The sequence below is a fragment of the Nostoc sp. genome, assembly GCF_036916735.1.
Classification (GTDB): Bacteria; Cyanobacteriota; Cyanobacteriia; order Cyanobacteriales; family Nostocaceae; genus Nostoc.
The window spans coordinates 57,672-173,014 of sequence record NZ_JBALFV010000001.1 but is presented as its reverse complement, the minus strand read 5'-3'; the positions used below and the strand labels follow the sequence as shown (position 1 = coordinate 173,014).

Genomic DNA, 115,343 nt, shown 5'->3' with positions numbered 1-115,343 from the left:
AACTCGACAACACGCCACTGTATATTTATACTGGGTAAAGTTAAGCGATCGCCTTTAACTCAGGAATATGTTCAGTTTCGTAGTTTTCAATTAAAACACCAATAACTTCCATTAGAGACGCGAGTGGATGTGTCTCGTCTTCACCAACTTGATCGATGAGACAATCAAGGATCTCAACTAAGCGTTCATATTCCTCTTCTGTATGAGGAACAAAGACGTTTTCGGCAATGGATGACCAAGCAGTGATGGTTTGATCGAGGTTGAAACTTTGCATTATTCTTTCCACTTTCCTTCATCATATTCTGAATGCGTTAACACAGCCCGAATGTAGATTTTCTGGCGGTTGTAGTGAATTGCAGCAATGAGTCGAACTTTGTTACCACCAATATTAAATACTGTCAATTTACCGACTTGATCTGGTGATGGAAACATTTCACGAAGTTCCACAAATGAGGCAAACTCATTTCCCTTGACCAATCGATACCACTGAGCCAAGGCGTTATTTGTATCTGGATAAAGTTTAGCAAATTCATTCAGCCGTTTACGAGTAATAACGTGCATCTGAAGACCCTTGATGTCTTAATAATTCTGTCATCCATATAACTCACGTGCGATCGCTAATCTTATATTCTAATCATCGCCCCAACTCAAAAATAAATTCATCCACTTGCAAGAACAAAGTATTACACAAATTAACTACTGAATTTCTGAACAATTATCTGTACAATTGCCAAAATAGCTCCTACATTATCCAAGTAATATCTTTGCTTATCAAGCAAAGCCACTTTTTGCGAAAGTTGCAGAAACTGCCATACTTCTCCTGTTGTCACGCATCCATACACGGGTATTTCTGTTTGTCCAGATGAACGATTGAATAAATCCGCTGCTACCATTTGCGCGATGCACTGTCCTAACCCGGCTTCAACATCATTTTTCTTCGCTTCCACAACGGTGAGTATTGGGCTTCGCAACGGAGGTAAAGGTGGAGCTATTGCTAAAATAAAATCACATTCCCCAATCAAACCCTGTGCGGGATCAACATCAAGTCTTTGTCCAGAGAAAATAGCCAAGCTATCTTGGCTGAGATCGCGACAGGTTAGTAAAATCGGTACAATAATAAACTCGCTCCGAGCTTTTTCACTAATCAGAGCTAATTGGGTTCGCTTTCCTAAAGTTTCATTTAACCAAGAAGGAATAGAAAGAGGTACAAGCTTAGGAAATAAATCTGCTTCTTGGGTGGTGATTCCCAAAACAGCCGCAGCTTTTTCTAGAGTAAAGTCGCTATACGCCATAGTTTTGTACTGCTTTGAGTATATGACTTTATAAAAGGGAATTACTTCTATTTTACCTTTGTTGTAAAGTTATCTAAGGATTCTGTGTGAAATGCTCTCAAAGTAGTAATTAAGAATTTTTGAAGGCTAATTTGCCAAGTTATTGCGGATTCATCCGAATCAAATCTGTTAAGATACTATCCAAGCTGCCGTTAACTTGAATCCGATCAATCTTCTCTGCAATCCTCTCTAATACTTCGAGTTCCTTTAAACGCAGTGCAACGGGGTTATCCTCCATCACTTTAGCAGTGTTTAGCATACTGCGAGTAGCAGCAGTTTCTTCTCTACGTCTGACTACGTTTGCTTGAGCGGTTTTTTCTGCCTCGACTACTTTGCTCAAGATAGTCTTAATCTCACCAGGTAAAATAATGTCTTTGACACCTACAGAATCTACTTCAATTCCATAGTCTGCGGCTTTCTGGCGAATATATTCGGATATACTTCTATCCATTGCACCTTTATCTTCTAATAAAGCATCTAAGTTGCGTTCGCCGATCGCACCACGCAAAGCAAACTGTAATTCTTTGTATAAGAAGCCGGAAATATCTGACAACCCGTTTTTTGCTCTCAATGGATCGAGTATGCGGAAGCCAGCAGTCAAATTTAACCGCAGAGGTACTTTATCTTTAGAGAGGATGTCTTGACCGGATACTTCCATATTTTGCAGTCGCAGGTCGATGGTTTCGGTTTGAAAAGAACGGCCAAATAACCACCAAGCGTGTACTCCTGGCGATCGCTGTCCTTGAAACTCTTGATTAATGTATACTAGTCCAACGTGCTGGGCGGGAACTTGGCAAATATGCAAACAGTTGCGACTGAGCAATTTTATTTCTGTTGAACCTTCAACCAACTCAGCTACTAAGTTAGGCTGTAACTGAGCATTAGCGCTGATGTCGAGAATTTCTACTGCAACACCCTGCCAAAATAACTTGCGGCTGGTGGGTGGCAAAATCGAAATCACTTTACCTCGATATCGCACAATTGCAACTTGCCAAGCCAGTAATTGCACGGTTTCACAGTAGGCAGCTACAAAGTCAGGATGTTTTTCAATCAGTACATCTTCCAGGGGAAAGTCTGGGTTAGGGATAATCCGGCTAAGAGTCCTGACAGTAACATCTCTATCTACCGACCAAAAAGCATACTCTCCTGATTCTAGAGGTCGCACAAAATTATTTTGCACATATAGCAAACCAATCTCATACTCTGAAATTTGGAACTTTTTGAGTCCATTCAACGCAACTGAGCGCAATTGCTGTACAAAGTAACTAGGTAATTCTAAGCTTTCTTCCAAGTTGAATATATGAGACTCTACCTCAATAAAACCACGCCAAAAAGCAATCAATTTATTTGGTGCAACGCTTACCCAATTCTGACCGTAGCGGACTAATGCAACTTGATTGAATGCGGTTCTGATAATCAATAAATGTTCTTGTAGTTCGGCTTGATGATTTCGCAACAACAGTTCTAAGTATTCAATCTCAGCTAGTGGCTGATTGAGGTCATAAATTTTTGCTTGCCAATGCCAACCTAAATATGTATGCGTACCGGGTTGCAAAATTTTCTTAAAGTCACTGCGGTGATACAAGATGCCGATTTCGTTAGGTTTAATATAAAACGTTTGCCACATAGTAATTTGCATAAATAATTTGTGTGATAGCTTAAGTAAGTTAGGCGATGCCTGGGTTGGGCGTAGCGATGTCTACGACGGGCTACGCCAACGCAACTAGCTAGAGAAGATTTGCTCAACACATTTATAGCCTTGCTTGAACTCAAATACCACCTGTGTCTCACAGCTTAACTACTGGAGTAAACAGAATTTATCTTGAGGTTCTTTGAGCTTTACAACTCTGTAAACAAAAGCTAAAGGATTAATTTTAGCCTTATATACTACTAATATACTACAAAAAATATTTACTCTGCCAGTGCAGGTTTTTACAGTTTCAGTGCGGGCAAAAGCTTCTCCAAAACTGGATTAAGATTGCTGTTACTTTTTCTAAACTGCTCAATGGCAATCTAAAAAAAGAAAACGGCGCTCAAATATGCCGTTCGCTTTGCCACTCCAGAATCCTCAAAGGAAAACCGGATGTAGGAAAAGGAAGGAACATACTCAAGTTAGGGAGAGATACAGTTGCGCTAGCTCCTCTACTGTTATAGATACCTGCATGACAGAGTAGAAAAAACAAAAAGTTTTTTTGATTGGGTTTTTTGAATACCCAACAATTCTGCGGCCTTGTCCCTACCAAGGTGCCCGTACCCAGGGCGAGGGTTTTTGGTGGAAAGTATAGGAATCGAACCTACAACACATCGATTATGAGTCGATTGCTCTACCAGTGAGCTAACTTCCTGGGGTTTGATACAGGACTCGAACCTGTGACGCATCGATTATGAGTCGATCGCTCTGCCAACTGAGCTAATCAAACAATGGTATAGTTTCTAAGTACTCAGCGATATACGCTCATACCAAAGGTTGGCGCACCAGTTAGGCTTATGGAACCTAAACTACAGCTTTGTAACTTTGTCACTATCCTGCTCCAAATTTAGCATAAAGAAATTGGGCTTTGGGAGTACTGGCGTAATTACAAACTCAGTACCTTTATTTAAAGTTGAATTGACAGCGATCGCATTAAGTCACATAACTGTGCAGTTGATGCCTGTTTGCACTCATTCTTGGGCTTCAGTCTGGGAAAGCTAAACCAGTCATGGGATCACGAATATATAACCCTAATGTCAGACTACGCATTGCTTCATCCCAAACGGGTATTAATTGTTCTGCTTGATCTACCCAATAATCGAATGTAATTAAGCATTGAACATTCGATCCCAAACCAATGCAAGTCCGTGAAAAAGCTTCCCGTGGTTCTTCTTGGGTGTCAATGAACTTCATTTCAGTCCAGACAATTCTGGCGGTTTGACGCTTAACGGTAAAAATTTCTCCCCTCTCAATGACGTTGCGGCTGTCGTCTTCCAAGACTTTCTTCAAGGTGGATTTTAGTGGAAACTGGCTCCAGTCATTGGGTGGCAGGCGATTAAAAGATACTTCTAGACAGCAATCATCATTGGGCGGTTTTTTATCCATGAACTTGAAGGATTTTTCTTGTGGCTCAAAAACCCAATTCTGGGGAACATTCAAGCGAACAGCGCCTCGATCTGCTACAAAAATTTTGTAACCTGATGGAGATTCCCAACGATGATCGGGTTTGAGTTCAAGCGTTTCTTTTATCCACTGAAGATTGCTTTTTTTACGCTTTGCCATAGTGTTTCTGCGTTTTCTGCTGAAGAGGGCGTCACCGATAGCGTAACGTAAAGCCTTTAGCATAGCTTCTCCGTAGGAGTATGCTTAGAGCCACACAGGAAGGTAACAGCCCATCGTAGACATTGCCCTTTTTGTTAATGTTATCAAATTGCTAGTATTTTGAATAACTCTTATATTAAATAAATAAATAAAATTAAATAAAGTTTTTAGGATTCTATATCAAGGAATCCAAGGTAACTGTAACGTTGTGATTAAAGTTTCAGCTTTTAACATTAAAATCTTAGCCGCAGTGTTCATGGTTATGGATCATGTGTGCTATTTGCTAATGCCAGAGTTAAGAATCTTGCACTTAGTTGGGCGATTCAGTTTTCCCCTCTTTGCATGGCTTCTGGTTGAAGGCGAAAAACATACCCATAATGTATACCGCTATGGGAGGAGACTATTAATTACAGCAATAATATCTCAACCAACTTACACTATTGTTTTTCAAAGCTTATCACTTAATATTCTGTTCACGCTTTTTCTTGGACTTGTGATGTTGCGCTTAATAAAGCGTTACTCACAATTATGGCAGCAATTAGTAATTATCGGCTTGTGTGCAGTAGTTGCCGAGGGCTTGGGCATTGAATATAGAGTATATGGGATTGCAGTAATTTTCTTGATGTCCTTAATAGAAAAACTAAAGCCCAGAGTATGGTTGCTTTATTGGTGCTTTTTTCATTTTATTTTAGTAACTCTATTTATAAGTGATATAGTGCAATATTGGGCAATTATTGCAGGATTCATTGTTTTTAAATTCAATGGAAAACAAGGTTTACGAGCTAGATGGTTTTATATGTTTTACCCTGCTCATTTAATAATTTTAGGTATAATCAATCATTTAATCCAGTCCAGGTAGGATTTACATTTATTAGGATGGTAATGGTGATGTTCAGCTTGCGTTGAATATTTACTTAAGATCATAGTACGTTGCGACAACGCACCTTACTTGAGAGGTGCAATCGTACTTAAAGCTAAAATAATAGACCTCTTGTAAAAATCCTTGAATCACCCCTCCCCAACCCTCCCCTTATGAAGGGGAGGGAGTAAGATTTCAAGTTTCCCCCCAATATATCGGGGGGATAAAGGGGGGTCTATTTGACTTATGCAAGAGGTCTAATGAACTCATGTTAAGCAAAAGGATTGAACCAAAACCATCACTTAAGCAAATGGCGATCGCAAAAAATTTGCAAGTCGCATTTTACTAATAAACGAACCAAAGGCTTGCATTAAACAGACCTCACTTTATTTAGCCCAACCTACTGTTAAAGATAAATCTGCTGCAACATATACAGTAATTAAAAAAACTAATTTAAGCAATTACCAAATTCTATTTATTGCCGAAAAAGCTCAAATTTTATATATATTTATTTCCATAGATAGATGCTATGTAAATAAATATATTTTTAAATAAATATATATTTTCAAAAAATTACTTTGTATTAGACCATAAGTTGAAAATAAATAGTAGATATACATTTAATTTAATGATATTCATAAGATAAATCTTAGTCTTTTGTTAATGTTTACTTGCTATGATGTCAAAGTATTGAAAAAATTTCGGATTTGAATATCCAGGGATAATTGTGTCATCTAGGAAAAATGTCCTAGATTTACACCCCAGCTGCAAAATCTAACCGAAAGCAACTACTGAATAGGTCAATCTTTGAGGTAATAACCATGAGTTATACTATCGAATCCGCACGGAATATTTTTTCTAGCACTCAAGTGGCAGATGCTGTTCCAGCCACTACAGCAAAGTTTGCTGAACTCAACATTGACGATCAGTTGGCATTTCTTTGGTATGCCTACGCTGAACTAGGTCGTACAATTACTCCAGCTGCTCCCGGAAAAGCAAATCTCCAATTAATGGAAGGTATATTCAATGACATTAAGCAGATGTCTCATGAAAAACAAACGCAATTAATGAGAGATTTAGCGAGTAATGCTGACACTCCCATCAGCCGTTCTTATGCATACTTTGGTGTCAATGCCAAGCTGGGATTTTGGTGGCAGTTAGGAGAGTGGATGAAACAGGGTATCGTCGCTCCCATGCCAGCAGGCTATCAAATGTCAACCCAAGTTAAAGCAGTGTTAGAAGCTGTTCAGAGAATCGATCCGAGTCAGCAAATTACTGTACTACGCAATACTGTAGTGGATATGGGATTTGATCCGTCTCTGGCTGATAACAAACAGGCAGAAGTCATAAACTTTAAGTTCCCGCGTGCATCCCTAAGTCCCGAATTTACTATTGAGGGAGTTACAGAACCAACAGTGCTGAAATACATTGAAGCCATGAATGCAGATAATTTTGAAGCTGCTGTTGCTTTATTTGCTAACAATGGTGCGCTGCAACCACCCTTTCAAAAACCAATTGTTGGTCGAGAAGCTATCACTTCCTATCTACGAGATGAAGGACAAGGGTTAGTGATGAAGCCAACCAAAGGCGTTTCGGAAACTATAGAAGATGGTTATACACAGCATAAAATTACTGGTACAGTCGAAACTCCTTGGTTTGGAGGTAATGTTGGGATGAACATTGCTTGGCGATTTTTACTCGATCCTCAAGGTCAAATTTACTTCGTGGCTATTGACTTACTTGCTTCTCCCAAAGAACTGCTTAACCTAACTCGCAAGTAAAATTTCTTTGCTATTTTAAATTGCGCTTCTTTAAGATGATGTTTTAAAAGGGTTTTTTACTCTCATACTCAGCAAAGCATTGCATCTTAGTACATAGCTAAAACTTAATTTGGCGTTGTACTTAACCTAGTAGAAAACTACAAAATTATAACTTTTGGGACTTTTAAAACATCCTCTGAGCGCCATAACGATCAGGGAACATCCCAATTTTGCAATTTTACCAAGATCGTAGATGGTCATTGCGAATGAAGCGTTCACGGTAGCGTCTCCTAGAGAAGTAGAATAAAGCAATCGCAACAACCGTACTTTGCGATTGCTTCTCTATGAGACGTTCCGCTCCCAATGACAAATTATATTTTTATACATTTGGGATGCTCCCAATAAGCTTTGACTTTCTCAAAATGCCTTATGACTTATTCATTTTGGTGTTTTCTGCAAGTAAAATCAGCTTTGACTTTCTCAAAATGCCTTATGACTTATTCATTTTGGTGTTTTCTGCAAGTAAAATCAACTTTGACTTTCTCAAAATGCCTTATGACTTATTCATTTTGGTGTTTTCCGCAAGTAAAATTAACTTTGACTTTCTCAAAATGCCTTATGACTTACTCATTTTGGTGTTTTCCGTAAGTAAAATAAGCTTTGACTTTCTCAAAATGCCTTATGACTTACTCATTTTGGTGTTTTCCGCAAGTAAAATCAACTTTGACTTTCTCAAACCCCAGTTTGCTTTCTCATTTCAGTAATTAGCGCATTCATGACAACGATCGCTATGTAGCAAAAACTATTGCAGATTTGCCGGAATTTTCTCAAGCCGATCTATACGGAAGTTTTTTAAGGTAAAGAATATTAACCGTATTAGATTACAAGGTGTAGATCATGGCTCGGAGAAAAAGAACTTCTGTAGTATTAGAAAAAGCAGTGCGCCGTGCGGCTAGCATAAACTCAATTGATCCGAGGTTAGATTTAGGCAATGGACTTACCTTACCTGCTTTCTCAACCCTGATCGAGACGATGCGATCTAAAGAAAATGCTTACAATAGTGCCCTTTCCAGCTTGGATAAGTTGTATCGAGAAATGCTAGAAACAGAAAGCGAGTTGGGAGATATGACAGAACAAATGCTGATGGCAGTTGGAACTCGATATGGCAAAAGCAGTATAGAGTACGGCATGGCAGGGGGAGTTCCTAAAAATCAGCGTCGCAAGGGACAGCGAAACGAAAGGGCAACCTCCAATGATGAGCAACCGTCATTTGTTGCCAGTCTGGAAAGCAATAATGGAAAGAAAACGGTAGCGACAAATTAAGATTGCCCTAATACTCAAAATTTTGTCAAACCCAAATAATTGCGTAGACGCAAAGCGGCTTGTTGTAGACATTACTGTTTGATCAAAATATTTATCCGTTAATAGTCGTGCAGCACAACGCACCAATTAATCATTAGACCTCTTGGATAAATCAAAAATAAAGAACCCCACCCCGCATTTGCTAACGCAAACGCTCCCCTCCCTTGGTAAGGGGTAGGGTATTAAGGACTTTTGCAAGAGGTCTATTATGATGGTGCGTTGTCGCAAAGTGCAACGCAGCCTACAACTTGACAAAAAATTTAAATAAAGGTGAGTATGTGAGCATCTTGGGAACTATAGAAGCAAATCAAATTAGCATCAACTTCTAGTTTCTAATGAAAAATCACTATTTTAGCAAAGGTAAAGCGTTCCCATTACAGATTGTTCTTGTTGTTCCCTTTCTTATCCAAATTTTTGGAGCGGTCAGTTTAGTGGGTTATTTGTCCTTTAAAAATGGACAAAGAGCAGTTAACGACTTGGCAGAGCAGGTGATAGATCGTACCAGGAACGTAGTGGACGAACACCTTAAGTCTTATCTTTCTGTTCCGCAAACCCTGAATCAGCTCAATGCAGATGCTATCCACAGGGGAATATTAAATGTGCGCGATCGCCAAACCCTTGGCAAGTATTTCTGGGATCAAATGCACGCCTATGACCTGACTTATATTGGTATTGGATTAACGACGGGTGAGGGGCTGGGTGCAGCTCGTTATGATGGCAAGACAATCACCATTGATGATTGGACTGCCAAGCCTCCTAATAATGTTTACACTTACGCTACCAACGATCAAGGCGATCGAACTCAAATCAATGCTCGGTGGGATTGGGAAAATTCTCAGGAATCTTGGTATACCCAACCGATCGCTGCTGGTAAACCCATTTGGGGAAAGATTATAACTGCAAATTTTCCAACTGGCCCTTACATCGCCGCCTCTGCTAGTCGTCGGATTTATGATTCACAAAATCGCTTGTTGGGAATGATTGCCTGCGATATTCATCTCCTAAAACTGGGCGATTTTTTACGCAATTTGGATATTAGTCAGTCTGGGCAGGTGTTCCTTTTAGAACGTGATGGCACATTAATCGCTACTTCCGGCACTGAAAAGCCCTTTACCTTGGTTAATCAAAAGGTTAAAAGATTGCAAGGGAGCGACAGCTCTGACCCAATAATACAGAAGGTTGTCAGACACCTGCAAACTTTTAAATGGTTTGACTCCATCACCCAAGACACAGATTTTCAGCTTGAAATACAAGGAAAACGGCATTTTGTCGATGTTGTACCTTGGCGTGACAAATATGGCTTGAATTGGTTGCTGGTAGTGACTGTGCCAGAAAACACATTCATGGCACAAATTAACGCTAACACTCAGACCACGCTCATCCTTTGTTTTGGTGCATTAGTCGTTGCCTCGGTGATGGGCGTGTTTACCTCTCATTGGATTATACGCCCGATTCTGCGCCTAAATTGGGCAAGTGAGGCAATGGCATCCGGCAATCTAAATCAGACAGTAAAAATTAGCAGTATTCGAGAACTTAATACCCTGTCCAATTCTTTCAACCACATGGCAGGGCAACTGCACGAATCGTTTACTGCCCTAGAGAAAAGTAAGGAAGAACTAGAAGATCGGGTAGAAGAACGCACCACTGAACTTAAAAATGCATTAGAGGAATTGCGGCGCACTCAATCTCAAGTGATTCAAAGTGAAAAAATGTCTAGTCTCGGACAACTAGTTGCTGGAGTTGCACACGAAATTAATAACCCAGTTAACTTTATTCATGGCAACCTTACTCATGTGCAGGAATACACTCAGGATTTATCAACACTTGTGCAGTTATATCAGCAGTATAATCCTAACCCTGCTTCGGAAATTCAAATTGCTGTCGAAAACATGGATTTGGAGTTTTTGCAGGAAGACTTGCCAAAAATGTTGTCTTCCATGAAAGTTGGCACCGATCGCATTCGCCAAATTGTACTATCGCTGCGGAATTTCTCCCGCACCGATGAAGCAGAATTTAAAAGCGTCGATATTCATGAGGGCATCGACAGTACCCTGATGATTTTGCAACACCGCCTCAAAGCTAAACCAGAACAACCTGAAATTGAGGTGCTTAAAGACTATGGCAATGTACCTCTAGTAGAATGCTATGCCGGACAACTCAACCAGGTGTTTATGAATATTTTAGTGAATGCAATTGATGCCTTAGAAGAAAGCAATGGCAAACTTACTTATCAGGAGATTAAAGACAATCCCAGTCGAATTAGGATTCGCACATCGGTAGTTAATTCAACCTGGTTAGAAGTGGCGATCGCTGATAACGGAGTCGGAATTTCTAAAGAATTTCAGCAACGAATATTCGATCCCTTTTTCACCACCAAACCCATTGGCAAAGGAACCGGAATGGGTATGTCCATCAGCTACCAAATCGTCACACAAAAACATGGCGGTAAACTGGAGTGCTTGTCAACTGCTGGAGAAGGAACCGAGTTTATCATTCAAGTTCCTCTTCAGCTAGAAGTTGATGAAGTGGTTTAACTTAATACTAATTTAGAATTCCTATGTATCTAAGTGCTATTGCGGAACCAGATTTTCAAGTTCTATTATATTATACATTTGAATAGCTAATGAAAACTAGTAGTTATATTTGTTAAAGAACCTATGGAGATAAATCAGGTTATTGAAACCTACGATCAAGGCGCAGTGCATTATGACGCAATTATGAAGCGTTACTGGCACATTGAGCGCGAACCTTTAATTGCTTCTTTGCAACTTAAGCCAGGACAAACCGTACTAGATGCTGCGGTAGGAACAGGTCTTAATCTTTCAGCCTACCCTGAAGGTGTGCATGTCGTCGGTGTTGATCTTTCTAAGAAAATGATGGATGAAGCACGTAAAAAGCGCGTATCCGCAGACATCACCTTCAAAGTATCAGATATGTGCAATCTTGATTTTCCTGATAATAGCTTTGATGCAGCAGCTTCAGGATTTACTTTCTGTGTCGTTAACGATCCAGTTCTTGCTCTTAAAGAAATTCTACGAGTTACCAAGCCTGGTGCATTTATTGCCATTCTCGATTACTGCAAATCGCAAGATCCAGAGTTTCACAAATGGCAAGAATTAATATTTGATGCTAGTTCACAGCTAGGCTTTCCGACTGGCAAAATCAAGTGGAACGCATTGATGGATTATGACGAACTAATTTATAACAGCAAGCTTCCCATTGAAGTGCTTGTAGACAATCGCATTGAAAATCCAAACCCGTTTTTATGTGGTTGTCAATTACTGCTGAAAAACTCAAAAGCTTAGAACCAACAGTATCGCAGTCTTGTAATTTTGTTTTGTAGTGAAGACTAAAGTCCTCACTACGAGACGCTATAGGAACAAAATCAAGACTTCAGTCCTGACTACAAACATTTCTTAAAGGAAGGTTAATTAGCTTCTAACCATATCACAAGTTTTGAAACAGTTCTAGAACATGTTTCCAAGCATCAGGAGCCGCTTCTGGGTTATAACTTGGGTGCTGGGCTAAGAAAGGGTACTTATCTTTGAAAAATCCGGCAAAGAATCCATGTCCTGCATCATATCGGAATATCCGATGATTTATTTGATGTTTCTTTAATTCTGCCTCAATTTGCTTGTTTTCTTCCTGAGAAACTAATGAATCTCTTGTACCAAAAAAAGCATAAATAGTACCTTGAATTTCTGAAGTACGATTAATAGTTGGAGTCTCTTCACCATAACTAGAAGTAGTAATCCCACCACCGTAGAACGAAGCTGTTGCTTTGATATCGGGTAAAGTTGCAGCCATATAAGCAATATGACCACCAAAACAGAAACCAATGACGCCAATTGCATTATTTTTGACATTGGGTAAAGTTTTGAGGTAGGTAATGGTAGCTTGAATATCGCTGAATATCTCTTGATATTTTACTTGTTGATAATATTGCAAACCAAGCCGATAGCTTTCTGGGCTATACCCAACATCTTCAGGACTAAAGTCAGCCTCAAACCCAGGAGCAATACGTTGATACATGGCTGGAGCGATCGCTATATATCCTTGTTTAGCAATTAGTTCAGTAATTTCTCGAATGTTAGTGTTGATTCCAAAAATTTCTGGAAAAACTATAACTGCACCAAAGGTTCCGTTTTGTGCAGGTTGAGCTAAGTAAGCATCGATTTCTAAGTCATCGTTGGGTACTTTGACATAGGAGGTGTTAATTCCGATGTTAGTTGTTTCTAGCATCTTTGTTTCGACTGATTTTATACCAACTCATCTATTCTGACTGTTTTTCAACACCAATGGACGATGTCTACTACGGGCACAAACACCAGCGCTCGCAATCGCTACATAACTAACTTGTGCATGTTAATATTAAATATCTCAGCTTATCAGCTAAATTTCTAACTTTTGAATAGGTAGTATTTCAAACTTCTGGATGATGCTAAGGGTTTTTGATTTGTGAGACCTTACATAAGGTAAGCATAAAGACTCAATATTAAAAAGCACAAGAAAAAACAATGCCTGATGAATCATTTAGAACAAATGTTCCAGAAATTGACCCAACGGAGATTGAAGATAATAGAGCTGCGATCGCCGATGAACATCGTTCATTCCTAGAAAAAGTCCAGGTGAAAGCCGGATTTGCAGATCCCTATGATGCAAGAGATTTTACCGAAGTTGTGTTTCGTGTGATGCGCGACGTGATGACCACAGAAGCTAGCGATCGCGTCGAGGCAGAACTGCATACAGAGGCTGTACCTACTGACGAGAAAGCACTCCAGTTTGAAGTGTCCGATCTCTGGAAAGACACCAATCCAATTGTGGGATTTTTAAGCCGGGTTCGTCCACCCTTCAAAGGCCCAGGTATCTTCAATATCGATTCTGATCGCTTCCTGTTCCGAGTTGCTAATGAAAGCGGAATGCCGCGATCAGTAGAGCGAGAGCAAGCGGTTAAAGCAGTGTTTTCTGCCACCAAAGACGAGCTTTCCGAAGAACGGATTCAGGAAATTGCTAGCTGGCTACCTGACTATGTACGTCAGCTTTGGGAAGAAGCCTAATTAGAAAACTAGAAGAAATCAAGCCTGTTTGTGAGTAGCGATCGCAAACAGGTTTTCTATATAATACGTTTACTGATTCACAACCAATCACTCCACAAGCTTTACTATTTGGTTGACCACTGGGCGTGGTTTGCGGCAATAATCTGACTTGCGTGTTCCACCAGCCATCCCGTACTCATCACTTATGCCTTATAGTCAGTTTACAACTATCAGTAAAGTTAAAGAGGCTTTTGGGTTAAAAACACAGGAAGGTGGGCGATTTATTCCTGCCACCGAACCCATTGAAGCATCTGCTACACTGACGGCATATCTTGAAGAAAGTCTGCCACTAGCTTCTTCATCAAGTGAAAAAGCTCGTTCCGAAGGAATAATTTACCCTGTATTATTAGAAGTTAGACGGATATTAAATCGCCAAATTAGCTTATTCTCTGGAGAAGATTTTACAGTCGATGAGGCAGTTGGACTGAATGGAATGTGTGAGTTTCTTTTGAGTCGTTCGCCGGAAGTACTAGAAATTGAAGCGCCTGCAATTGTCATTGTGGAAGCAAAAAAAGCAGATTTAAGAACTGGATTTGGACAATGTATTGCAGAAATGGTTGCAGCACAAAAATTCAACGCTGCCAAAAATCGTCCAGTTGCCGTAATCTATGGTTCTATTAGCAGTGGTACGCAATGGCGATTCCTGAAACTGGAGGATAATCTTGTCACTATCGACTTGATCGATTATCCTCTTCCACCTGTAGAACAAATTCTCGGATTTTTTGTTTGGATGGTTCAAAACAGTTAATAGATGCGTTGCCGTTGGCGTAGCCCGCCGCAGGCATGGCATTCATTGCAGTATGATATTACCTCACAAGTAAATCTGTGACAAAATAATATTGTTGTCTTATAGCCAATGCGAACGCCTAAGACCTATGATTTATAGCATCTCGCGCCGCTACAGCTTGGATGAATATCGTGCGATCGAAGAAAAAGCTGAAGGACGCAGCGAATATCGAGATGGAGAAATTGTACCCATGCCTGGAGGAACCCTTAAACACAGCCGCATCGGTGGAAACATTTTTGCCTTTTTCAAGTTTCTGCTACGCGATACTCAATTCGAGCCAATTAATAGCGATTTACGGCTGTGGATTCCTGAACATCGACGCGGAGTATATCTAGATGTAATGGTTTTTGATGATGAACCGCAACTAAATGGCGATCGTTTAGATGAAGTCTTAAATCCGATTTTAATTGTTGAAGTTCTATCTCCTTCCACCGCAGATTACGACCGACTCAGTAAATTTCGGATGTATCGCTCAATTGCGAGTTTTAGGGAATATTTATTAGTCGAGCAGGATGAACCTTTTGTGGAACACTATAGCAAGCAAGCTCAAGGTTGGTTGCTCAGTGATTTTAGTGGCTTAGAGCTATCTATTGCTTTGGATTCAGTTAGTATTGAATTGCCAATGGCAGAAATTTATCGCGGCGTTGTTTTTGGGTAAAACAGTTTTGTCAATTACCAGAGCAATGGCTTTTTCGAGTATTCATCATTTTATCCAGCAAAAGATTTACCCGTTAGATTAGGGTGATGATGGTCAGGTTCACTTTTCCTTTCGTCAGATATTCGGGATGTTTGAGATGATAGCGCGTTGCACTTTGCGATAATGAACACTACAAGAAGGATGCGCTCGCGTCGTGCTATTTTTACCAAAAAATCATACGCTCTACAAGTTGCTTTGATTCGTCAAAATCCTCACATACTTGAGAATTAATGCTTCTTGCAGATTTGTCAAAATCTAATATCACTAAAAATTCACGTTTAAGATACTCATTCATGAGAGGATATTGAAACTCGCCACGTATATGATAAACATATACTTCTTCGTCTTCTATATCTTCTGTGCCGAAGTTGGAATCTTCTGTAAACTCTTCAGTCCTTACACAAAAAAAGTGGATTTCCAATCTACTTCTAGGAGGCAAAGAACCAAGTTTTATTTTGTAGTCCAAAGCTGGACGACTTCCCATCCCAGATACTGAAGATCCTTCTCCAGATGCATAAACCATAAGATTCATAGTATCTGGCTGACAAACCACGTTTTCCCCAGGAGGCTGTTCAAATATTTGTAGCCTTACAACTGGTTCTGGTAACTGTATGCGTGCCTGAAAATAGTTCAGAACTCGTCCACTTCGATTTTCAATACAAAGGATATTTTCCCGATAATACTCTACATGTTCCGCAGTAATTGTAAAAGAACCTGTTGAAGGCATCGAGAGACCAGTCAGAGTAGACATTTCAATATAAGGTAAAAGAGGTATACCTCCATCTTGAATCACAAAAATTTCATGCTGCTGTTTCCATTGAACGAGAGTAGCTTTTGTGTATCTTTGTTCATCTTTATCTACGATATCACTACAATTGTGACAAAGCCAAATACCATTATCTATACTTTTACGCTCTTCTTGAGTTTGGTTTGGATCATAACGAGGTCCGTCAGGTGCAGCAGCACAAATGTGAGCCGCTATACCTGTTTTTAACGATTTATTAGAGTCTGAATGTGGAGTAACTGTAAGCGATCTACAATTTGGATTACTACACAAGTACGCTGCACGTTCAGCAAGAGTTTTTTTTGTACCCTCTGAAAAATTGTCTCGGTTGTTGTGAGTAATGGACATAATGGAGAAACAAATCTTGAACTTATCTAGTTAAATTTAGCATTGCATTTTTAGAAAGTGCAAGGTACCATATCAATTTGCTCAACAAATTTAACTCCAGTTATAAACCAACTCTATTTGTAACTTCTCAATCTTCAATCTCAACTTATCATTCTCCATCCTCAACTTAGTATTCTCCTCCTTAATCAACTCAACTTCATTCCTCTTACTCAACGCCTGATTAATCGCCAACTTCCGCATATCTAGCGAAAACCAACGTTGATAAGTTTGGGTGTGAACTTGCACACTATGCCCCAAATTATCCGCCGCCGCTTTAATTGGTATCCCCAAAATATGCGCTCGAATTGCCCAAGCATGACGTAAATCATAAGGTTTAAAATCCAATCCTATTTTGCGAAACCACCAACTAACTCGCTGTGTTAATGCTGTTATCTCCGCATGATTAGTTTTATCTTTTTTAGCGATCGCACTCTTCAACATCTCCAAATATTTTGGATTTCTCAAATCAAAGTCCTCAATCCATTGCCGATATAATGGCAATGTTTCTCTTTCACCAGTCTTACAATCCTGATGAACTCTCCATGTTAAATCTGTATTTTCTTGACTTAACCACCAATTAATATTAGGATTAATAAAGAGTTCCCTTGGACGTAAACCAAAAACGGCTAACATTCCATACGTCCAGCGCCAAAGTTGCCAGCTATCTTGAATGTTTTGATTAACTTGATTACCTCTCTTATTAAGATAATCTTCAAATTGGGTAAATCCCTCAAAGATTTCTGCATCAGTCGGTATATTTCGGGAATTATTCTCTGGGATTTTGGAATATTTAGATAAATCGATTTCAATTTTGAATGTCAAGCAAAATGCAGCGATCGCTCTAGCTGCATTATACTTAGCCCATTCTTTATCGATTTGTTCTATTGAACTTATCAAATTTTCAGCATTAGCTAAATCTTGGGAATTTGTAAATCTCTTGGTTCGAGAAAAGTAATAAAAAAAAGTATGTTCACTTTTAGTTGTACGTTTATGAGTTTTAAAATACTCAATTTCAAATTCTTTGAGTAATTCTCCTATTGTTTTAAATTCTTTTCTAATTGCTTCATTTCCTAAATATTTATCATTCCATTCAAACGTTTTGCGAGCGATTAACTTTCCTAATTCATAAGCTTCTTCCTCAGCCGTCTTGAGTCCATCCAAATTAGCCGGAATATTCAAACTGAGATTGTATTGCTTTCTCCCAATTCCATTGCTATCTTTGTCTCCCGGTTTAATTGGTAACGTCGCCCGTAATTGCAGACTTCCATTTGATTCTCTAATTGTCACCTTTGCCTTTGCAGACTTCAAACGCAGATTAACCTTCTCTAATTCCAGTAGTACTTTCGTTTTCATCGTGCGTTCTTTGTTGCGGTGATTGCAGAGATGAACATAAACATCGGCTCAGAACAACATTTAGATGATGCGTGAGTCCTAAACCTGATTATGTTTCGCTGTGTTTTTAGCCTATATTTAGCTTAAAAATAAATGTGTTATGGGCGAACAATGTTTATCTCTGACACTGTTTACTGCAAACATTAGGCTATTGAAAAGAATTAAACCATAAAAAGGATTACTCCGGCCCTTATCACGGTTATGACGGCTTCGCCATCTTCGCTCGTGATATGGACTTGGCACTCAACAGCCCAACTTGGTCATTAATTGGCGCTCCTTGGAATGAAAAAGCTCAGGCTAAGAAGGCTGAAGCTAAGGCTAAGGCTGCCGTCTAGGGAAATGGAAAAGAGCGATAACTAAGGATAACCTGGGGCTAAAACCCCAGGGGGGAGTTGGGAATCCAAAGTTCAAAACTGAAAAATTAAAATTTCTTTTGATTTTTGCATTTTGAATTTTGAATCATATTCCCATCTCCCATCCCCACCTTAAATCCTTATTCCTCAATCAGTAAAGAATTCAGTAAGCTTGGAGATCCAGAAATGCCTCAGAATCCCGAAAAAATTCAAGACCACGTAGAGTTATTCCACCAACCGGAGTACAAACAGCTATTTGAAAATAAAAAGCAGTTTGAAAATGGTCACGACCCCGAAGAAGTACAACGGGTTGCAGAATGGACAAAGGGTTGGGAGTATCGTGAAAAGAACTTCGCTCGTGAAGCTTTAACCGTTAACCCTGCAAAAGGTTGTCAACCATTAGGAGCAATCTTTGCTGCTGTTGGTTTTGAAGGCACTCTACCTTTTGTTCAAGGTTCTCAAGGTTGCGTTGCTTACTTCCGTACCCACTTAACCCGTCACTACAAAGAACCATTCTCTGGTGTATCTTCTTCAATGACTGAAGATGCAGCCGTGTTTGGTGGTCTGCAAAACATGATTGACGGCTTGGCCAACTCTTACCAACTCTACAAGCCTAAGATGATCGCTGTCTGCACTACCTGTATGGCAGAAGTAATTGGTGATGACTTACAAGCCTTCATCAACAACGCTAAACAAGCTGGTTCAGTACCTCAAGATTTCCCAGTACCTTACGCTCATACTCCTAGCTTTGTTGGCTCCCACATCACTGGTTACGACAACATGATGAAGGGAATTCTTTCCAACTTGACCGCAGGTCATAAGAAAGAAACCAGCAATGGTAAAATCAACTTCATCCCAGGTTTTGACACCTACGTAGGCAACAACCGCGAAATCAAGCGAATTGCTTCCTTGTTCGGCTTTGACTACACAATTCTAGCTGACAACAGCGACTACCTGGATTCACCAAACACTGGTGAGTTCAATATGTATCCAGGTGGAACAAAGCTAGAAGATGCAGAAGATTCAATTAATGCCAAAGCTACAGTTGCTCTGCAAGCACACTCCACCTCTAAAACCCGCGAGTATATTGAAAAAGAGTGGAAGCAACCAACCTCAGTTTCCCGTCCTTGGGGTATCAAGGGTACTGATGAGTTCTTAATGAAACTCAGCGAACTGAGTGGTATACCCATTCCTGAACAATTGGAAATTGAACGCGGTCAAGCAGTTGATGCCATGACTGACTCCCACTCATGGATTCATGGCAAGCGCTTCGCTATCTACGGCGAACCAGATTTAGTATACTGCGTAGTTGGCTTTATGCTAGAAATGGGTGCTGAACCTGTGCATATCTTGGTTCACAACACCAATGAAGTATTTGAAGCAGAAATGAAAGAACTGCTTGCTTCTAGCCCCTTTGGTAAGAATGCAACTGTTTGGGGTGGTAAAGACTTGTGGCACATGCGTTCACTGTTGTTCACTGAACCAGTAGACTTTCTGGTTGGTAACACCTACGGTAAGTACCTGTGGCGTGACACCAAGATTCCCCTCGTGAGAATCGGCTACCCCATCATGGATCGTCACCACTTACACCGCTACGCCACCATTGGTTATCAAGGTGTGATCAACCTCCTCAACTGGACTGTAAATACTCTGTTTGAAGAAATCGATCGCAACACCAACATTCCTTCTAAGACAGATATTTCCTACGACTTGATTCGTTAGAAATTGCGTAGAAACACAACGTGTTAATTAAGGGCGGGAAATAATTCGTAATTCGTAATTCGTAATTCGTAATTCGTAATTATGAATTATTTCCCCCTTTTTCTTTCTAGCATTTACCTAAGGTATATATAGATGGAAACCATCAATCACACTCAGGAACATACTCACACTCATCCTCATCCTAATTATCATCCACCTAACCAAAAAAAACGAGGATGGTTCAATAATCTTCTTAATCCATTGCGCCATGTGGTGGATGGAATTCAGGTTAAAAATAATCGCATCGCTCATCTAATTTGCCAAACAATTCCTTGTTGTTGTCCCTTTGAGCAACAAATTAAATTATTTGGACGGTCTATTAATATCCCAGCACTATGTAAACTCAATCCTTTATATGACGAATTTGTAGGATTGCGTTTCCGTGCTCTATCTTACCTCACCGATGTCTGTGGAGAGGACGTCACAAAATACATTTGTTAGTCATTAGTCATTGGTCATTGGTCATTAGTTGTTAGTTATTCAAAGGACAATTAACAAATGACAAAGGACAATTAACAAATGACAAAGGACAATTAACAATTAAGTACAAGAAGAGAGATGAAAATCACCCAAAGCAAAATCAACGAACTGCTCACTGAGACAGGATGCGAACATAATCAGCACAAACAAACAGAAAAGAAAAACAAGTCTTGCGCTCAACAGGCACAACCTGGCGCGGCTCAAGGGGGCTGCGCTTTTGATGGTGCAATGATTGCCTTAGTGCCGATCGCAGATGCTGCTCATTTAGTCCACGGGCCGATCGCCTGTGCTGGTAATTCCTGGGGTAGTCGTGGTAGTCTGTCGTCTGGCCCGCAACTCTACAAAATGGGCTTTACCACTGACTTGGGTGAAAATGATGTCATCTTCGGTGGCGAAAAGAAACTCTACAAAGCGATTCTGGAACTCAAAGAGCGCTACCAACCAGCAGCAGTATTCGTCTACGCAACTTGCGTTACAGCCTTAATTGGCGATGATATGGATGCTGTCTGCAAAGTTGCGGCTGAAAAAATTGGTATTCCTGTTATTCCCGTCATTGCCCCAGGATTCATTGGCAGTAAAAATCTCGGCAACCGTTTTGGTGGTGAATCTTTGTTGGAATATGTTGTCGGCACAGCAGAACCGGAACATACAACGCCCTATGATATTAACTTAATCGGTGAATACAATATCGCCGGTGAAATGTGGGGAGTAACACCACTCTTAGAAAAGTTAGGCATCCGAATTTTGTCTAAAATTACGGGCGATGCTCGCTACAATGAAATTCGCTACGCCCACCGCGCCAAGCTCAACGTCATGATCTGCTCACGAGCGTTGCTCAATATGGCCAGAAAGATGGAGGAGCGTTACAACATCCCTTACATTGAAGAGTCTTTCTACGGCATCGATGACATGAATCGCTGTCTGCGAAATATCGCTGCTAAATTAGGCGATCCTGATTTACAGGAGCGGACAGAAAAGCTGATTGCAGAAGAAACGGCTGCTTTAGATTTGGCACTGGCTCCTTATCGGGCTCGACTCAAAGGTAAACGGGTTGTTTTGTATACTGGTGGTGTCAAGAGTTGGTCGATTATCTCCGCGGCTAGGGACTTGGGCATTGAAGTTGTTGCTACCAGTACTAGAAAAAGTACTGAGGAAGATAAAGGCAAAATCAAAAAGTTGCTCGGCAACGATGGCATCATGTTGGAGAAGGGTAACGCTAAGGAATTGCTACAAGTGGTCAAAGACACCAAAGCAGATATGCTGATTGCTGGTGGACGTAACCAATACACTGCCTTGAAAGCTCGAATTCCTTTCCTTGACATCAACCAAGAACGCCACCATCCTTATGCAGGTTATGTGGGGATGATTGAGATGGCGCGGGAACTGTACGAAGCTCTCTATAGCCCGATTTGGGAACAAATACGCAAACCTGCTCCTTGGGACGAGGAGGTAGTTTAATGGCGATCGTTACCACTTCTAACAAAGCACTGACAGTTAATCCCCTCAAGCAAAGTCAAGCTTTGGGTGCAACCTTAGCCTTTTTGGGATTGAAAGGGATAATGCCCTTATTCCACGGTTCTCAAGGTTGTACTGCTTTCGCCAAAGTTGTGCTGGTGCGGCATTTCCGGGAAGCGATTCCCCTAGCTACCACAGCGATGACGGAAGTCACTACAATCTTAGGTGGTGAAGAGAATGTGGAGCAAGCAATTCTGACTCTGGTAGAAAAGGCTAACCCAGAAATTATTGGTTTATGTAGTACTGGGTTGACTGAAACTAGAGGTGATGACATCGAAGGTTTTTTGAAAGAAATCCGCGATCGCCATCCCGAATTGAATGATTTGGCGATCGTTTTTGCACCTACCCCAGATTTTAAAGGTGCGTTGCAAGATGGCTTTACTGCTGCTGTGGAAAGCATCGTTGAGGAAATTCCTTGTGCGGGTGAAATCAGAACTGAACAAGTGACGATTTTGGCGAGTTCTGCCTTCACACCTGGGGATGTACAGGAAATCAAAGAGATAATTACGTCCTTTGGATTAGTACCGATCTTTGTACCTGACCTTGGCGCTTCCTTAGATGGTCATTTAGAGGATGATTATAGTGCGGTTACAGTCAGTGGCACTACCTTAAAACAGCTACGAGAAGTAGGTAGCTCTGCTTTCACCCTGGCATTAGGTGAAAGTATGCGGGGGGCTGCCAGGATTCTCAAAGAACGCTTTGACACGCCTTATGAGGTGTTTAGCGAACTGACAGGATTAGAACCAGTAGATGAATTTATCCAAGCATTGGCGATTCTGAGCGGTAATAGCGTACCCGAAAAATACCGCCGCCAACGTCGTCAGTTGCAAGATGCGATGCTGGACACTCACTTTTACTTCGGTGCAAAACGAGTTTCCCTGGCGCTGGAACCAGATTTGCTGTGGTCAACAGTGCATTTTTTGCAATCGATGGGAGCGCAGATTCATGCGGCGGTAACAACCACGCGATCGCCACTACTAGAACAACTCCCAGTGAAAAGCGTCACTATCGGCGATTTGGAAGACTTTGAGAGTCTAGCAGGCGGTTCTGATTTGCTGATTGGTAACTCGAATGTCAGTGCGATCGCAAAACGGCTTTCAGTTCCTCTTTATCGTCTAGGATTGCCCATTTATGACCGCTTAGGTAATGGTCAATTTACCAAAGTTGGCTATCGAGGCACGATGGAACTTGTATTTGGCATCGGCAATCTGTTTTTAGAACAAGAAGAGTCATTAGTACAGACGCGGTTAATCGCGTCTGTACAATAGTCATTCGTCATTAGTCACTCGTCATTAGTTATTTTTACAAAGTTTTGATGCCTGCGGCAATCCCTTTGGGGAACGGAGGAAACTTCTGCTCAACGCCAGTTCCTCTAAGTAGGGGAACCTCACCAACGGACTGGCTCGACTTTGCGCTTGGTCATTAGTCATTGGTAATTTCCAAATGACTAATGACAAATGACAAACAACAAAGGACAAAGGACAAACTAGGATGAAAATTGGCTTCACCACGAGTGACCGAGTTCATATTAATGCTCATTTTGGAGCAGCAGATGAAATTGATGTTTATGAAATCTCGGATGAAGGATATAAATTCCTAGAAACTCGTAACTTTAATGACGACATCCAAGAAGAGAATAATGAGAGTAGACTTGCACCAAAACTTGCGGCTCTAGAGGACTGCACAATTATTTATGTTATGGCAATTGGTGGTAGTGCTGCGGCTCGGTTAATCAAGAAAGGTGTCACCCCAGTAAAGGCGCGATCAGAAGAAGAAGAAATTAGTCAAGTGCTAACTAAGCTAGTAAAAACCCTCAAAGGTAATCCCCCACCTTGGTTGCGTAAAGCTTTACAGCAGAAAACCTCAAACTTTGCCGATGAAGTTGAAAATGAAGCAACAGTATGACCGCAAACAATAGTATTAACGGAACCGCTACAGCTGAAGTCTTGAACTCACCTTTTCTGAAGGTATTAATCAAACAAATCCGTGGTCAAGATAGTTATGGGGTTTATCGTACTTGGTCGGATGAGTTGATTCTCAAACCCTTTATTGTCACCAAACAAAAAAAACGAGAAATTTCCATTGAGGGCGAAGTCGATCCAGTAACTCAAGCTCGGATTATGGCATTTTTTCGAGCTATAGCTGCTGGGATTGAACAAGAAACAGGTTTGATATCTCAGGTTGTAGTTGATTTGAGCCATGAAGGATTTGGCTGGGCGCTAGTTTTTTCTGGTCGTCTTTTGTTAACTGTGAAAACCCTGCGAGATGCTCATCGCTTTGGCTTTGACTCACTGGATAAATTAGCCCAAGAGGGAGAAAACTACGTCAAAAAAGGGCTTGATTTGGCAAAGCGCTTTCCTGAAGTTGGCAAAATTTAAGGAGTAAGGAGTAAGGAGTTAGGAGTTAGGAGTGAGAAGTTAAGTTAACTCTTAACTGATAATTCATAATTTACAGTTATTAATTTATAACTCATAACTCATAACTCATAACTTATAACTCCCAACTTTGAGATAAGGAGTGGTTAATTTTGCAAGCAGAAGAAATAAGTATTGAGGAACTACAAGGACAAATCAGACGGCTAAACAGCAAAGCAGGTCAAATGAAAATGGATCTACATGATTTAGCTGAAGGTCTGCCAGCAGATTACAAACAACTTATGGATGTTGCGGCTGCAACTTATGAAATCTATCGCCAGTTAGATGAACTTAAGCAACATCTGAAACAATTGGAAAATGCTAAATGACCTAAGAGGAAAAGGATACAAATCCCTAAATTTAAGGGAATTGTTAATTTTGGATTTTGAATTCGGAGCGAAGCGACGTGACTGGAACTATTGATGAATTCAAGAAACTCGTAGATGCAGAAGAATTTTTTCAATTCTTTAATATGTCCTACGATTTAGAAGTTGTGAATGTAAATCGTCTACATATTCTGAAGAAGTTTTCTCAATACATCCAGGAAATTGATGATAATTCTCCTGGCTTGAGTCAAGAAGAGAAATTAAATCAATATTCTTTAGCTTTACAAAAAGCTTATCAGGTATTTATCGAATCAACGCCCCACGAACAAAAGCTGTTCAAAGTGTTTAACGACAAGCCGAAAAATGTAGTCACACTGACAGAAATCACTTCTGATTAGGAGGTATAAATTGGTTAACCTGACGCCTACCGAATTAGAACGCTATCGTCGCCAAATGATGCTTCCGAATTTTGGCGAAATAGCACAGAAGCGCCTGAAGTCAGCGACAGTTCTGGTTACAGGTGTGGGAGGATTAGGCGGTACGGCGGCGCTTTACTTAGCAGTAGCCGGCGTTGGGCGGCTAATCTTAGTCCGGGGTGGTGACTTGCGGCTAGATGATATGAATCGTCAGGTTCTCATGACTGATGATTGGGTAGGTAAGCCAAGGGTATTCAAAGCTAAAGAAACTCTGGATGCGATTAATCCTGATGTCCAAGTGGAAGCTGTTCATGAGTACATCACCCCAGAAAATGTAGATACCTTAGTGCAATCTGCTGATATGGCTCTTGATTGCGCCCACAACTTTACAGAGCGTAATTTGTTAAATGAAACCTGTGTGCGCTGGCGCAAGCCAATGGTGGAAGCCGCAATGGACGGGATGGAAGCTTATCTGACAACGATTATTCCTGGTGTAACTCCTTGTTTGTCTTGTCTATTTCCAGAAAAGCCTGATTGGGATCGGCGTGGCTTTTCAGTTGTAGGCGCTGTTTCTGGGACACTAGCTTGTCTAACAGCGCTGGAGGCAATCAAGCTGATCACCGGGTTTAGTCAGCCTCTATTGTCACAATTGCTGACAATTGACCTGAATCGGATGGAATTTGCTAAACGCCGTTCTCACCGCGATCGCTCTTGTCCAGTATGCGGTAATAATGCGCCTTGGAGACATGCTCAATCCAATTCGATGGAGCCTACGGGTATTGCACAAAATAGTCATTAGTCATTGGTCATTAGAAAATAACAACTGACAAAGGACAACTGACAAAGGACAACCCACATCTGAAATCAGAAAAACTAATCGCTACAATTCAGGAGACCTGATGACCGTTACTTTATCAGAAAAAGCAGAATTTCATCTGGAGGCATTGCTCCGAGGTTCCGCACCCAACGCTAATGGCGCAACTAAAGGTGTCCGCATTTCAGTAAAAAATGGTGGTTGCAGTGGTCATGAATATGCAATGGATATTACCAGCAAGCCCCAACCAGATGATTTGGTAAGCCAGCAAGGCAAAGTGCTGGTTTACATTGATGCCAAAAGTGCGTCGTTATTAGAAGGAATTGTGGTTGACTTCGTTGAGGGAGTGATGGAAAGCGGCTTTAAGTTCAGCAACCCCAATGCAACTGATAAATGCGGTGGTTGTGGAAAGTCCCTCAAAGCAGGCGACGGTAAGCCTACTGGTGTACCTTGCAGCTAACATCATTCCGTTACCGCCAAGTCAATTGTAGAGGCTTTCGATAGACGCACTCCGCGCAGTTTTTTATAGATGCTTGAGGTGGCTTCTAGTTCGTGTTGATCCCTTACTCCTATAGAGAAGCCAACTAAGCGTAGCATCTTCGTAAGTAGAAGGGAAGCAAAAAGTAGGATAGGTTGTTCAAAAACTTCGGAAATTACACCAACTGTATAACGTTTGAGGAGAATCGGTAAATGGCTTCCTACCAAGTTAGATTAATCAACAAAAAAGAAGACATCGACACCACAATTGAAGTTGATGAAGAAACCACCATCTTAGAAGCAGCAGAAGAAAATGGGATTGAATTGCCCTTTTCATGTCATGCTGGCTCTTGCTCTAGCTGTGTTGGTAAAGTTGTTGAAGGTGAAGTTAATCAGGACGATCAAAACTTTTTAGATGACGATCAAGTTTCTAAAGGATACGCTCTACTTTGTGTAACTTATCCTCGTTCTAATTGCACAATTAAGACACATCAAGAAGCATATCTGGTCTAAATTATTACTTTGGTTGCTGCCTTTTGTCACCAAATAAAAGATGAAGGATGAAGGATGAAAATATACTTCCTCCTTCCTTTTAAAATTCCTAATTTATAATTAAAATGTTTAGCTGCTTTAGTGTGAGTGGCTGTTCATTATAATTATTGATAGCAGGAGAGTGAGAAATCGTCACTTTCTGTCAAAATCAGGATGAAGTAATCTTGAACCAACTTATATCAATGGGGTTAACATCAGGAACTACTATCACTTCAGAACAACACTTACCTTAATTATTTATTAAAATAATAAACACATCTATAGCGCTTAATATAAAAACTATTCGGGCTATTTATGTCCACATTATTGATAGTTTAATTAATTAACATCTATGTAATATACTATTGACCTCACTCCTTTCCTAATTAATTCCAGGGGTGAGGTCACTTAATTTAGAGATATCAATGCAGTTTGATATTAGAGATAGAGCCACTTATAAGAAAAGACAACTTGCTTATTTTTTAATCAACAGCAATTATCACATCTGATGATTTAATCACGGCATAAGCTTGCTTCCCTTCTGCCAGTCCCAGTTTTTCTGCTGATGATTTTGTGATTATTGACACTAACTCTATTCCTGGTGCCACTTCTAAAGTTATCTCAGTATTAACTGTACCAGGCACAACTTTCTTTACAGTCCCTTTGAGAGAATTACGAGCACTAATTTCCATTGTTCGTCTGTATTTACTTATTTTTACTTAAACAAATTAGCAAATTTTGCTTGAAAAAGGAAAATATTTGAGATTTCTTAATAAGTGCCAGGGATATAAAGGCAAATTCAGCATAATATTTCTGTTTTCTTAAACACAAGATTTAATGGAAATGTGACATCAAATTTGAGCAAAACAATGGGTTTGAGCAAATTGTTAAAGTTAGACAAAGTTTCGTAACAATCCAATAGTGAATATTTACGTACAAATTAGATTTTATTATATTAGTCTAAATTGCAAAATAAGATTGTAGAAAATACTGCATTTTAATTGTATTTAAATATTTTTATTATATATATCTGGCTGGTAATCTTTATAAATGATTCATAATTCAAAATTATTCTAATGATAATATATAACTAAGCTAATTTCTTGCTAGTAAACTTAGTACTTAACCAACCCATAATTGCTATGTAAGGGCAGAAAATCGTAAGTAGGGAGAGATTTTTTACCAAACTTTTGAATATTTAACAAAGTTGCTTTGGTAAACTACTAGACTTTAGTTACTCCTATAGCATTTTAAAATAATGGTGGGTAATGCCCACCATTAAGTTTTTCTAGCAAATTTATGCTTGAAAATTATTTATTTTTGTGATAGTGAAAGAACAATTATGAGTCAATTAAATAGCCAGGATTTGAGTAATGCAACAACCCAATGGTTAATAGCAAAAGGCTATAGTCCAGGCAATTTAAATCAGCCAGGTGAAAATGGCGATACAGCTTTGATAAAAGCTACCCGAGACGGAGTCTATCCAGTCGTCAAAGAACTGATTGATGCAGGTGCGGATATCAATACTAGAAATAGCGATCGCAACAATGCTTTGTGGTTTGCTTGTTTTGGTAATCACTACGATTTAATTAATTTACTGCTTGCTAATAACATTAACATTGATAACCAAAATGATAATGGTGCAACTGTTTTAATGTATGCAGCATCAGCTGGAAAGACAGAAGTAGTTAAGTTACTTTTACAACATAAACCTAATTTATATTTAAAAAACTTAGATGATTATAAAGCGATAGATTTTGCTAGCAACGTAGAAGTTTTAAGGATACTTAAAAATGTCACAAAGTCAGATATCGGGGAAAGTTTATCATGATGCTACCAAGCATTCTTACTTATCGGTACAACTCGATCCAAATTATGTAAATGCTTCAACACAGCCATCTTCATTTAAAGTTTATCCCAAGTTTTATCGGAGAGTGAAATTAAATCTCAATAATCCTGTTCATGCTTTTATCTCATTAACCAGTGCGATAACACTAGAAAAAGTATATAAAGATGGTCCATTAAAACTGCGAGTGAATCCATCAGCAGGCGCTCTGTATCCTACAGAAGTTTATGTACAAGTTCGTGGTATTGAGGGAATAGTAAATGGTATATACCATCTAGAAGTTGAGAATAATTGTCTAACTCTCATCTATGAATTAATTGATGATGGGTTAGAGAGTTATATTATACCGGGTAAAAGTATCAACGGATTCATCTTTTTAATTAGTTGTGTTTATTATAGGTCTAGCTGGAAATATCAAAACAGGAGCATAAGATATTGCTTCTTAGATAGCGGACATCATTTAGGTGCAATAGCAGCTTCAGCTTTTCTCCACAACCGAGATATACAACTAATTTTTGATTTTGATAAACTTGTGCTCAATTCAGATTTGGGATTTGAGAATAAAGAGTTTATCACTGCTTGTGCGGTGTCAGGAGAAATACAAGACACGAAAATCAGACGCTTAAGGCTGAAAGTTCCTTTTGTCTCTGGTACTGATTATTTTGAGCCAAATCAATTTATTGAAGATGCCTATCAAACAACTGCTCTACAAAAAAGTCATCAGCAGAAATTAGAGTATCCTCAATTTGACATTGATAAAGATAAATTTTACCAAACTGTTTGGGATAGACGTTCTATTAGACGTTTCCGGAAAGAGTCTATTTCTCAGGAAGATTATTTATATGTAGTGCAACAACTTCAACAGTCAATACCGACAGAAAACTATGAGAAAATAGAAATTTACTCAGTGGTGCATCAAGTAGAAGGAATGACACCTGGGTTATATAAAGGTACATATCTGGTTAAGACGGGTAATTTTAGTGAAAAGACAGCTTACTTATGCATTAATCAGGCTATTGCTAGAGATGGCGCTGTAACTTTATTTCTTGTGTCAGATTACTTAAACTATCAAACTGCTATGCAAATAGTTGGTTTTCTTGGACAGAGACTTTATTTAACTAGTAATTATTTGGGGATTCAGTGTAGTGGTATTGGTGCTTTTTATGATGATGAAACCCAACAATTCTTAGAAACAAATAAAGATGTACTTTATGGAATGGTGATTGGAATATAAGCAGGAAGCTAAAGAGAGATGGCTAGAAAGATGTATTACTTAAATGGTGATGACTCACATCCTATACAACCGACATCTGCGGATATTATACTGCGGCAGCAACTAGAAGATTCTATTAGTAGATATTTTTATGACGCTTGTGATCGCACGATTCAAAACCTGCTATCTAATTGTCGGTGGTATGTTACAACCCATGCCAATGCTTTAACATTGGTAATTGAATGTCCCGATCAAGTTACTAATTGGCGTGTTTTACAACAAATTGTGCCTATGGGGACGTTGCTATATGGAATTATTAACAGTGCTAAAATCCGTGTTTGTCCGCCAGAAAGTCAAGGCATACCTTTTGAAATGAGGGTAGATGAACTTTCTGTTTATCGGGATTGGGCATAATTCAATTTTGGATTTTAGACTTTGGCTACGCTCAGTCGAACGATTTTGGATTTTGGATTAGTTAATATTCTGGCTGATCAGTGCAGCTACCTCTTCAAAGACCACATCAGCAGAATGTTTGATAGCAGTACTCAACTCCAGTCCAAAACCAAGATTTGCCGCCTCAATTAAATAAACTGTCACCTCTTGGGGAAAGTCATTTTGAAAGATTTTCCGTCCGGCGGCTAAAGCATTATCCCAACGAAAATCGTGCAAGTTATAACTAGGTTCTGGCAAAGCTTCCAATTCTTTTCCTGGAACTTTAAACACAGCACCAGGTTCAGAACCTGTTGAACTTGCATCAATAATTATTAATTCTTTACTACCTCTAGCTTGAAACATTACTTCCATCCCTGCGGTGCCACAATCATATACTTGCACTTTAGGATGAGGGTTTTCAGCTAGATATTTTTGTAAGCGTTGGGCAATGATTACGCCTACTGCATCATCACTGCGATTTAGATTGCCGCAACCGATAATAGTGAGCATGGGATAATATTTGATTGTTTAAGCAGTTGCATTGATCTAGTAATAATCTCATGTTCAAATAGATACTAGGCGAATGTCTTCAGCCGCCACTAGCGCGATCGCGCATCCTATACAGGCACGAATATCTTCAATTTGTAGGTCTGGATAGTAGTCTCGGATAATTTCTTCAAATGGAAGTCCGTCATTGAGCAGTTCAAGAATGCTTTGTACAGTAATGCGTGTGCCTGCGATGCAAGGTTTACCGAAATGAATGTGAGAGTTAACTACAATTCTGTCCATATAACTATAAAGTTTAATATGTTTCCTCAATTTTAAGATAAAGAGTCGCGTTGCTTAACCTTTAGGAGTGGTTAAATAAATAGGTAAACATTTGTTGCCAGTTCTAAATGCATAGAATAGTTGAAGAAATTTCATTGAAAGCATGGCCTGCTTTTGAAACTATCAACCATCGTGGTTGGCTGATGCGTTTTGCTGATGGCTACACCAAGCGAGCAAATTCAGTGACAGTTCTGGATGAAATTGGTTTAGACATTGAAGAAAAGATTACTTATTGCGAATCCCAATATGGAGCGCGTAAACAAAACCCTATTTTCCGCTTGCTCTCATTTACTAACCCAGAGGTATTAGATGAACGGCTAGCCACAAGGGGATATCAACTAATTGAGCCATCCCTAGTAATGGGCATGACATTATCAGAGCGATCGCTTAATAACACATTTGTTATAAATCAGGAAACTTTGAATGATTGGTTGCTTGCTTACCATAATTTGAAAGCTTTAAAAGAGCAGCAATTAAGTACTCATCGGATGATATTGGCAGGAATACAGTCAGAAACCTTGTTTGTCTCATTCAAACAAGATGAAGAAATTGTTGCCTGTGGGATAGGTGTTTTAGAAAGCGGTTATTTAGGCATTTTTGACCTTGTTACCAGTCCGATGCAAAGACGGCGCGGCTATGCCACAGCAATTATTCAGGGTTTGCTTCAATGGGGTATTGATAAAGGAGCTTACTTTTCTTATATACAAGTAGTGAAGGCAAATATTCCAGCTTGCAACCTATATGAAAAACTCGGCTATGAACCAATGTATGAGTATTGGTATCGAGTAGACTGTAGCTTAGGCAATCAGCAGTGACTGAAACAGAGGCTTTGACTTATGAGACAGACAAAGCCTCTGAAAAAGAATTTATCAGCAGGAAATTAGAACTCTATACCATGTTTCTTAGCAATTTCAGTAAGTTTCTCAGACTGATCTTGTGATACTTTAGTTAATATCTCTTCAGCCTCTTCTTTTGTACTTCCCTCTTTAGGAATTAAATACTTAACATAAAGAGATACAAAATCAGCTGCGATCGCTAAACCGGATAAAGCATGTTGATCTGCTTCCTTACCAGCGATCGCAGCTACCAAACCTGCTTTAATTGGGTCTGGTTTAACTTTCATGAACTGATCGACAAGTTTTGGGATGTAGTCTGCTGGTGGCAAATTATCTAACTTACTTCTATCTGGAGTAAAGTTACATTCTGCGGCTTTCGCCTGTTCTAAAACACACCATTCGATGAATTCTTGCAATACTGCATCGGGAACACGAGGCAGATATTGATGTAGCGCTAAATCAGACACAAGCTTACCGTGTAAATTTCTGTTTTATGCAAGTGCATTAATGCCAGCCTAACGCATCGTTTCTAGAAGTTTTGGTGTGTTACGCTACGAGTTTTGAATAAATAGTTAGATTATTAGATATTTTAAGCAAAAATCACCCTAGACTAAAGCGATGATGCCCGTCATAGTCGAATACTTGTCGATTTACGGGAAAACCACAATTACAAGGATATATTTTAAATAATATTTACAGATGTATTCAAGTTGTATTTATCATGGGAATCTAAAGAATATTACCATCGACTTTGATTAATTAGTTTAAGGAAGGCAGAGTTAGCTATGGGAAAAGATTATATTTTATTTCTGCATGGGGTAAATGTACGGGAATCGAAAGAAAACGAAAAGAACCATAATTATACTTATGCCGACAACTTGTTTAAGTCGATTGTTAACCTAGTCCAGCACAAAGGTGGTAATCGTGAATGCGTCAAAGTACCTCTTTACTGGGGTGATGTGAACGAAAGCGCCTTGAATGAACTATTAACAAACCTCAAAGGCTCGTCTAAGTGGAACCAACTCTGGTTTCAGGATTTTCGCCAAAAGCAAATATTGCAATTTGTCGGGGATGCAGGACTCTACATCAGTCGCCTAATTGGATCAATGGCGGCTGAACAACTTAAAGACCAAACATTTAAAGGCTTAGAAAAACATGGGCAGGATGATCGCCTACATTTAGTGACTCACAGTTGGGGGACGGTTATACTATTTGACATTCTGTTTGCCAGCCGTTGGGATAATCAGGACATTCCTGGCTATCAGAGTGTAAAGGATATTCGAGATAAGCTTTATGGCATTGGGGACAACCCTACAACAGGTATCCGACTGGCTAGCATTCAAACTATGGGTTCTCCCATTGCCTTGTTTAGCTTAATTACTATCAATGGTAGAAATGCTAAAGATGAAAGTACTCATGACATCAGCCCTGGTTTAAGTAATTTGTTGAAGAAGCTTACCCAGGTACATGGGGAGTTGTGTTGGCTCAATTTTATTCATCCTGGCGATCCAATTGCTTGGCCGCTAGAAAATCTCATCGCCAAGTTAATTCCCGATTCTGGTTCTTATGTTGACGTAAAAGACGTTCTCACTGGTGATTCTGGTTTATTAAATTTATTTGCTCAAACTCCCCCCATCCGACAAACCTTTTTGGCTTTGGCAAATGGCGGCAGCGCTCACGGAAGTTACTGGCAAAATGAAGATGTAGCACAGCAAATAGCAGCAAATATTCTAAAGGTCTAATACTATAGCAGTCCGCTTTGCTGCGATCGCTGCAATAACTAATGCGATCGCTGCTTCATTCAAAAGCTATAGTTGGGTAAACCACCATAACCAGCACTGGGTATTGCACAGGATGCACTGAAGCCCCTGGTGAATTACAACATTTATTAGCTATCGCTAAACACAACCGTTATTCTGTAAGTCATCAGTTAGAATGCCTGTTGTGAATTTGTCTTTTGAGCGATCGCTCAGGTGGATGACTTATCCAGTAAAAAAATGACTATTCTTGGGTAGACCGATGTTTATCGACAAGCTGCTGCGTGTTTACGCATAATTGGAATCATATATTTTTTCTTAGTAAAGCGGAATCCTCACCTTGTTTGGGCGATTACTTGTCCTATTTCTTGAGGTGTTGCACCTGTTGCTAGCATTGCACGTATTAAGAGTTCAATAGAAACCGAAGCATCACCATTCTCAGCTTTGGCAACACGGGGTTGGCTAGAGTTAATTTTCTCTGCCAACTCTACTTGTGTCATCAATTTTTGTCGCCGTTCTTTGAGGTTACGGCTGAGGGCTAATTTAATCTCAATTAAGGTGGTTTCTTGTGGTGTGAGTTCTAAAAATTCGGAAACTGTGCCAACTTTCCAGCCCTTTGCTTCTAAACGTTCTCTTTTAGCTTTATCCATAACATTAGTCCTTCGTGTCTATTTCATATTTCTTCAATCGTTTTTTGCAGTTTTTAATTACACTAGCTGGTGTAGCTCTAGTTGTTTTGTTAAAGATTTCAAGAATCAAAATTGCATCGTCATCAACTCGGTAAATAATTCGCCAGTTTTTATCTGCGTCTCGAACTCGTAGTTCATGACAGTGTACTCCAATACTTGGCATGGGTCTTGAATGAGGCATATCAAGGTTTTCGCCTTGTTGCAAGCATCTGAGCAGTACACCTACCTCTATGCATGCTTCCAGGCTAAATGGCGGAGTTTTAACCTCACCATGCAACCAAACTAAAGGTTTATCGTTTTCATCCATGCCCTTATTTATATCATATTTGATATATTTGTAGCTTTAATAGCTATAGATGGAGCGATCGCTTCTTTGGTGGTATAGACAGTAACTATCATTCTTGAGTAGAGGATCATTAAATATATTCAATCACAGTGAAGAAACTGGATATAATTTTTTACAGTTTTTTATCCTTGTGTTCCAGTCATTCTTGCGCTGTGAGAATATTATTTCTATTTTCGAGTAAGTATGTCCTAAAATTGTGACAAAATTTAGAAATTTTAATTAAGTATTAACATTTAAATTTAAGTAAGTAATTGACTATCAAAATAACAATAGTTATAACAGAACCGATGAAAAATAATCCGGTGAATTGCTGGCAAGCTTTAATTATTTCAGAGGTGATTCCTAAATGCGTATATCAGTATTTGTAGACAGTGCAAACTTTTTTTATATGCAGAGACAGCTTGGATGGTGGATTGATCCCAAAAGGTTACTTGATTTTATTAAAACAAAAGGGGAGATTGTTGATGCAGTTTATTATGTGGGTGTAGAGGCTCCTCCTGAAGCTCAACAACAAAAATTTTTAGATTTTCTTGGTTATATAGGCTTTTCTCTTGAGACAAAAGATTTGAAAATAATCATTCAAGATGATGGTTCTGAGAAAAGAAAGGCAAACCTAGATATTGAGATTGTATTGGATATGTTCAATACAATTGATAACTATGACATGGCAGTCCTTGTTAGTGGAGATGGTGATTTTGAGAGACCTCTCAAATTGCTAAAAGCAAGAGGCAAGAGATTTCTCATTTTATCCACGCAAGGATTTATGGCAAAGGAACTGCGTGAGGTTGCTGGTATGCACTACGTTGATGTTCAAACCATCAAAGACCAGCTATTAAGAGAGAAGGAAATAGCCTAAAAACGTCTTACGCTCGGATTTGATTACTTAAGCGGCTCCCATTTTTGATGATTACATAACATCCTTGCGTAATATAATAAAAACACAGCTAATGATTAATTAAATGATAATTAACCATTAGCTATAGCATCTTTTATGCAGTACGAAAACGCGCCAACTCTTCACCCGTCTTAGCATCATGAGCGTGAACTGTACACACTAAACAAGAATCAAATGATCGCGCCACATGACCAACTTCCACCGGATCGCTAGAATCGTAAATGGGTGTCCCAATTAAAGCTTCTTCAATGGGCCCGCGCATTCCATCACCGTCACGAGGGCCAATATTCCAAGTACCAGGGGCAATCACTTGGTAATTCTTAATCTTACCGCCCTCTACTTCTACCCAGTGAGATAAGGAACCCCGTGCTGCTTCGGTTGCACCCCAACCACGACCATCTTTTTCAGTGGGTTTGATATACCAAGGGTCGTTTAATTTGAATTCGCGTAAACAGTGTTCGGCTTGGCGATATAACTTGACAATTTCGTGAAGTCGTGCAAGCTGACGGACATGAATACTAGCACCACCCATCCGTTTGAAGACATCGAGGATAAAGCCGTCGTAGTGCTGCCAAGATTCGCCATGTTTGCCACCTGCGACTAATTGACGCGCTAAGGGGCCAGTTTCCAAACGTCCGAAGTCTTTGTGCAGGACTGCACTCGACCAAGAGTAGGCGTTATCTAAGTCTTTGGTATTATTTGCAATGGGTTTAGTATTGCGATCGCTAGGATGAATATCCTCTGTCCCTTCATCGTACCAAGAGTGAGTTGTATTCTCGCGGGTAAATGACTGATCCATTAAGGTGTGAGTGTGTGCGAAGCTGTCGTACACTCCACTTTTCATAATCATCGCCGCATTTCGTCCTTCGATAGTTGGCTTTTGGTATTTATCTTCATGGGCTAAATATCCCCAAGTGACATATTTACCAACACCAGCGCCATATCTATCTAAACCGATGTCTAAACCCATCCGCCAATAAAAACCTAAATCGGAATCTCGATGATTTCGATTTTCATCTAACCAGTCTCTGAAGTCGTCATAAGTCTCGATTTGTTCATAGCGTTCTAAAGAACAACCCAACCACACTGGTTCTAACCAATTGGTGCGGAAATATTCTAGAATCGCCCAAGCGCGGGTAATGTCTGTTAAAGTGGGGGCGCACATCACGCCACCGGGAACCATATAGCTAGAATGGGGCCATTGTCCGCCTAAGAGTGCATAAATTTCTACAGGTTTAGCGGAAATTGTTATGCCTAGTTCATAAGATTTGCCACTAAAAGCAGCAAAGCGTCTGGTAGCTTCCTCATAATAACGACTATTGCGGTATTTTTTATTGGTTAAATCAATGGCAAACAGTCCATAAAAATAGCGGGGGATGCTTTGAATTGTCTCGACAATTTGGCCGAGATTTCTGGCTAAAATTGCATTGCGGGGAACTTCTGTTTCCCAAGCTGTATCTAATGCCCAAGATGCACAAGTTAGGTGAGAACCGCCGCAAATACCGCAAATGCGAGGTGTGACAATTAATCCAGCTTGGGGATCTTTACCGCGTAAGATAACTTCAAATCCGCGAAATAGTTCGGCGTGTGTCCAAGCGTTGACTACACGTCCGTGTTCAATATCGACTCGAACATCTAAATCGCCTTCAACTCTACCAACGGGCGATATGTCTAATGATTGAATTCCCATTCTGTTCTCCTTCTAATTATTAAGGGAAGTGGAAAATGGGGAATGAGGAAGAAATAACCAATGCCCAATGCCCCATTCCCTAAACAGTAAAAAAGTCTTCTTCTGCCCAAGGTGGTGCTGCATCTTTGGCGACCATTGTGAGTAAGGCGTATTCTTTTTTGTTCACCCCTGGCGGTAATTCTTTAGGAACGCCCATGACTGTTTGGGTTTTGAATACGGTTCCTGGTTTGAGGTCAAAGAAGGGAAATTCTGGTTCTGTGCAACCTAAACAAGGCATTCCAGCGCGGGTTTTGGAAGAAACGCGGTTCCATAAGATGCGGTTACAAGAGGAATGAGTCATGGGGCCGCGACAACCTAAGTCATAAAATAAGCAGCCTTTGCGTTGACCAAATTCGGCGGTTGAGGCTTTATAGGCAAAGTGGACGTTGCGGGTACAACCTGTTTGGGTATAAGTGTTGAAAAAAGTTTGGGGACGATTTAGTTCATCTAAAGCAATGTCTGCTATGCGTCCAGTAGCGATCGCAACTAATATCTGCGTAATCCAGTCGGGATGGGCGGGACATCCAGGTATATTAATTACAGGTAATCCGGCTAGCGAAAGGAAGTCTTTGCCTAACAAACCGCCTTCTTGACGTTTGAGAAATTGCAAACCTTCCGATTCGCTGGGGTTGGGTGACATGGCGGGAATTCCTCCCCAAGTGGCACAGTCTCCGACAGCGACGATAAAATGAGCAACTTTCGCCAGGTCTAGTAACCAATCTTTCATGGTGCGATCGGCAAACCGATTCCATTCACCAGTGCCATTGGGGGCATTAACAACACTGCCTTCAAACACCAAGATATCTAAAGGAATTTTGCCAGAAATGCAGTCCCATAGCAGTGTTTGCAAGTTTTTGCCTATTTCCAATCCCAAGGATGGATGCCAAAGTACCTTGATGCCAAAATCGGCAATTAAATCGCAGACTGTTGGTTCTTCAGCGTTGAGGAATGACATGGTGTTGCCTGAACAAGCACCACCTTGTAGCCATAATACGTTAGTCATCGGCTAGATATTTTTGTATTGTTCCCATGCATGAGTAGGTGATAATGCTTGTAAAGTCTCACCTGTTTATCAATATTTATTTATCAATAGTAAGATATTTTTTATCTAATTTACTTTCATGAAAAAAGAATTAATCATTAACAAAAAATTAAATTATTTCAAGATTATTTTAAAAGATTATGTCTGTTATATATGTGACATATTCGCTAAATGCAAATGATTTTTAAGTCTTGACGTTAATAACCTCAATATGCTTAATTATCACGTTAAAACTCTCTAATTATTAATAAAAATTACTATCAATTGTTAATCTGTGTGAGGTGATGAGTATTTTTAACCATCAGATTTTTATGCAATAATTGAGCCAAAAATAGAAAAATATAGGGGCGCAAGGTTTTATGCTCCGTCAGGTATATATCAGTTGTTTTAAGATTTTGGTTGTGCAGCTTGCCTAACAACTTGTTGTCCAAACCTAACGCTTGAGCTATCTGCTCAATACTGAAACCAAACGCTAACAAGTGCGGTATCACTTCTAACTTACCTTCTTGTTTAGCTTCTTCAAAAACTTCTCGCTTACCTTCTTGTTTAGCTTCTTCAAAAACATCTTGGAAAAACCTAGTTTGCCTCAAGTCATTTAATTCAAACATTTTTCCAATCTCCTCCTGGCTCAATCGCAGCAACTTGTAAATTAATATCGTCTCTATTAAACGCACTGTTAAGCCTTCGCCCACCCTATTGTTTTAGGATTTTGGTTGTATAGCTTGTCTAACAACTTGTTCGTCCAAACCTAACGCTTGAGCTATCTGCTCAATACTCAACCCCAGCGTTAATAACTGGGGTATCGTTTCTAACTTACCTTCTTGTTTACCTTCCGCAAAAACATCTTGGTAAAATCTAGTTTGCTTTAACTCATTTGCTCCAAACATTTTTCCGATCTCCTCCTGTTTTAGGATTTCGGTTGTGCAGCTTGCCTAACAAGTTGTTCGTCCAAACCTAACGCTTGAGCTATCTGCTGAATACTTAAACCCAACCCTAATAACTGGGGTACGGCTTCTAACTTACCTTCTTGTTTACCTTCTTGTCTACCTTCCGCAAAAACATCTTGGTAAAATCTAGTTTGCTTTAACTCATTTGATCCAAACATTTTTCCGATCTCCTCCTGTTTTAGGATTTCGGTTGTGCAGCTTGCCTAACAAGTTGTTCGTCCAAACCTAACGCTTGAGCTATCTGCTGAATACTTAAACCCAACCCTAATAACTGGGGTACGGCTTCTAACTTACCTTCTTGTCTACCTTCTTGTCTACCTTCTTGTTTACCTTCTTGTTTACCTTCCGCAAAAACATCTTGGTAAAATCTAGTTTGCTTTAACTCATTTGCTCCAAACATTTTTCCGATCTCCTCCCGGCTCAATCGCGGTAACTTATAGATTAATATTGTCTCTATCAATTGTATAATTTCCCTAGTAGTAGCGACATCTAGAACTTGCTGTCGGGCACTGTTGACTATTTCTATAGCTCTTGTTGTCGCAGTTAATTCAGGTTCGATGATGAGTTTAACTGTCTCTATGCCGATTGATGATGCTTCGATTGAGCTTAATTCGTCAAGATAGACGCGAGTCACGCGTTGTGAGTTGAGCAATTCTGTATATCTTTCGGTATCTCCAGTATCAACGCTGCGGTTGGGGAAGATGACAACACCACGCCAATTGTTGGTTAATTCGGTTTTGTCAAGATAGTTAAAGATTTCAGTAAATAAACGTGAGTAGAACTTTTTGTCTGGTTGAAATTGCACTTCAGCAAAATAAATGGGCAGTTCTGCTGCATTTGGAAGAAAGACGCCATCGATTCTAAAAGCTAGTTGTTTGACTTCGACTGAAGAAAATTGATAAGCACTAGCTAGTTGGGGTGGTTGGTTAATCAGTTCAAAGAAAGTGCTGGGGATACTCTGAAAAATCCGATAGAAGATGCTGTCTGTTTTCAAGGGGGCTTGCTTTACAGTTGATGAATATATTTTACACTTCGACGATTCCGTGGTGAATATTTAAAGTACACTAAATATTATGTATGTCAATAATTCAATAAAAAATATTTAAATTGTATAAGACGATGATACAAAAAATATTTAAAAAATATTAGATGTTTAAAGCTGACATTAATATTAGCAATTTCCCCCTAGAATTTTAGAAACAAGGTGTTTTATATTTTAGGGATTGGGGACTGGGAAAACTCTTCCTTAACCCCCAGTCACTAATCCTAGTCTCAAACTAAAAAGGGGAATTTTGCCTAAAGGACTCGAAGCCTGCGTAAATCAGTATGGCCCGTGATGAGATGCGATCGCGTGTCTCGATCATTCATGGGTGTTGACAGACTCAATTCCCAATTGGCTAGAGTACGGCAGAGTTATGACCCCCAGCATTACAGATTCAGCAGTGAAGGCTGCAATTGCAGCTGTTGCATCGGAGTCAGCCTCAGCAGAGGAAAAAATCCAAATGCTGATTGAGATAGCACAGGGTTTTCAAAAAAAGCCCAAAGCTGCCCAAGACTTGCGGAATGCAGTTGGTTTATATTACCGGGCATATCAAATGTGTGGTGAGGAGTATCCCCTATTAAAAGCTAGGGCCCAAGTGGGCATGGCGGGGACTTTACAAGCAATACCCGATGCTGACTACCAACTGCTGCTGCAAGCGAAAGCAGGTTATGAAGAAGCCTTGCCGATTTTACAACAATTAGCTTCCCCAGAGGAAGTAGCAGAAACACAGATGAATTTTGGGCTGGTGTTGCAGTCGCTTGTACCGTTCAATTTGGCACGGATAACCGACAGCATCCAGGCTTATCATGAAGCGTTGCGGGTGTTTACTTGGGAAGATTACCCCCAAGAATACGCGATTTTGTATAACAATATTGCGATCGCTTACCTTTCTATGCCCCTAGCATCAGAACGAGAATACTTGCGTCAAGGGTTAGCTGTGCAATCATTTGAGGTAGCACTAAAGCATATTAATTTGATTGACCATCCTAGAGAATATGCGATGTTGCAAAATAATTTGGGTAACGCTTTGCAATATTTAGTGAGTTCCCACCCTGTAGAGAATAATTTAAAGGCGATCGCAGCTTATGACGAAGCCCTAAAAGTGCGTAACGCCAAAGATACACCTGTAGAATACGCTAACACAATTTCTAACAAAGCCAACGCCCTATTCAACTTACCAGACGACCAGGAAAAACCAGAAGCTAGTAATCCTCAAAATCTTTTGCAAGCGCGTATCTACTATCAAGAAGCTTTAGAAATATTTACCAAATACGAACAAATTGGACAAGCAGAGGTAGTAGCCCAAGCCCTACAAGATATAGAAGCAGAAATGAAGAGCTATAAGTTATGAGTTATGAATCTAATTTGCTTCCTAACTCTTCACTTTTTACTTTAATAATCAGGACGAAACAGCATGATAGATATTTTTACCTACCCAAACCTGATAAATTTTATCACAAGTTTAGCAGATGGTGACTTGAACATAGCAACAGAATTTGTGTGGTTAATTATCGCCACAGCCTTGTCTATGATTGGGGGTGCAATTGGCGGAATGCTGTTAGCTGGTAAAGATATAGGCTATCAATTTTCAGCAATGCTTGGTGCATTATTTGCTCCTGCGGGTGTAATTCCCGGTATTTTATTAGGGCTTGCAGTCTTAAATTTATTAGCAAATTACTAGGAGAAAATATGTTAGAGATAGGATGGTTTTCTGCCAAGTTATTTTTTAAAGGAAAGCTACTACGCGACCCAATATATTTTCTGAAACAAACTACTATTGGTATTGCTGTAAGTTTTTTACTACTAGTGTTCCTTGCACAAGCCCCAATTCCCTTTTACTTACCAATAATATTATCTAGTTTAGTAACAGGCATGATTATGCCATTTCTCCTCAAGAATTTCAAAATGAAGTGAATTGTCATTATTCATTATTCATTTGTCCTTTGTTTAGTTGTTTTTCCAATACCCAATGCCCAATCCCCAATGCCCAATGCCCAATGACAAACCTTGAAGAATTAGTTCAGGAAATTAATCGCTTTGAGGCGATTATATCCGAGTGGGATGAAAGCCAAAGGTGTGTAGCAGTAGGTCTGAAAAGAGCAATTGAGGCTTTGCATAAAGCTGCTTTGACTAATTTGATTAAAAGCCTAAAACAAGAATCAATGTCAGCTTTGCGTCATGCTGTTGCTGATGAAGTAGTGTATGCAGTGCTACTGTATCACGAATTAGTTAAACCACCAAAACCACCATTAGCACAGCGTATTCAGACAGCCCTTGAAGAAGTTCGCCCAGGTTTAAAAAGCCATAATGGAGATGTAGAACTAGTGGCTATTAAGCCACCAGATACAGTAGAAGTTAGATTAATCGGAACTTGCAGCAGTTGTCCAGCTTCTACTTTAACTTTATCTCAAGGAGTAGAACAGGCAATCAAAAACCATTGTCCTGAAATTACCAAAATAGTTGCAGTCACTAACAACCCTACTGTTAACAACGCAAATTCTGGTTTAATCAGTCCATTTTCTTCCAAAATAACTTCTACTTGGATCAAAGTAGCGACTATTGAGCAAGTTCCTGAATTTAATGTATTGGTAGTACAACTTGCTGGTACTTCACTAATTTTATATCGTCAAGGTGTTACAGTAACATGTTACCGTAATGCTTGCGCTCATCTAGGATCTCCTTTAGAAAAAGGTAAAGTTGAAAATGGGGTTATTACCTGTCCTTCCCACGGATTCCAGTATAATTTAGAAACAGGTGAATGCTTAACTGTGCCTGATATTTCGCTTCAGTCATATCCAGTGAAGATTAAAGACAATAAAGTTTTTGTGAAACTGCAAAAATGAGGATGCAAAGGTAACATTTCAGCAGATATACTTGACGATTATTCAATCACAGCTACTTTACTTTTTCATTTCAGTAGTTCGCGCATTTATTTTAGTGTCTTGTACAAGCAAAAGGTTTGAATGCTTTCTGAATATCCCTGAATTTATTGTTATTTGTGTAATTCAGGTATTCATTTTAGTGTTTTGAGAAAGCAAAATGACATATTACTTTCTCAAAATGGCATTTGACTTATTCAAACCCCAGTTTGCTTACTCATTTTGGTGTTTTCCGCAAGCAAAAGGTCATTTGACTTATTCAAACCCCAGTTTGCTTACTCATTTTGGTGTTTTCCGCAAGCAAAAGCAGCTTTTACTTACTCATTTTAGTGTTTTCCGTAAGCAAAATTAACTTTTACTTTCTCAAACCCCAGTTTGCTTTCTCATTTCAGTATATCACGCACTCATGCCGAAAATTCCCTATGTAGTAAAAATTACTAAATTTAGCTAGATTTTTTCAAGCTTGATTAAGACGATTAAAGGTTTTAACTTAATTTGAAAAAAGCATAATGCCAAACTGTTACTGTTGTTACACGCTAATCAACATTAATGATTTTAAATAATTATTAGTGTCTATCTGCGGTTCATGGATATTCCAATCAAAATTAATCCAATATCACAATTACCGCTAGAAGTAACAGAAATTTCTCAAGAATTACCTTTATCACCTCAAGGTGCAGAGGTAATTTTAGGCAATATTATTGAACCAGAACAATTAGTAATACCTGTAGCACCCAGTCCCGTAACAATGTTTGGGCCTCGTGGTGCTTGTTTATTATCAGAAACTGGCCCATTATGGGTATCAGATACAGGACATCATCGATTATTAGGATGGCAGAATTTACCCACTAGAGATAGTCAACCTGCTGATTGGGTAATTGGACAACCTGATTTTTATCATGAGGGACAAAATGCTAAAAATACACCAGGAAGGGCAACTTTAAGTGTACCAACAGGGATTTGTGCTTGCGGCGAAGGGTTAGCTGTAGCAGATGCTTGGAATCATCGGGTTTTGATTTGGAAAAACTTACCAGAAGATAACAATGTTCCAGCAGATTTGGTGTTAGGGCAAGTTAATTTTACCGATAATCAACCAAATCAAGGAAATCAAGCAGCATCTGCTAATACAATGCATTGGCCCTATGGTGTTTTTTATCATCAAGGACGACTATTTACTGCTGACACTGGTAATCGAAGAGTATTAATCTGGCATCAGTTACCAATAGAAAATGGTCAACCTGCTGATGTAGTTTTGGGACAACCGGATATGATATCTCGCAATGAAAACGGCGGTGCTTCTGCAACCGCAGCGAGTATGCGTTGGTGTCACGATATCACCTTTTGGGGAGAAAATCTGGTTCTCAGCGATGCAGGTAATCATCGAGTAATGATTTGGCAGGGAATACCAACAGAAAATAATACTCCTTGTGCAGTAGTTTTAGGACAAAAAAACTTTGATTTTGTGGAAATGAATCAAGGAGTTTATTTGCCAAGTGCTAATAGTTTGAGTATGCCTTATGGTGTTGGTGTGGCTGATGATTGGTTAGTAGTTGCAGATACAGCTAATTCTCGTTTGTTAGCATGGAAGAAGCCAGAATCAATTTTATCACTGCAAGGTGCGGCGGCAGATGGGTTAGCAGGACAAATAAATTTTCAAAGTAAAGGTGAAAATCGTAATTTCGGACTGCCAAAACGAGATAGCTTAAATTGGTGTTACGGGATAAAAATTTGTGACAAAACAGCAGTCATAGCTGATTCTGGAAATAATCGAATTTTGCTGTGGCAGTTTAATAATTCGTAATTTGTGAAAGTCAGATTTATATGGCGGCTGAAGAAATTAGAGTTTGTGGTACTGTTCAAGGAGTAGGGTTTCGCCCTACTGTATATCGTCTTGCTAAAGCTTGCGGTTTGCGTGGAGATGTTTGTAATGATGGTCAAGGTGTATTAATTAGGGTATCTGGTAGTGAGGAAGCAATAACCGAATTTGTTGCTAGATTACAAACAGAATGTCCACCATTGGCAAGAATTAATCAACTAACAAGAATTATTTATAAAGGTGAATTTAAATTTGATAATTTTGTGATTTCTACTAGTGTCAGTAATGCCATTAAAACAGAAATTGCTCCTGATGCAGCCACTTGTCCACAGTGTCAACAAGAAATATTCGACCCCTTTAGCCGCTTTTATCGCTATCCCTTTACTAACTGTACTAATTGCGGCCCCCGCCTGAGTATTATTCGTGCAATTCCTTACGACAGATGCAATACCAGTATGTCTGCGTTTGCCATCTGTTCAGAATGTGCAAAGGAATACCACAATATTGAAAATCGGCGTTTTCACGCCCAACCTGTAGCTTGTCATGCTTGCGGCCCTTCAGCTTGGTTAGAACGCGGCGATGGAAAATCGGTTACTGCTTCCATGTTCTCCATGCTAGATGATGTTGATGCTGTTTGTACTTTGTTGCAAAAGGGTGAGATTGTAGCAATTAAGGGCTTAGGTGGTATTCATCTTGCTTGCGATGCAACTCAGGAAACTGCTGTACAAAAACTGCGTCAGCGTAAAAAGCGCTATCATAAACCCTTTGCTTTAATGGCGCGAGATATTGAGGTAATTGAACAATATTGTAGTGTCAATGCTAAAGAAAAGGAATTATTGACAAGTTCTGCTGCACCAATTGTTTTACTACAACCGACAGGTAAAAAAGTAGCACCATCGATAGCATCGGGGCAAAAGACCCTTGGTTTCATGCTACCTTATACGCCCTTACATCATTTAATTTTGCGGCGGATGAATCGCCCAATTGTTTTAACAAGTGGCAATCTTGCCGATGAACCACAATGTATTGATAATGACAAAGCAAGAGAAAAATTAGGGACAATCGCTGATTATTTTCTCTTTCACAATCGAGAGATTATTAATCGGGTAGATGATTCTGTTGTGCGTGTTATCGGCGATAAAGCCCAAATAATTCGCCGTGCCAGAGGATATGCACCAGCACCAATTAGTTTACCACTAGGATTTGACAATGTAGCGCAAATTTTAGCAATGGGTAGTGAGTTAAAAAATACCTTTTGCCTGTTGCGTGAAGGAGAAGCCATTCTCTCTCAACATCTGGGAGATTTAGAAAATGCTGCGGCTTTCAATGCTTACGAAGAAACTTTGAATTTATACTTAAATTTATTTGAACATAAACCAGAAGTAATCGCCATTGATAAACATCCCGAATACCTGTCTAGCAAACTGGGTAAAGAACTCGCAGATACAAATCAAATCAAAATTCATCAAATCCAACATCATCACGCCCATATCGCCGCTTGTATGGCAGAAAATGGGATTCCATTAAATTCGCCTCCGGTATTAGGTATCGCTTTAGATGGTTTAGGTTACGGTGATGATAGTACACTTTGGGGCGGAGAATTTCTTTTAGCAGATTACCGGAAATTTCAGCGAATAGCAACATTTAAACCAGTAGCAATGATTGGTGGTGAACAAGCAATTTATCAGCCTTGGCGTAATACCTATGCCCAATTAATTACTACTAATATTTGGGATGATTACCAACAAGAGTATGCTGATTTAGAAATATTTAAATTTTTGAAAAAAAAGCCACTAAAACTACTCAATCAACTTATAGAGAAAGAGATTAACTCTCCTTTAGCCTCTTCCGTGGGGCGATTGTTCGATGCAGTGGCTGCGGCTATCGGTATTTATAGAGATGAATGTAGCTATGAAGGACAAGCTGCGATCGCAATGGAAGCTATAGTAGATGTTAGTAGCTTAAATAATCATAAAGAAACGCTAATCTATCCTTTTAGTTTTGGCTTTTCAGATAGTATTTACTGTATAGACCCGCGTCCAATGTGGCAAGCCTTGCTCAACGACTTACAGCAGCAAATTCCACAACCAGTTATGGCTGCCAAATTCCACAAAGGTTTAGCTAACGCAATTGTGCAAATGGTGAAACATCTTTCTCAAGAAAATCTGATTTCTCACGTAGCGCTAACAGGAGGAGTATTTCAAAATTGTATATTGTTAGAGCAAGTTACCAAAGGATTACAAACATTGGGTATAAAAGTACTTACTCACAGCTTAGTTCCAGCTAATGACGGCGGATTATCTTTAGGACAAGCAGTTATTGCAGCTGCACAATTAATACATGAGTGTTAATATCTGGCAACCATTTTCTCACAAATAATTCTCTTTGTGTTGCGCCAGTTGCTTTAAGTCGGGGAACCCGCCCAACGCACTGGCTTCTCTGTGCCTCTGTGATTAATTTATCTTAAAAAATAAAAATGTGTTTAGGAATTCCCGGACAAATTATAGAAATTACCAACGTTAACCATAAATTAGCCATAGTTAACATTGGTGGTGTTAAGCGCGAAGTAAATATTGCTTGTATCGTAGATGAAAAACATCCCCCTGAAGCTTGTATTGGCGATTGGGTATTAGTACATGTTGGCTTTGCCATGAATCGAATTAATGAACAAGAAGCGGCAGAAACATTACAACTATTGCAAGAACTAGCAGCAGCACAAGCAGGAATTAGTACTTAAATAATAGACCGTTTTTGCTTCACGCAGAGGCTCGGAGAAAAAGTCTAAAATTTCTTTCTTCCTTCGCGCCCTACCCTGCGGGAAGCCACTTCGTGTCTATGCGTCCTTTGCGGTTCGTAAAAAAACTCCCTACCACAAAAGCGAAATTAACAGATATTTAAAACTCACTACTCCTCACTCCCCATGAAATATGTTGACGAATTCCGCGAAATAGAAAAAGCTGAAGCCATACACCGTGAAATTGCCAAATTATGCAACCAGCTAGAAAAACCCATCAAAATCATGGAAGTATGCGGCGGACATACCCATTCCATATTTAAATACGGTATCGAAGAAATTTTACCCCAAACCATTGAACTAATTCATGGCCCTGGTTGTCCAGTATGCGTTATGCCAAAAGGCAGGTTAGATGATGCGATCGCAATCTCCCAAAATCATAACGTCATTTTTGCCACCTTTGGCGACGCAATGCGAGTTCCTGGTTCCAAAACGAGTTTACTACAAGCCAGGGCACAAGGTGCAGACATCCGTATGGTGTATTCTCCTCTAGATAGCCTGCAAATTGCCAAAGATAACCCCGACAAAGAAGTAGTTTTCTTCGCATTAGGCTTTGAAACTACAGCCCCCAGCACCGCCTTTACCATTCTGCAAGCAGCAGCCGAAAAAATTCATAACTTTAGTATGTTTAGCAATCACGTTCTCGTGATTCCCGCCCTCAAAGCACTATTAGATAATCCCGACTTACAGCTAGATGGATTTGTTGGGCCCGGCCATGTCAGCATGGTAATTGGTACTGACCCTTATCAATTTATTTCCCAACAATATAATAAACCAATAGTTGTCTCAGGATTTGAACCCTTAGATATTCTCCAATCAATTTGGATGCTATTGCAACAGCTAGTAGAAAATCGTTGTGAAGTTGAAAATCAATATAACCGAATTGTTCAAACAAGCGGAAACACAATAGCCTTGCAAGCCATAAATAAAGTTTTTGCAGTACGAGATAGTTTTGATTGGCGTGGCTTAGGTGACATTCCCTATTCAGGATTACAAATTAAACCCGAATATGCCCAATTTGATGCCGAACTTAAATTTACCATTCCTAACCTCAAAGTAGCCGACCATAAAGCTTGTAAATGTGGAGAAATTCTCAAAGGAGTATTAAAGCCTTGGGAGTGCAAAGTATTCGGTACAGCTTGCACGCCAGAAACACCCATTGGTACTTGTATGGTATCTTCTGAAGGCGCTTGTGCAGCCTATTACAAATATGGGCGACTCTCCACCATTGCCAAAAGAACAATCACCCAAAAACCAAAAATCACTCAAGAACCTCTCCCCGCCTGCGGCTTCTCCTCAGACTAAATACTCTGTATCTCTTTGCGTTTAAAAAAAACTTTAATATGAATATTCCCCTCACAAACTCAATACAAAATCCCCTATTCCAAAAAATAGAACAAGTTCGCCGTCGCCAAGTTAAAGTGCAAGACACTCATATAACTCTCGCACATGGTAGCGGTGGTAAAGCCATGCGTGATTTAATAGACGATATCTTTCTCAGTAATTTTGATAACCCAATTCTCTCACAACTAGAAGACCAAGCCAGCTTTAACTTAGCCCCTCTTCTCCAACAAGGAGACAGACTTGCATTTACAACAGATTCATACGTTGTAGATCCGTTATTTTTTCCCGGAAGTGATATAGGAGAATTAGCTATAAACGGTACAGTTAATGATTTAGCTGTTAGTGGTGCTAAACCTTTATATTTAACTTGTAGCGTAATTTTAGAAGAAGGATTACCTGTAGAAACCTTACGGTGTGTCGTAACCAGTATGAAAGTAGCTGCAAAAGAAGCTGGTATTCAAATTGTCACTGGTGACACAAAAGTTGTACATCGAGGTGCTGCCGATAAACTCTTTATTAATACTGCTGGTATTGGTATCATCCCGCGAGGAGTTAGTATTTCCGCCCACAATATTAAACCTGGAGATATAATAATAATTAATGGTGAAATAGGCAATCATGGTACAGCAATTTTAATTGCCCGTGGGGAACTAGCCTTAAACACTAATATTGAAAGTGACTGTCAGTCGTTGCATAGTTTAGTACAAAATATTCTCCATGTATGTCCCCAAGTTCATGCTATGCGAGATGCTACACGCGGTGGTTTAGCTACAGTACTAAATGAATTTGCCCTCAGTTCTAATGTAGGAATCCGTCTGTTTGAAGAATCTATTCCAGTCCGGGAAGAAGTGAATGGAGTTTGCGAAATTCTCGGTTTAGATCCGTTATATTTAGCTAATGAAGGTAAGTTAATTGTGGTGGTAGCAGCTAAATACGCAGAAACTGTTTTATCAGCTATGCAATCCCACCCAGCAGGTAAAGATGCTTGTATTATTGGCGAAGTTATTCCTTCACCTCCAGGTATTGTATTGTTAAAAACAGTTTTTGGTGCTGAAAGGATTGTTGATATGTTAGTAGGCGACCAATTGCCACGAATTTGTTAATAGATTTTATAGTATGCATGAACTTGGAATTACCCAAAATATTGTGGCAATTGTAGCTGAACAGGCTAAAGGCGCAAAAGTGCAGCGAGTTTTATTAGAAATTGGCAAACTTTCAGCCATTATGCCCGATGCAATCCGATTTTGTTTTGATATTTGCACTCAAGGCACAGTTTTAGCAGGGGCGACATTAGAAATTTTAGAAATTCCTGGATTAGGGCGATGTCGCCAATGCGGTGCAGAAATTTATTTAGATAAACCATTTGGTATCTGTAACTGCGGTAGCGTGCAATTAGATTTAATTACTGGTGAAGAACTGAAAATTAAAGAAATAGAAATAGAGGAATTATGTGTGTAACCTGCGGTTGTTCTGATGATGGCGAAACTAAAATTAACAATCTAGAAACAGGTGAAGCTGAACATAACCATCATCATCATACTCACACTTTAGCAGATGGTACTGTCATCACTCATTCCCACAGTCATGACACTCATATAGAAGCGTCTCAAGTTCATGCCAAAATACATAATACAACGATATCCTTAGAACAGGATATTTTAGCAAAGAATAACTTGATAGCTGCCCAAAATCGGGGATGGTTTAAAGGTCGAAATATTCTCGCCTTAAATTTAATGAGTTCTCCTGGTGCTGGTAAAACAACTCTTTTAACGCGAACAATCAATGATTTAAAGTATCAATTATCTATTAGTGTCATTGAAGGCGACCAAGAAACCGCTAATGATGCTAAAAGAATTAAAGAAACAGGTTCTCAAGTCATTCAAATAAACACCGGAACAGGCTGTCATTTAGATGCATCAATGATAGACAGGGGTTTACAACAACTGAATCCGCCACTGAATTCAGTTGTGATGATTGAAAATGTCGGAAATTTGGTTTGTCCAGCCTTATTTGATTTAGGAGAAAATGCAAAAGTCGTGATTCTCTCCGTCACAGAGGGAGAAGATAAGCCAATAAAATACCCGCACATGTTCCGTGCTAGTGACATCATGATTCTTACGAAAATCGATTTGCTACCTTATGTGCAATTTGATGTTCAAAAGTGCATAGAATATGCTAAAGAAGTAAATCCAAAAATTCAGATTTTTCAGGTTTCCGCAACTACTGGAGCTGGGTTAAAGAATTGGTATAAATGTCTAACTGTATCGTCATAGCAAAAACTCTGCGCCTTTCTATGCTTAACTGCGAAAAACGTAAATAATTATAGTGAATTCTATTCTAGAATAGTGGTATTTTAAGAAGTTACAACTTTGATATAAATTGCAACACCCTGCACTTGAGGAGTACAGGGTGGAAGACAGCTATATTTTGTGTGATTCCCAGTTTCTATTTACCTCAAAGCCAATCTCGATAAGCTGATATTTCATTTACGCTAATTTCAAATGGCATCCCCTTGCCAAATGGTGGATAAACGCGAATTTTACCATTGCTAGCAAACCTCTCTAACCTATTACCCAACTGGGCAATATTGCTGACTATATGCCAGTAAGATACTAAGTCAGGGCAGTCAATAATTAATGTTAGGATGCTAGCATTTGTTGTAACATACCATTGACAATTAGATAACAATACTCGCGTAATGCGATCGCAGGCTTGATAAAAGCATCTGCCAGTAGACTGCTCTAGCTCCATTTGCAGCATTCCATCCTGTTTCGTTACCTCAGATGGAGGTAAATCATCGGGAGGAAGCATGTATAGTTTAGAAGACATAATTTCGCACCTCTTGGTTGTAGCGCGTCAAACTCTCTAAGTTTTTTTGCATATCCGAAGAAGAAGGTTTGAGTGCTAACGTACCTAAATTTAATTCGTCCTGAAATTTCTTGATTTTGTCTCGACAAGTCTCCACATCACCAATAATTGAATTTTCAATCAAATAATCTTCGTCGAAACAAATGTTAGTGCGATCAAATGGTTTTTGGTTGGGATTGGCACTATTTTGCAATAGTTCAGCCGAATTAGCTTTCATTTTCTGGCTAAATTGGCGGATGAAAGGTAATGCCTCACTCACAGCCTCATCAAATGTTTTGCCAACATAAAAAAAGCGTGCCAGCACGAAATTTTCTGCACCACTATAATTTAAGGCTCGATATTTAGCAACAGTATCCTTCAATCTCTGTAAAGAAAATGGTGGCCCACCCATCAAGCTGAAGGAATGTTTAGCAGCAAACTCAATACCATCATCACCGCCAGTGGCAACATACACTGGTATTTGACTCTGCAATGGTTTTGGATAAATTGTCAAGCGATCGCATTGAAAATATTGCCCCTTAAATGATACATCAGTTTCATATAAGAGCTTGTGAATCAGTGCGATCGCCTCTAGCATCTTGGGACGGGATTCACTTGGGAGTGTCGCAAAATGCTTATTTTGTTGGGGAAAGGGGCCGCCTTTGGCAACCCCAAATAATAATCGTCCATTGCACAGGTTATCCAGAGTGGCGATATCTTCCGCTACCCGAATCGGGTTATGGAATGGCAGTAACACCGCCGCAGTACCTAATTGGATAGTTGAAGTCAGCCCTGCCAAGTGTGCCATTAACAGCAACATGGAGGGGCTGAGATTGGATTCACTAAAATGATGCTCACTCACCCAGGCTTCTTCAAAACCTAAACTTTCTGCCTGTTTTACTAGCGCGATTTGCTCAAAGATGGCACGATGAGCATCTTGGTGATGATTATCGTAATTGCAGAAAATTCCAGTTTTCATTACTTGCGTTAATACTTTGTGCTGGCTATTCTAGTAGTCGATAGGTTCGTAGTAAACACAAAGCGTGCTTAAATATTTGTAGTAAGCTAATCCGCCTATATATTGCACAAACTCCGTATAAACTGTCATTAGTCATTAGTCCTTTGAAGCACAAATGACTAATGACAAAGGACAACCCTCACTAGTTAATGTGCAATTTTAATGCGTAACAGCTTAAGCACAAAGCATGCTTAAATATTTGAGGACTAAAGTCCCTACTACAAACACCTTTACTCCTCTCCATTAATTCAATCCAAGACTAATTTGCAACCCACTGCAACTCCAACCATAGACGTGGGTTATTGTGTTTGATCTGCGACATCGGATCGCGCAATAATCGCTTGGCGTTCATGCAGACTACCTGCACTAGACCCATATTGTCTGCGACTTCTCTGAGTATTTCTTTGTGGGCTTGCACACAGGAAATCATTTCGTCAGAGCAATAAATTCCTATATATTGCAAGCGTCTAGCAGGTCGTCCCCAAAAACAGGTGATGACTTTCACATAACACCCGTCTAGTAATTCTCCAACGTTTGGGTAGTAGTCGTTGAGGACTTTTGTGAATTCTTTGGCTAAGATATCTTCAGCAATCATTGGAACTGATGTTTCTGTAGCGTCCATCACGCTATTTAATATAACATAATTTTATCAATAAAATATGACAAAATATCTTATTAGGTTTAAATAAAATATTAAATATTACAAAAAAAGAGGCATACATTGTTTAGTATTACCTCCAATTTGCTTAATCATCTTTATTTTGAACTGAAATAATGAATTCAAATAAAATGCATTTAACAAGTACATCTTAATATTGAATTCTAAATTTTGTCTTTTTAGTTATTATCGAGCATTACGTTCACAAACTAAGACTTCTGCTACGATATCCGGTACATTTACAAAGTCTGTAAATCCTCCAGAACCACGGATTGGTGATATAAATGTATAGTTTGGATCGCACACTCCAGTGTCATATACTTGAATAAACCATCTATCTGGAAATCCTTCTACACCTAATTCCACAGTGTACCAACTCTCGCCAATCAAACGAGAGTTAAAGATTTTAAACCATTCCCGATTCTCTTCTGAAATATTCCAATCTGCCATGAGCAGTTCTAAAGCTATTTGCCCTGCATCCGTTGAAGTTAACAGCATTTTTACTCCTTATTTGCAGCTTCAGTGTTTGCAACTTCAGGATTGGAAGCTTCCGGGTATAAACCCAATTCTTTAGCTAGCTCACGCGCTACAAAAAATAAGAACTTAGCACCGTCTTGATTGCCTTCATGGGCAAACATAGTTGCTACTTGTAACATTGTTTCTACAAACCCAGAATCAATCAATTCTGGTTTACTTTCCAAAACTTCTGGTTCTTGACCATTAGGGCATTTCAGTAGCTCATCAATCAGATTAAAATACAGTTGTTGGCGTTGTTCTGACATAGTAAGCTTCTTGATTTTAGTGAGTTATGAATTAGTTACTGTTCGATACTGTGCTGCCACAGCCTTTCCAACATTTCAACTTGTTCTTTTAAAACAGCCGCACGATGAACAAGGTATCTGTCATAAAAAAGAATCCCTAATCCAACACAAATAGGGGTTAACAAGAAGAACCATTGCAGGATCGTGGCAAATTTATATTGTTCAGCAACAGTCAGCATTTGATGAATCACATTACGGTCAGAAGATTGGATGCTAGTCTGAGGGGAATGTGTACCCTCTGTCCGGGGAGCCAAAATAGGAGTATCTTTACTAGTCTTGTTGACTTCGCAGGCTAAATTCTGGGATTTTACTAACTCTAAATGCCGCTCCCAAACTATGCCAAATACTACTACTCCTGGAGAAAGCACTACTAAGGTAACTACGCAAACTGTGAGAAAATTTAAAAGTTTGGCTTTCATCTTGGCTCTCCCTTGCTAGGTGGTATGCACTCAGCAAGAAAATATCTTTTGCTGTTTATTTTAAGTAGTTATATATTTCTACTTATGAAACAGTTTTGATATTAAAAATGTGTAAACGGTAATTTTTACAATTGTTAGTTGTCAGTTATTTTTATAATTATTACTGACTACTGACCAATGAAAATTTACTAAGCTTTTCACAAAACGTAGGATTAATCAATCAGAAATAACACGCTCATATTCAGAATATCTGATTTCATCCTCATCTCAAAAGAGAGATTAAGAAGTCCCCCCTAGTTCACTCAGCTTTCGCTCAGGAATGTTGGGGGGTAGAGGGGAATCTCTGCGTAAATCCTATATGATTTATATCAGCCGCTCTCCACAAAACAGCTTACCCTAGTCCCGTTAAGATTATTAAATTCATTATAATAGTACTCAAAGCTTGTAATTCACGCCTGATCAGCCTTATAAAAATTTATTGGGGTATGGGTGCTAGTGTTTTTTAGATGAGGTTCTAGTATTTACGAGGTGGGGTTCTGGTATTTATGCACTCAACCTTAAAGCAGTCTAGGTAATGGTTAAAGACTGTTTTTAATGCAAATTCACGCAAACAAAAATTGCACTCAAAAGAAAATATCAATATCTTTTGATAAAGATAGAATAATAATTTGGAAAAAACAATTAAATGTTTGGAAAGTAGATTATATTTATATAAAAAATAGAAAATATTGAAAACGATGGTAAAATTTATACATATATACAGAATTATGCTCAAGAAGCAATAGTTAGCAACTATAAATGGTAAAATACAAGTATGGCAAGCTAGGCGTCTGTTGAAGTGAAAATCAAGGGTAACATCTGATAAAAGTTCTTCCCAAACTTTCATATTTTGTGGTTTAGTTAGAATACATAGTATATGCACTCATTGACACTAAACTGCAAATTAAATACACAAAAGCTTATTGTTATAAGTAAATACTCTGTACTAAGATTTGGAATTTTAGGAGTTAAATAATGCGGATTGCTCAAGATGTAACAGAACTGATTGGACGAACTCCTTTAGTTCAACTGAATAAGATTCCTCAAGCTGAGGGAGTAGTAGCAAGGATAGTTGTCAAATTAGAAGGGATGAACCCAGCAGCTTCGGTGAAAGACCGCATTGGGTTAAGTATGGTACTCTCAGCAGAAGCTGCTGGTTCAATTTTCCCTGGAAAGACGATTTTAGTTGAGCCTACTTCTGGTAATACAGGAATTGCTTTAGCGATGGTAGCAGCAGCGCGTGGCTACCGTTTGATTTTGACAATGCCAGAGACGATGAGCCAAGAACGACGGGCTATGCTCAGGGCTTATGGTGCTTCTTTGGAGTTGACACCAGGTACTGAGGGAATGCGGGGAGCTATTCGCAAAGCTGAAGAAATTGTGGCTAATACTCCTGATGCTTTTATGCTGCAACAGTTCCGCAACCCTGCTAATCCCAAAGTTCACCAAGAAACCACCGCACAAGAAATTTGGACAGATACCGATGGGGAAGTCGATATCGTTATTGCTGGGGTAGGTACTGGTGGGACAATTACTGGGGTTGCAGAAATACTCAAACAGCGCAAGCCGACTTTCAAAGCGATCGCAGTTGAACCCAGCAACAGCCCAGTTCTCTCCGGTGGTGAAGCCGGGCCACACAAAATTCAAGGTATTGGTGCCGGATTTATTCCCGATGTTCTCCGCCTAGAATTGGTTGATGAAGTAATTAGAGTCAGCGATGAACAAGCGATCGCTTATGGGCGACGTTTGGCAAAAGAAGAAGGCTTATTGTCTGGGATATCCTCTGGTGCAGCTTTGTGTGCTGCAATTCAAGTAGGTAAACGAAAAGAAAATGCCGGACGTTTAATCGTGATGATTCAACCTTCCTTTGGTGAACGTTACCTCAGCACACCTATGTTTCAAGATTTGTCTTTAGAAACTGCTGGGGTGCGTTAAGGAGACAAGGAGAGAAGTCTGAGCGGAGGCTTCCACCGGAAAGCGCAGCCCGCCGCAGGCATCAGAACTTCGGAGGGACAAGGGAGTAATAACCTCCCTGTCTCTCTGATGTGGCTCTAGCGTTTCATTAATTAAAAATAAGAACCCCAAAGAGCCAAAGTTACGCTTTGTATCCCCTCCCCACAAGCGAGGAGGGGTGAGGTGTTAGGGACTTTTGCAAGGAATCTAATGACTACAACTGCCTTGCTTTTGATGTTGCTGACCATGATGGTTACAGCCACCTTCGTTATGGTGTTTATGACCACCATCGTTACCGTGGGCGCAATTTTGCAAATCCTGATTCATCAGGTTTTCGCTCATTTCTCGCAAAGACTCATCCGCAGGCTTTAAGCCAATCCAAGCATCAATCTTTTCTACATCGAATCCTACCTCGCGGCGATTGTCTATTTCTAACAAAGGACGGCGAATTAAAAGTGGCTCTCTCAACATCAACTGCAAAGCGGTTTCTGCATCAATTTTTTCAGGAACCACTTCACCAGATTTTATCTTTGGGGAGGAACGATTAAACCATTCAGCTACGGGGCGATCGCCAAAAAATGAACGCAATCGCTCAACTGTCCAAGGTTCTGTTAGCAGGTTGTATGCTATCACCTCATGACCAGCAGCTGTGAGCAAAACTTTTTGCTTAGTACCACCTTGACAGCCTGGTTTGCTATAGAAAATTACTCTTGCCATTTAACTACCTCCTAATTACTCAATTGTTTGTAGTTGGCGCTTTGATTTAATGCTAAAGCACCAATTACGAACCTATGAAATTAATGCTGACGATTCCTAATTAAAAATTCCTAGCCTTATCGGTAACTGAGTCAAACTCAAATCTCTCTTTCGGATCAGTTTCGCCGTAAACATTAAAAGTCACAGTTGGTTCATCACCGACTGCTTCTACACTGTGAATTGCATCGGGAACAAAGCTGATAATATCCCCTGGAAATAAAGTTACCTCTCCCGTCTGCTCAATTTTGTCCTGAGATTCTGGGCTATGGGTGCGTCGCCAAAAAGTATTTTTTTCCTGACCTTTTAACACCGCCACGATTCCCCATGTCCCATGATTATGAATGGTTGAACGGGTTCCCGGTGCAAATGTTACTGTTTGCACTGTCAACGGAAAACCCAATTCATCGTATAGGAGTGAAACAGAGGTTCCCGTTTTGGGCGAAGGCTCTAAATACTGACTTTGTACCCAGTAAGAATTTACTATCAAGCGCCTTACGAGCATCTGAAGTTCTGGTAGACGACTGGCTTGATCGTCAACGCTATTGAGAACATCTTCCACCTCAGTTAAAAACCGATAAAGGCGGTAATTTTCTCTCAATAAATCCCATGCTCTCACAGATTTACAGGCTTGATACTGACCGTCCCCCGTTAGCAGCCAATCCTTACCTTTCATAACTTTTAGATTGATAGCTTATAAGATTGGAGGACAAGGATTGGAGAGACATTAGGAAGACTGCCTACATCAAGTTTAGTAGGTACGTTAATAGGGGGAATGATAGAGTTGCTATTAGTACCTGCTCCCAAGAGGGAGTAAGAGGAATACGATGTAGTAGATAACCAATTGTTCATGATTGTTCACCTTGATTCTTGACTAATTAATCATCTTCTTTTGCTGGACGTGTCAAAATATCTAAAAGAATTCCGGCTCCGAAATCATTCTTCTCGTCTATTTCTTTGACTTTAGTGCTGATTTCTTTTGCTTGCTCAATTTTACCTAAATTTGCTAGGACTAATCCAGAAGCGGCATAAGCATTTAAGTACAATCGAATTTGTGGGTCTTCTTTGCGATTGACTAATATAGGCTTAAGTTGCTCCCAGTCATCAGGAAGTTTCTCTCGTTCTTTAATTTTATCTAATAATTTGACTGTTGTTTGCAAAGCAAGAGAATAATTATTTTTATAATAGAAAAATCTATATGCTGCTACCAAGACATCTGTATTTTCACCAGTTTTGGCTAAAGCTTGTTGAATATAGTTTTCCGATTCTGATGTATTCTCCCAGTTCTGTGCAGCTAGAATTAATAAATTTTTGATGTCCTCTGGAACCTGGAACCATGAGAATTTGTTTGCATCAAGTTGCATAATAATCTCTTTGAGAGTTAGGAGTGAGGAGTTAGAAATTCTTAAGTTCTAACTCCTAACTTTTGTTAAAACAAAGTAAGAACGTACACTAGGGTAAACAGAACAATCCAGATAATGTCTACGAAGTGCCAGTAAATTTCTGTCATTTCGATGAAAGTATGATTGGTTGCAGAATATTCACCAGAAAGACGCGATCGCCACAATGCACGTAATATCAATAACAGTCCCACAAAAACGTGCAAACCGTGGAACCCTGTCATGATATAAAAGCAGTTGGCGAAGACGTTGGTAGTCAGTCCGTATCCCAAAGTTGAATACTCATAAACTTGACCACCTAAAAAAATTGCCCCCATGATTGCGGTAATTGCGTACCACAGTTGCATTCCCTTGACGTTATTCTTTTTAATCGCCGTATCACCGAAGTGAATGACGAAACTACTAGACACCAGAATAATGGTGTTAATCGTCGGCACGAGTAATTCTACTTCACTTCCTTCTGGAGGCCAAACGGCTGTACTGCTCCGAAAAAACAAATAGGTGGCAAAAAATCCCCCAAACATTAGGGATTCAGAAGCGAGGAACGTCAACAATCCCCAAACTCTTAAATCTGGATGTTCTTCGTGTCCTACACTGTGATCTTCGCTTGTGTTTGTAGCTATAGTCATAGATTTTTTGACAATATTATCTGCTGCGTCTGTTGTGGAAGCTTGAATGAAGAATGAAGTCTGAAGCGGCAAAATTTTCATTCTTCATCCAAAATCCTTGTTTAATTCAACTCTTTACTTGTTCAAGAATTCTCAAAATTCCGAGTTTCGAGTTCTGATACCATTTCTTTGTGAGGCTGCGCCAAATTTTCTTTCTTCCTTTGTGACGGCAGTTGCTCATGGGGGAAACCCCCAAGACTGCGCTGCCTCTCCTTTGCGCCCTTTGCGGTTCGTTCCTTATATAATTTGGCGCATCTTTATACAGAATTGGTATGAGGCTGAAGTTTCGAGTTCCGAACTCGGCCTTTCGAGTTCTGAGGCTGAAGTTCCGAGTTCTGAACTGGGCCTTTCGAGTTCTAAGGCTGAAGTTCCGAGTTCTGAACTGGGCCTTTCGAGTTCTGAGGCTGAAGTTCCGAGTTCCGAACTCGGCCTTTCGAGTTCTAAGGCTGAAGTTCCGAGTTCCGAACTCGGCCTTTCGAGTTCTAAGGCTGAAGTTTCAAATTCTCAAATCAAATTACTAGAAATTGTAGTCAACTTAAGAGCGATCGCATTACTCACTCTACTACCTAAGCACTAGCTTCCGGTGTTGCAGATGGCTCTATTTCAAGCCTGTTCTCATGACCATAGTCATAAGGCCCATGAGTCACAACCGGCAATACTTCCCAGTTTTCAATTGCAGGTGGCGAGCTAGTTGTCCATTCTAAAGTCAAAGCTTGCCAAGGATTATCACCAGCCAAAGGCCCTTTCAGCCAACTGTAGATTATGTTGATGGTGAAAGGAATTACCGATATCGCCAAAACAAATGAACCAAAGGTACAAATTTGATTAAGGTCGATAAATTGGGGGTCATACATTGCCACTCGTCGCGGCATTCCTTGCAAACCCAACTCGTGCATCGGTAAAAAGGTAAGATTAGTACCGATGAAAGTTAGGGCAAAGTGAATACGTGCCAAGCTTTCATTCAGCATTCGTCCGGTCATTTTGGGGAACCAGTGATAAATGCCGGCGTAGATGCCAAACACGGAACCGCCAAACAGAACGTAATGGAAATGTCCTACTACATAATATGTGTCGTGGACGTGAACATCAAAGGGGGCTGTTCCCATCGTCACACCGCTTAAGCCACCCATGACAAACATGGACAACAAGCCAATGGCGAAAAGCATTGCACCTGTGAAACGGATTTTACCACCCCAAAGGGTAGCAACCCAGGCAAAAATCTTCACGCCAGTGGGAACTGCAACTATAAGAGTGGAGATAGTGAAGAACATCCGCATCCAACCGGGTGTACCACTGGTGAACATGTGGTGTACCCAGACGAACAAACCAACAACGCAGATGGCTACACTAGAATAAGCGATCGCTTTATAACCAAAGATTGGCTTACGGGAGTGAACTGGAATTACCTCCGACATGATGCCGAAGATGGGCAGAATCATTAAATATACTGCCGGGTGAGAATAAAACCAGAACAAGTGTTGATAAATTACAACGTTACCGCCTGCATCTGGTTTAAAGAAGGAAGTACCAAAGTTGAGGTCAAATAACAGTAGAACTAAACCGGCTGCTAATACAGGTGTGGAGAGAAGCGCCAGCAGAGAGGTTGCCAAGATTGCCCAACAAAATAAAGGCACTTGCACCCATTTCATGCTAGGAACCTTCATCATCAAAATGGTGATCACAAAGTTCAGTGAACCCAAAATTGAAGAAGTTCCCACTAAGACGATCGCAAGTATCCACATACTTTGAGCAATTGGTGCTGTCACCAAACTCAAGGGTGGGTAAGCTGTCCAACCAGATTGCGAACCGCCAAAAATGAAACTACCTAATATCAGCGCACCTGCTGGTGGATTTAACCAAAAGGCGATCGCGTTCAGCTTCGGGAAAGCCATATCCCTAGCACCGACCATCAACGGCACTAAATAGTTACCAAATCCCCCAATGGCGCTAGGGACAATCCACAGGAAGATCATGATCGTCCCGTGATTGGTCATGAAAGCGTTATACAGATTGGGGTCGAGTACGTCTGCATCTGGTGTTGCTAATTCGACACGCAGAGCAACAGCCATCAGCCCACCGATGAGATAGAACACAAACGCTGTCACGAGGTATTGGATACCAATAACCTTGTGGTCAACATTAAATGTAAAATAATCTTGCCATTTCCACGCCTTCGGATGGGAGGTGTGGCCAGCCACCATTTTCGGTTTATTTTCTTCTGGTGGAGTATTCCGGGGAAATTCTACCTGCGTCATATTTTTTACCACTATGCGGAGTTCAGGGTCAAACGTCCAAAGTAATTAAATCTGACTCTTGTAAAGACGCGTGACTCTTGTAAAGACGCGATTAATGAGCCAGCGCGTTGCGGGGGTTCCCCCCGTTGTAGCGACTGGCGTCGCGTCTCTACTATCGACTCATGACCAACGACTCTAAAGTTGCTGCACTAATTCCCATATCATGGGTGTGGGGTGCGAGAAACTCTGATGTTGATAAGTCGGCTGGATTAATTGCAACTACTTGATTTAAGTTTTGCTGTTGAGCAATCTGGTTTTCTTTGCGCCAGCTATCATATTCTTCTGGTGTGTGGACAACTACCTGTGTCCGCATTGAACCGTGATAACCACCGCACAACTCAGCACAAACTACAGGATATGTACCTGGTTTGGTGGCGACAAATCGTAGTTCGGTAGGGATACCAGGAAGTGCATCTTGTTTCAAGCGGAAGTTTGGTACCCAGAATGAGTGAATTACATCTTGTGCTGAAAGGTTGAGTTGGACATCAGCACCAACGGGTATGTGCAATTCCCCAGAGCTAATGCCGCTATCAGGGTAATTAAATAACCAGGCGTACTGTATGCCTTTGACATCAACAACTAAATCGGCTGGTTTGTTTAGCGTTTGAGGAGACGCGCCAATGCCAATTGTTGGGGCAATTGTTGGGGCAGTTGTTGCTTCAGTATCGCTTAATGTAGCTGCAATAGCACTCCCTGGTATATGAGCAACATGAGCTGCTGAATGAGGATGACCAGCAGGATCAAAGCCGCCCATTCGGTTAAAAACATCTACACTGTAGATGCCCAAGAGGAGGACGATTACTGTGGGAATTGCTGTCCAAAAGACTTCTAAAGGAACGTTGCCTTCCACCCACACACCATCGCTATCGTCACCCCGACGGCGGCGAAACTGAATCAAAAAAACTACAATTGTTCCTTCTACCACCAAGAATAGTGCGATCGCAATGGTAAACATGACGCTGAAAAAACCGTCAACCAAAGGCGCTTGTAACGATGCCTGCACCGGCATGAGAGCGTGGTTTTGACCGATCCAAATGCTGATTGCTGTAACTACTATCCCAGCAACCAGAGTCCATAGTGAAACAGGAACTTGTTGCATACATGCTACCTGTGTAAACAGTCTTTAAAGGTGTGATTTTTTGGTATTAGGTATTTAGGCGCTGGGCATTTTTATCTATTCCCCATTCCCTATTCCCTATTTCCCATTCCCTTTTCACTTATTAACTTTCTAACGTGCAGCCATAAAAAATGGGGGAAACTTCCAGATTTTTTCCATATCTTTCCCCCAAAAACTTACAAATTATATTTCAACTCCTATGAAAAAGGTAGCCCCCTGCTCTCAGAAAAGCTAGTTGTTCCAAGAGGGCACTGTTAGACCTAAATATTAATTAGGCTATATTAGCAGCAAGTTTAAATTTGTTAATATCTAACATTTTGCGATTTACAGATTTGTTTACTGTGAACTTTTTATTAGTTACAGTAAATATTTAAGATTCCCCTCAAGTTACCTTGCCTAGCGCATTTGCGCTTTATTCAAACAGTGCCTCCTTCAAAAAACAACAATTTTGACTAACTCCAAAAACCTTAATTATTTAATACAACGTGGGTGTAGCAGTTCTTTGGACAGATCCGCGAACAAGCTTCACAACCAATACAGTTTTCTGGGGAAGTAACTGCCATTACTTTCCGTTCAATTTCATCATCATCTTCATCTTCTACAAATTCGCCTTCTTCATTGAGTGCTTTCAAACCCAGCACATTATAACCGCATACTTTAACGCATCTGCCACAACCGATACATTTGTCTTTGTCAATTTCTTGAGCGAATTTTGGTGTCCAAGCTTTCCCGCCAAATGTCAAACCTGTTAGTTGTGCCATGAATAATCCCTCGGCAATTTTGCCTTTCAATCTGTTTGTGCATTAATCATCATATTATCCTAATCTCTTATTCGTTTATATTCAAAAATCACTTTTTGCTCATCAAATTTCGATGACTTTGAACACAAAATTACACTGTTTTTAATTTCAAATTCTAGATAAAACTTATTGATAATAATTGTCTATTTGTAAGAAGGCAGAGTAGCGCATTGGTGTCAACTTAATAAAAAATCTGCTTTGAGAGGACGTTTTGCCCTTATCCCCGAACCCCTTCTCTCAACTTGGGATTCGGAAAACTAGAGAATTTGCTCACCTCTGGCAAAATTGTGAGAGGGCTTAGAGGTGAGGGTTAAACTTGGAAAGTTCGCCAAATCTAGCTTATACGTTAAGTTGACACTAATGAGAGTAGCCTGTCTCTTCTGTGTATCGGTTAAAAAAAGGATAATTATTATTTCCAGCAGATAGAACTATCTCTATAAGAGTAATGATATTATTTTTCAAATATTTTTTTGATTGGGCAGAAAAATATATGTATATAGTAGTAATTAATACAAAACTCAATGTTCGTGAGTTACATTTTTATATATGCAATATGTATTTTAAAAGCCAACAATTTTTGATTTTTATTTAATTAATTTATTTAGCTCAATGATGACAAAAGAGATTATTCTTTTACATCAAGAGAGTAAAGCTAATTATGAAGTAACTGTAAACTTGGTAGCAGAATATGATCATGCATTAAATATTAAAATCATTATTGAAGAAGAAATACAGAAGTCAGAATGGGCTAAACGCCCCGCTACCGCTAACAGGAGCAAAGCCAAAGATTCCAAAGCTCCGGTCATAATCAAGATGCTTGCGGACTTGCTCTAAGCGTACCCCTGCGGGGAAGCAAGCTACGTGTAGCGTCTCGTTCGCGCAGCATCTTTAATAGGAGAAAGGCTTTATGCTACGCTATCTGCTTGCTTTTCGGGTCAAAATACCTAACTGAATTCTGACGACTGACGCCTCTATTCTGTTCGATAAATCAGATGAAATCCAATTACAACAGGCTTAAATGTTTTTTAAAAGCACTTTATGGTCAAAGCTAAAATGTTCATTGAGTTATATTTTCAATAAATATTAAGATTTTTTAAAGCTCGATACGAACAAATTAATCATTATTTATATGAAATGTATAGTTAATAAATAAGTTTTATCCGGCTCGGTTTTAAAGCCTTAAATAGCTTCCAATTGGATGCGAACTCAAAATATGGATGTGGGGAGTGAGTGTGGTGAGAAAAGATTATTCTCGCCATAAAGATAATGTGGTAGCGAGTCATGAATAAGCAGGACTCATGCAGGGGAGACCTGAGCCAGACATCTCAACGATTAGAGTGGGAAAAGAGCCAAATGCCTTATACAATTCCTAACAACAGTTGCGTTGGATGTGACAACTGCCGCCCCCAATGTCCTACGGGTGCAATCAGAATAGAGGACAATGAATACTGGGTTGATCCTGGTCTTTGTAATAATTGTGAGGGCTATTATTCAGAACCGCAATGTGTAATAGCTTGTCCAACAAATTCTCCGATTCGTTGGCAGTCGAAAAAGGGGAGATGCAAAATAGAACCGAGAGATGCTAGCAGTTTAGACTTGTTTTCTAACGGCAAGAATAATCCTTTTGCTTCAGCGATCGCAATTTGGGAAGCTTGTAATGTATTAGCGCAGCGCACATCCTTACATTGGGAAACCGATGAAGAAGGCTACATCAGTTATAGCCGACAAGTCAATCAAGGGCGGGGTGCGATCGCTTTTCATATCCAAGATCCCTTCAAAGTGAACGACAAGGCCACAGATTTAGCAGCAATTGAGGGGCTTGACATCAGAGCCACTTGCATACATCTAATTTTTGCAGCTTATGCTACAGCTTTAGATCAACCTTGGGAGCAAGAATTTGCGATCGATGAGCGACAAATTGAGAAATATTTGGGCATGGAGAAACGCAAAGATTTAAGCAAAGCTGCCAAACTAGCTTTAATGAAAAATCTTGTTCAGCAAGCTTGCTCTTTGATTATCTCCATTGACTGGCCTCAACAAGGTCGAATTCACGGATTCTCTGTTGTCGGAAGCCGTTTATGGCATTTAGTAGATATTCAGCACCACTTTCAAGAAGACAATCTTGGATGCAAATATCTGATTGGGCTAACTTTTAAAGTAAAAGCAGGCTTATGGGCACAATATTTCTTAAACAAACAAGCATGTAAAGAGCGAACCGCATTCTATCAATACGGTAGTCTCCCCAAAACATTGCTAACCACAGTTATGAGTATTTGGCAGCAACATGAAGGCGCAGTCCGATTAATGCTGTGGTTGCTGTTTAAAACCAAAATGGGCAAGGAACAACGTATTACTATTCCTACCTTGCTGCGTATTGCTTACGGTGAAGAAAAAGTCGCCCTTGCATCCAGACAACGGGAAGAACGCAAACGTCTGCTGCGAACTTTTGAAAGCGATTTGGAAATTCTCAATCACTATGGAATGAAACCACTTTTCGATCCAGTTACCTACCCACCAGAAATTCAACCTTTATGGGCGAAGTTAGTTGATCTTCCTGAAGATCCAGATGAAGCATTGGAATTTTGGACTAATGACGGAGGTGCTGAAACCCGCCTCACAGACACAGGTCCCCGTGGTAAGTGGAATCTGCTCATGAATGCGCGGATTTTAGCTTTTCAACTCCCACCAGAATGGGAACAGCAAATTTCAGAATCGGAAAAAAAGAAAACAAGAACTGCTAAAGCCAAAAGAAAGCCCAAAGCGACGAACGATTTGCTAGGCGAACAGATTTTGCAGGCGCGAAAAAATTTGAATCTCTCCCAAAGAGAATTGGCAAAGCTTACAGGTAAAAGCCAAAGCTGGATTCGAGATATTGAAAATGGTCGTTTAAAAGCCAAATTAGAAGACCAAATACTTTTACGAAAAGTGCTAAATATGGGTCAATCTTGATTTTGGAATTTAAACGCATAGGCGCTTCGCCTTCTTGCAGGGTAGGGGCGCAGAGATTTTGTTACGAATTTGTGCAGAGTTATATTAATACAGCAAGACTTTGCCTACCTTTCGCTTCCCTTTGCGTGACGGCAGTCGCTACAACGGGGGGAATCCCCGCAACGCGCTGCCTCCCCTCTGCTTTGAAAAAATCTTCTTTTTTACGTACTATAACTCATCACCTTACTAGAAGTAAGCCAAAGACTATCTACAGCATATTTAATAATTATCAACTCTCGTGTAGCATTACATGAACTCTTCAGTTGTTGAGTCTTAGTTTCATCTCTGACAAGTTTAGCCTGGTACGTGTAAAGAGAACCAGAAGGTTGTTCAAAACTTAGCTCACCCAAAATAGTATTATTATCTAAACTTTGCTCCAAAATTTTGCCTGCAACTTTATAATTAAACCAATCCCATCCATTGCAAAGCATTAGTTCTTTTTCTAAAACCTGAAGTGCAGCAGGCAGAATTCCCCAGCCTCGATAAACTTTATTTAAGCATTGAATATCGCCAGTACGAGTCAAAATCGATTTAAATGAATCTATATCTATACGACCGTAGTATCTTCCTTCTGGCAAGTCTATAATTGTTGGTGCAAATCGATGTCCGCCAAAGTGTGATGATTTCCAAATTCGTACATTATCCAAGCACAAATCATCATTCTTTGCTGTAACTTTGAAGTAAAAAGGAGTGCCATATCTGGCACAACATTTATCATGGCTACCGTGGGTACAAACTAAAATATCTTTAGTTGCAGTGGTTTCTATCTCAGAATTAGAACTGATACCCCATAACCATTTTTTGACAACTGCTGCTACTTGCTCAATATTTGCTAGCTGAAACTCTTGCTTATGGTATCCATTACTTAACCCCTCTTCTTTTTGATAAATCAGAAGTGTAGTGTGATTTACCTTATGTGATACATCATTAGCAATTAAGAGGAATCTAATCGGTAGTTTAGCACGCTTCACTTCCTCTACCAAAACCTTCAAATTCTGAGGTACCCATTTGGAATTAAACGCTTCCGATGTCCAAGGTAAAGGGCACTCAACTAGAATATAAGTTTGATAATTGGTGGCGCTACCAATAACATCTTCTCCCGCTTGTTGTGAATCGTCAGAACAAAAAAAAGTATTCATCTCGCTGTACTCATTAGCATATTCTATGGACAAAAAGTATAACAAATATACAGTTGTGTTCTTAGCTACAATATCCTTGGCTAAAGGAAATAAAAAAGAACAATATTCATTTACCAGTTAAAACTAGGTAGCCACTTAATAACATCATTATTGCTCAAGGTCTTTCCGCTTAATAAACTCTCTACAATAAAGATAAACATTCTCAAGATAGATTTTTCCGCATAAACGCTGTTAATTTTGTATCTAGTTTTATTGTTATTTGGTATCTTGTAAATTTCCACTCGCTGAAGTTCGGCTTTTATAAACTTGGTTTCTTTCGCAAAATCAAATATATTCAATCTTGGGGCGATCGCTTGTTACTCTCCAAGGGATCAACTTGCTTACTATATGGATGTAGCTGATATTACAATCAAAAAATATTGCTAGGAGCAACATAATTATTTAAAATTTTGCTGAAATTTTTTACATAGTTAGTTACAGCTGTTGTTTTTATACATAAAGATATAATTTAATGTTGTTTTTGCTTGAACCTATTCCTAAAGATAGATGCAAAAACACCTGATAAAGACATGAAGCTTTTGTAAGCCAATACTTTTTTAAAACTTTTTTATCCATCTAGACTTATTGAAAAAAATTATCAATTAGCTTATAAAAAATAAAACAATTAAATTAGGGGTCAATACTTTATGCCCCATACTTCATGCACGATAAGTTAATAATCAACACTAGTGACTAATTATTAACAGCGTCACTAAGATCAACATTAACAAACCTGGTATTTTACCCTTTTATCTAATCTAATTTCCTGAACTCATGTCAGGGTTTGATTATATGCCTCTGCATTGACTGTAACTGAACTCAATAATAAATGCAAGTATTTGAGAATTTTTATAATTGCTTTACCGTTTGTCGCCTCTAGAAGGTTGGTTAAATCAAGGTTAATGGGTATTTTATAGTGGAGATAGCTCACTTGAGTAAGTACATGAAAGAATCAATATAATAGATAAAGTTTTGCAATTGTGACAAATTGTTAGCAGTAAGGGCACATCTGTGCACCTCTACTAATCCCAACATTTTTAAGTATGGCGATCGCATATTTCTATTTTCATGGAGAATTGAATCATTTTTTACCACGGCATCATAAGCAGGTGAAAATCTCCCATTTTTTTGAAAAGAGAGCATCAATTAAGGACATGATTGAGTCCTTGGGTGTCCCTCATCCAGAAGTTGATTTTATAAATGTCAATGGTAAATATGTAAATTTTTATTACATAGTTGCGGATAGAGATACTATCAATGTTTATCCAATTTCTGCTAGGTCTACTATTATACCAAGCATTTCTGTCATGCCAGAACCGCTTAGTATTATCCGCTTTGTTTTAGATATCCATTTAGGGAAGCTTGCGACATCTCTACGACTTTTGGGTTTTGATAGTTTATATCGCAATGACTACGAGGATGAGAAATTAGCCGAGATATCCTACAGCCAAGGGCGGATTCTCTTGACTCGTGATAAGGGTTTATTAATGCGTAGTTTGGTAACGTATGGGTATTACGTTAGAAATACTAATTCTGATCAACAAATCTTGGAAGTACTACAACGCTACAACTTGTTTAAATTAATCTCACCATTTAAACGGTGTTTGCGCTGCAATGGCTTATTAGAACCTGTAGATAAGCAATCCATCGTTGACCAGATACCAGAAACTGTACGATCGCAGATTGATGAATTCCAGCGTTGCCAAGACTGCGATCGCATTTATTGGAAAGGTTCACATTATGAACGATTGCAACAGTTTATTAATGGAGTACTCAACTCACAAAAAGGTGAGTAACTTACTAATGGCAATATTTAGCTACCTAAATATTGGCGCTAATTATTTGACTCCCCCCGATTCTAGGATCTTCATCTTCGTTATTTAAATCATCTGGAGTGGGGTTTTGCTTACTCTCTTTAGTTACTTCTTCAGGTTCAATGGTATCTGTCTCTTGAGCTTCATCGATATCAAGAGAGCTAGGAGTTTCTTTGGCTTGAGAGAAATCGATAAGTGGATTGGGTTGAGCGGAAGTCATGAGTTGCTAAATTATACAGTATTCTTTAGTGTTGAATTTATTTTGCTTGTTAACATCTTTCTTGAGAAAGAAACCACTTATTACAAAAAATAAAAAACTATGACATTAATTTTAGCTCTTGATTTTGGCGGAACTAAATTGGCAGCAGCTACAGTAAATGTCGGTTCTAGAAAGTGGTTACGTTATGAACGCCGTCTCTCGCCAGCGAACGCAAATGCTAGTACTGACTTGGAAATTATGCGATCACTCATTTACTCTATGTTAGAAGACACAAAACCGGCTGCGATCAGTGTCAGCTTTGGTGGTCCAGTAGATGCTTCCACGGGGATAGTGCGACTATCTCATCATGTGGCTGGATGGGAGAATATTCCTCTCAAAAGGTTGTTGGAGGAGGAGTTTGGCGTTCCTGTTGGTGTAGACAACGATGCTAATGTTGCTGCTTTGGGTGAACATCGTTTTGGCGCAGGACAAGGGTACGATAGCCTGTTTTACATAACTGTCAGCACTGGCGTGGGTGGTGGTTGGATACTCAACGGTCAGCCTTGGCGGGGTGCTGGTGGGATGGCTGGGGAAATTGGACACATGGTTGTAGATCCTGCTGGGCCAGTTTGTTTATGTGGGAAGCGGGGATGCGTGGAACGTTTAGCGTCGGGGCCTTATATGGCGCAAAATGTTAGGGAAATTTTGGAAAAGGAAGCGCAGAGGTGCAAAGGACTTAGAGATGGAGAGATTTTGAGGAGTTTAGTAGGGAATAATTTAACGTTGTTGACGGGACAGTTGGTAAGTGAAGCGGCGGCGGCTGGAGATGATTTGGCGAAGGAAGTATTGCACAAGGCTGCTTGGGCGCTGGGTGTGGGTATTGGCAATGTGGCGAATTTGATGAATCCGCAGCGCTTTGTGTTGGGAGGCGGTGTGACAAAGGCGGGGGAGGATTTTTGGCAGGTGCTGCGTCAAGTGGCGCGGCAGACGGCTTTGCCAGAAGTTGATTTTGAAATTGTTTCGGCAACGTTGGGGGATGATGCACCGTTGTGGGGGGCGGTGGCTTTAGCAGAAATGGAGATGGCTTAAAAGGCGATCGCTTTTCTGTGTTTTTTAAGTTAGTTATTAGATTCTTTAACTAAAAGCTATCAGATTAAGCTCTTGTAAATAAGACACATGGTAAGCAATTTGGAGCAACGAATTACTTTTAATAATGTGCTGAAATTTAAAAATCGTTCCCAACTTAATCCACGTTTGAAGAAGTGTTGTTCTTCTGGGAAGTTAACAGCATTTTCTAACGTTTGAGTCATAATATTTTTTACTCTCGCAGTTAGTATTCACGAAATTTATTTAATTTCCATCCTAAATCAAAACCAAATTATCCCGATGAATCACGGTTTCTGCACCCGCATAGCCTAAAATTGCGGAAATTTCCCGCGAATGACAGCCGCGAATCTTTTGCAATTCATCGCTGGTGTAATTCACAAGTCCTCTAGCAATTTCGTTACCGTTGCTGTCATACAATTGCACTGCGTCCTGTGTGCGAAACTCTCCTTCTACTAGCTTAATTCCAGCTGCTAATAACGATTTTCCCCCTAGAGAAATTGCCGCGATCGCACCTTCATCTAAATACAATTTACCCCCAGGTACAAGTCCGTAAGCTATCCAACGTTTACGCGCTGAAGTTGGTTCAGGTTGCGGTTCAAAATGCGTCCCAATAAGTTCACCTTGGATAATTTTTTCGATATTCTGGGGAAATCGCCCTTGGGTAATTACAGTACGAACTCCCGCCGCGATCGCAATTCTCGCAGCCGAAATCTTTGTTACCATACCGCCAGTACCCCACTGAGAACCTTGGGAACCTGTTTGTATTTGTAATTGAGCTAATTCTTTAATGCTACTCACTAAAGCGATCGGTCGCGCATCGGGTACGGAACGCGGATCGGCTGAGTACAGTCTATCGACATCGGTAAGCAAAAATAGCCAATCTGCTTCTACTAAGCTAGCAACCAATGCCGAAAGGGTATCATTATCACCAAATTTTAGTTCGTCTATTGCTACAGTATCATTTTCATTTACTATGGGGATCACTCCCAGTCCCAGTAGTTGCTGAAAGGTATTGTAGACGTTGAGATAGCGGCTACGCTGTACTAAGTCACTGCGAGTCAGTAATACTTGGGCGATCGCCTGCTGCAAGGTAGTAAATAAATCATCGTATATCCGAATTAACCTGCCTTGCCCAACTGCTGCTACAGCCTGCTTTAGTGCGATCGCCTTGGGACGTTCAGTTAAGCCTAACCGCGCACAACCCACTCCCACAGCCCCAGAAGAAACCAAAATCACCCGGTGTCCCTGGCGTCTTAAATAACAGAGTGTTTCCGCCAAGGTAGCAATGGTGGAAAGTGCTAATTGTCCCGTTTCTGGCTGAGTTAGGCTAGAAGTGCCGATTTTGACAACAATTGTTAATGACATCTTTGAATTTTAGATTTTAGACTTCGGCTATGCTCAGTCGAACGATTTTAGATTTTAGATTACAAATTAGACATCTTACATAAGTTTTTTTAGACCTCTACCCGAAAGCATAGGACATCCATGTGAACAAACTAAAGCTTATGGAAACACCTTTTTAGGCTTTAAATCCACAAACAAGTCTATTTTGGATTCAATCCAAAATCCCAAATCGTTCGACTGAGCGTAACCGAAGTCTAAAATCCAAAATTGTAAAGCGCCAATCCCTCTATAGTGAAGGTTGACGCTTTATGGGTTTATATTTATTTTGTATGCTGTAGAGTCTTTTTTGGCTGACCCCATGTTATTAATACTTATGATCCCCGATTTTTGGATTCCAGTAAGATTCTTTAACCATTTCTTTAGATTTACTTTCCTGACGATTTGTCAATTTTTGTGAATCTTGGTTTTTTTGGGTGTAATAGTGGCTCCCAGAATTTCAGATATCCAAACTTCAAAGTTGCGAACAGGATGAGAGCGTAGGGCTGCGTCTGCATGGACAATCGGTTCTACTAGAATGGTAAACATCCCCAGGCGATTACCTGCTAAAACATCGGTAAATAAGCGATCGCCTACCATTCCTACTTGATGAACTGGTAGATTCATTCCCCTAAGAGCTGCCCTAATTTTGCGTCGGGAGGGCTTGGCTGCACCTAAGTAGTAAGGTAGATTGAGCGATCGCGCAATTCCACCAATTCGCGCTTCACTCAGGTTGTTACTCACTAAACACAAAGCAGCACATCTGCGAATTTGTTCCACCCAATCTTGTAGTTCTGGGGAAGCCAGCCCTACTCTAATGGGTACTAAGGTTTCATCAACATCCAATACTAGCCCCTTTAGCCCGTATTGTTGAATAATATCTGGTGTTAGGTTTAACACTGAACCTTCTAAAATCAAATCAGGTTGCAAAAGATTGTTCCAGGCCATAGTCAGCAGTCAAATTTAAGTAGCTCTAGACAAATGAGCATAACTCAATATAGTTTAGTTAATCGAATTAGATTCTGGAATATCTCCCTGAACACTTTGAGATAAAATCCCTAAAATCTTATCTATCTCTTTGATGTAATAATTATTCAAATCAATAAATATATCGTTTTCTTCTAACTTCAAAAACTTCCAAATATCCCCTGTTGTAACCGCGCCATAAATTTTATTAATTTCATTTCCTTCTTGTTGATTAAATAATTGTGCTGCCAACATTGCCGCCGCACACTGACCTAATCCATCCTTAATATTTTCATTTTTGGCTTCAATAATAACCACCACAGGCACATTAATTATTAGTTGCTCTTTAGAACGACTGATGATAAAATCACAATAGCCGTTCAGACCTTTTTCTATATCTACATTAAAATCTGTTCCTGAAAATAAACTAATTTGATAATTAGCCCTGCGTCTTACCTCTAACAATATTGGAGTGATAATCATTTTTGAACGAGCTTTTTCAGTATTAATTGCTAAAGCCAGTTCTATCGTTTCTTCTAAAGAATTTGTAAGTTTCTCGCTTGGCTGTAAAGGTTCTATGTCAGCACATAAATCAGCTTCTTCATCAATGTGGATGCTGAATGACTTTTTAAATTTACTTAATGTAAAGTCGCTATAAGCCATTTTCAGCACCTCATCCCAATTTTGAATTTTAGATAATGGAATTAAAAATCCCTACCAAAATGCTTTGTCCAGAATTTGGTAAAAGGTTTAAGTAGATTTTAATCACAATCAAAATTCTTAATTAAAAAATTCCAAATGCAACATTTTCATTTTGAATTTTTAATCTTATTCTACTTCATTAAAAAGATGTTCCTCTAACAGAGGTTGCACTTTGCGAAACTCCTCTGGAGAGAGTAATTCAGGTTCACCTGTTTTTGTTATCCGTGCAAAAAACAACAGAGGATCGAGGGGTGTATAAATTGCATACTCCTGATCTTCATCATAGAAGCTAGCAAGTAGCTGTAATTGCTCTGGCTCTAAATCTGCCTGTTCGTCTTCGATTTCTAAGGTGAAGAGTTCTGATTCTTCAACGGGCGGTAAATCACCTGCAACAGTTAGAGCATAAGCTGTGTTCTTCAATATCAGGTTCTGCTCAGATAATACAGCTTGGGCTGTGGCAAAAATTTGCTCAATAATGCTGTCATCTTCTACCAGAACCGCTTCTTCTTCCTCACCGTCACCTTCCCAAGAAAAAATTTCTACAGGTGAGTCTACAGGAAGAAGTAAAACGTATTCTTGTCCATCGACTTCGAGGGAATGCTCAATGTAACAATCGAGCGATCGCCCTTTATCATCGGTTAAAGTGATGGAACCCGCATGAGCGTTATCATTTTCTTCAGGAAATGGAGAGGAAAACATAGCCGAAATGTAGAAAGAAATTTAATAAATACCAGCAACTTTGAAAATCGCTTAACTATTTAATGACATAGTTATGTCAACCAAATAGCTTTATACGTAGATACAACTGCTGGCTAATCGTTTTCAGAATATCATGTTAAAAGGTATCAATATTCAATAGTCGCAACTGAACTGTGGGATTTAGCACGCTTAACATCCAGCCATTGTTGTAAAATCAAAGCGGCTGCCTTACGGTCAATTAAACCTTTATGGCGTGACGGGGAGCGGTTCTCAGCTATCAGCAGTTGTTCTGCTTGAAATGAAGTTAATCGCTCATCCACATATTCCACAGGCAGTTTCAGGGCTTTAGCAAGCCTTGTAGTAAATTTTTGAACTTGACGCGCTTGAAATCCTAGTGAGCCATCCATTGAATAAGGTAAGCCCATCACCAGGATTTGCACCTCGCGTTCATTAGCTATTTGCCGGATTTGCTCAACATCTTGCTCAAAAGATGTGCGCTCAATTGTGGTAATCCCTGTGGCAATTAAACCCGTGCGATCGCACCCAGCCACACCAATCCGCTTGCGACCAAAATCTAGTCCCAACGCTGAAATAAAAGGTTTTGGTTGCTCTTGAGATATCACAATTAATTCTCCTGCTGTGCATCTGCTGATTCAGACATCGGTGATGCTTCCATGCTAGGATTTTTTCCCGAAAAGTTTATCGGTTCTGACTTGCTTGGCAGTGGTTTATCTGACGATGGCAACTTTGGTGGTTGTATCCATGACATCCCACCTGGGATCGGTTTACGTGCTGGCTGTAAACCTTGCAACATATCAGTCCACTGGATTCCTTCTAAGGAGACGAATTTAGACTCCCGTAGTTTGTGCCACACAGAGCGAGACATAACTAATGTATGTTCTATGCGTTTTGCCCCAATTTGTTCTAAATACTCTTCTCGCTCTGCCTGATAGTCTGAGGAAGCGAGTTGTAACCCTTGCTGGGGAAAATCTTGGGCAATACGAGCTAGTTGAGATAGTAATTCTGGATACAGCCATGTATAAGCAGGATGAACAGTCAGCGTTGCAACGTGGGGGACTTCCCCTTGACGGTCAAGTTGCACCTGAAAATAGCCGATCGCAGCTTTGCGTTGCGGTTCAAACACGTAACCACTGACTACTTCTGTTTTGCTTACCCACTGCATTACTGCATCAGTTAAAGCACCAAACAAACTGGTTTTAAAGTCGCGGGTATTACGATCAAAAACCTGACGTACCAAAGGCGGCATCGATGCCGTATCTAGTTGATATAGCAACTGGGCATCAGCATTACTTACTGGCAAAAGGTTGGGTAAGTCTGGCTCTGCTTGCGCCAATTCAGCCAGTAATTCTGGGCCAATTTCCCAGTACGTCATTTCTGCCAGACGTTGGAATCCATTTTGCCGATATAGTGCCAGCGCCTCTATGTCATTGATATTAACTTCCAGTAACCAAGTCCGAGCTTCCAGAATCGATTCAAAGCAATGACGCAAAAGTTGCGAACCAGTTCCTTGTTTATCGATACCACGCTCTAACAGCACTTGATCGATGCGCCAAGTGCTGCGTGTCCGGTTAAAGGGTGACACTTGAATCATCCCTAGAAGAATCCGCCCTTGCTCTGCTATATAGGCACAGAGGCGATACTGTAGCGGGTTAGGAAACCAACTCAAAAATTTGAGTAATCCATACCAGCGACGCAGCCTTTGCATCTGGCTGATGGCAAAACCTGCTCCCTTAGGAGTGAGGGCTGCGAATGACTCTTGAGTTATGCGCTCAATCCCGTCCAGATCACGGTATTGGACTGGTCGGATAACAACGCTGAGGTTTCTGGGAAGTAATGAAGTCATTTTTATTCGAGCCGCTATTTAGCCTTAACTAACTGCTCTACAAAGGAACTGCTGCAATAATATTAACATTAACTGCTTTTTACCCCTTACTATTGCTCCAAAAGGGTGATTTTAGTAACTTAATACTTAAAAAAGCAGAAAAAGCAGACCTTGTGAGAACACCATTGGCATTGACCCAACAACATCTGCCTTATATTTTATTGGAATTTTGATTAAAATTTGTATATATTTACAGCCCTTGTCGAGAAACTAGCTTTTCAAAATGGGCTTGGCTTTGATGGAGTAATTGCTGGCGACTATCTACCAGTGTTTGTTTCAGGGTTGGAACAAGATTGCGAGCTTGCAGAGTCATGTGAAGTTGCAAATTGGCGACATATTCACTGAAATCTTGATTCATTTCATCTGCACTTGCATTAGTTAATAAATTTGATTCCATTGCCACTGTGTTCTCCTGTGTTAATCCGATGCTGTCTCTCTTCATGACCAAAAACTATCACGTTGTTTGGACTAACTTCTTAATTTGCAATGAAGTTTAACGCTTCTTAGGGATAGGGATAGCGATCGCAGTAGGGTTTTTCTCTGCCCCTTAAAATCTCAAACCAACACCACCTTGTACAGAGATAGCTGTACCACCGCTATCACGGTAGGCATCAAAAGCGATAATGGCATTGCCAAAAAGCACAGTATTGCTATTTGGGATCATATAATCAATGCCTGGTTGTAAAGCAAAACTAATTTTGTCGCCTACAGGAGAAGATCCACCACCACTAGCCAACACTAACCCAGCACCCAGGTAGGCATCAGCTTGCCAGTTAAGGGGTAAATCGTAAGAAACCGTTGGCACAACTGCTGTATTATTGCCAATTAATACTTGGGCACGCAGTGAAAGTGGCACTTCCAAAAACTTGTAGCGACCAGCTATAACCCCCCCCAATTGGATACCATCAGTCAAACCAACAGTAGGGCCGATACCGATATAACTGCCGTATGCTACTTGAGCTTGTACTGGTTTAGCACTTGCTAGACTCAAGATCAAACCAGCCCCCAAAACTGAAACCAAATATTGAATATACTTCATAACCGAACTCCTCACACCAATTAGTCATTTGTCATTTGTCATTGGTTATGGTGCATTGGGCATGAGCTTAGAAAAACTCTTCCCCAATCCCCAGCGCTGCACTGAGTTTCGACTTCGCAAAAATCGAGTTTCGCCTACGCGGTAATCGAGTTTCGACTACGCTCAACTGCCGCAAAGTCGAGATTCAACTAGCGCTAGTCGTACCCTTTTGAGGAAGCAAGCTACGCAAAGCGTCTCGTTGGCGCAGCCTCTCGTAGAGAAGAGAAGTGTCCCCAGTCCCCAGTCCCCATTCCATTCTACGGGCAACGGGGATGAATGCCTCCTTGAGTACAAATGTATGCTAATTGCTTGGCATCTAAATTTTTGGCTAGAGAAAAATCAACGCCTTGGACTACAGCAGATACTGAGCCTAAATCTGGGGTTTGAACAAATTGATCTGCTGGGTCTTGTTTACTTGGGGCGAGAATTGTCCCCTTAAAATCTGCTCCGGTGACATTTGCCCCCCGTAAATCTGCAAGACTGAGGTCGGCATTTTGCAAGTTAGCGTTTTCCATCCGGGCAGAACGCAAAACAGCACCAGTTAGACGAGTGGCGCCCAGGTTAGCATTGCTGAGATTAGCACGATCCAAATAGGCTCCTGATAAATCTGCCCCTTGCCAATCAGTGTTAGTTAAGTTGGCAAAGGATAATTGTGTTCCAATTGCAGTGGCGCGACCTAAACGGGCAGCGTACAGATTAGCTTCGTTCAATCTAGCGTCACCTAAATCTGCTCCAGTTAAGCTAGCTTTTTCCAAAACTGCGTTTCTCAGATCGGCTCCTACTAATTGGGCGCTGTTGAGTTTAGCCTCATATAGACGTGCGTTGGATAAGTTGGCTCTGTTGAGAGTGGCGCGGCTCAAATCGGTACGGTTCATTAAAACGCGACTAAGATTAGCATCAGTAAGATTGGCTTGCTGCAACTGAGCTTGACTTAAATCAGCCATCACATCATCGTATGTATCCCAGCGCCCATCTTCACCCACATCTCGAAAGCGGCTATCCTTAAAGCTAGCTTGGTTAAGATTTGCAGATTTAAACTTAACTCCTGATAAATCAAGGTTGTCTAGTACCAAGTTAAAGAAGGAACTTCCTGGAGTCCCGTTTTGACCTAATTGGGTGCTACTAAGGTCAACACCCTCGATTTTACCGCTATAAACAGAGAGAATCTTGTTGATCGTCCGTTGGTTTCTTTGCAACCGTCCCTGCCGTAATTCTCGTTCTTGGGTTGCAGTGCTACCTACAGACTCTAGTTCACTAACCAAAAACTGATTCTTATTTTTTAATTCCGGGATGGCTTTGGGCCCAACAGTTGTCAAAGCTTGTTGAATTGTATCCAGAAGGCTGGGGTTGGTTTCGCTAACCAAGAGATTCGCCAGAAATTTGATAGACTCTGGATCATTAAGACCACCTATAGCCAGAATTGCACTTTGGCGTTGCTCATTAGTTGCCCCAGAGTTGGGAGCTAATTGTTTGACAAGTTCTAGGAACTGTTGGCTGTTGATTTTCTCGGTTGCTCGCTGGGATTGTTGAATTTGGATATAAACTTGAGTACCAATTAAAGTTGCCAATACAGCAGTCATACTCGTAAGCCCTACCCCAAACAAAGTCAGATTAGGATTTTGCTGTATCCGCCGCCACAGATTAGGCGACTGGTTGGTTTGGGCTGCCGCTAATTCTTCTCCTTGGTGCCATTTTTCTGCCTCATCATTACCGCCAGTAGACTGAACTTCTTTGTTGTTAGCTAAGAGTGAGGATGGCAAGGGGCGAGTCGCATCTATTGTATAAGTGCCTGCAAGTTGATCGTGCAATGCGCGACGCCCCCGGCGCGACGGTAAGCCTATCCCTTCACCCACAATCATTAACAAAGACAAAAATGTGAATAATCCTAAGTTAGGAAAAGCAAAGCTGTAGCGCCACAGCAGATAGGCGATGGAAATGGGTACAGTCCAACGCCCAACTCCTTCTCTAATCACCACTGCCTCCAAACCAGGTGGTCTTCCTTGCTCGTTGACAACTCGCACTTTTAACCAACGTTTAGGAATTGTGCTACCAGTCTTAGCTAGTAAATACAATTGCCACCATGAGAGAGTTACAGGCGCTAACAGGGCGATTGTCCACAAAATATTAGTCGGCCATGCCACGTTACGGATGCCATAGCTCACAGGTAAAGCCAGGGGTCTGGCGATCGCTCTTTCTGTGACTACCAACACAGGGTTAAGGGGCACTCGATTAAGATCGCTTCTAGAATTGGCATAGACACCAATGCCGAAGGGAATCAACCCACTAGTAACCACTAGTGTGATTTCAGCCGCCCAAGCAGCAAACCGCCTGCTTGCTAGTAGCAGCGAATTGGCTCTTTCTGGTTGTTTTGACTGACCAGATTGATTACTTCTTTTGACAATTGGTGTCGTCATCGCATAATTTCCTTTGACATTTTTGACATTATTTATACATTTATACGCCGCTAACGGCACAGTTAAAATAGACTAAGCTAATCGGCAAAAAGAAAAGCATATTGAAATAGAATTTTGGAGTCATAAGTCAGAAGCCTTTTGTATCATGGCTCCTGACTTTCATAACTACGGGTATGCAAAGTAAATGCATATCAGTTTATTACTTACGTTGAAACCTACTAGACACAAAAATTTTGTATCCAACATACACTAACACTGCCAAAAGTGCCAGACTGATTACAGATGCAACTAGTTTAAACACTGCTTGTAGCATCGCCAAGCCTACTAGCACCGTCACACCCGAAACTACCAGCTTTTTTGTTCCAGATAAGCTGTTGAACCAAATCTGAAATCGCTCCAGTTGCAAGTTAAATTTGGCAAAAACAGATGCCTCAGTCTGTTTTTGCTCTTGTGGTTGAGGAACCACTTTTGGCGAAGAATTAATCTCTGCCTCTAGCTTATTGAGGCGACGCTGCAAGTCTTCTTCTCTTTGAGGATTCATCAATCTTTTCTACCTCAGCTAGGTTACTTATTCCACAACAGACTAACCAAATTCTATTTTTGGTGGTTGTCTTAGTGATTTTAGCTAATGTCTGTGTATGCAATACCTTTTTCGACAGTAAAAATTATGATGATTTTTGAAAATCTATCATGTTACAGATTGAAGTGTATAATGTAGGGTCGAATATTTTCGTGCAAAAGCGCCACCATATATAAATAATTTGCACGATTAATAATCTTTACACCGATCAAATCTTCATTGAAAGCGACGGAAAACTCCATCCCCGGACTTCGTCTTGCTACCCACTCTGTGGGTGGACGAGGTTGTTCTCCCCATCGCTTGGATCAAGCAGGGCATTGGCCAAACAGGTAGTTTCTTCCTCATGCCCAATACTTCTCTTCTTAGGCTGCGCCCTAAGCGTAGCTATGCCGCAGGCTTTACGGCTTTGCCCAACTCTTCTTAGGCTGCGCCCTAAGCGTAGCTATGCCGCAGGCTTTACGACTACGCCCAACTCTTCTTAGGCTGCGCCCTAAGCGTAGCTATGCCGCAGGCTTTACGACTACCAAGAGGACAAGCTCAGGATAAGCTCAGTACAAGTGCCCTATTCCCCATGCCCAAAAACTCCAGAGAGCAAGTACCGTGGAGTTTTTTATAAAAAATCTTGAAATGATAGTATTGCTTTATACGACACCTTTTGGAACTAAGACGGATTGCTGCCGTCTATATTAATCAGACGATATAACAGTATTGCTCTAGAAAAATCTGGAGCATTAATTAAAATGAAAACGCTTAGGCTACTGACAATGGTTCCCACAGCTTTGGCGATGAGTTTGGTTTTCGCCCAGAATAATTTGGCACAGACACCAAAAATCCAAATTAATCGGAATCTCCAATCAGATCCACTAATTTTCAAGGGAAAGTCTGGGGGAACTGTCAAAAGTGATTGTGGCAATATTACAACTGAACCTAATCAAGTTATCCAGGTTACACAGTCACTACCTTATTTACGATTAACAGTAGAGAGTGAAGGGAAGCCAACGCTATTAATCGATGGGCCTGGGGGGCGTTTTTGTGTGATCGCAGATAAATATTCTGGAGGTAAGCCAGAACTTTCTGGTTACTGGCAGGCAGGAACATACTCGCTGTTTGTGGGCGAACTATCCCCAGGAAAGCCAAGCTTTAACTACACCCTCTCAATCTCCCAACAAACAAATAAATAGTCATTTGTCATTTGTCTTTTGTCACTAAATAATTACTAATTTGTAATTCGTAATTAAAGGTACAAGCCCCTAACTTTAGTTATGGAGACAAATAAATTTATTCCTTAATTCAAGCCCCCGACTTTAGTCGTGGGGTAATAATTACAAATTATGAATTATAAATTACGAATTATTTTAATTAATCTTCCAGTGATTTGCCTGGGACTTCCACAGCTTTGACATCAATTGTGCCTTCTGGTGTGAAGCGCTGAAAATGACTATTTTGTACTAACAGTGACTCTCCACAGTTAGGACACTGCAACTGACTGTTATTTAAACCTGTAAATTCATATCTACAGACGGGACACTGGTCAGCAACCAAGTTACGTTGCAGCCACCAACGAAAGCCAAAAAACGCCACAATGGGTGCTAAAAACAGCAACCCGACAATAATTAGCAACGAATTTACCAACCAACCCAAGCCCAGTGATGCCAGCAACCAAATAACTGCCAGCAGGGTAAGCCAAGGGCGGAGATTTAAAAGATTCAATTGAAATGACTTAAAGCTCATTTTTTAAATGTCGTCCTGCTCTGCTTCTAGGATAGCGATTTTAGTCATTGGTCACTTGTACTGAGCGTAGCCGAAGTATTAGTCATTTATTATTTGTCATTTGGACTCAAATGGACTTCATGATTGGGGATAGAAGAATTTTTTGCAAGTGCTGTTGAAAGGCATCTATGCCAAACAAAGCTATCGCTTGTTCTCGTAGCCACTCTCCATTACATCGCTGGTCATTCCCTTGAAGTATTTCTATACAAGCCGTTGCTACCGCATCAGGACTGCGGTGTGGGACTCGCCACCCTAGTTTACCATCTTGCAAAGGATCGGCTGAACCATCGTCGTCACCGGATAATACAGGCACTCCACAAGCCATTGCCTCTAGATAAACGATACCAAAGCCTTCTTGTGAAGGCATAATATAGGCATCAGCAAGACGGTAATGTTCTATTAATTCTTCTGTAGCAACGAAACCAGCAAATACGACGCGATCGCTCACACCTAAATATGCAGCTAGTTTAGCTAATCGCGGTTGGTCATCGCCGCGACCAATTACCAAATATTTCACTTCTGGAAAAACTTCAGCAATTTGTGGTAATGCCCGAATCGTTACATCTACGCCCTTGTAAATATCCCCTGACCATAACCGCGCTACTGTCATTAACACCTTAGCACCGATTAAGCTATACTTCTTTTCTAATTCTGGCTGCTTAGAACCAGGAGTAAATATATCCCCATCAATTGCACAAGGCATCATCTGTACCATTTTCGGGTTTAGACTATTAGCAGCACAGGCGCGATCGCGGCTGTAACGACTAATTGTCCAAATTCCAGCTGCGGATGTCAGGGCGCGACGTTCTTGATTTTTGAGCTGTTCCCAAACTTCTTTACCGTAAGTTAGCACAGTGTAAGGAATACCCAGGGGTTGGCAAAGAGTTTGTACTAATACTCCTAAGTTAATATGACCGCAGAAAACCTGTTCTGGACGGCTTTGCAAAAGACACTTGAGTAAAGCTGCTGCCATTTGCAATCTCCCTAAATAGGGAGACTGATTTTTAAAGTAATGAAATTTTAAGTTATCGTCTTCAAACGGATTTAAGCTATCAGAACTATCTCGCAGTAAAAAGACTTCCGCTTTGTAGGTTTGGCTCAATCCTAGATAGGCGCGAAAAATATCTTTTATATATGATTGGATACCGCCTTCGTGGGCAAAAATTTCTAAAAACACGAAGACATGGTTAGTTTTTTTGTTAATTTTATTACCTAACTTTAGGTTTTCTGTCACTGTAGTGATATGCATGTTAGGTTATTTACACTTGCGGTAAAGGCGCGAGCGCACCGCTTTGTAACCGTTCTAAATCTGTTTTTACCATTTTTTCTAAAAGTTCCTTAAAGCTCACTTGGGGTTTTGCCTTACCAGTTGTCACCAGGGTTCCCAATAGGTCATTTCAAGAGTTGGGTACAAAACTGGGAGCCGCTAAATTGTAAATTTCTTGGGGACGTGGCTGTTCAACTGCGGTCAACAACTTTGCCTTATCCTTCAAATCAACTGTAAAAATTTTTACTTGATTTGCCAGTGTTCCCAGTTTGGTCAAATTAGGTTGTTGATGCGGGGGTACTAATCCTACAACTCGGTAACCACGTTCAAGGAGCAAATGGCTGAGATAGTAGCCATCTTGACCAGTAATTCCTGTAATTAGGGCTGTCTTAATCATATGTCCCCTATTTCCTCTATCTCTTTAAGCACAAAATGGCACTTGTTGGAGAACAAAAATAAGACTCTCAACACTGCTGACAAATCTTAACAAGGGAGCTAATGTAACTCAAATGTTATCTTTACTGTATTCAGTAATTCTTTTTATACAACAATCTTATTTAAGATTTTACAAAATGCTCATAATTAACAAGCAATTTTACGTAAAAAATATATTACCCCAATTTAGATAATATTGAAAAAGAGTATACTTTTATCAATTAAATAACTATATATTTGACCAATGACTCCTTTTAATCATGCTTTTGTTTTGATATAAAATTTATTTATGTTCAAAATAAAAATATTTATTTCGAGACGCAAAGCGCGTTCGCCTTTGGCGTCCCATAGAAAAAAATAATATGTCCAAGTTTCAGCAGCCCTAAATTTTCTATCTACGCTGTTCTCTCCTCTGCCCCCAGCAAGAACTGCCCCCTTTCCTCTACTTTGGCTGCTTCACTTTTACTTTTGTACTTCTTGAGAGTATTTGACGATGAGAAGGCAATTTCTACCATCTGCACCACGTTCGTATACAACACGATCAGCCAACCGCCGCAGAAGAAACCATCCATAACCGCCTACTTGCAGCGTACCTGGCTCTGGCTCTGCGATCGCATCAGGATTGAAAGGTTTTCCATAATCCCAAATTCTAATCTCTAGTCGGTCAATCCAGAGATGGATGTTAATCTCAATGGTTGTTTCCGGGGGTAAAGCATGATGAGCATGACGAACAGCGTTGGTAAAGCCTTCTGCTAATGCTAAATTTAGGCGATCAAGTTGGGTTTTTGACCAGCCAAGTTGAGACAAATGTTGCAGACAAAATTGCTCGAACCATTCTTGCACCTGGTTTAGGAGACTGAGTTCGCTCTTAACCGTCAGATGGTCTTGCTGCACTATGCTAAACATTAACTGTGACTTAAATATAAGTAAACCCAAGTTGCTAGTTATTAAATTTTGCACTATTCGCAGAATTTCTTTGATATAAAAAAATCTAAATTTAGATGTTCTATGTCCCAAAAGACAAAACATGAACGATTTTTGCATTTCGAGAATTGTAACTAGCAACTTACGTTAAGTAAGTGAAAAATGTTTGTATTTGATGACTTTTGGCGATTTTAAATTTTGGAATAGCTTTTCCATCCAAAACTTCACATCCTAAATGTAATCTGAACTATTAAATCAGTGAACAGTCAACAGTTATAAGTTATCAAGTGTAGAGGGCATAGGTTTTGTATTCGTCACTAACACCTAGCACTAATCGGCGGCATCATGATTAATTTTCAGTTGGAAGTTTTCACCAATATAGTGGGGGACTTAAACCCAGGTATCAAAACTTTTAACTGATAACTGATAACTGTTAAAATTGACGCCTGTAAATTTTCTTCAAAAGCACATCTGCATCTGCTCTTGAAACTCACAGGCGTCAAAGCACTTTGTGATGACTAATTTAGAATAGTCCCAAGGTCAAAGATTTATCCAATGGCAAGGCAGCACCAATACCCAGCCACAAGGTGACAAGGGTACCAAAAAGGAATACTGTGGTTGCAACTGGACGACGGAAGGGGTTTTGGAACTTGTTAACGTTCTCAATAAAGGGAACGAGGATTAGCCCCACTGGTACAGAACCCATTGCTAACACTCCTAAAAGTTTGTTAGGAAGCGATCGCAAAATTTGGAAGACTGGATACAAGTACCACTCTGGCAAAATTTCCAATGGTGTGGCGAAAGGATTTGCTGGTTCACCGGTCATAGCGGGATCTAGCACAGCTAGAGCCACAATTGCGGCAAAGGAACCCATGATCACGATTGGAAATACGTAAAGTAGGTCATTAGGCCAAGCCGGTTCACCATAGTAGTTGTGACCCATGCCTTTAGCTAGTTTGGCTCTTAACTGAGGATCGCTCAGGTCAGGTTTTTTTTGTGTTGACATTTTGAAATGTGCTCTCCTGCTTAACTTAAATTAAAGCATTTGTGAAACCTATCAGCTACTAAATAACTCTAACAGGCGGCAAACAGCGTTTGTCTATTTACACCCAGCCGCCTCCAGAGTCTCTACAGCTTTAGCCTTCAGATACAAGTGTTTAATTTTTTGAAACTTATGTACAATTTATTTCTTGTGTTTCATAAGTTTAAAACAAACAACTTCATCTGGGAACTGATAAATGTTTGCCTTTTACTAATAGCTGAGATTACAAAGGCCCGGAAATACCTTGTTTACGGATCATCAAAAAGTGAAATAGCATGAAGACTGCGATGAACCAAGGCAGTACAAAGGTGTGTGCGCTGTAGTAGCGAGTTAGTGTTGCTTGACCAACACTCGAACCGCCGCGCAATAGGTCGGAAATCAGAACGCCAACTACAGGAATTGCTTCTGGTACGCCGCTAACGATTTTCACAGCCCAGTAGCCAACTTGATCCCAAGGTAGGGAATAGCCGGTGACTCCAAAGGAAACTGTAATCACGGCCAGGATGACACCGCTTATCCAGGTCAGTTCGCGGGGCTTTTTGAAACCACCAGTCAGATAAACCCGGAAGACGTGCAAAATCATCATCAATACCATCATGCTGGCAGACCAGCGATGAATGGAGCGAATTAGCCAACCGAAGCTTACTTCATTCATGATGTACTCCACAGAGGAGAAAGCTTCAGTAACTGTTGGTCTGTAGTAGAACGTCATCGCAAATCCAGTGGCAAACTGGATGAGAAAGCAAACCAGGGTAATTCCACCGAAACAGTAGAAAATATTGACGTGGGGAGGGACGTACTTACTAGTAACGTCTTCGGCGAGTGCCTGAATCTCCAGGCGTTCCTCAAACCAGTCGGAAACGTTGGCCATACAATCTCAAGTTCCTAAAAGTCGGTTGCGGTTGATAAATCCCGAAGTTCTGAATCGGCAAAAGCCTACTCTCAGACTTCTCTCCCAATTAACAATTTTGGGATTTTAGTAAAGAGGAGTTTTTTTGGAAAGCTTGTCAGCTTTGAGCGTACTAAGAGACTTCAGAAACTTTACACTCTTTTACACACTCCCCCGAATCCGCTTGCCTAACGGCACGCGCAAGGGACGCTAAATTCGTGGGATTCTGGGTCGCTAACAGCAATTGCAGGCATAGCCTGTCTGATATCGCCTAACCCAGCAGTCGATATCCCGACTGCACAAAGGCTGAATTATTCAGCCTCTTGACTTATATCTTTCGGTTAGAAACCGCCAGATAGAAGCATCACGCCCCGTAAAGAGGAAATATATTGCGATCTCTTTACGCCCCTACACACAAAATGGTGGACACAAAGTAGATTTTATCCTTTGGTAAGTGGATACGATGCATCAGTTGACTGAACAACTTGATGAGAAAAATGCACCACTTCTATAAAAAAAGTAACATAATCGAGAGATAGATTTCATCAACAACAGAGCAAGTGGGCATTATCTAGGCAATTTGGGTTGAGGTGGAATTGATAATGGGGTTCATGAACAAACAAGTCTTTCGGGTTGGATTTTCATTGTTAATGGCGTTTTGGTTGGCGTTGGGTACGCTCACCCAGCCGGCGATGGCTTTGACGGCAGAACAAAAGCTGGTTTCGGAAGTATGGCGAATTGTTAATCGCACTTATCTAGATGAGACGTTTAATCATCAAAACTGGGCGGCTGTGCGGCAAAAGGTTCTAGAGAAGCCACTGACAGACTCAAATGCCAGTTATGCGGCAATTGAGAAGATGCTCAAGAGCCTCGACGATCCTTTTACACGCTTTTTAGATCCAGAACAGTACCGCAGCTTACAGGTCAATACTTCTGGGGAACTGACTGGGGTTGGATTACAAATTGCTCTAAATCCTGAGAGTGGGAAGTTGGAAGTAGTTGCTCCTATAGCAGGTTCACCAGCAGATAAAGCAGGAATTAGACCGCGCGATCGCATTCTCAAAATTGAAGGCGTTTCCACAGAAAATCTTACCTTAGATGAAGCTGCGACTAAAATGCGGGGTCCCAGTGGCAGCCTTGTTACTCTTCTCATCGAACGGGACGGAGAGGCAGAAACGGAAATTAGACTGACACGCGATCGCATTGCTCTTAACCCTGTGGTTTCAGATTTGCGTGTTTCTCCTGAAGGTACGCCCATTGGCTACCTTCGCCTTACACAATTCAATGCCAACGCCTCAACGGAATTGGCACACGCTATTTCTAGTCTAGAAAAAAAAGGCGCTGCTGCCTACATTCTAGATTTGCGAAATAATCCTGGGGGGTTGTTACAATCAGGAATTGAAATCGCCCGTCTGTGGTTAGACTCTGGTACTATTGTCTACACTGTGAACAGACAAGGTATTCAAGGTAGTTTTGAAGCCTTTGGGCCACCCCTGACGACCGATCCTCTGGTGATTTTGGTAAATCAAGGAACTGCTAGTGCTAGTGAAATTCTCGCCGGCGCACTCCAAGATAATGGTCGTGCCCAGTTGGTAGGCGAAACCACCTTTGGAAAGGGCTTAATTCAATCTTTATTTGAATTATCAGATGGTTCGGGCTTGGCAGTCACAATTGCTAAGTATGAAACTCCTCAACACCGGGATATCAATAAACTAGGTATTAAGCCAGATAAAGTGATTTCCCAAGAGCCAATTAACCGCGATCAGATTGGTACCCAAGCGGATCTGCAATATCAAGCAGCAGTAGAACTTTTAAAGAAAGAATCGATTGTGGTGGGGAAGGTGTAAAAAGTCAGAAGTTAGAAGTTAGGAGTTAAGAGTAGAGATGCGATTAATCGCGTCTCTACAGAAGTTAAGAGTTGGCCTTGTTGCCAGTCTATGAAAATAGTGCAACTTGTAGACGCGACAGCTTAACAGATAAATTTCCCCAAAATCAAGCGATTGGCTTATGGGGTTATACCATTTCTTTGTGAGGCTGCGCCAAATTTTCTTCCTTTATGTCCTTTGCGCCTTTGCGGTTCGTTCCTTATATAATTTGGCGCATCATTATACAGAATTGGTATTAGCATTAATACTGCTCAGTTAAGCATTTTGAACTCAGAATTTGGTTTTGGCAAAAGGTTACTAGGTTTGGGTTAAAGGTTTTTCTTTCCCTTTTCCCCAAAACCCGGCAAGTATTGAGTTATGGGGTTACTCAACACTCAGCACTGGTGAACGAACTGGTAATATAATCACAAATTCTGTTCCTTGTCCCAATACAGAGGTGCAGAGAAGTTTGCCCCTGTGGGTTTCTTCGATAATTTGATGAGCGATCGCAAGTCCTAATCCTGTCCCCTTCCCGACAGCTTTAGTCGTAAATAAATGCTCAAAAATCTTTTCTTTTACTTCTTGGCTCATTCCTTTAGCATTATCAGCAATAGTAATTTTTATCCAATCTTCTTCTATGGAAGTTGTAATTATAATTCGATTCGCTTTAAGCTGAATATCCTCAAAGCTGCGTCCATTATTCGATTCTTCTAAAGCATCAATAGCATTAGCTAAAACATTCATAAATACCTGATTTAATTGACCAGGAAAACATTCAATCTGGGGTAAATTTACATAGTTTGTGACTACTTCAATTGCAGGACGCTGTTCGTTTGCCTTAAGACGATGTTTCAAAATTAAAATCGTACTATCAATACCTTGGTGGATATTAAATGGCACTTTGTAATCTCTATCTGCACGAGAGAAAGTGCGGAGGCTGGTGCTAATATTTTTTAATCTTTCACACGCCATAGACATAGAATCAATCATCTTGGGTAAGTCTTCTAAACTGTAATCTAAGTCAATTTCTTCGGCATGGTCAAGAATTTTTTCATTTTCGCTGGATAAACTTTCTTGATAAAGTCTGAGATGTTCAAAAATATCAGCAACAGTGGGTTTAACTTGTTTGAGACTGGCAGCAATGAAACCGAGAGGATTATTCATTTCGTGAGCTACACCAGCAACTAAATTACCCAGTGCGGACATTTTTTCACTTTGAACAATTTGTAATTGGGCATTTTGTAGATCGTTTAGTGCTTGCTGCAAATCAAGCGATTTTTGCTGCAAGGCAAGTTCTGATTGTTTGCGTAAGCGAAGCTCGTCATAGACATCGCTAATATCTCGCATTACAACTACTGCACCGAGTTTGTTACCTGAAGGATCGACGATCGCTTGTCCGCTTGCTAATAAAATTCTTTTAGAACCATGCTTCGGCACAATTACCATTTCGGCATTTTCAACGATTTCTCCTTGTAAGGCGCGAAAGAGAGGAATTTCCGTTTTTAATAAAGGTGTTTGACCATCCAATTGATAGAGATTGAAGTGTTCTGTCCATTCTTCTGCTGGTAATGATTTTACTGGTAAGCCATGAAACTCACGAGTTGCTTTGTTAAATAGAGTCAATTTACCACTAGCATCGCAAACAACAATCCCATCGGTAATATTGTGAATGATGGCATTCAAAAACTCTCGTTCTTTGGCTAGAGATGCTTCAGCTTGTTTGCGATCGCTAATATCAATTACCACCCCATCCCATAAAATTGTGCCATCGGCTTGTCGCTCTGGCCGAGAAGCAGATTGAACCCATTTCACGGTTCCTGAAGGCAAGATAATGCGCCATTCTTGCTCAAATGGTGTGAGATTTTGGGCAGAGTAGGCGATCGCTTGGGCAACAGCTGGTTCATCGTCAGGATGATGCATGGCGTAAAGGCTATGCGTCCCTGCCATCACTGATTCTGGTGCTAACCCATATAAATCGAAACAGCCAGAGCTAACGTATGGTGTTGAAGTTGAACCGTCAGCTGCTAGACGGAATTGGTACACCATACCAGGAATATTATTCGCCAAATTTTGAAAACGGGTTTCACTAGCCTGTAATTTTGCTAGAGATTGTGTTAACTGTTGAGCAGAGTTCTGGGAATTTCGATAAAGTCGGGCATTTTCCAGAGAAATTGCAGCTTGAGCGCAAAGTAAGTTTAATAGTTCGACGCGATCGCTCGTAAAGGCTTTGGTTACTAAGTTATTTTCCAGATACAAAATGCCTAGCAACTTACTTACATGCAAAATCGGACTACACAAGATACTTTTGGGCTGCTGTCGTTGAATATATGAGTCATTAATTAATTGAGGATGCACCCTAGCATCAACAATCACTGTTGGTTGTAAGCTGCGTTTGACGGTATCAATTAAGCCAACTGGCAAATCAACAGAGTCTTCAACAGACTGTGGGTTGAGCAACATTGGGTAAAAATCGACTTTAGCAGCCTGGTTTTGTACACCGTTCAGGGAAAGCTGTGCTGACGCCTGAATTAGCAAATGATCTGATTCCAAAAGCATGAACACACACTTATTGGCTCCGGCATTTTCAATGACGATATGCAGTAATGCTTTTAGCAGTTTTTCGAGTTCGATTTCCCCTGAGATAGTTTGATAAGCTTTGAGAATGGCAGCTAAATCTAAAGCAACAGAGACGCTGCTACTGCTGGAAGTGGCAAAACTGGTGGATGTGACACTCTCTAATGTGAAGATAGTTTCGTGAGTGGAGAAAGGAGAACGGGTTTGCTCAAGGATGGGGGCGAGGAGTTGCGGATAGCGTCGTTCCAAGTCGGCGACTTTGGCTTTAGCGCCCCAACGAGCGTAGCCGTAGTAGGCTTCAATCATGTATTCCCCAGCTATGCGCTGTTTGCCCCAATCGAGGTAAAATTTGGCGGCTAGTTCGTTCGCTAATGCAACTTCTTGGATATAACCGTTTTCTTTGGCTGCGGTGATGGCGCGATCATACAATTCTATCGCCTCTGATTTCTCTCCTAGAACTCGATACCGTTCTGCTTCAACCAAATAAAACTTGTGTAAATGATTGGCTGGAATATAGCTAGCCCAAGTTTTGATCTTTTCCTGATTTTTGCTCACCCGCCGAAGAATGTATTGTTGTTCTGTTTCGGAAACTTGGGAGTAGATTGCTAGATGAGCCAGAGAATCATAGGTGTGGAAGATTGGAACCACAAATAATCCGATGGCACTGCCGAGATAATTTTCAGTAGCGATCGCAGCTTCCACTGCTAGTTCAAACTTCCCAAACAGATAACCAAGAAAAAGTTTACTGACATAGAAATAGCACAGCACAGTTTGATCGCCTGAGTCCTGGAGAACTGGCAGCATTTGCTCTTGATTGAAAGCCTTACCAATCAGTTGCCATGCTTCAACACCATCGCCGATTAAATTCAAAATCCCTTGCTGAAAAATCATCAGCTGGTACAGAAGTCCTTCTTGTTTTAGTTGAGTGATTTGAAGACGGAAAGCATCGCTCTCCTGACTTAGCTCCCCCAGTTCTTTACCGACAAACAAAGAGTGCATGACGTAAACGACTGCACAAATGGTAGCTGATTCTAAATCTCCTGTTTCCAGCCCAACTTGATAGCCTTCTTGGAAAAGCGCTAAGGTGTTCCTGAGCGGCTCCTTCCAATGCAATACACAACAGCACGCTCTGACATAGGTTCTAGCTTTCAAATTTTTGGCATTAAACTGTTCAAGTAAATTGAGTGCCAGTTGTCCAAACTGATAGCCACATTCAATATCTCCTACTGCGCCACAAAGTAGCAGTCCATAGAAAGCATAAGCATTTGTAGAGTATGAGGTATTGCCATACTGAACAGATAAATTTACTTGCTCAAGGACAATAAATGGTAACAGTGTTGGAGCGGCAACAAAGGCAGAAGAAGAGACACTTACAAGAATCCGCATAGCGGCTAATTTGTCTTTTTCTGTCATCTGATGTAAAGCCATTAAATCTAACGCTTGCCTTCCAGCTAAAATGGATTTGGTTGCTTTGAGCGCCGATGCAATATCTGATTCATTTGGTTGCTTGGGAAAATGGATTCCTAACTGCTCTAAAATCTTGAGAGCCAGTTCTACGCCCTGTAGAAATTGATGTTGGGCTTGAGCGGCTTGAATTTGGATTTCATAGACTTTAACGGTATCTAATAAGGTTCTGGCATTTGACAAAATGACTGCTGCAAATTGTGTCATCTGCTCAAAATTGCCACTTAGATAAGCTGCTTCGGTGGCAGCTTCATAAAATGTCAGGGTTAGTTCATATTCTGTTTGCCACGGATATTGTCCAAGCATTGCAATACCTACGGTGGCATACTCAAATGCGGCGGCGTATGCTGTTGCAGCTATTGCTTTTTGTGCAGCTTGTAAATTGAGTTGAGCAAGTTCTATTTTATGAGATGGATTGACGATTAAGCTATTTCCTATATTCAGTTGATTAACAATCTCAAATAGTTTTTTATCCTGTTCTGCAGCTGGGGTGTAATTCAGCAAAAGTTGCCCAATTTTCAGGTGAGTGACCTGTTTTTGCTGGTTGGGAATCAGAGAGTAGGCTGCTTGCTGAACGCGATCATGCAAGAATTTGTAAACTGTCATTTGTCCTTTGGCATTTGTCATTTGCAAATGATCGATGACCAATGACGAATCTTGATAAAACTTGTAAACCTCGTTGGTTGGAATCACCAATCCTTCTTGCAATGCTTTCCACAAGTCCACAGCGATTTCTGTCTGCGACTTTTCAGAAACGATCGCTAACGTTGCCAAATCGAACTGATTGCCGATACAGGCTGCCAGTTTCAATACATCTTGAGTGATGTCGGGCAACTTTTGAAGCTGTTGCGCCATAAATTTCACTACATCATCGGTGAGAGCAAGCGATCGCACTTGCGTCACATCACACTGCCAGTAACCTGCCTTTGAATCAAAGGTAATCAGCCCATCCTCATGTAGCACTTTCAAAAACTGAGTTGTGAAAAAGGGATTACCTTTAGCTTTTTGATAAACTAACTCTGTCAATAGCAATGCTTGGTCAGTTGCACATCTGAGGGAATCGGCGATTAAATGATTCACATCTGCTTGACTCAAGGGAAATAGAGTCAAAGTGTTGACGCAAAAAGATTCCTTTTTGATTTCATCTAGCGTCAACATGAGAGAATGAGCTGCAAAGACCTCGTTATCGCGGTATGCGCCAATAATGAATAGATAACCGCGATTACTCTCGCCCATTAACAGCTTCAGCAAATTGAGCGATGCGGAATCTGCCCACTGCAAATCATCGAGAAACATCACCAACGGATGTTCTGGTGTGGTGAAGACTTGAATAAACTTTTGAAACAGCAGGTTGAAACGGTTTTGTGCGGCACTCCCCGATAATTCAGCAATTGCAGGCTGTTTGCCGATAATCTGCTCTAGTTCAGGAATCACCTCGATCAGAAGTTGCCCGTTCTCGCCAACTGCCGCTAAAATCTTGTTTTGCCATTGCTTTAGTTGAGTATCGCTTTCACTAAGCAACTGTCCCATTAAATCACGAAAGGCTTGGACAAAAGCAGACAGAGGAATATTTCGGTTAAATTGGTCATACTTACCTTTGATGAAGTAGCCGTTCCACTCGACGATCGGCTTATGCACTTCATTAACAACTGCGGTTTTGCCAATGCCAGAGAAACCTGCCACTAGCATCAGTTGGGAGTTACCATTAGCAACATGACCAAATGCTTCCAGTAACGTCTGTACTTCCGATTCGCGTCCGTAGAGTTTTTCAGGAATGAGAAAGCGATCGCTAATATCTCGCCCTCCCAAATCAAACCAGGTATGTTTGCCAGTTTCTCGCCACTGTTCTAGGCAAGTAACGAGGTCATGTTTAAGCCCTAGCACACTGTGATAGCGGTCTTCAGCATTCTTCGCCATCAGTTTGCGGATAATTTCACCCAGCATCAAGGGCAAATCGGGGTTGAAATCGCAGACAAAGGGTGGAAGTTTCGCAATGTGGCAATGCACCAACTCCATCGGTTCCTGGGACTCAAAGGGCAGTTGTCCACTCAGTAATTCAAAGAAAGTCACACCTAAAGAATAGAAATCGCTGCGGTAGTCAATGCCCCTGTTCATCCGCCCGGTTTGCTCTGGTGACAGATACGCTAGCGTTCCCTCCAGTCCGTTGGGACTTTGAATCTCCTGGGTTTCTCGTGGTAAGAGTGAGGCAATACTGAAGTCAATCAGCTTAATTTGTTTGGTAACAGGGTGAATTAGGATGTTGGCTGGTTTAATGTCTTTGTGAATGATGCGTTGTTGATGTAACTGGTGTAGCGTGTCTAGCAGTTGCAAAACAATGGGTAAGAATTGCTCTAAAGTCAGTGTTTTACCTTGAGTAAATTGCCGTAAAGAAATGCCACCAAAGTCCTCCATTACCAGGGCATAGCCATTGTGATAAGCTTCCAGGCTGTAAGGTTTGATAATGCCGGGAATATCTAGATTTTTGGTGATCGCATATTGGTTGCGAAACTGTACTAGTTCACTAAAAGTTGGGTATTCTCGTTTTAAGAGCTTGATGACAACTGGTAAGCGATCGCATTCTCGTACTGCCCGATACACTTGAGTACGAGAACCTGAATAAAGTTGCTCTATGATTTGGTATCCAGCGATCCTTAAAGTTCTATCAGCTTTTGCGCTCATAAATTTTTACGGGAATTCCTGTGTACTAAAGTTAGAATTCCCAGGAGAATATCTTGCTTAACAAACGTTACAAAACTTGCGTTGGGGATTAGAGATTGGGGACACTTCTCTTCTCTACGAGAGGCTGCGCCAACGAGACGCTTTACGTAGCTTGCTTCCCCAAAGGGGTACGACAAGCGGTAGTTGAATCTCGACTTTGCGGTAGTTGAGCGTAGCCGAAACTCGATTACCGCGTAGCCGAAACTCAGTGCATCGCTGGGGATTGAGCAGAAGAGAGGGAGTTAAAACTTAGACATTGAGCTTCAGAAGGTGAACATTGAGCTTCTGAAGGTGAACATTCAAGTTTTAACTCTCCATGCCCAATGCCCCATACCCCATACCTCATACCCCCTGCCTCAAAAAGGCTGTATCCGCAGCAAAGCTGGTAAATCTAGAGAGGCGAGGTGTTGATAAGCCTGATCTATAAATCGCTTGCCTCTGAGAAAGCCTGTGTTAGCTCCCGGACAAATGTATTTAAGAGTTTCTGGTGTAAAATTTTCTAACAATAATTGAAGGCTCTGAATTTGCCTAGGCCAGTGAAAGGTTTTAGCTGACCGTAATGGTACTGGTTTACCCTGCTGGTTAGGGAGTAAATGACGACCAGAAAACAATATTCCTCCAAGTTCATTGAAAGCGCCGCGAAACTCCATCTTCGGACTTCGTCTTACTACGCTAACGTGGGTGGAGGAGGTTGTTCCCCCCGTCGCTTGGGGCATTGGGCGAATAGCATTGGTAACTTCTTCTTCATGCCCAAAAACTCCACCCACAAGGGGGTGGAGTTTTTCATTGTAGTATAGGCAAGATGAACCGGGAGAATGACCTGGTGTCCAAATCACTTGTGTTGATGCATCAAGCGTAAATTCCTGTCTGAAGGTAGTTAAGGTTAAACCTGGTAACAAATAAGCTTCTTGCTCTTGAATCAACACTTCGCAGCTAAAGATTTGCTGAAATTCAGCAGTCTTGCCAATCGCGCCTCTATGGGTGAGAAATAACCAACGCACGCCTCCATGCGATCGCAAAAAATCTTGATTTGTTTGGTCTAGGGCAGGGCAGTCTATGAGGATATTGCCTTCATTTCTTACAATAAGATAAGAGGTTCCCCCTAATGTGTCCCGATTGGGTGAAAAAGCAAAAATGCTCTCTTGTGCGAAGTCCGATTGCAGAGAACCTGTGCTAGGAACTTCGTTAGGGAAGACAGCCCGTGGTGGCTTAGTTATATGACTTGGCACTTGAGGTAAAGGGCACATGATCAAAGAACCGAAACTGAGGAGTTGTGGACAATCTGGTTACAGTGTGGAAATTCTCAAAAATTGAATTGGGATTGGGGATTGAGAATTGGGAATTGGGAATTGAGTATTGGGAATTGAGAATTGGGAATTGGTACGCCAACCAAATCTTAAAAGAATTTCTTACCCAGTCCCCATTACCCAGTCCCCAATCTCCAATCTTCAATACCCAGTCCACTGTGAAAAAAAATTGGGATTTGAGGTCTGCCTTGTAGTTAATGCTATGGTGCTAAAGCTACTGGCCGGGCGTTTTGTCAAAATTACTGAAGATAACATGGCATTTTGGTTTCTGTTTATCCTCCTACTGGGGTTAGCTACTTATCTAATGGTGCAGCACAGCGTCGCTCAGATCACCCGGACGCCAGTATGGTTGTTGTGGCTGGTTTTAATGGCACCAGCATTACTGTTGAGTGGATGGACGCTGATGTATGGGCCGAAACAACCTCCGCCGCCAGCGCTGATTCTTTGGTCGATATTTGTCTCCACAGTATTGTACTGGACGTTGTTTCAATGGGGGCGTCGATCGCCAAGAGATACACAGGCCCAAACTCAAGCCCAAGCCTCAGAATCACAGCCGACTATCCAGCCGATCGCAGAACCAATAGTACGTCCGATTGAGCTAAAGGAAGAAACTCAACTACGAAATTGTTTTCCTTGGTCTGTATACTACGTTCAAAATATTGAGTATCGACCACAAGCCGTGATTTGCCGTGGTCAGTTGCGAACTAAGGCTAGCAACGCCTACCAGCAGATTAAGACTAATATTGAAGCACAATTTGGCGATCGCTTCTTGCTGATCTTTCAAGAAGGTATGGATAGCAAGCCTTTCTTTGTACTGGTTCCCAACACTCAAGCTGCTAAAGAGAAAAATACACCACGACGCCAACAGGAACGCTTAACTCGTCCAGGATTAGCCCTTCTACTACTAGCAGCTACTTTAGTAACTACTACCTTGGTGGGAGTGGAAATTGCTGGTGTTTCTCTTCCGCCTGTATGGCAAACTGGCTCTTTGTTTAAAGTTGTATCTAACCCAGATGTTCTATTGAAGGGATTGCCCTATGCTTTAGGGTTAATGACTATTTTGGGCATTCACGAACTTGGGCATTATTTGACAGCTAAATTTTACAAGATTCGCTCGACGTTGCCTTACTTTATTCCCATACCTTTCTTCTTGGGAACTTTTGGTGCATTTATTCAGATGCGTAGTCCCATTCCCAACCGCAAAGCTTTATTTGACATTAGTATCGCTGGACCAATTGCAGGCTTTGTGGTGACTTTGCCATTACTAATATGGGGCTTGGCTCATTCTGACGTAGTTTCCATCACTGAAAAAACCCGACTTTTAAATCCTGATGCCCTTAATCCCAAGTATTCCATTTTACTAGCGGTACTGTCTAAGTTAGCCTTGGGTAGTCACTTAACGGCAAAATCAGCCCTTGATTTGCATCCAGTTGCAGTAGCTGGTTTTTTGGGATTAATTGTTACAGCTTTAAATTTAATGCCTGTGGGACAGCTAGATGGAGGTCACATTGTCCATGCAATGTTTGGACAACGAACTGCGATCGTAATTGGTCAAATTGCTCGCTTGTTGTTGCTATTACTGGCTTTAGTAAGAGAAGAATTTTTGGTGTGGGCAATTATCTTATTATTTATGCCATTGATTGATGAACCTGCACTGAATGATGTCACTGAATTGGATAACCAACGCGATGTTTGGGGATTACTGGCAATGGCATTGTTAATTATAATTATTTTGCCATTACCACAGGCGATCGCTAACTTTTTGCAAATTTAAAAAGTTTCATTGCACAGAGAAATATATCTAAACTTTTTCCAACTATGGAATCAACCACAGCTTGGTATTTTGTGATTGAGATTAAATCACATCTGTCGTCAGGGCATAGCATTGCTGTGCCCTGCATGATTTATTTACAAATATTCTCTAACACATTACCTCATATCGTAACCAAACAAATTTGGGTCTACTTCTCCTAACTGCAACTCTGCCAAACCATACTCCGCCCATCGCCTTTCTACTATCGCTGCCACATCTGGATCAGATTCCAAAGGCGCACCCCATTCATGGTCTGTTTCCGGCGGAATCTTTGTAGTCGCATCAATTCCCATGCGTCCACCTAAACCAATCTTTTCACTAGCAAAATCTAATGTATCAAAAGGTGTATTCGGCAAAATAAAGACATCCCGCACTGGATCAACTTTGGAACTAATCGCCCACACAACTTGACGCGGATCGCGAATATTTATCTCTTTATCCACAACAATTACAAATTTGGTGTATGTAAATTGTGGTAAAGCACTCCAAAACGCTAAAGCCGCCCGTCGCGCTTGTCCCGGATATGCTTTATCAATGGAAATAATTGCCGCTTTGTAACTCAAAGCTTCCATTGGTAAAAAGAAATCGACAATTTCTGATACTTGTTGCCGCAAAATGGGCGTATAAATACGATTTAGTGCGATCGCCATCATCGCTTCTTCTTTCGGTGGACGACCGCTAAATGTTGTTAAGTAAATCGGATTTTTCCGGTGCGTCATACACTCAAACCGGATTAACGGTGAATCCTCAACCCCGCCGTAATAACCCATGTGGTCGCCAAAAGGCCCATCTGGTAAAACTTCTCCTGGTGTAATCGTTCCTTCCAAAACAAATTCTGAATCTGCGGGAACTTCCAAATCGACAGTTTTACACTTCGCTAACTGTACACCAGAACCACCGTACAATCCAGCAAACAGCCATTCTGATAAATCTACAGGGATGGGTGTGGCAGCTGCCATGATAATTAAAGGATCAACACCAAGTGCGATCGCAACTTCTAATTTCTTCCCACGCTCTGCCGCTTTTCGCAAATGTCTCGCCCCACCCCGCACCGATAACCAGTGAACGGTCATCGTATTCTGAGATTGTAGTTGCAAGCGATACACACCTACATTTGGAGTACCTGTTTGACAATCTTTGGTAATTACCAGTCCCAGCGTAATAATTTTGCCAGCATCACTAATATAAGGACGTATCAACGGCAACTTGTTTAAATCTAAATCATCACCTTGAACTACAACTTGCTGACAAGCAGGGAAAAAGTCACGTCCTGGTTTCGCTTTCACCACATCAAACAGCACTTTACCAAAATCTATTGCTTGGGAAATCTTCTTCGGCGGTTTTGGCTGTTGCAGCATACTTAGTTTTTTCCCCAGAGTTTCCAACTCTTCTGGATGCTGCATATTCATCGCCCAGCAAATCCTTTCTACAGTTCCCATCAAATTCACCGCCACCGGGAAAGAAGCGCCTTTGACGTTTTCAAACAACAACCCTGGGCCACCTTTTTGCAGCATCCGGTTAGAAATTTCAGCAATTTCTAAATCTGGGTCAACTAAAGCTGAAATTCGCCGTAATTGTCCTCTTTCTTCCAAAATTTTAATGAATCCCCGCAAGTCTCTTGCCATTGTTCTAATAAAGCTGATTATTTAAGAAGTGTGAAGCGCTTTCTTATATTATGGGGCATTGGGAATTGGGAATTGGGCACTTGTACTGCCCTTCGACTACGCTCAGGAACCGCGACTTGTACCGACTTGTGCCGAGCGACTTGTACTGAGCGTAGTCGAAGTAAGCCGAGGTAGCGACTTGTACTGAGTTCAGCCCGAGCAAAGCCGAGGGGCATGGGCAAGAGGACAAGGTGACAACGAGAATTAGGAATAAGGGGAAAGACTTGTTGCAAGTTCTAAACTTTTGCTCCCTTGTCCCCAATTCTCCCTTGCTCGCTCATTCCCTCATCTTCCCCTGCTTTCCATTCGGGGAATTGTTGGTTTTAATTAGAAATTAACCTATTTAGTAACTTTTCTTAACTGTATTTTTCAAAGTATTTAGTTATTGTATCTAGGGATATGCAATTATTTTTTATAAATAAGCGCTAACCTAATCAAACATGGCCAGAATATACTATACCTTCCTGGCAGGCGACCTTGTTATATGGCCCCTGCCGGATTTATTTGTTACAAGCTGCGACTATGCCTTACTTTTGGGTTTTTCTGAGTTTTTGTAAGTTTGCATTAGTGTAGACCAACTCAGACATGCATCATCGCCCCTAGTAATGTATATGTAACAAGTATTTTGTTAAATAGTATAAAGAATATTTTTTAAGTTGAGCAATAAATTTGATTAATTTTTGAGTAAGGATTCAGATGAAGGGTATTGACAAAGAGGATGGTTAAGGTAAAGTAGGGCAATAGCTTATTTAATTTGTCACTGTATAAATTCTGATAAGATTTATAATTTTTACTTGCAATAATCATCTACTTTTGATACTGAATCAATTTTTATAAGAGCCTTTTCTCTAATAATAAATTCACTTAAGCCTACATTTACTGGTCTCTTTGGATCAATTTTTTCCCAGTCGCTGTGTTTTCCCCAATCATAAGTATATCCAAGTTTAGTCCAAGGATAATCGTTAGTCATTAATTGGTTTAAAAACCAATTTTTATATTTATCAGAAATAATAGACATAAACCAACTGAACTCAGGAAAATTTAGTTCTGCTTCATGGTCAGTAATTTCCGGATCTGGAGTAGGTCTAAATAAATCTCTTTGTTCTACCCAAATTTGTACAACCTTACGCTTTTCTTGTTTTTCGCTATCTTCTGGAGGTAGTCCCAACAATTGATTGATTCTGTAAGATAATGTTATTTCTTTAGGAAGTGTTATTTGTCTAAAAATAGAAAGTTTGTTGCAAAAGTCTTTTAATTCTGGTGCAACTGTTACCCAAATATCTTTAGACGTTTGTTCTGAATCTTGACCGACTAGTGGTTGATATCTATCCCCGTTTGCCCAACTTGCTACTAAAAGACGACTATTAACTTTATTATCTTCCCATATAATTTTTTTATTATCTTTAGTTATTGCTGTCAAATTTTTCCATATTTTATCTTTTTCAGCAATTTTGGTGTTAGCAATTGCATAGCAGTAATATTTTGCTTCAGGGTATTTCATTTCAGGATATTTTTTATAACAATTAAAATCTGTATTTTCTGTATTGATTGGTTCTGCACTATTATCTTTTGAATAGGCTCGAGGTGAATGGGATAAAAATACATTTGTGGAACTAAAAAATATCAACGACAATATCGTTAAATGGGTAAATTTAGTTTTTTTCATGAAGACCTCGTAAAACTTAACTATTGAGATGTCAAGTAATAACTTTATATTTAGTTCTTTACTTACTCAATCAGTATTATTACGGAAAAAACATTAATTACATGTTTTATTTATAAATTACGATGGGTGTTGTTGCATAATTGGACTTTGGACACAAAAGAGTAAGTTTGCGGAAAACACATCCGAACAAACACAGGTATAAAAAAATATAGATACCAGTCCCCCACACATAGTAATATCAACGATAAAGCGTTGCTGGACAAGTACAGATGGCTATGTCTTCAATAAATTATTGATTCCGCATCCAGAACTGTCACAAACGGTTATTACTGGAGTAAATATACAAAAATTAAATAAAAAATACATTTATTCAAACAGTAAAGATATTTGCTTTAGTTAAAGACACTAAAAGGTATTCTCAATAAATCTAAAAGGTGTAAAGTTATCAAGTAATAATATTAACTTTGCCAGTGTCAATATCGTAATAAGCGCCGACAATTTTTAGTTTTCCTTCACGGAGCAATTTAACTAAAATTGTTGAGCTTTCTTGCAATTTTTCAGCTTGATATTGAATATTGGCTATAACTGCATTCTGCATATTATCACCTGTTCTTAACTTTATTGTTTCTACAGATGGTTTGATACCCTCAATAATTAAACCAATTCTGCCAGGAAGTGGTTCGTTTTTGATTGCTTCTGCTACTGCACCGCATCTTTTATGACCTAAAATTACAATCAACTGCGAACCTAAAACTGTTGTAGAATATTCCAAACTACCTATAACCGTGTCGCTGACAACATTACCAGCAACTCGCACGACAAATAAATCTCCAAGTCCTTGATCGAAGACGATTTCTGCAGGTACTCTAGAATCTGCACAACCTAATATAGCGGCAAACGGATATTGAGCTTTAGCAACTAATCGCAAATGTTCTAGTGATTGATCGGGATATTTACGTTTTTGTTGGATAAATCGTTGATTACCATCAAGCAAGAGTTTAATGGCTTCATTAGGGCTGACTGGATTTGGATTGCCTGGATGAATATCAGCAACAGCAGTTTGCTCTGTATTCCAAAAACCATCACCAAAAGCAGTAACTGCAATACCTACTACGCTGGCAAATTTTAAGAAATCACGTCGCCCTACAAATCCATTAATTCGACTCATAAATCTACCTAAAAACAACAAAGCTGTTCTCAGGAAGATATCAGACTTAAGCAAGATGTAAGAGTACCCTTTTACACGATTTAAGAGTCATTTAATCTTCAGATCGTACCATAATTTAGAACTTAAGTAGGTAGACATAATTAAATCAGTGAACAGTCAACAGTTATCAGTTATCAGGGTAACTCTCTCAGGAATTTGACACCGACTGGAACACATCACTTATTAGAAGTGGGAGACTCTGATACCCTTTGAGGCAACCGCATCATGTCAACAAAGTAATTTTGTTGTCAATAAGCTCGAAATTAGTCGCATTAATTGCTGCTTATTGACACATATTTACCGTAGGTGCAGCCCGTCGTAGATATCGCTTTGAGTCTTGCAAACTAAACCAAACGAGAAATGCCGATTTTGTTGGTTCTTAACGTTGGTTCTGATCAAGAGTAATTTAGATGTGTTTGCCCTAGATACCCTTTCACAAAAAATATGATCCGAATGTAGCTTGGGTTGAGGACGAAACCCAACACCTTAAAGTCTTATAATTGTTGGATAACACTAAAGTTCAACCCAATCTACGCATCTGTTTCATTTTTTCTGCAATTGGTATGACTCTAAGTTGAGTTACATTTTTTGACTGATAACTGATAATTATTGAAATGTTATTAGTCCATTTGTACTATTTTTTTCTGTTTGATTTCTAGCCAGTTGTGATGAAGCGGTAAGGCTTGCTCTGTTTGTTAATTGCATCCAACCCTAAAAGGGTAGTTCACAGAGCGAGCGTCAACAACTGGCCATTGGGTGGGATTTTTGAGACGGGAATTGATCCCTTGTAGAATTTTCTCAATGTCCCAGTAACCCTGTTGATATGTCAATTAAAACTGCAACAGAAAAATTTTGGATGCCAAATTGCCGAAAGCACTCAATCAATTTTGATTGGGTAAACATAGGAGTTTTTATACCATGAGAAAATGTTTCAGGTTCGCTCTGGAGCGGCCTTGCAGGATTTGTTGTGACTCAGCAGTATATTAAAAACTGATGCAGAGCTTTATATATAGTAAGTTCAGTAAGCCTTACTGTTGAATCGGGGTTCTACCCAATCTAGTTAATTTGTATTTTGGTGATTTTTTCCTGAATGAATGTCCTGTTTTACCTTTTTACTTGCTGTAGATGTGATTAGAAACGCAAGGATTATTGGGGAGAATTCTTTGAGCATCGAAAACGACGGTCGCGGCAGTGGCAGGAATTGTTATAGCTTTTGTATTAGTTTATAGATAGCGTAGGCGCAGCCCGCCTTAGACATCGCTATCGCCTGGTGAAGTTTCCTTATTAAAGTGGTTTTATGTTGAATGGGGGCAAGAGTGATAAAGAGGATTAATGTCTTTTACCTGCTCCCAGATATAGCTCACCCACTTTAGGATCGTTCAACAGTTCTTGACCTGGCCCTGAGATAGCATCGCGTCCTGACTCCAGTACATAGCCGCGATTAGCCATCTCTAGTGCCTTACGGGCATTTTGTTCCACCAATACGATCGCAGTACCTGCCTGATTAATTTGTTTAATCTGCTCAAACACTTGTGTCACCAAAATCGGGGACAAAGCAGCAGATGGTTCATCCAAAATCAGCAAACTAGGTTCCAACATCAAAGCTTTGCCCATCGCTAGCATCTGGCGTTCTCCTCCAGAGAGAGTACCAGCGCGTTGACGACGGCGATCGCTTAGTCTGGGGAACATAGCAAATATTTTATCTTTAATTGGTTTCAAGGGAACGTTAAGCACAAAAGCACCCATCTCCAAGTTCTCTTCAACACTAAGGGAGGGGAAAACATTGGCGATTTGCGGTACGTAACACATTCCTCGCTGAACTATTTCATTGGACTTTAGCCCCACCATATTTTCACCTTTGAAGGTAATTGTGCCTGTGTGCGGGATCAAAAGTCCAAAAATTGCTTTTGCTAAAGTAGATTTACCAGCACCATTGGGGCCAATCACAGTTACCAATTCACCTATTGCAACGCGGAAATTTACACCTTGCAAGATATCTACATCTTTGATGTATCCAGCGTGGACATTTTGGACATCTAGTAAATAGTCATTTGTCATTTGTCATTTGTCACTTGTACTGAACGACTTGTGCCGAGCAAAGCCGAGGTAAGCCGAAGTATTTGTCACTTGTCGTTTGTCATTGGTCAACAGTCAAGTTAAAAATAGCTATGACTGTTGACTATAGACTATTAAGGAGTTTTTTGTAACTCCGGTCGTTCTTCTGCAAGAATTGCCCCTTCTACTGGGCAAACTTGGAGACATATACCACAGTCAATGCAAGTGGCAAAGTCAATCCAGTACCAATCAGTTCCCTTGGCATTTTTGCCTGGCCCATCATGAATACAAGCTACTGGACAGGCATCTACGCAGTCAGCGACACCTTCACAGACTTCTGTAACAATCGTGTGCGGCATATTCTCGATTCCCTCTTTTCTGTATCGGCTATTTCTAGCCTAGCAGGGGAGTCAGGAGTGAGGAGTAGGGATTGGGGACTGGGGACTGAGAATAACCGATGCCCCATGCCGCCCAATTTCCAGTTTCCAATTCCTACTAAAGCAATGATTCAATTTCTGGGGAGCCATCAGCTTTCATCCAAGCAATTTGGGCAATGCCGCGATCGCTTGCATATTGGCGAATAGCGTCTGCATCCCTTCCCCCTAAATCAATTTCTACCCGCACCAAATCAGTAGAATCTCTCAGTTTTTGCGCGTAGGCAAAGGCAAAGGCGTTAGCACTAGCCGTCTCTGGTACTACCAACCAGTCACTGGCTGGAGTGACTTGTGGTAATTGCTGAGTAGACAACAGAACTTGGTATAAATCTTCAATACTTAATCCAAAACCAATACCGGGAATGTTTTCTCCTTGGGGATGATATAGCCCCAAAAGCTGGTCGTAGCGACCACCGCGCCCTAAAACTCTGGCTTGGGATTCGGTATCGTTGACAACTTCAAAGACGATACCTGTGTAGTAATCTATGGTCTGGATGAGGCTAAGGTCGAGGATTAAGGGAAATTTTTTCTCTGATTCGAGTAATTCTACTAGGGATTTGAGGTTATTTACTGCCTCTCGCTGTTCTTCGTCTAAATCCAAACTACTAACTTTTTGCAACACGTCTGCGCTGGGCCCACGCAAATCCAGCATGGTTCGGGCGCGATCGCGTAGTTTATCACTTAGGGGTAAAGTATCTATGGTAATGCGGTCAAGATGAGCGATCGCACTGCGAACTTTATCCTGTAAATTAGCAGGAAAGGCACTCAGGAGCGATCGGGTAATTCCCGCTTCACCTAAAATTAAATGCCATTCTCGCAACCCTAGTGCTGCTAAACAATCTGCTACTAAAAGTAATACTTCCGCATTCGCCAACAATCCACCAGTACCTAATAATTCCACTCCAGCTTGATAAAACTCTTGCTGGCGATTATGCCTATCCCAAGTGCGGCGAAACACATTAGCGTTATAGTACAACCGTTGCGGATAGGTTGCATTTGCCATACGAGTGACAACCGTGCGAGCAATGGATGCTGTTAATTCTGGACGTAACCCTAATTCATCATCTTCGCCATTTTGTAGTTGAATCACCATCTGGCGCTGGATTGCTTCCCCCGCCATCAGAGTATCCATCCGCTCTAAAGTCGAGGTGATAATCCTGTGATATCCCCAACGGTGAAACACCTGCTGTAATCTATCTTCAATCCAGCGTTTTTTTTCCACATCCAAGGGCAATAAATCCCTGGCTCCTGCTGCTGGTTGATACACCATTATTTTTTCTTCCCACCAAACAAACCACCGAACAAACCACCACTACCAGATTTATCTGGTTGCTTATCTCCATTATTGGCGGATGAAGTCACCTTATGATCACTAGGTTGTTGTCCTAGAGCTTTATCGATTTTAGGTTTCCATTGCAGAGCCGCTTCGTCATTGGGGTCTAATTTGAGAGCATTGTCGAAGTGGATTTTTGCCATTTTTAGCTGATTTTGCTTCAAATACACCATTGCAATTAAGCTATGACACCGACTATTTTTAGGTTCTAGCTTTAGAGCCTCTTGCAACTCTACTTTGGCTTGGGCGAATTGGTTTTTGTCAATCAAAGATTGAGCGCGGCGAACATACTGTTCTACAATCAAGTCTTCTTTTGTTGGCGGGGGTGGTGTAGTTTTTGGTGTATTTGACTGAGGCGTACCTGATTCGACTTTGGGTTGAGCAGGTGACCGCAGCGCTGCGGATGGTTTGCTTGCACTCCGCATTAAATACACTAAATTCAACTCACTAACTTGGGCAATGACTTGCAGCGCTTGCTCTAAAGAATCATATTGGGTTTCGCCGATTTTAGCGATCGCACTTCTATAGAAATGATCAAGATTAGGCGTTTGGGCTAACTGTCTAGCTAATTCGGTGTTGAGAGTCACCGAAGTCGATTCTTGTATCAGGCGCTTGCCAATTTGCGACAAAATTAAAATATATTCCGTGCGAGTGCGATCGCCACACAGTTTTTCGTAAGCTGGGTTAACTAGCTTTGATAAAAATTCGTTCCCTAGCTCTTTTTGACTAGCACTTTCAGTAAAACTACTGTCCGGGTGCAAACGGCGGGCGATTTTGAGATAGCGTTTCCGAATTTCTTTGACATCCGCATCCACTGGAACGCACAAAACTGCGTGATGATCTATGAAATCATATTTAAATAGTCCACGATCTATTTTGAAAGACATATAGAGGTTTTGCACCAAAGCAGCAATTAGATTCTTTTTAGTTTACCCAAAGTCGCAGGGAAAGCTCCCACCTGCTAAACCTATGCTGACAGTGGTGGAACTTGTAAAAGTTCGTTACTGAGGGAGCCGTGAATATAACCATTTGTGGCGAGAATTCTACCTGACTCAATTTTGACGGGAGTACCATCGTAGGCGGTGACTTTACCCCCAGCCTCTTGTAACAAAATTATCCCGGCGGCAATATCCCAAGGAGAAAGTCCTCGTTCCCAGTAGCCATCGACACGTCCACAGGCGACATAAGCCAAATCTAGCGATGCGGAACCGCTACGTCTGACTCCTTGAGTTAGATGAGTCAGATGATTAAATTCTGCGTAGTTGTTATCAGAGGTTTCGCGGCGATCATAAGCAAATCCTGTCACTAGTAAGCTTTTATTCAGTTCCGATGTTACCGAAACCTTAATCGGGCGACGGTTACGGGTTGCTCCTAAGCCAGCAGCAGCACGGAATAGCTCATTATGGAAAGGGTCATAAATTACACCAATTTGCGAAACGCCATTAATTAACAGTCCAATAGAAACAGCAAAAAATGGGTATTGATGAGCATAGTTGGTTGTGCCATCTAGGGGATCTATTGCCCAAAGGTATTCATTCTCTTGATTACCTAATTTCCCTGATTCTTCAGCAAGGATAGAGTGATCGGGAAAGTGGCGACGCAAAATTTCTAAAATCACCTCTTCTGAGGCTTTATCAGCAGCAGTGACTAAATCGCCAGGGCGACCTTTTTCAATAATTGCGTCTTCTAATTTACCTAAATAACCTTGCAAAACCACACCAGCAGCTAAGGCAGCTTCAGTAGCAATATCTAGAAAAATTTGTAGATTAGTCATTGGGTATTGGGCATTGGGCATTGAGCACTTGTACTGAGCGTATCGCTAAAGCGAAAGCTCCGCTAACACGTAGCGTCTCCAAGAGTTGCCGAAGTATTGGGCACTTGTACTGAGCGGAGCCGAAGTATTGGGCACTTGTACTGAGTTTACGGTGAGCGTAGTCGAACTGCGACTTGCTCTGAGCTTAGTGGTAAAGCCTGCGGCATAGCTACGCTTAACACGTAGCGTCCCGTAGGGAAGGGAGTCGAAGTATTGGGCATTGGGGACAAGGGGAAAAACTTGTTGCAAGTTCTAACTTTTGTTACCTTGTCTTTTTGTCCTCTTGTCTCCCCTGCTCCCTTGCTCCCCATTCTTCAAAGATTTTGACGGCGAAACTCGGCGGGAGTGAGGTGCATGGGTTTTTCTGGGTTCCAGATTCCTTGACCCATGAGTCTAGCCCATTGTTGGGCACGTTCTAAACGCTGGTCATATTTGTGGTTAGGCGATCGCGCAACAAACATTGCATTCCCTTGTTTCACTAATTCCTCATTCAACAACACCTTATTTTTCCACACATAAGCTAGAGTTCGCCCGATTTTATCTTTTGTTTCTAAATCAAACTCCAGCGTTACCGATTGTTCTGCACCTCCAATTAGATTCTCTAACTGTTCTTTTGCTGCTTCCCCCCAAGGTCGCTGTCGCAAATCTGGTGCATCAATAGCAACTAATCGCACTTGGGAAATTAAGTTTGGTTGTTCAGCCATGCCTACCACTTCTAAACTTTGCCCACTAACTATCCGCGCTACTTTTACCTGAGCCTCATTTTTTGGCAGTTGGTTTTTACCTTGGCAACTAACCAAGAGCAATAAGCAAGCCAAAATCGCTATTTTTCGTACCCAATCACCAAGACGCATAAGTATTGCAACTTCTTCTATGGTTGCCATTGCGCGATCAGTGATTTTGAATAAAAGAAGCAGGAGGAATAATGTCTTTTGCCTCGTGCTACAACTAGAGGTAGCTTGGGTTTGAATCCCCCACTTTTTCAATCGACTCTCGCTCAGGTGGGGTTGATTAACAAAACCTCTTACCTTCTGCCTCACCTCGACTGCACTCAACGACCACTTGCCTCCTGCCTTATTCAATTGTTTATTCCTCATCTAACGGTAAACCCGCTTTCACTTTCCCCCTAGCAAAATACCGTCCAAACTGGAGTTCATAGACTTCATCTTCGTCTTGTGTCTCCACCTCCAAGTCAGAACGGGGGTAACTCACACACAACAAGGCATAACCTTGCTGACGTAAATGTGGCGACAATCCGATCGCCTCCGGTTGGTAAATTTCTCCCGATAAAACTCTCACCGCACAAGTGGTGCAAGCCCCGTTACGGCAGGAAAACGGCAGTTCTACCCCTTGTTTTTCGCCAGAGTGCAGGATGTAGCGGTCTTCTGGGACTTGTAAGGCGTGGGTTTTGCCAGTGGCGCGATCGCGAACTCTAATTGTGTATGTACGGGACATCTGGATTTGCGTTTTGGAATTGGAACTTTTAGATTCTCTATATTAGTTTTTCCATTTCAGTGCGTTTACTACCTCATGCGTAGGCATAGCCCGCACTTCGACTGCGCTCAGTGACCGTTGTAGACATCGCCTGTTCACGTTCAGCGCGAGTAGTAATTTTTAATGGCTCAACCACCTTGATTTTATATGGCTCTGCGCTCTTAAGGGGCACACCACTGAGCTATTAGTTCAATTCGTGCTTGCTGGATTAATTCCAAAACTTGTGATTGATTACAACCATAGATAGATGCTAACAATTCCTCACCTTGTTTTTTTGCATCGTCGGCTGATGCACCAAAGCTCATGATTTCTTCGTCTTGATTGGCAGTAATTCTCTCAACTGGGATGATACAGATATATTGCGGTTTATCATGTCTTATTTGTTGCACCATTGTTTTCCTGCCATTTCACTGTTAAATGTGTCTATTTTTAAGTTTAGATAAATCACGAGTAAAAGCGAAACAAAGTCAATACTTAAGTAGTTTGGGAATTTAAAACACTCACTTTTATACCTGATTAAGAAAACGTTAAGAATTCTCTCAAAATCACCAAATTGTTCAGTGTAAACAGTTACGTATGGGACAATCAAGTTAAGCATCAAAAAATTTTTTTTTGTAAATTTTTGTTCGTTTTTTAGATTTCAGTAATGGGTTGAGACCCATGTATTGGCACTCACTGCATGAATTAATTTAAATCTCTGTTGATTAATCTCTGGCAAGTTTAATAAAAATTGGAGGTTATAAAATGGCAATTCGGAATAACTTAGTTACCAATTTCTGGCAAAAAGTACAAAAAGATTCAGTTAGTTGGGGATCGTTAGCTCTTTGGATCAGTGGATTAGTTGTTCTATTAGTAATGCTTACCATGTTTTCTAACGCTTAATTTCAGCAAGTTGATTCTAGTTCCTGGGCAGCAGCCTGGGAACTAACATAGGGTAGACTTTCATCCCTAGAAAACTCAAATTATGAACTGCAAACTTCTGACAACAGCCGTGGTGCTAGCTATTACTAGCTTTGTTACCCCTGTTAAATCTCAAGAACCTACTACCGACACTTCAGTAAAATCGAATCAAGTTTTGAATGCTTGTGTTCAGAATCAAGCAGAAACTTTACCGAATCCCTTTAGTGACGTGCCATCAGACCATTGGGCTTTCAAGGCGGTTATGACTATGCACTACTGCGGTGCTTTCCGCAAAGCTACGCCACCAGCTTTATTTCAAAAATTGCAACCAACTAATAGCCAGCAGCAACCGCAGAAAGAACCGCAGTTTCAAAAATAGGTGTTGCTGACTAAAAATATAAAAGTTTGAGTAGCAAAAGCTGCTGATTGAAATTTTGATGGATATTGAGATGAAGAAAATTGTGGTAAATGTAAAAAGTTTACTATTCGGTATCTAATGGTATTTTCGCCTTTTGAAACACCTGCTCAACAGTAAATTCCAATCCTATAAATAAAGAATCTTTGAGTAATTCTTCTCCCATATAAGTTTGTGGTGCTGCATCTGGATAAAAAACAGTAATACTTCTGGCTTTACTATCTAATACCCATACCCGCAACACCTTCACATCTAAATAGTCTTTGGCTTTAGCTGCCATTTGTCCAAAGGTTTGTCCTGGGGAAATAATCTCAATCACTAAATCAGGAGGAACAGGACAAGCTTCGTTTTCATCCCAGTTGGCGGGTAAACGTTCATAAGAAATGTACAAAATATCAGGAATTGGCATCCAATCTTGTCCCCGACGGGTTAATGCAACAGCCCATTCCGGGCAAACTTCTCCTTTTCCCTCACACGATTGCTCAATCAAATTCAGAAGGACACGGGTAAGTTTTGCGTGAAAAAACTTTGGTGACATTTTAGGAATTGCTTGACCATCAAAAAGCTCATAAGTTATATCTCCCTCACCTGGTGGAAGATTTAGGAACTCTTGCAAAGTTAATTGATTTTTGGCTTGGAGTATCATGATTCATTAATTAGTAATTCGTAATTCGTAATTCGTAATTGAAGAACAGAGCAACTAATTTTGATTTTGACTCCTGAATTTTGACTCCTGAATTATTTTTCAAATTGTTCACATTCCCTGCAATACTTGCCGAATAATATCTGATCGCACTTCATCAGTAACTGTTACTACACCAATCTCTGTTGGTAAAACAAACCGTACTTTCCCCGCTTTGACTTTCTTATCTAACTGCAACGCCTCAATAATTGCTTCAATATCTACCCCAGATGGTAACTTAATGGGTAAACCTGTTTTTTGAATTAAAGCATTTTGACGTTCCGTGTCTTCCTTTTGCCACATTCCCAATTCCACAGCAATTTGACCGGCTGCTACCATACCAATAGCCACCGCTTCACCGTGATTTACTAGACGATAACCAGTCAAACTTTCCACTGCATGACCGATGGTATGTCCATAGTTGAGAATCGCCCGCAATCCGCCTTCTTTCTCATCTTTGCTAACAACATCAGCTTTAGCTTGACAAGAACGCATTAATATGGTGTGTATCAGTTCAGGTTTTACATAGCGGAGTTGGTCGAGACGTTTACTTGCTTCCAATTGGGCAAACAATTCGGCATCCCAAATTACACCATATTTAATAACTTCTGCCATTCCGGCGCGAAACTCACGCATAGGTAGAGTTTTCAATACTTGTGGGTCAATCAAAACCAAGCGCGGTTGATGGAATGCCCCAATCAAGTTTTTGCCATGAGGATGATTCACGCCAGTTTTGCCACCAATTGCCGAATCCACCATCGCTAAGAGAGTGGTAGGAACTTGGACAACATTAATGCCCCGCAGCCAAGTTGCGGCTGCAAATCCAGTCATATCGCCAATAACACCTCCGCCCAAAGCCACCATTGTAGAAGAACGTTCTAGGCGGTTTTCTAAGGCGATATCGTAAAGTTTTTGGATGGAATTAAGCGTTTTGTAGCGTTCCCCAGGTGGTAGGGTGCAGCTAGCAACTTCAAATCCAGCAGATGTTAGGGATGCGATCGCTCTTTCCCCAAAATGCTTTAAGATCGTCGGATTAGAAACCAGCAGTACCTTCTTGCCTAGCTTGAGACTGGCCATATGTTGACCTAGTTGATCTAAACTTGAAGATGCGTTAGCGTAGCTTACCGCAGGTATCACAATCTCATAAGACTGCTCAGGTAAATTTACATTAATTACAGAAGTCATTGCCCAACCCCTAACAAGCGCCCGTGGGCTGTATTCTATCGCAATCTGGCAGTGGGAGTGGGGGTAATGAGGGGATAAGGGGAATAACCAATGCCCAATGCCCAATACCCAACAACTAATGATTCAATAGATTTAGGAAGTATTGTGGAGAAAAATAAATGTTTGCGATTGCAGCTTACATCGGCTTTTTAGCTTTGTTCTTTGGTTTGGCTGTAGGTCTGCTGTTTGGTCTGCGGACTGCCAAAATAATTTAACCGAGAGACAGATCCAACCTATTAACCTATGACTTTTGAAGGACGGGCATTCTGCCTGTCCCTCAATTTACAACAAGTTACGCTTCGGCAATGGCAGCCATAATTGATCGTTTTGATGGTTCATCGCCCAGTAATAGCCACGAAAATATCACCATGAACAACGGTTGAATTTGGTTTCATCGGGCACAATGACCCATCGCATTGACCAACTTGAGCAAGCTGGGTTAGTAAAACGAATTTCTGATCCGAGCGAGCGGCGCGGCACTTTAATCACATTGACGCAAGAAGGTTTCAACTTAATTGAGAAAGCCGTAGAGGCTCATGTTGCCAATCAGCATCGCATCCTCAGTGTTTTGAAGCAGTCAGAGCGGGAATTTTACTTATTGCGCTGTTAAGAAAGCTCTTAGCTTCATTTGAAGGAGAATAGTGGTAACCTTGTTGAACAAGGCAGAAGGCAGAACGAAAAACATTTAGTCTGGATCTGAATCCTCGACTAAATGTTTTGCACCAAATCCAATATTTATCCCACAACAGCCGGACTTGCTATCTTTTCTTGTCTTTGGGAAGGCGGACGCATTGCCAAACCAAGTAAATTCAGCATTTCTCGGTCACTATCGTAATCTGGACAAGGAGTTGTCACTGTCAACATCTTGTTGTCGTCGCTGGAAAAGATAGAATTGGCTCCTGCCATAAAACAGAAAGCTTGTTCAACTTGAGAAAGTCTAGCCCTACCAGCACTAAGACGCACATCGGAAGCTGGCATTAAAATCCTGGCTGTGGCAATCATCCGCACAATATCCCAAATGGGAACATCAGGCTGATTTTCTAAGGGTGTGCCTGGTACTTGTGAAAGAATATTAATTGGTACGGACTCTGGATGCGGATGTAAGTTTGCCAGAGTTTGTAACATCCCAACACGGTCATCGACAGTTTCGCCCAAACCAAGGATACCGCCGGAACAGACAGTAACATTTGTCTGACGGACATTTTCAATTGTGTTCAAGCGATCGCTATATGTCCTCGTGGTAATAATTGTGCTGTAATATTCCTGCGAGGTATCTAAGTTATGGTTATAGGCGTAAAGTCCCGCTTGTTCCAATTTCCTAGCC

At 40.6% G+C, this 115,343-nt stretch carries 118 protein-coding genes, 2 tRNA genes and 2 pseudogenes (1 of these 122 only partly in view); 51 read left to right on the top strand and 71 right to left on the bottom strand.

Annotation, left to right across the window (positions count from 1 at the left end; translation table 11 throughout):
• Positions 1-40 precede the first annotated feature (40 nt).
• The 7 genes from V7L20_RS00865 to V7L20_RS00835 all read right to left on the bottom strand — a co-directional run bounded on the left by V7L20_RS00865 (position 41) and on the right by V7L20_RS00835 (position 4,584).
• A complete protein-coding gene (locus tag V7L20_RS00865) occupies positions 41-274 on the bottom strand; it encodes a hypothetical protein (RefSeq protein WP_334742238.1) in 234 nt (77 codons plus the stop codon).
• A complete protein-coding gene (locus V7L20_RS00860; RefSeq protein WP_334742237.1) occupies positions 274-561 on the bottom strand; it encodes a type II toxin-antitoxin system HigB family toxin in 288 nt (95 codons plus the stop codon). Before V7L20_RS00860 ends, V7L20_RS00865 begins: the two co-directional genes overlap by 1 nt.
• A 131-nt stretch (positions 562-692) precedes the next feature.
• A complete protein-coding gene (locus tag V7L20_RS00855; protein WP_334742236.1) occupies positions 693-1,292 on the bottom strand; it encodes a hypothetical protein in 600 nt (199 codons plus the stop codon).
• 139 nt (positions 1,293-1,431) lie between these two features.
• Positions 1,432-2,958: a slipin family protein gene (locus V7L20_RS00850; RefSeq protein ID WP_334742235.1), complete on the bottom strand. Its 1,527-nt coding sequence runs from the start codon at positions 2,956-2,958 to the stop codon at positions 1,432-1,434.
• Positions 2,959-3,601: 643 nt separating this feature from the next.
• A tRNA-Met gene (locus V7L20_RS00845) sits at positions 3,602-3,676 on the bottom strand.
• Positions 3,676-3,751, bottom strand: a tRNA-Met gene (locus V7L20_RS00840). Before V7L20_RS00840 ends, V7L20_RS00845 begins: the two co-directional genes overlap by 1 nt.
• A gap of 254 nt (positions 3,752-4,005) precedes the next feature.
• Positions 4,006-4,584, bottom strand: coding sequence for a hypothetical protein (locus tag V7L20_RS00835; RefSeq protein ID WP_334742234.1), 579 nt, complete (start codon positions 4,582-4,584; stop codon positions 4,006-4,008).
• 247 nt (positions 4,585-4,831) lie between these two features.
• On the opposite strand from V7L20_RS00835, the gene V7L20_RS00830 reads away from it, so the two are divergent.
• The 6 genes from V7L20_RS00830 (at position 4,832) to V7L20_RS00805 (ending at position 11,909) form a co-directional block, all read left to right on the top strand.
• Positions 4,832-5,482, top strand: coding sequence for a TraX family protein (locus tag V7L20_RS00830; protein WP_334742233.1), 651 nt, complete (start codon positions 4,832-4,834; stop codon positions 5,480-5,482).
• Positions 5,483-6,303: 821 nt separating this feature from the next.
• On the top strand, positions 6,304-7,263 hold the full coding sequence (locus tag V7L20_RS00825; protein WP_334742232.1) for an orange carotenoid protein N-terminal domain-containing protein: 960 nt from the start codon (positions 6,304-6,306) through the stop codon (positions 7,261-7,263).
• A 323-nt stretch (positions 7,264-7,586) separates the two neighbouring features.
• The gene (locus V7L20_RS00820; protein WP_334742231.1) at positions 7,587-8,006 is read left to right on the top strand and encodes a hypothetical protein; all 420 of its coding nucleotides are present in this window, start codon (positions 7,587-7,589) and stop codon (positions 8,004-8,006) included.
• 133 nt (positions 8,007-8,139) lie between these two features.
• Positions 8,140-8,565, top strand: coding sequence for a hypothetical protein (locus V7L20_RS00815; RefSeq protein WP_334742230.1), 426 nt, complete (start codon positions 8,140-8,142; stop codon positions 8,563-8,565).
• Between the two features lie 374 nt (positions 8,566-8,939).
• Complete coding sequence (locus V7L20_RS00810; protein ID WP_334742229.1) at positions 8,940-11,138, top strand: sensor histidine kinase; 2,199 nt, start codon at positions 8,940-8,942, stop codon at positions 11,136-11,138.
• A gap of 123 nt (positions 11,139-11,261) precedes the next feature.
• The gene (locus V7L20_RS00805; protein ID WP_334742228.1) at positions 11,262-11,909 is read left to right on the top strand and encodes a class I SAM-dependent methyltransferase; all 648 of its coding nucleotides are present in this window, start codon (positions 11,262-11,264) and stop codon (positions 11,907-11,909) included.
• Between the two features lie 142 nt (positions 11,910-12,051).
• Here V7L20_RS00805 and V7L20_RS00800 read toward each other — a convergent pair whose 3' ends face one another.
• Entirely contained in the window at positions 12,052-12,846 is a 795-nt protein-coding gene (locus tag V7L20_RS00800; RefSeq protein WP_334742227.1) for a dienelactone hydrolase family protein, read from the bottom strand.
• Between the two features lie 275 nt (positions 12,847-13,121).
• On the opposite strand from V7L20_RS00800, the gene V7L20_RS00795 reads away from it, so the two are divergent.
• The 3 genes from V7L20_RS00795 (at position 13,122) to V7L20_RS00785 (ending at position 15,145) form a co-directional block, all read left to right on the top strand.
• Positions 13,122-13,661: a DUF2267 domain-containing protein gene (locus V7L20_RS00795; protein WP_334742226.1), complete on the top strand. Its 540-nt coding sequence runs from the start codon at positions 13,122-13,124 to the stop codon at positions 13,659-13,661.
• A 184-nt stretch (positions 13,662-13,845) separates the two neighbouring features.
• The gene (locus tag V7L20_RS00790; RefSeq protein WP_334742267.1) at positions 13,846-14,448 is read left to right on the top strand and encodes a hypothetical protein; all 603 of its coding nucleotides are present in this window, start codon (positions 13,846-13,848) and stop codon (positions 14,446-14,448) included.
• A 127-nt stretch (positions 14,449-14,575) separates the two neighbouring features.
• Positions 14,576-15,145: a Uma2 family endonuclease gene (locus V7L20_RS00785; RefSeq protein WP_334742225.1), complete on the top strand. Its 570-nt coding sequence runs from the start codon at positions 14,576-14,578 to the stop codon at positions 15,143-15,145.
• Positions 15,146-15,347: 202 nt separating this feature from the next.
• On the opposite strand, the gene V7L20_RS00780 is transcribed toward V7L20_RS00785, so the two are convergent.
• A complete protein-coding gene (locus tag V7L20_RS00780) occupies positions 15,348-16,316 on the bottom strand; it encodes a hypothetical protein (RefSeq protein WP_334742224.1) in 969 nt (322 codons plus the stop codon).
• Positions 16,317-16,406: 90 nt separating this feature from the next.
• Positions 16,407-17,708 carry a site-specific integrase gene (locus tag V7L20_RS00775; RefSeq protein WP_334742223.1) on the bottom strand — a complete coding sequence of 434 codons (1,302 nt, stop codon included), beginning with the start codon at positions 17,706-17,708 and terminating at the stop codon, positions 16,407-16,409.
• A gap of 206 nt (positions 17,709-17,914) precedes the next feature.
• Here V7L20_RS00775 and V7L20_RS32455 point away from each other — a divergent pair.
• The 5 genes and pseudogenes from V7L20_RS32455 to nifN all read left to right on the top strand — a co-directional run.
• Positions 17,915-18,082 (top strand): annotated as a pseudogene (locus tag V7L20_RS32455) (nitrogenase molybdenum-iron protein alpha chain); the annotation flags it as partial.
• Positions 18,083-18,286: 204 nt separating this feature from the next.
• Complete coding sequence (gene nifK / locus V7L20_RS00770) at positions 18,287-19,822, top strand: nitrogenase molybdenum-iron protein subunit beta (protein ID WP_334742222.1); 1,536 nt, start codon at positions 18,287-18,289, stop codon at positions 19,820-19,822.
• Between the two features lie 132 nt (positions 19,823-19,954).
• On the top strand, positions 19,955-20,302 hold the full coding sequence (locus V7L20_RS00765) for a Mo-dependent nitrogenase C-terminal domain-containing protein (protein ID WP_334742221.1): 348 nt from the start codon (positions 19,955-19,957) through the stop codon (positions 20,300-20,302).
• 117 nt (positions 20,303-20,419) lie between these two features.
• Positions 20,420-21,799 carry a nitrogenase iron-molybdenum cofactor biosynthesis protein NifE gene (gene nifE / locus V7L20_RS00760; RefSeq protein ID WP_334742220.1) on the top strand — a complete coding sequence of 460 codons (1,380 nt, stop codon included), beginning with the start codon at positions 20,420-20,422 and terminating at the stop codon, positions 21,797-21,799.
• Complete coding sequence (gene nifN, locus V7L20_RS00755) at positions 21,799-23,124, top strand: nitrogenase iron-molybdenum cofactor biosynthesis protein NifN (RefSeq protein ID WP_334742219.1); 1,326 nt, start codon at positions 21,799-21,801, stop codon at positions 23,122-23,124. The genes nifE and nifN overlap by 1 nt, the downstream gene beginning before the upstream one ends.
• Positions 23,125-23,148: 24 nt before the next feature.
• On the opposite strand, the gene V7L20_RS00750 is transcribed toward nifN, so the two are convergent.
• Complete coding sequence (locus tag V7L20_RS00750) at positions 23,149-23,286, bottom strand: hypothetical protein (protein WP_334742218.1); 138 nt, start codon at positions 23,284-23,286, stop codon at positions 23,149-23,151.
• 61 nt (positions 23,287-23,347) lie between these two features.
• Here V7L20_RS00750 and nifX point away from each other — a divergent pair, with 61 nt between their 5' ends.
• From nifX to V7L20_RS00715, 7 genes are all read left to right on the top strand, one after another.
• Positions 23,348-23,761 carry a nitrogen fixation protein NifX gene (gene nifX / locus V7L20_RS00745; protein ID WP_334742217.1) on the top strand — a complete coding sequence of 138 codons (414 nt, stop codon included), beginning with the start codon at positions 23,348-23,350 and terminating at the stop codon, positions 23,759-23,761.
• A complete protein-coding gene (locus tag V7L20_RS00740) occupies positions 23,758-24,234 on the top strand; it encodes a NifX-associated nitrogen fixation protein (protein ID WP_334742216.1) in 477 nt (158 codons plus the stop codon). The genes nifX and V7L20_RS00740 overlap by 4 nt, the downstream gene beginning before the upstream one ends.
• Before the next feature lie 164 nt (positions 24,235-24,398).
• A complete protein-coding gene (locus tag V7L20_RS00735; RefSeq protein WP_334742266.1) occupies positions 24,399-24,599 on the top strand; it encodes a CCE_0567 family metalloprotein in 201 nt (66 codons plus the stop codon).
• Between the two features lie 77 nt (positions 24,600-24,676).
• Entirely contained in the window at positions 24,677-24,994 is a 318-nt protein-coding gene (nifW, locus tag V7L20_RS00730; RefSeq protein ID WP_334742215.1) for a nitrogenase-stabilizing/protective protein NifW, read from the top strand.
• Between the two features lie 10 nt (positions 24,995-25,004).
• Entirely contained in the window at positions 25,005-25,811 is an 807-nt protein-coding gene (locus tag V7L20_RS00725; RefSeq protein ID WP_334742214.1) for a HesA/MoeB/ThiF family protein, read from the top strand.
• A gap of 100 nt (positions 25,812-25,911) precedes the next feature.
• Entirely contained in the window at positions 25,912-26,286 is a 375-nt protein-coding gene (locus tag V7L20_RS00720; RefSeq protein ID WP_334742213.1) for an iron-sulfur cluster assembly accessory protein, read from the top strand.
• Between the two features lie 230 nt (positions 26,287-26,516).
• Complete coding sequence (locus tag V7L20_RS00715) at positions 26,517-26,816, top strand: 2Fe-2S iron-sulfur cluster-binding protein (RefSeq protein ID WP_069069799.1); 300 nt, start codon at positions 26,517-26,519, stop codon at positions 26,814-26,816.
• Positions 26,817-27,316: 500 nt separating this feature from the next.
• On the opposite strand, the gene V7L20_RS00710 is transcribed toward V7L20_RS00715, so the two are convergent.
• Entirely contained in the window at positions 27,317-27,526 is a 210-nt protein-coding gene (locus V7L20_RS00710; RefSeq protein ID WP_334742212.1) for a TOBE domain-containing protein, read from the bottom strand.
• A gap of 650 nt (positions 27,527-28,176) precedes the next feature.
• Here V7L20_RS00710 and V7L20_RS00705 point away from each other — a divergent pair.
• The 3 genes from V7L20_RS00705 to V7L20_RS00695 are packed head-to-tail and all read left to right on the top strand — an operon-like array spanning position 28,177 to position 30,307.
• Positions 28,177-28,665 (top strand): ankyrin repeat domain-containing protein, encoded by a 489-nt coding sequence (locus V7L20_RS00705; protein WP_334742211.1) that lies wholly within the window; start codon positions 28,177-28,179, stop codon positions 28,663-28,665.
• Complete coding sequence (locus tag V7L20_RS00700; protein WP_334742210.1) at positions 28,628-29,914, top strand: nitroreductase family protein; 1,287 nt, start codon at positions 28,628-28,630, stop codon at positions 29,912-29,914. The genes V7L20_RS00705 and V7L20_RS00700 overlap by 38 nt, the downstream gene beginning before the upstream one ends.
• An 18-nt stretch (positions 29,915-29,932) precedes the next feature.
• Complete coding sequence (locus V7L20_RS00695; protein WP_334742209.1) at positions 29,933-30,307, top strand: hypothetical protein; 375 nt, start codon at positions 29,933-29,935, stop codon at positions 30,305-30,307.
• A 57-nt stretch (positions 30,308-30,364) separates the two neighbouring features.
• Here the strand turns inward: V7L20_RS00695 and V7L20_RS00690 are convergent, their stop codons facing one another.
• The gene (locus tag V7L20_RS00690; protein WP_334742208.1) at positions 30,365-30,835 is read right to left on the bottom strand and encodes a hydrogenase maturation protease; all 471 of its coding nucleotides are present in this window, start codon (positions 30,833-30,835) and stop codon (positions 30,365-30,367) included.
• Positions 30,836-30,889: 54 nt separating this feature from the next.
• A complete protein-coding gene (locus V7L20_RS00685) occupies positions 30,890-31,114 on the bottom strand; it encodes a DUF433 domain-containing protein (RefSeq protein WP_334742207.1) in 225 nt (74 codons plus the stop codon).
• A 107-nt stretch (positions 31,115-31,221) separates the two neighbouring features.
• Here V7L20_RS00685 and V7L20_RS00680 point away from each other — a divergent pair, with 107 nt between their 5' ends.
• The gene (locus V7L20_RS00680; protein WP_334742206.1) at positions 31,222-31,968 is read left to right on the top strand and encodes a GNAT family N-acetyltransferase; all 747 of its coding nucleotides are present in this window, start codon (positions 31,222-31,224) and stop codon (positions 31,966-31,968) included.
• A 65-nt stretch (positions 31,969-32,033) separates the two neighbouring features.
• Here the strand turns inward: V7L20_RS00680 and V7L20_RS00675 are convergent, their stop codons facing one another.
• Positions 32,034-32,456, bottom strand: coding sequence for a hypothetical protein (locus tag V7L20_RS00675; RefSeq protein ID WP_334742205.1), 423 nt, complete (start codon positions 32,454-32,456; stop codon positions 32,034-32,036).
• Between the two features lie 318 nt (positions 32,457-32,774).
• Here V7L20_RS00675 and V7L20_RS00670 point away from each other — a divergent pair, with 318 nt between their 5' ends.
• Entirely contained in the window at positions 32,775-33,731 is a 957-nt protein-coding gene (locus tag V7L20_RS00670; RefSeq protein WP_334742204.1) for a hypothetical protein, read from the top strand.
• A gap of 350 nt (positions 33,732-34,081) precedes the next feature.
• On the opposite strand, the gene V7L20_RS00665 is transcribed toward V7L20_RS00670, so the two are convergent.
• Together V7L20_RS00665 and V7L20_RS00660 are read right to left on the bottom strand one after the other, a co-directional pair.
• Positions 34,082-34,396 carry a helix-turn-helix domain-containing protein gene (locus V7L20_RS00665; protein ID WP_334742203.1) on the bottom strand — a complete coding sequence of 105 codons (315 nt, stop codon included), beginning with the start codon at positions 34,394-34,396 and terminating at the stop codon, positions 34,082-34,084.
• A 4-nt stretch (positions 34,397-34,400) separates the two neighbouring features.
• Positions 34,401-34,742, bottom strand: coding sequence for a type II toxin-antitoxin system RelE/ParE family toxin (locus V7L20_RS00660; protein WP_334742202.1), 342 nt, complete (start codon positions 34,740-34,742; stop codon positions 34,401-34,403).
• Positions 34,743-35,127: 385 nt separating this feature from the next.
• On the opposite strand from V7L20_RS00660, the gene V7L20_RS00655 reads away from it, so the two are divergent.
• Positions 35,128-35,637 carry a LabA-like NYN domain-containing protein gene (locus V7L20_RS00655; RefSeq protein ID WP_334742201.1) on the top strand — a complete coding sequence of 170 codons (510 nt, stop codon included), beginning with the start codon at positions 35,128-35,130 and terminating at the stop codon, positions 35,635-35,637.
• A gap of 133 nt (positions 35,638-35,770) precedes the next feature.
• On the opposite strand, the gene V7L20_RS00650 is transcribed toward V7L20_RS00655, so the two are convergent.
• From V7L20_RS00650 to V7L20_RS00625, 6 genes are all read right to left on the bottom strand, one after another.
• The gene (locus V7L20_RS00650) at positions 35,771-37,366 is read right to left on the bottom strand and encodes a nickel-dependent hydrogenase large subunit (protein ID WP_334742200.1); all 1,596 of its coding nucleotides are present in this window, start codon (positions 37,364-37,366) and stop codon (positions 35,771-35,773) included.
• Between the two features lie 79 nt (positions 37,367-37,445).
• Complete coding sequence (locus V7L20_RS00645; RefSeq protein WP_334742199.1) at positions 37,446-38,408, bottom strand: hydrogenase small subunit; 963 nt, start codon at positions 38,406-38,408, stop codon at positions 37,446-37,448.
• Positions 38,409-38,707: 299 nt separating this feature from the next.
• The gene (locus V7L20_RS00640; protein WP_334742198.1) at positions 38,708-39,055 is read right to left on the bottom strand and encodes a hypothetical protein; all 348 of its coding nucleotides are present in this window, start codon (positions 39,053-39,055) and stop codon (positions 38,708-38,710) included.
• 93 nt (positions 39,056-39,148) lie between these two features.
• Positions 39,149-39,334, bottom strand: coding sequence for a hypothetical protein (locus tag V7L20_RS00635; RefSeq protein ID WP_334742197.1), 186 nt, complete (start codon positions 39,332-39,334; stop codon positions 39,149-39,151).
• A 20-nt stretch (positions 39,335-39,354) separates the two neighbouring features.
• Complete coding sequence (locus V7L20_RS00630; RefSeq protein WP_334742196.1) at positions 39,355-39,552, bottom strand: hypothetical protein; 198 nt, start codon at positions 39,550-39,552, stop codon at positions 39,355-39,357.
• A 20-nt stretch (positions 39,553-39,572) separates the two neighbouring features.
• Complete coding sequence (locus V7L20_RS00625; RefSeq protein ID WP_334742195.1) at positions 39,573-40,388, bottom strand: Rpn family recombination-promoting nuclease/putative transposase; 816 nt, start codon at positions 40,386-40,388, stop codon at positions 39,573-39,575.
• Positions 40,389-40,809: 421 nt separating this feature from the next.
• Between V7L20_RS00625 and V7L20_RS00620 the strand changes: the two genes are divergently transcribed.
• The 11 genes from V7L20_RS00620 to hypB all read left to right on the top strand — a co-directional run bounded on the left by V7L20_RS00620 (position 40,810) and on the right by hypB (position 51,542).
• A complete protein-coding gene (locus tag V7L20_RS00620) occupies positions 40,810-41,787 on the top strand; it encodes a hypothetical protein (protein ID WP_334742265.1) in 978 nt (325 codons plus the stop codon).
• Between the two features lie 63 nt (positions 41,788-41,850).
• Positions 41,851-42,117 (top strand): hypothetical protein, encoded by a 267-nt coding sequence (locus V7L20_RS00615; protein WP_334742194.1) that lies wholly within the window; start codon positions 41,851-41,853, stop codon positions 42,115-42,117.
• Between the two features lie 8 nt (positions 42,118-42,125).
• Complete coding sequence (locus tag V7L20_RS00610) at positions 42,126-42,350, top strand: hypothetical protein (protein ID WP_334742193.1); 225 nt, start codon at positions 42,126-42,128, stop codon at positions 42,348-42,350.
• Positions 42,351-42,433: 83 nt separating this feature from the next.
• Positions 42,434-43,279, top strand: a complete 846-nt coding sequence (locus tag V7L20_RS00605) for a NifU family protein (protein ID WP_334742192.1) — start codon at positions 42,434-42,436, stop codon at positions 43,277-43,279.
• A 622-nt stretch (positions 43,280-43,901) separates the two neighbouring features.
• Positions 43,902-45,116: a hypothetical protein gene (locus V7L20_RS00600; protein ID WP_334742191.1), complete on the top strand. Its 1,215-nt coding sequence runs from the start codon at positions 43,902-43,904 to the stop codon at positions 45,114-45,116.
• A 20-nt stretch (positions 45,117-45,136) separates the two neighbouring features.
• The gene (hypF, locus tag V7L20_RS00595) at positions 45,137-47,482 is read left to right on the top strand and encodes a carbamoyltransferase HypF (RefSeq protein WP_334742190.1); all 2,346 of its coding nucleotides are present in this window, start codon (positions 45,137-45,139) and stop codon (positions 47,480-47,482) included.
• A 125-nt stretch (positions 47,483-47,607) separates the two neighbouring features.
• Positions 47,608-47,868, top strand: coding sequence for a HypC/HybG/HupF family hydrogenase formation chaperone (locus tag V7L20_RS00590; protein ID WP_334742189.1), 261 nt, complete (start codon positions 47,608-47,610; stop codon positions 47,866-47,868).
• Between the two features lie 183 nt (positions 47,869-48,051).
• Positions 48,052-49,230: a hydrogenase formation protein HypD gene (hypD, locus tag V7L20_RS00585; RefSeq protein WP_334742188.1), complete on the top strand. Its 1,179-nt coding sequence runs from the start codon at positions 48,052-48,054 to the stop codon at positions 49,228-49,230.
• Between the two features lie 38 nt (positions 49,231-49,268).
• Positions 49,269-50,372: a hydrogenase expression/formation protein HypE gene (gene hypE / locus V7L20_RS00580; protein ID WP_334742187.1), complete on the top strand. Its 1,104-nt coding sequence runs from the start codon at positions 49,269-49,271 to the stop codon at positions 50,370-50,372.
• A 13-nt stretch (positions 50,373-50,385) separates the two neighbouring features.
• Positions 50,386-50,727 carry a hydrogenase maturation nickel metallochaperone HypA gene (gene hypA / locus V7L20_RS00575; protein WP_334742186.1) on the top strand — a complete coding sequence of 114 codons (342 nt, stop codon included), beginning with the start codon at positions 50,386-50,388 and terminating at the stop codon, positions 50,725-50,727.
• Entirely contained in the window at positions 50,718-51,542 is an 825-nt protein-coding gene (hypB, locus tag V7L20_RS00570) for a hydrogenase nickel incorporation protein HypB (RefSeq protein WP_334742185.1), read from the top strand. Before hypA ends, hypB begins: the two co-directional genes overlap by 10 nt.
• Before the next feature lie 181 nt (positions 51,543-51,723).
• Here hypB and V7L20_RS00565 read toward each other — a convergent pair whose 3' ends face one another.
• The 6 genes from V7L20_RS00565 to V7L20_RS00540 form a co-directional block, all read right to left on the bottom strand.
• On the bottom strand, positions 51,724-52,098 hold the full coding sequence (locus V7L20_RS00565; protein ID WP_334742184.1) for a hypothetical protein: 375 nt from the start codon (positions 52,096-52,098) through the stop codon (positions 51,724-51,726).
• Positions 52,088-53,095 carry an LLM class flavin-dependent oxidoreductase gene (locus V7L20_RS00560; protein ID WP_334742183.1) on the bottom strand — a complete coding sequence of 336 codons (1,008 nt, stop codon included), beginning with the start codon at positions 53,093-53,095 and terminating at the stop codon, positions 52,088-52,090. The genes V7L20_RS00565 and V7L20_RS00560 overlap by 11 nt, the downstream gene beginning before the upstream one ends.
• A 298-nt stretch (positions 53,096-53,393) precedes the next feature.
• Positions 53,394-53,756: a hypothetical protein gene (locus tag V7L20_RS00555; RefSeq protein WP_334742182.1), complete on the bottom strand. Its 363-nt coding sequence runs from the start codon at positions 53,754-53,756 to the stop codon at positions 53,394-53,396.
• A 222-nt stretch (positions 53,757-53,978) separates the two neighbouring features.
• Positions 53,979-54,290 carry a hypothetical protein gene (locus V7L20_RS00550; protein WP_334742181.1) on the bottom strand — a complete coding sequence of 104 codons (312 nt, stop codon included), beginning with the start codon at positions 54,288-54,290 and terminating at the stop codon, positions 53,979-53,981.
• Positions 54,291-54,292: 2 nt separating this feature from the next.
• Complete coding sequence (locus V7L20_RS00545) at positions 54,293-54,574, bottom strand: hypothetical protein (RefSeq protein WP_334742180.1); 282 nt, start codon at positions 54,572-54,574, stop codon at positions 54,293-54,295.
• Between the two features lie 35 nt (positions 54,575-54,609).
• A complete protein-coding gene (locus V7L20_RS00540) occupies positions 54,610-55,032 on the bottom strand; it encodes a hypothetical protein (protein ID WP_334742179.1) in 423 nt (140 codons plus the stop codon).
• A gap of 1,014 nt (positions 55,033-56,046) precedes the next feature.
• Here V7L20_RS00540 and cysK point away from each other — a divergent pair.
• Positions 56,047-57,006, top strand: a complete 960-nt coding sequence (cysK, locus tag V7L20_RS00535) for a cysteine synthase A (RefSeq protein WP_334742178.1) — start codon at positions 56,047-56,049, stop codon at positions 57,004-57,006.
• Between the two features lie 225 nt (positions 57,007-57,231).
• Here the strand turns inward: cysK and V7L20_RS00530 are convergent, their stop codons facing one another.
• From V7L20_RS00530 to V7L20_RS00515, 4 genes are all read right to left on the bottom strand, one after another.
• Positions 57,232-57,741, bottom strand: coding sequence for an ArsC/Spx/MgsR family protein (locus tag V7L20_RS00530; RefSeq protein ID WP_334742177.1), 510 nt, complete (start codon positions 57,739-57,741; stop codon positions 57,232-57,234).
• A gap of 100 nt (positions 57,742-57,841) precedes the next feature.
• Positions 57,842-58,453 (bottom strand): cupin, encoded by a 612-nt coding sequence (locus tag V7L20_RS00525; RefSeq protein WP_334742176.1) that lies wholly within the window; start codon positions 58,451-58,453, stop codon positions 57,842-57,844.
• A gap of 202 nt (positions 58,454-58,655) precedes the next feature.
• Entirely contained in the window at positions 58,656-59,141 is a 486-nt protein-coding gene (locus tag V7L20_RS00520) for a hypothetical protein (protein WP_334742175.1), read from the bottom strand.
• A 65-nt stretch (positions 59,142-59,206) separates the two neighbouring features.
• Positions 59,207-59,806 carry a cytochrome c oxidase subunit 3 gene (locus tag V7L20_RS00515; protein ID WP_334742264.1) on the bottom strand — a complete coding sequence of 200 codons (600 nt, stop codon included), beginning with the start codon at positions 59,804-59,806 and terminating at the stop codon, positions 59,207-59,209.
• 118 nt (positions 59,807-59,924) lie between these two features.
• On the opposite strand from V7L20_RS00515, the gene V7L20_RS00510 reads away from it, so the two are divergent.
• Positions 59,925-60,422 carry a hypothetical protein gene (locus V7L20_RS00510; RefSeq protein ID WP_334742174.1) on the top strand — a complete coding sequence of 166 codons (498 nt, stop codon included), beginning with the start codon at positions 59,925-59,927 and terminating at the stop codon, positions 60,420-60,422.
• On the opposite strand, the gene ctaD is transcribed toward V7L20_RS00510, so the two are convergent.
• The 3 genes from ctaD to fdxB form a co-directional block, all read right to left on the bottom strand.
• A complete protein-coding gene (ctaD, locus tag V7L20_RS00505; protein WP_334742173.1) occupies positions 60,412-62,100 on the bottom strand; it encodes a cytochrome c oxidase subunit I in 1,689 nt (562 codons plus the stop codon). The two genes, V7L20_RS00510 and ctaD, sit on opposite strands and share 11 nt — an antisense overlap.
• A 151-nt stretch (positions 62,101-62,251) precedes the next feature.
• Positions 62,252-63,238 carry a cytochrome c oxidase subunit II gene (locus V7L20_RS00500; RefSeq protein WP_334742172.1) on the bottom strand — a complete coding sequence of 329 codons (987 nt, stop codon included), beginning with the start codon at positions 63,236-63,238 and terminating at the stop codon, positions 62,252-62,254.
• Positions 63,239-63,723: 485 nt separating this feature from the next.
• The gene (gene fdxB / locus V7L20_RS00495) at positions 63,724-64,017 is read right to left on the bottom strand and encodes a ferredoxin III, nif-specific (RefSeq protein WP_334742171.1); all 294 of its coding nucleotides are present in this window, start codon (positions 64,015-64,017) and stop codon (positions 63,724-63,726) included.
• A gap of 648 nt (positions 64,018-64,665) precedes the next feature.
• Here fdxB and V7L20_RS00490 point away from each other — a divergent pair.
• The gene (locus V7L20_RS00490) at positions 64,666-64,890 is read left to right on the top strand and encodes a hypothetical protein (RefSeq protein WP_334742170.1); all 225 of its coding nucleotides are present in this window, start codon (positions 64,666-64,668) and stop codon (positions 64,888-64,890) included.
• A gap of 519 nt (positions 64,891-65,409) precedes the next feature.
• Positions 65,410-67,005, top strand: coding sequence for a helix-turn-helix domain-containing protein (locus V7L20_RS00485; RefSeq protein WP_334742169.1), 1,596 nt, complete (start codon positions 65,410-65,412; stop codon positions 67,003-67,005).
• Positions 67,006-67,205: 200 nt separating this feature from the next.
• On the opposite strand, the gene V7L20_RS00480 is transcribed toward V7L20_RS00485, so the two are convergent.
• The gene (locus V7L20_RS00480) at positions 67,206-68,183 is read right to left on the bottom strand and encodes a sucrase ferredoxin (protein WP_334742168.1); all 978 of its coding nucleotides are present in this window, start codon (positions 68,181-68,183) and stop codon (positions 67,206-67,208) included.
• A 1,082-nt stretch (positions 68,184-69,265) separates the two neighbouring features.
• Between V7L20_RS00480 and V7L20_RS00475 the strand changes: the two genes are divergently transcribed.
• Positions 69,266-70,018 carry a Mut7-C RNAse domain-containing protein gene (locus V7L20_RS00475; protein WP_334742167.1) on the top strand — a complete coding sequence of 251 codons (753 nt, stop codon included), beginning with the start codon at positions 69,266-69,268 and terminating at the stop codon, positions 70,016-70,018.
• A gap of 25 nt (positions 70,019-70,043) precedes the next feature.
• Here V7L20_RS00475 and V7L20_RS00470 read toward each other — a convergent pair whose 3' ends face one another.
• Complete coding sequence (locus tag V7L20_RS00470) at positions 70,044-70,256, bottom strand: hypothetical protein (RefSeq protein WP_334742166.1); 213 nt, start codon at positions 70,254-70,256, stop codon at positions 70,044-70,046.
• Between the two features lie 99 nt (positions 70,257-70,355).
• Here V7L20_RS00470 and V7L20_RS00465 point away from each other — a divergent pair, with 99 nt between their 5' ends.
• Complete coding sequence (locus V7L20_RS00465) at positions 70,356-71,324, top strand: ROK family protein (protein WP_334742165.1); 969 nt, start codon at positions 70,356-70,358, stop codon at positions 71,322-71,324.
• Between the two features lie 273 nt (positions 71,325-71,597).
• Here the strand turns inward: V7L20_RS00465 and proB are convergent, their stop codons facing one another.
• The 10 genes from proB to V7L20_RS00415 form a co-directional block, all read right to left on the bottom strand.
• On the bottom strand, positions 71,598-72,707 hold the full coding sequence (proB, locus tag V7L20_RS00460; protein ID WP_334742164.1) for a glutamate 5-kinase: 1,110 nt from the start codon (positions 72,705-72,707) through the stop codon (positions 71,598-71,600).
• A 423-nt stretch (positions 72,708-73,130) separates the two neighbouring features.
• Positions 73,131-73,670: a YqeG family HAD IIIA-type phosphatase gene (locus V7L20_RS00455; protein ID WP_334742163.1), complete on the bottom strand. Its 540-nt coding sequence runs from the start codon at positions 73,668-73,670 to the stop codon at positions 73,131-73,133.
• A 54-nt stretch (positions 73,671-73,724) separates the two neighbouring features.
• On the bottom strand, positions 73,725-74,351 hold the full coding sequence (locus V7L20_RS00450; protein ID WP_334742162.1) for a hypothetical protein: 627 nt from the start codon (positions 74,349-74,351) through the stop codon (positions 73,725-73,727).
• A gap of 165 nt (positions 74,352-74,516) precedes the next feature.
• Positions 74,517-75,089 (bottom strand): DUF3727 domain-containing protein, encoded by a 573-nt coding sequence (locus V7L20_RS00445; protein ID WP_334742161.1) that lies wholly within the window; start codon positions 75,087-75,089, stop codon positions 74,517-74,519.
• Positions 75,090-75,235: 146 nt separating this feature from the next.
• Positions 75,236-75,712, bottom strand: coding sequence for a Holliday junction resolvase RuvX (gene ruvX, locus V7L20_RS00440; protein WP_334742160.1), 477 nt, complete (start codon positions 75,710-75,712; stop codon positions 75,236-75,238).
• Positions 75,713-75,714: 2 nt separating this feature from the next.
• Positions 75,715-76,953 (bottom strand): GNAT family N-acetyltransferase, encoded by a 1,239-nt coding sequence (locus V7L20_RS00435; RefSeq protein ID WP_334742159.1) that lies wholly within the window; start codon positions 76,951-76,953, stop codon positions 75,715-75,717.
• Positions 76,954-77,182: 229 nt separating this feature from the next.
• Complete coding sequence (locus tag V7L20_RS00430) at positions 77,183-77,389, bottom strand: hypothetical protein (RefSeq protein WP_334742158.1); 207 nt, start codon at positions 77,387-77,389, stop codon at positions 77,183-77,185.
• Between the two features lie 150 nt (positions 77,390-77,539).
• Positions 77,540-78,031, bottom strand: coding sequence for a hypothetical protein (locus V7L20_RS00425; protein WP_334742157.1), 492 nt, complete (start codon positions 78,029-78,031; stop codon positions 77,540-77,542).
• Between the two features lie 296 nt (positions 78,032-78,327).
• Positions 78,328-80,484, bottom strand: coding sequence for a pentapeptide repeat-containing protein (locus V7L20_RS00420; protein WP_334742156.1), 2,157 nt, complete (start codon positions 80,482-80,484; stop codon positions 78,328-78,330).
• A gap of 199 nt (positions 80,485-80,683) precedes the next feature.
• Positions 80,684-81,025, bottom strand: coding sequence for a hypothetical protein (locus tag V7L20_RS00415; RefSeq protein ID WP_334742155.1), 342 nt, complete (start codon positions 81,023-81,025; stop codon positions 80,684-80,686).
• A 779-nt stretch (positions 81,026-81,804) separates the two neighbouring features.
• On the opposite strand from V7L20_RS00415, the gene V7L20_RS00410 reads away from it, so the two are divergent.
• Entirely contained in the window at positions 81,805-82,245 is a 441-nt protein-coding gene (locus V7L20_RS00410; RefSeq protein ID WP_334742154.1) for a hypothetical protein, read from the top strand.
• A gap of 178 nt (positions 82,246-82,423) precedes the next feature.
• Here the strand turns inward: V7L20_RS00410 and V7L20_RS00405 are convergent, their stop codons facing one another.
• From V7L20_RS00405 to petB, 6 genes and pseudogenes are all read right to left on the bottom strand, one after another.
• Complete coding sequence (locus tag V7L20_RS00405) at positions 82,424-82,795, bottom strand: hypothetical protein (RefSeq protein ID WP_334742153.1); 372 nt, start codon at positions 82,793-82,795, stop codon at positions 82,424-82,426.
• Positions 82,796-82,901: 106 nt separating this feature from the next.
• The gene (locus V7L20_RS00400; RefSeq protein WP_334742152.1) at positions 82,902-84,083 is read right to left on the bottom strand and encodes a glycosyltransferase; all 1,182 of its coding nucleotides are present in this window, start codon (positions 84,081-84,083) and stop codon (positions 82,902-82,904) included.
• Between the two features lie 151 nt (positions 84,084-84,234).
• Positions 84,235-84,498: pseudogene (locus V7L20_RS00395) on the bottom strand (GDP-mannose 4,6-dehydratase); the annotation flags it as partial.
• Positions 84,499-84,998: 500 nt separating this feature from the next.
• A complete protein-coding gene (locus tag V7L20_RS00390) occupies positions 84,999-85,442 on the bottom strand; it encodes an ATP-binding protein (RefSeq protein ID WP_334742151.1) in 444 nt (147 codons plus the stop codon).
• Between the two features lie 541 nt (positions 85,443-85,983).
• Positions 85,984-86,466, bottom strand: a complete 483-nt coding sequence (petD, locus tag V7L20_RS00385) for a cytochrome b6-f complex subunit IV (protein ID WP_069068452.1) — start codon at positions 86,464-86,466, stop codon at positions 85,984-85,986.
• Between the two features lie 259 nt (positions 86,467-86,725).
• Complete coding sequence (gene petB, locus V7L20_RS00380) at positions 86,726-87,373, bottom strand: cytochrome b6 (protein ID WP_334742150.1); 648 nt, start codon at positions 87,371-87,373, stop codon at positions 86,726-86,728.
• Positions 87,374-87,993: 620 nt separating this feature from the next.
• On the opposite strand from petB, the gene ctpA reads away from it, so the two are divergent.
• Positions 87,994-89,238, top strand: a complete 1,245-nt coding sequence (gene ctpA, locus V7L20_RS00375; protein WP_334742149.1) for a carboxyl-terminal processing protease CtpA — start codon at positions 87,994-87,996, stop codon at positions 89,236-89,238.
• A 402-nt stretch (positions 89,239-89,640) separates the two neighbouring features.
• Here the strand turns inward: ctpA and V7L20_RS00370 are convergent, their stop codons facing one another.
• On the bottom strand, positions 89,641-95,973 hold the full coding sequence (locus V7L20_RS00370) for an ATP-binding sensor histidine kinase (RefSeq protein ID WP_334742148.1): 6,333 nt from the start codon (positions 95,971-95,973) through the stop codon (positions 89,641-89,643).
• A 395-nt stretch (positions 95,974-96,368) separates the two neighbouring features.
• Positions 96,369-97,259, bottom strand: a complete 891-nt coding sequence (locus tag V7L20_RS00365; protein ID WP_334742147.1) for an MBL fold metallo-hydrolase — start codon at positions 97,257-97,259, stop codon at positions 96,369-96,371.
• A 26-nt stretch (positions 97,260-97,285) separates the two neighbouring features.
• On the opposite strand from V7L20_RS00365, the gene V7L20_RS00360 reads away from it, so the two are divergent.
• Both V7L20_RS00360 and V7L20_RS00355 read left to right on the top strand, forming a co-directional pair.
• Positions 97,286-97,513 carry a hypothetical protein gene (locus tag V7L20_RS00360; RefSeq protein ID WP_334742146.1) on the top strand — a complete coding sequence of 76 codons (228 nt, stop codon included), beginning with the start codon at positions 97,286-97,288 and terminating at the stop codon, positions 97,511-97,513.
• Positions 97,514-97,572: 59 nt separating this feature from the next.
• On the top strand, positions 97,573-99,093 hold the full coding sequence (locus V7L20_RS00355; RefSeq protein WP_334742263.1) for a site-2 protease family protein: 1,521 nt from the start codon (positions 97,573-97,575) through the stop codon (positions 99,091-99,093).
• 155 nt (positions 99,094-99,248) lie between these two features.
• Here V7L20_RS00355 and V7L20_RS00350 read toward each other — a convergent pair whose 3' ends face one another.
• The 12 genes from V7L20_RS00350 to V7L20_RS00295 form a co-directional block, all read right to left on the bottom strand.
• Positions 99,249-100,757, bottom strand: a complete 1,509-nt coding sequence (locus tag V7L20_RS00350; RefSeq protein WP_334742145.1) for a UbiD family decarboxylase — start codon at positions 100,755-100,757, stop codon at positions 99,249-99,251.
• A gap of 829 nt (positions 100,758-101,586) precedes the next feature.
• Entirely contained in the window at positions 101,587-102,462 is an 876-nt protein-coding gene (locus V7L20_RS00345; protein ID WP_334742144.1) for a hypothetical protein, read from the bottom strand.
• Between the two features lie 445 nt (positions 102,463-102,907).
• The gene (locus V7L20_RS00340) at positions 102,908-103,630 is read right to left on the bottom strand and encodes a carbonic anhydrase (protein WP_334742143.1); all 723 of its coding nucleotides are present in this window, start codon (positions 103,628-103,630) and stop codon (positions 102,908-102,910) included.
• A gap of 1,368 nt (positions 103,631-104,998) precedes the next feature.
• The gene (locus V7L20_RS00335; protein ID WP_334742142.1) at positions 104,999-105,727 is read right to left on the bottom strand and encodes an ABC transporter ATP-binding protein; all 729 of its coding nucleotides are present in this window, start codon (positions 105,725-105,727) and stop codon (positions 104,999-105,001) included.
• 131 nt (positions 105,728-105,858) lie between these two features.
• Positions 105,859-106,083, bottom strand: a complete 225-nt coding sequence (locus V7L20_RS00330) for an indolepyruvate ferredoxin oxidoreductase subunit alpha (RefSeq protein WP_012407913.1) — start codon at positions 106,081-106,083, stop codon at positions 105,859-105,861.
• Between the two features lie 136 nt (positions 106,084-106,219).
• A complete protein-coding gene (locus V7L20_RS00325; protein ID WP_334742141.1) occupies positions 106,220-107,428 on the bottom strand; it encodes an ATP phosphoribosyltransferase regulatory subunit in 1,209 nt (402 codons plus the stop codon).
• On the bottom strand, positions 107,428-108,378 hold the full coding sequence (locus V7L20_RS00320) for a J domain-containing protein (protein ID WP_334742140.1): 951 nt from the start codon (positions 108,376-108,378) through the stop codon (positions 107,428-107,430). The genes V7L20_RS00325 and V7L20_RS00320 overlap by 1 nt, the downstream gene beginning before the upstream one ends.
• Before the next feature lie 80 nt (positions 108,379-108,458).
• Positions 108,459-109,265: an inositol monophosphatase family protein gene (locus tag V7L20_RS00315; protein ID WP_334742139.1), complete on the bottom strand. Its 807-nt coding sequence runs from the start codon at positions 109,263-109,265 to the stop codon at positions 108,459-108,461.
• Positions 109,266-109,310: 45 nt separating this feature from the next.
• Positions 109,311-109,553: a hypothetical protein gene (locus V7L20_RS00310; protein ID WP_334742138.1), complete on the bottom strand. Its 243-nt coding sequence runs from the start codon at positions 109,551-109,553 to the stop codon at positions 109,311-109,313.
• 65 nt (positions 109,554-109,618) lie between these two features.
• Positions 109,619-110,188 (bottom strand): thermonuclease family protein, encoded by a 570-nt coding sequence (locus V7L20_RS00305; protein WP_334742262.1) that lies wholly within the window; start codon positions 110,186-110,188, stop codon positions 109,619-109,621.
• A 202-nt stretch (positions 110,189-110,390) separates the two neighbouring features.
• Positions 110,391-110,759: a 2Fe-2S iron-sulfur cluster-binding protein gene (locus V7L20_RS00300; protein WP_334742137.1), complete on the bottom strand. Its 369-nt coding sequence runs from the start codon at positions 110,757-110,759 to the stop codon at positions 110,391-110,393.
• A gap of 200 nt (positions 110,760-110,959) precedes the next feature.
• Positions 110,960-111,190, bottom strand: coding sequence for a hypothetical protein (locus V7L20_RS00295; RefSeq protein ID WP_334742136.1), 231 nt, complete (start codon positions 111,188-111,190; stop codon positions 110,960-110,962).
• Between the two features lie 572 nt (positions 111,191-111,762).
• On the opposite strand from V7L20_RS00295, the gene V7L20_RS00290 reads away from it, so the two are divergent.
• Entirely contained in the window at positions 111,763-112,077 is a 315-nt protein-coding gene (locus tag V7L20_RS00290; RefSeq protein ID WP_334742135.1) for an S-layer protein, read from the top strand.
• Positions 112,078-112,180: 103 nt separating this feature from the next.
• Here V7L20_RS00290 and V7L20_RS00285 read toward each other — a convergent pair whose 3' ends face one another.
• Both V7L20_RS00285 and aroB read right to left on the bottom strand, forming a co-directional pair.
• The gene (locus V7L20_RS00285) at positions 112,181-112,759 is read right to left on the bottom strand and encodes a Uma2 family endonuclease (protein WP_334742134.1); all 579 of its coding nucleotides are present in this window, start codon (positions 112,757-112,759) and stop codon (positions 112,181-112,183) included.
• Between the two features lie 108 nt (positions 112,760-112,867).
• Positions 112,868-113,980 (bottom strand): 3-dehydroquinate synthase, encoded by a 1,113-nt coding sequence (gene aroB / locus V7L20_RS00280; protein ID WP_334742133.1) that lies wholly within the window; start codon positions 113,978-113,980, stop codon positions 112,868-112,870.
• A 158-nt stretch (positions 113,981-114,138) separates the two neighbouring features.
• Between aroB and petL the strand changes: the two genes are divergently transcribed.
• Together petL and V7L20_RS00270 are read left to right on the top strand one after the other, a co-directional pair.
• The gene (petL, locus tag V7L20_RS00275) at positions 114,139-114,234 is read left to right on the top strand and encodes a cytochrome b6-f complex subunit PetL (protein ID WP_109007553.1); all 96 of its coding nucleotides are present in this window, start codon (positions 114,139-114,141) and stop codon (positions 114,232-114,234) included.
• 188 nt (positions 114,235-114,422) lie between these two features.
• Complete coding sequence (locus V7L20_RS00270) at positions 114,423-114,629, top strand: MarR family winged helix-turn-helix transcriptional regulator (RefSeq protein ID WP_334742132.1); 207 nt, start codon at positions 114,423-114,425, stop codon at positions 114,627-114,629.
• Between the two features lie 125 nt (positions 114,630-114,754).
• On the opposite strand, the gene bioB is transcribed toward V7L20_RS00270, so the two are convergent.
• Positions 114,755-115,343: the 3' portion of a biotin synthase BioB gene (gene bioB, locus V7L20_RS00265; protein WP_334742131.1), read on the bottom strand. Its footprint extends 419 nt past the window's final position; only the last 589 of its 1,008 coding nucleotides appear in the window; its start codon lies beyond the right edge, outside the window; its stop codon occupies positions 114,755-114,757.

Excerpts from the sequence above, each read along its gene's own strand:
- V7L20_RS00865 (WP_334742238.1), bottom strand. The coding sequence starts at position 274 with ATGCAAAGTTTCAACCTCGATCAAACCATCACTGCTTGGTCATCCATT.
- V7L20_RS00860 (WP_334742237.1), bottom strand. The coding sequence starts at position 561 with ATGCACGTTATTACTCGTAAACGGCTGAATGAATTTGCTAAACTTTAT.
- V7L20_RS00855 (WP_334742236.1), bottom strand. The coding sequence starts at position 1,292 with ATGGCGTATAGCGACTTTACTCTAGAAAAAGCTGCGGCTGTTTTGGGA.
- V7L20_RS00850 (WP_334742235.1), bottom strand. The coding sequence starts at position 2,958 with ATGTGGCAAACGTTTTATATTAAACCTAACGAAATCGGCATCTTGTAT.
- V7L20_RS00835 (WP_334742234.1), bottom strand. The coding sequence starts at position 4,584 with ATGGCAAAGCGTAAAAAAAGCAATCTTCAGTGGATAAAAGAAACGCTT.
- V7L20_RS00825 (WP_334742232.1), top strand. The coding sequence starts at position 6,304 with ATGAGTTATACTATCGAATCCGCACGGAATATTTTTTCTAGCACTCAA.
- V7L20_RS00820 (WP_334742231.1), top strand. The coding sequence starts at position 7,587 with ATGAGACGTTCCGCTCCCAATGACAAATTATATTTTTATACATTTGGG.
- V7L20_RS00815 (WP_334742230.1), top strand. The coding sequence starts at position 8,140 with ATGGCTCGGAGAAAAAGAACTTCTGTAGTATTAGAAAAAGCAGTGCGC.
- V7L20_RS00810 (WP_334742229.1), top strand. The coding sequence starts at position 8,940 with ATGAAAAATCACTATTTTAGCAAAGGTAAAGCGTTCCCATTACAGATT.
- V7L20_RS00805 (WP_334742228.1), top strand. The coding sequence starts at position 11,262 with ATGGAGATAAATCAGGTTATTGAAACCTACGATCAAGGCGCAGTGCAT.
- V7L20_RS00800 (WP_334742227.1), bottom strand. The coding sequence starts at position 12,846 with ATGCTAGAAACAACTAACATCGGAATTAACACCTCCTATGTCAAAGTA.
- V7L20_RS00795 (WP_334742226.1), top strand. The coding sequence starts at position 13,122 with ATGCCTGATGAATCATTTAGAACAAATGTTCCAGAAATTGACCCAACG.
- V7L20_RS00790 (WP_334742267.1), top strand. The coding sequence starts at position 13,846 with ATGCCTTATAGTCAGTTTACAACTATCAGTAAAGTTAAAGAGGCTTTT.
- V7L20_RS00785 (WP_334742225.1), top strand. The coding sequence starts at position 14,576 with ATGATTTATAGCATCTCGCGCCGCTACAGCTTGGATGAATATCGTGCG.
- V7L20_RS00780 (WP_334742224.1), bottom strand. The coding sequence starts at position 16,316 with ATGTCCATTACTCACAACAACCGAGACAATTTTTCAGAGGGTACAAAA.
- V7L20_RS00775 (WP_334742223.1), bottom strand. The coding sequence starts at position 17,708 with ATGAAAACGAAAGTACTACTGGAATTAGAGAAGGTTAATCTGCGTTTG.
- nifK (WP_334742222.1), top strand. The coding sequence starts at position 18,287 with ATGCCTCAGAATCCCGAAAAAATTCAAGACCACGTAGAGTTATTCCAC.
- V7L20_RS00765 (WP_334742221.1), top strand. The coding sequence starts at position 19,955 with ATGGAAACCATCAATCACACTCAGGAACATACTCACACTCATCCTCAT.
- nifE (WP_334742220.1), top strand. The coding sequence starts at position 20,420 with ATGAAAATCACCCAAAGCAAAATCAACGAACTGCTCACTGAGACAGGA.
- nifN (WP_334742219.1), top strand. The coding sequence starts at position 21,799 with ATGGCGATCGTTACCACTTCTAACAAAGCACTGACAGTTAATCCCCTC.
- V7L20_RS00750 (WP_334742218.1), bottom strand. The coding sequence starts at position 23,286 with ATGACTAATGACCAAGCGCAAAGTCGAGCCAGTCCGTTGGTGAGGTTC.
- nifX (WP_334742217.1), top strand. The coding sequence starts at position 23,348 with ATGAAAATTGGCTTCACCACGAGTGACCGAGTTCATATTAATGCTCAT.
- V7L20_RS00740 (WP_334742216.1), top strand. The coding sequence starts at position 23,758 with ATGACCGCAAACAATAGTATTAACGGAACCGCTACAGCTGAAGTCTTG.
- V7L20_RS00720 (WP_334742213.1), top strand. The coding sequence starts at position 25,912 with ATGACCGTTACTTTATCAGAAAAAGCAGAATTTCATCTGGAGGCATTG.
- V7L20_RS00715 (WP_069069799.1), top strand. The coding sequence starts at position 26,517 with ATGGCTTCCTACCAAGTTAGATTAATCAACAAAAAAGAAGACATCGAC.
- V7L20_RS00710 (WP_334742212.1), bottom strand. The coding sequence starts at position 27,526 with ATGGAAATTAGTGCTCGTAATTCTCTCAAAGGGACTGTAAAGAAAGTT.
- V7L20_RS00705 (WP_334742211.1), top strand. The coding sequence starts at position 28,177 with ATGAGTCAATTAAATAGCCAGGATTTGAGTAATGCAACAACCCAATGG.
- V7L20_RS00700 (WP_334742210.1), top strand. The coding sequence starts at position 28,628 with ATGTCACAAAGTCAGATATCGGGGAAAGTTTATCATGATGCTACCAAG.
- V7L20_RS00695 (WP_334742209.1), top strand. The coding sequence starts at position 29,933 with ATGGCTAGAAAGATGTATTACTTAAATGGTGATGACTCACATCCTATA.
- V7L20_RS00690 (WP_334742208.1), bottom strand. The coding sequence starts at position 30,835 with ATGCTCACTATTATCGGTTGCGGCAATCTAAATCGCAGTGATGATGCA.
- V7L20_RS00685 (WP_334742207.1), bottom strand. The coding sequence starts at position 31,114 with ATGGACAGAATTGTAGTTAACTCTCACATTCATTTCGGTAAACCTTGC.
- V7L20_RS00680 (WP_334742206.1), top strand. The coding sequence starts at position 31,222 with ATGCATAGAATAGTTGAAGAAATTTCATTGAAAGCATGGCCTGCTTTT.
- V7L20_RS00670 (WP_334742204.1), top strand. The coding sequence starts at position 32,775 with ATGGGAAAAGATTATATTTTATTTCTGCATGGGGTAAATGTACGGGAA.
- V7L20_RS00665 (WP_334742203.1), bottom strand. The coding sequence starts at position 34,396 with ATGGATAAAGCTAAAAGAGAACGTTTAGAAGCAAAGGGCTGGAAAGTT.
- V7L20_RS00660 (WP_334742202.1), bottom strand. The coding sequence starts at position 34,742 with ATGGATGAAAACGATAAACCTTTAGTTTGGTTGCATGGTGAGGTTAAA.
- V7L20_RS00655 (WP_334742201.1), top strand. The coding sequence starts at position 35,128 with ATGCGTATATCAGTATTTGTAGACAGTGCAAACTTTTTTTATATGCAG.
- V7L20_RS00650 (WP_334742200.1), bottom strand. The coding sequence starts at position 37,366 with ATGGGAATTCAATCATTAGACATATCGCCCGTTGGTAGAGTTGAAGGC.
- V7L20_RS00645 (WP_334742199.1), bottom strand. The coding sequence starts at position 38,408 with ATGACTAACGTATTATGGCTACAAGGTGGTGCTTGTTCAGGCAACACC.
- V7L20_RS00640 (WP_334742198.1), bottom strand. The coding sequence starts at position 39,055 with ATGTTTGAATTAAATGACTTGAGGCAAACTAGGTTTTTCCAAGATGTT.
- V7L20_RS00635 (WP_334742197.1), bottom strand. The coding sequence starts at position 39,334 with ATGTTTGGAGCAAATGAGTTAAAGCAAACTAGATTTTACCAAGATGTT.
- V7L20_RS00630 (WP_334742196.1), bottom strand. The coding sequence starts at position 39,552 with ATGTTTGGATCAAATGAGTTAAAGCAAACTAGATTTTACCAAGATGTT.
- V7L20_RS00620 (WP_334742265.1), top strand. The coding sequence starts at position 40,810 with ATGACCCCCAGCATTACAGATTCAGCAGTGAAGGCTGCAATTGCAGCT.
- V7L20_RS00615 (WP_334742194.1), top strand. The coding sequence starts at position 41,851 with ATGATAGATATTTTTACCTACCCAAACCTGATAAATTTTATCACAAGT.
- V7L20_RS00610 (WP_334742193.1), top strand. The coding sequence starts at position 42,126 with ATGTTAGAGATAGGATGGTTTTCTGCCAAGTTATTTTTTAAAGGAAAG.
- V7L20_RS00605 (WP_334742192.1), top strand. The coding sequence starts at position 42,434 with ATGACAAACCTTGAAGAATTAGTTCAGGAAATTAATCGCTTTGAGGCG.
- V7L20_RS00600 (WP_334742191.1), top strand. The coding sequence starts at position 43,902 with ATGGATATTCCAATCAAAATTAATCCAATATCACAATTACCGCTAGAA.
- hypF (WP_334742190.1), top strand. The coding sequence starts at position 45,137 with ATGGCGGCTGAAGAAATTAGAGTTTGTGGTACTGTTCAAGGAGTAGGG.
- V7L20_RS00590 (WP_334742189.1), top strand. The coding sequence starts at position 47,608 with ATGTGTTTAGGAATTCCCGGACAAATTATAGAAATTACCAACGTTAAC.
- hypD (WP_334742188.1), top strand. The coding sequence starts at position 48,052 with ATGAAATATGTTGACGAATTCCGCGAAATAGAAAAAGCTGAAGCCATA.
- hypE (WP_334742187.1), top strand. The coding sequence starts at position 49,269 with ATGAATATTCCCCTCACAAACTCAATACAAAATCCCCTATTCCAAAAA.
- hypA (WP_334742186.1), top strand. The coding sequence starts at position 50,386 with ATGCATGAACTTGGAATTACCCAAAATATTGTGGCAATTGTAGCTGAA.
- hypB (WP_334742185.1), top strand. The coding sequence starts at position 50,718 with ATGTGTGTAACCTGCGGTTGTTCTGATGATGGCGAAACTAAAATTAAC.
- V7L20_RS00565 (WP_334742184.1), bottom strand. The coding sequence starts at position 52,098 with ATGTCTTCTAAACTATACATGCTTCCTCCCGATGATTTACCTCCATCT.
- V7L20_RS00560 (WP_334742183.1), bottom strand. The coding sequence starts at position 53,095 with ATGAAAACTGGAATTTTCTGCAATTACGATAATCATCACCAAGATGCT.
- V7L20_RS00555 (WP_334742182.1), bottom strand. The coding sequence starts at position 53,756 with ATGGACGCTACAGAAACATCAGTTCCAATGATTGCTGAAGATATCTTA.
- V7L20_RS00550 (WP_334742181.1), bottom strand. The coding sequence starts at position 54,290 with ATGCTGTTAACTTCAACGGATGCAGGGCAAATAGCTTTAGAACTGCTC.
- V7L20_RS00545 (WP_334742180.1), bottom strand. The coding sequence starts at position 54,574 with ATGTCAGAACAACGCCAACAACTGTATTTTAATCTGATTGATGAGCTA.
- V7L20_RS00540 (WP_334742179.1), bottom strand. The coding sequence starts at position 55,032 with ATGAAAGCCAAACTTTTAAATTTTCTCACAGTTTGCGTAGTTACCTTA.
- cysK (WP_334742178.1), top strand. The coding sequence starts at position 56,047 with ATGCGGATTGCTCAAGATGTAACAGAACTGATTGGACGAACTCCTTTA.
- V7L20_RS00530 (WP_334742177.1), bottom strand. The coding sequence starts at position 57,741 with ATGGCAAGAGTAATTTTCTATAGCAAACCAGGCTGTCAAGGTGGTACT.
- V7L20_RS00525 (WP_334742176.1), bottom strand. The coding sequence starts at position 58,453 with ATGAAAGGTAAGGATTGGCTGCTAACGGGGGACGGTCAGTATCAAGCC.
- V7L20_RS00520 (WP_334742175.1), bottom strand. The coding sequence starts at position 59,141 with ATGCAACTTGATGCAAACAAATTCTCATGGTTCCAGGTTCCAGAGGAC.
- V7L20_RS00515 (WP_334742264.1), bottom strand. The coding sequence starts at position 59,806 with ATGACTATAGCTACAAACACAAGCGAAGATCACAGTGTAGGACACGAA.
- ctaD (WP_334742173.1), bottom strand. The coding sequence starts at position 62,100 with ATGACGCAGGTAGAATTTCCCCGGAATACTCCACCAGAAGAAAATAAA.
- V7L20_RS00500 (WP_334742172.1), bottom strand. The coding sequence starts at position 63,238 with ATGCAACAAGTTCCTGTTTCACTATGGACTCTGGTTGCTGGGATAGTA.
- fdxB (WP_334742171.1), bottom strand. The coding sequence starts at position 64,017 with ATGGCACAACTAACAGGTTTGACATTTGGCGGGAAAGCTTGGACACCA.
- V7L20_RS00490 (WP_334742170.1), top strand. The coding sequence starts at position 64,666 with ATGATGACAAAAGAGATTATTCTTTTACATCAAGAGAGTAAAGCTAAT.
- V7L20_RS00485 (WP_334742169.1), top strand. The coding sequence starts at position 65,410 with ATGCCTTATACAATTCCTAACAACAGTTGCGTTGGATGTGACAACTGC.
- V7L20_RS00480 (WP_334742168.1), bottom strand. The coding sequence starts at position 68,183 with ATGAATACTTTTTTTTGTTCTGACGATTCACAACAAGCGGGAGAAGAT.
- V7L20_RS00475 (WP_334742167.1), top strand. The coding sequence starts at position 69,266 with ATGGCGATCGCATATTTCTATTTTCATGGAGAATTGAATCATTTTTTA.
- V7L20_RS00470 (WP_334742166.1), bottom strand. The coding sequence starts at position 70,256 with ATGACTTCCGCTCAACCCAATCCACTTATCGATTTCTCTCAAGCCAAA.
- V7L20_RS00465 (WP_334742165.1), top strand. The coding sequence starts at position 70,356 with ATGACATTAATTTTAGCTCTTGATTTTGGCGGAACTAAATTGGCAGCA.
- proB (WP_334742164.1), bottom strand. The coding sequence starts at position 72,707 with ATGTCATTAACAATTGTTGTCAAAATCGGCACTTCTAGCCTAACTCAG.
- V7L20_RS00455 (WP_334742163.1), bottom strand. The coding sequence starts at position 73,670 with ATGGCCTGGAACAATCTTTTGCAACCTGATTTGATTTTAGAAGGTTCA.
- V7L20_RS00450 (WP_334742162.1), bottom strand. The coding sequence starts at position 74,351 with ATGGCTTATAGCGACTTTACATTAAGTAAATTTAAAAAGTCATTCAGC.
- V7L20_RS00445 (WP_334742161.1), bottom strand. The coding sequence starts at position 75,089 with ATGTTTTCCTCTCCATTTCCTGAAGAAAATGATAACGCTCATGCGGGT.
- V7L20_RS00435 (WP_334742159.1), bottom strand. The coding sequence starts at position 76,953 with ATGACTTCATTACTTCCCAGAAACCTCAGCGTTGTTATCCGACCAGTC.
- V7L20_RS00430 (WP_334742158.1), bottom strand. The coding sequence starts at position 77,389 with ATGGAATCAAATTTATTAACTAATGCAAGTGCAGATGAAATGAATCAA.
- V7L20_RS00425 (WP_334742157.1), bottom strand. The coding sequence starts at position 78,031 with ATGAAGTATATTCAATATTTGGTTTCAGTTTTGGGGGCTGGTTTGATC.
- V7L20_RS00420 (WP_334742156.1), bottom strand. The coding sequence starts at position 80,484 with ATGACGACACCAATTGTCAAAAGAAGTAATCAATCTGGTCAGTCAAAA.
- V7L20_RS00415 (WP_334742155.1), bottom strand. The coding sequence starts at position 81,025 with ATGAATCCTCAAAGAGAAGAAGACTTGCAGCGTCGCCTCAATAAGCTA.
- V7L20_RS00410 (WP_334742154.1), top strand. The coding sequence starts at position 81,805 with ATGAAAACGCTTAGGCTACTGACAATGGTTCCCACAGCTTTGGCGATG.
- V7L20_RS00405 (WP_334742153.1), bottom strand. The coding sequence starts at position 82,795 with ATGAGCTTTAAGTCATTTCAATTGAATCTTTTAAATCTCCGCCCTTGG.
- V7L20_RS00400 (WP_334742152.1), bottom strand. The coding sequence starts at position 84,083 with ATGCATATCACTACAGTGACAGAAAACCTAAAGTTAGGTAATAAAATT.
- V7L20_RS00390 (WP_334742151.1), bottom strand. The coding sequence starts at position 85,442 with ATGTTTAGCATAGTGCAGCAAGACCATCTGACGGTTAAGAGCGAACTC.
- petD (WP_069068452.1), bottom strand. The coding sequence starts at position 86,466 with ATGTCAACACAAAAAAAACCTGACCTGAGCGATCCTCAGTTAAGAGCC.
- petB (WP_334742150.1), bottom strand. The coding sequence starts at position 87,373 with ATGGCCAACGTTTCCGACTGGTTTGAGGAACGCCTGGAGATTCAGGCA.
- ctpA (WP_334742149.1), top strand. The coding sequence starts at position 87,994 with ATGGGGTTCATGAACAAACAAGTCTTTCGGGTTGGATTTTCATTGTTA.
- V7L20_RS00370 (WP_334742148.1), bottom strand. The coding sequence starts at position 95,973 with ATGAGCGCAAAAGCTGATAGAACTTTAAGGATCGCTGGATACCAAATC.
- V7L20_RS00365 (WP_334742147.1), bottom strand. The coding sequence starts at position 97,259 with ATGTGCCCTTTACCTCAAGTGCCAAGTCATATAACTAAGCCACCACGG.
- V7L20_RS00355 (WP_334742263.1), top strand. The coding sequence starts at position 97,573 with ATGGCATTTTGGTTTCTGTTTATCCTCCTACTGGGGTTAGCTACTTAT.
- V7L20_RS00350 (WP_334742145.1), bottom strand. The coding sequence starts at position 100,757 with ATGGCAAGAGACTTGCGGGGATTCATTAAAATTTTGGAAGAAAGAGGA.
- V7L20_RS00345 (WP_334742144.1), bottom strand. The coding sequence starts at position 102,462 with ATGAAAAAAACTAAATTTACCCATTTAACGATATTGTCGTTGATATTT.
- V7L20_RS00340 (WP_334742143.1), bottom strand. The coding sequence starts at position 103,630 with ATGAGTCGAATTAATGGATTTGTAGGGCGACGTGATTTCTTAAAATTT.
- V7L20_RS00335 (WP_334742142.1), bottom strand. The coding sequence starts at position 105,727 with ATGACAAATGACTATTTACTAGATGTCCAAAATGTCCACGCTGGATAC.
- V7L20_RS00330 (WP_012407913.1), bottom strand. The coding sequence starts at position 106,083 with ATGCCGCACACGATTGTTACAGAAGTCTGTGAAGGTGTCGCTGACTGC.
- V7L20_RS00325 (WP_334742141.1), bottom strand. The coding sequence starts at position 107,428 with ATGGTGTATCAACCAGCAGCAGGAGCCAGGGATTTATTGCCCTTGGAT.
- V7L20_RS00320 (WP_334742140.1), bottom strand. The coding sequence starts at position 108,378 with ATGTCTTTCAAAATAGATCGTGGACTATTTAAATATGATTTCATAGAT.
- V7L20_RS00315 (WP_334742139.1), bottom strand. The coding sequence starts at position 109,265 with ATGACTAATCTACAAATTTTTCTAGATATTGCTACTGAAGCTGCCTTA.
- V7L20_RS00305 (WP_334742262.1), bottom strand. The coding sequence starts at position 110,188 with ATGGCAACCATAGAAGAAGTTGCAATACTTATGCGTCTTGGTGATTGG.
- V7L20_RS00300 (WP_334742137.1), bottom strand. The coding sequence starts at position 110,759 with ATGTCCCGTACATACACAATTAGAGTTCGCGATCGCGCCACTGGCAAA.
- V7L20_RS00295 (WP_334742136.1), bottom strand. The coding sequence starts at position 111,190 with ATGGTGCAACAAATAAGACATGATAAACCGCAATATATCTGTATCATC.
- V7L20_RS00290 (WP_334742135.1), top strand. The coding sequence starts at position 111,763 with ATGAACTGCAAACTTCTGACAACAGCCGTGGTGCTAGCTATTACTAGC.
- V7L20_RS00285 (WP_334742134.1), bottom strand. The coding sequence starts at position 112,759 with ATGATACTCCAAGCCAAAAATCAATTAACTTTGCAAGAGTTCCTAAAT.
- aroB (WP_334742133.1), bottom strand. The coding sequence starts at position 113,980 with ATGACTTCTGTAATTAATGTAAATTTACCTGAGCAGTCTTATGAGATT.
- petL (WP_109007553.1), top strand. The coding sequence starts at position 114,139 with ATGTTTGCGATTGCAGCTTACATCGGCTTTTTAGCTTTGTTCTTTGGT.
- V7L20_RS00270 (WP_334742132.1), top strand. The coding sequence starts at position 114,423 with ATGACCCATCGCATTGACCAACTTGAGCAAGCTGGGTTAGTAAAACGA.